This is a genomic window from Arthrobacter sp. MYb23 (genome assembly GCF_002979775.1).
Lineage (GTDB): Bacteria > Actinomycetota > Actinomycetes > Actinomycetales > Micrococcaceae > Arthrobacter.
In genome coordinates this window covers 1-103270 of sequence record NZ_PCPR01000020.1, presented here as the reverse complement: position 1 = coordinate 103270, position 103270 = coordinate 1, and the positions used below count along the sequence as shown (strand labels likewise).

The following is a 103270-nucleotide window of genomic DNA, read 5'->3' as shown; positions in this document are numbered from 1 at the left end:
TGCGGAGTCAGCACGGCTGTGGGCTCGTCCAGGATGAGGACTTTAGCTTCGCGCACCAACGCTTTGATGATCTCCACCCGCTGTTGGACGCCCACGGGCAGGTCTTCCACCAGGGCGTCGGGATCGACGTCGAAGCCGTACTTATCGGAAATCTCCCGGATCTTCTTCCGGGTTTCTTCAATGCTGAGGACACCGCCGAACGTGGTCGGCTCAGCACCGAGGGCCACGTTTTCTGCCACGGTGAAGACGGGGACCAGCATGAAGTGCTGGTGCACCATGCCGATGCCGGCCGCCATCGCGTCACCGGGTCCACGGAAATTGACCAGTTGGTCATCTACCAGGATCTGGCCTGCCGTGGGCTCATAAAGCCCGTACAGCACGTTCATGAGGGTTGATTTTCCGGCACCATTTTCGCCGAGGAGGCAATGGATCTGGCCGGATTCGACCACGAGGTCGATGTCTTGGTTGGCGTAGAAGGTCCCGAAGGCTTTCGAGATCCCCTTCAATTCGAGTTTCACAACTCCCACCGTTCTGTGAGTCCGAGGGACGGCTGTAGTGCTCCAAAGCCACTGGCTTTGAGGCCCAGCGTAGTCAGGGCAAAAACGCGCCGCCAGTACCGGGGCTCGGTACTGGCGGCGCGTCCAGGAATTGCTTACTTCTTGGGGCTCGATTCGGACTCGACAACCAGCTTGCCGGACACAATGTCCGCCTTCAGCGCGTCGAGCTCGGACTTGGTTTCGGCCGAGACTGCGGAGTCAAGGTCATGGAACGGGGCGATAGCAACGCCGTCGTTCTCCAACGTCCCAACGTAGGCTTCGTTGTTGAACTTGCCGTCCTTGTCATCCTTCACCACAGCTTCAACGGCCTCGCCCATCTGCTTCACCACGGAGGTCAGCATGAGGTCCTTGTACTCGGGAGCGGTGAGGTAGCCATCGGAGTCAACCCAGATGAGCTTGACGTCCTTGCCGGCTGCCTTCGCTTCCTTCAGCGCAGCGCCTGCACCCTTTCCAACCGGTCCGGCCACGGGCATGATGATGTCCGCACCCTGGTCCACCAGGTTGATGGTGACCTGCTTGCCGGTGTCCTGCTTCTCGAAGTCGCCCGTGAACGAGCCGTCCTTGGTGTTCTTGTCCCAACCAACAACCTGGACGGACTTGTTCTTGGCCTTGTTGTAGGCCTGGACGCCGTCGTAGAAGCCATCCATGAAGATGGTGACCGTGGGGATCTTGATACCACCGAAGGTACCCACCTTGCCGGTCTTGGTGGTGGCAGCAGCTGTGTAGCCTGCCAGGAAGGCGGCCTGTGCCGTGTCGTAGACAATCGGCTTCACGTTGGTGATGGGGGTTTCGTACGAGTAGTCGATAATCGCGAAGTGCTTGTCCGCGTTCGCCGCTGCAGCGGCCTTGGTGGCGTCGCCAAGGAGGAAGCCAACCGTAACGGTGAGGTTGCAGCCGGCAGAAACCATGCCATTAAGGTTCGTTTCGAAGTCGCTGTTGGCCTTTGATTCGGCCGACTTCACCGTGATGCCCAAATCATTCTCGGCCTTCTTGAGGCCTTCGAACGAGGACTGGTTGAAGGACTGGTCATCGAATCCGCCGGAGTCGGACACGATGCATCCAACAAAGTCGCTCTTGGTAGCGGTGCCGGATCCAGCGTCGGGAGCCTGGCCACAACTGGTCAGCAGGAGCGCTGCTGCACCGAGGGTGGCAACACCGGCCATTGAACCGCGTTTCAGGGTGGCACGCAGTGGTTTCTTCAATTTTCCTCCAGGAAGAAAGTGATTGGCGCTACGACGGATGGTCAATGAGTGTCCGTTTCCTATACCTGAGGCAGAAATTCTGTTTTCACTGATGCTCGCAGCTGCGCCGAAGCGCATTGATGAAACCCACACTAGTGGCCTGGAACACACCCAGCTACCACAAATGATCACTCCAAGTCAGATTGTTGACCTTTTGTTACCAAGCAGTAGCCAGGTGTGCAAGTCACACGCGATTCCCCTGTGGATTAGAGGCGAACCAGCATCTTTCCCGTGTTCGCGCCATCCAGGAGATCAATGAACGCTTGCGGCGCATTTTCCAGGCCATCGACGATTGTTTCGTCGTAGCTGACGGAGCCATCGGCCAGCCAGCCGGCCATCTTCTGCGCGAATTCAGCTGCGTGCTGCCGCTGCCCGCCCACCAGGAATCCGCGCAGGGTCAACTGCTTGCCGATCGCCACTGCCAGGTTCCGCGGCGCCACCGCGGGCTCCGTGGAGTTGTACTGCGCGATGGCACCGCACATGGCCACACGCCCGCCAACGGTGAGCGTGGCCAAGGCTGCTTCGAGGTGCTCGCCGCCGACGTTATCGAAGTACACGTCGATGCCGCGCTCCCCCGCTGCTCCCTGCAGCTGCTCCAGCACCGGGGCGTCGTTGTAGTTGAAGGCGGCGTCAAAGCCAAGCTCCAGCAGCCGGGCAACTTTCTCCGGCGATCCTGCGCTGCCGATGACTTTGGATGCGCCCATGGCCTTGGCGATCTGGCCAACCATCGAGCCCACCGCACCTGCGGCACCGGAGACGAACACCACGTCGCCTTCCTTGAATTCGGCAACCTTCAGCAAACCGGCATAGGCGGTAAGGCCGGTCATGCCCAGCGCTCCCAGGAACGCGGAGGTCGGGGCCAGTCCCGACGGCACCGGTGTAGTTGCCGCGGCGTCCACCACCGCGTGCTCACGCCAGCCGAGTTGATGCACGACGACGTCACCCACCTTGTGCGCGTCCGAACGGGACGCGATCACCTCACCTACCGCACCGCCGTCGAGCGCTGCATCCAGGCGGAACGGCGCCGAGTAGGACTTGACGTCATTCATGCGGCCGCGCATGTAGGGGTCAACGGACATGAACTGGTTCTTGACCAGAAGCTGTCCATCAGCGAGCTCCGGGAGCTGCGCTGCTGCCAGCCGGAAGTTCTCCGGAGCCGGACGGCCCACCGGGCGGGAGGCAAGCTGGATTTCGCGGGTTTCGGTGGCGACGGCGCTCATGCTGCGAACTCCACGAGCTTGAGGTCTACGGCCATGTTGCCGCGGGTTGCGTTGGAGTAAGGGCACACCTGGTGTGCTTTGTGCATGAGCTGCTCTGCCGTTTCACGGTCCAGGGCGGGCAGTGCGATTTCGAGTTCGGCAGCCAGGCCGAAGCCTTCGCTGTCGGTCAGCGCGCCAATGTGGATCCTGGCTGCGACGGCCGAGTCGGTCAGGTCCACGCGTTCCTTACGGCCCACAAGGCGGAGAGCGGAGTGGAAGCAGGCAGCGTAACCGGCAGCGAAGAGCTGCTCAGGGTTGGTGCCTTCGCCGTTGCCGCCAAGCTCCTTGGGGCTGGCAAGTGCGACATCCAGTTTGCCGTCGTTGGTGCGGGCGTTGCCATCACGGCCTTCGCCGGATGCCAATGCCTCGGCGGTGTAAAGAGTCTTCATGGTGTTTCCGTTCTCTTTGGGAAGGGATATCCCGGGATTTTCCGGGAAGTTTTTTCAGAGCGAGCTGTTCAGCGCTGCCGTGAGCTTGCCGAGCGTGGCGTGCAGCTGCCCGATTTCTTCGGGCGAGAGCCCTGCGGCGTCGGCGAGGCGTTGGGGTACGGCCTGGGCGCGGTCACTCAAGGCGGTGCCGGCGTCGGTCAGGACAACATCCACGCGACGCTCATCCTCGGCCGAGCGGCGGCGTTCCACCAATCCCATGGCCTCCAGGCGCTTGAGCAGTGGCGACAACGTTCCGGAGTCCAAGCCCAGTTCGGCACCGAGATCGCGGACACTGCGCGGTTCCTGCTCCCAGAGCACCAACATCACCAGGTATTGGGGGTACGTCAGGCCGAGGTCCTCCAAAACGGGGCGGTAGACCGCCGTCGCCGCTTTGGACGCCGAGTACAGCGCAAAGCAGACCTGGTGGCGGAGGCGGGGTGCATCACTCATGGATAAAACGATAGCGCACAATTCAATTGTGCACAACCTACTTGGGCCCTCTTCACCCAACTGAGTCGCAGTTCAGGTCGTTATGAGAGCTCAGAACGACCTGACCTGCTACTCAGTTGGGTACTACTGCTCGAGGTCGCGGATAGTGCGGAGGGCAGCTGCGGTCAGGACGCGGATAGCGTAACCGAGGGCGCGCTCATCGACGATGAAGTCGCCACGGTGGAGGTCATACTCTTCGCCGCCAGGGGTGTGCGTGCCCAAGCGCATCATGGCTCCCGGAAGGTCGGCCAGGAACCAGGCGAAGTCCTCGCCACCCATGGACTGCGGAGTCAGGACCACTGCATTCTCACCCAGCTCAGCACGGGCAGAAGCTTCGATGAGGGCGGTCTCGTGCTCGGAGTTCACCACGGGAGGCACGCCGCGGGTATGTTCCAGGTGCACGTCCACGCCGTAAGGCGCGGCAACCTGCCGTACGACGTCGTCCAGCAACTCCCCCGCGCTATGCCAGGCATCGCGATCGAGGCAACGCATGGTGCCCGCCATGTAGCCGGAGCCGGGGATGGCGTTGGGTGCGGAGCCGGCGGAAATCTGGCCCCACACCACCGATACGCCGCTGCGGACGTCCACCCGCCGGGAAAGGACGGCCGGAACGTTGACCGCTATTTGCGCCAGTGCGAACACGAGATCCTCGGTCAGATGCGGCCGTGAGGTGTGGCCGCCGCGGCCTGAAAGCTCAATTTTGATGGTGTCCGAGGCAGAAGTGATGGCACCGATCCGGGTGCCGATCTGGCCCACGTTAATCCGGGGGTCACAGTGCAGCGCCAGGATGCGCGGCACTCCTTCAAGCACTCCCTGCTCGATGCAGGACAACGCGCCGCCGGGCATGGTTTCCTCGGCAGGCTGGAAAATAATCCGGACCGTTCCACCCAGTGGATTGTTTTTGTGCATCCGCTGCAGCGTCAAGGCAATGCCGAGCATGGCAGTGGTGTGGACATCGTGACCGCAAGCGTGGGTGACGCCGTGATTCTTCGACGCGAACGGCAAGCCGGTTTCCTCAATGATCGGCAGCGCGTCAATGTCCCCGCGGAGAGCCGTGGCAATGGGACCCTCGCCCACATCAACCGTCAGCCCGGTCTCCTCCAACCGCCTCGGCTTCAACCCGGCTGCTTCAAGGCGCTCAACGAGTTTGTCCGTGGTGCGGAACTCCTTGAAGGACAACTCCGGGTGCGCATGGAGGTCACGCCGGAATTCAATGAGTCCGGGAAGGAGTTCATCAACCCAAGGACTCACAACGGGAGCGGGCTCGGTTTCAGTGGTGTAATTGCGCACGTCACAACTCTAGCCATGCGCGGCTCCCGAAGAACGAAAGCCACCTCTTGGTTACGCCGCGTTCAGACGCAGGACAACCAAAGAGGTGGCTCACGGTATAAGGCAGATGTACTACAGAACGTCCGTATCGCCACTGGCTTTCAGGGCGTCAACAGTGCCCTTGACCAGTTGCGCATGTTCCTTGGTGGTGACCAAAAGGGCATCCGGAGTGTCCACAATGACCACGTCTTTGATGCCGATCAAGGCAATGACTCGCTTGGTATCGGAGACCACAACGCCGCTGGCATTCTCGGCGAAAACACGGGCGCCTTCACCAAGCACCGTGACTTCATCAACGTCACCTGCGTTGTTCAGGCGGCCGATTGCGGCGAAGTCGCCAACGTCGTCCCAACGGAACGTGCCAGGCACGACGGCGACATCCCCGGCTTCCGCTGCGGGCTCCGCAACGGCGTAGTCAATGGCGATCTTCGGCAGCGTTGGCCACACGCGCGACGTCACTTCCGAGCGCTGCGGGGTGTCCCAGGCCTCGGCGATTTCCTGGAGTCCCTTGAACAATTCCGGCTGGTTGGCTTCAAGGTGCTTAAGCATGAGCGCCACGGGAGCAACGAACATGCCGGCGTTCCAGACGTAGTCCCCTGCCTCGACGTACTTGTTGGCGACTTCCTGGCTGGGCTTCTCAACAAACTCAGCCACGGCAAGCGCGTTCGGGGCACCTTCGACGTTCAGGGCAGCGCCCGAACGGATGTAACCGAAGCCGGTGGAGGGGTGGGTGGGCTTGATGCCGATGGTGACGATCTTGCCCGTGGCCGCAGTAAAGATAGCCTCCCGCACGGTCTCCAGGAAGAGATCGTCCGGGCTGATGACCTGGTCCGCAGCGAAGGAACCCATGATGGTTTCCGGATCGCGGCGGTAAAGGATGGCGGCGGCAAGGCCGATGGCGGCACCGGAGTCCTTGGGCTCGCTTTCCAGCACCAATTCGTCGTCCCCTATTTCGGGGAGTTGGCGGCACACGGCGGCGCGGTGCGCCTCGCCGGTAACAACCAGGACCCGTTCACCGGCCAGTGGTTCCAGGCGGTCATAGGTAGCCCTCAACAACGTGCTGCCGGAACCGGTCAGGTCGTGGAGGAACTTGGGCGCAGCGGCACGCGAGAGTGGCCATAGCCGGGTCCCCACACCGCCCGCCGGAATAACCGCATGGAAGCGGTTCAATGGCGATTCCGGGTATTTCGCGTCTTCTGTACTCACCGCAACACTTTATCCTGTGCTGGCGGGAAGCCCCGCAGCAGGACACACGTGTGGCGTTCGTCTCAGGCCCTGCCCATAAAACGCCTGAATATCGGCAGGAAACATGGAATTAACAAGGAAAGAAGCCCGTCCTAAATTGAATATGCTGTTAGCGAAGCCTAGATTTAGGCGTGAGCTACGAGTGCTCTCGCAGCAGGCGTTCCCCCCGCGTGGATCCCATGCCAGCGCCGCTGTGTTGCAGGAAGGTTTAATCAGTGCCGACAAAACCAGCTGGCACCTTGTACCGCGGCCGTGAAGGCATGTGGTCCTGGGTTGGACACCGCATTACAGGTGTAGTGATCTTTTTCTTCTTGTTGGTCCATGTGCTGGACACCTCATTGGTGCGCGTGTCCCCTGAGGCCTACACGGCCGTCATTGGTGCCTACAAGAACCCCCTCATGGCCCTGGGTGAAACGGGCCTGGTCGCCGCGATCATCTTCCACGCCTTCAACGGCCTGCGTGTGATCGCCATTGACTTCTGGAAGAAGGGCGCCAAGTACCAGCGCCAGTTGCTGTGGGTCGTGCTTGCGCTGTGGCTTGTCACGTTCGCAGGCTTCGCTATCCGCCACCTTTCCCTCGCGCTGGGAGGCCACTAAGCCATGACAACCATCGAATCCCCACGCAGCGGAAAAATCGCTCCGAAGTACAACCGCACCGGCTCCAGCCGTGGCAACTTCGAAATGATCGCCTGGCTCTTCATGCGCCTCTCCGGCATCGTCCTGGTGGTGCTGATCTTCGGCCACCTGTTCGTGAACCTGCTGGTAGGCGAGGGTATCCACGCAATCGACTTCGGCTTTGTTGCCGGCAAGTGGGCCGATCCGTTCTGGCAGTTCTGGGACCTCGCCATGCTGTGGCTTGCCATGCTGCACGGCACCAACGGCGTCCGCACCATCATCAACGACTACGCCGAGAAGGACTCCACGCGCTTCTGGCTCAAGATGGTCCTCTACGCGGCCACCCTGGTCATCATCATCCTTGGCACGCTGGTGATCTTCACCTTCAACCCGTGCCCCGTCGTCGACGGCGTTCAGTTGCCTGGCGGTTTCTGCCCGGCCCCGTAGCGGCGCTTTCCGGTGGCTCCCAGTGAGTGAACCGGTTCGCCTGACGTAGCGGAGCAGCCTCCGCCGACCATCTGAATTTTTGAAAGAGAGAGCATCTGGTATGCAGGTCCATAAGTACGACGTCGTCATTGTCGGTGCAGGTGGCGCCGGCATGCGCGCCGCGATCGAATCCGGTCAGCGAGCACGCACCGCGGTACTGACCAAGCTCTACCCCACCCGCTCGCACACAGGTGCAGCCCAGGGTGGAATGTGCGCAGCACTGGCCAACGTCGAAGAAGACAACTGGGAATGGCACACCTTTGACACCATCAAGGGTGGCGACTACCTGGTTGATCAGGATGCCGCCGAGGTCATGGCGAAGGAAGCCATTGACGCTGTGCTGGACCTGGAAAAGATGGGTCTGCCGTTCAACCGCACACCCGAGGGCCGGATTGACCAGCGCCGCTTCGGCGGCCACACCCGCGACCACGGCAAGGCGCCCGTCCGCCGCGCGTGCTACGCAGCTGACCGTACCGGTCACATGATCCTGCAGACGCTGTACCAAAACTGCGTCAAGCACAACGTTGAGTTCTACAACGAGTACTACGTCCTTGACCTGCTGATCGTCGAAGAAGACGCAGTACGCGAAGACGGTACCCCGTACAAGCAGAAGCGTGTTGCCGGTGTGGTCTCCTATGACCTCGCTTCCGGCGAACTTCACGTCTTCCAGGCCAAGTCCGTAGTGTTCGCCTCCGGCGGCGCCGGCAAGGTCTTCAAGACCACGTCCAACGCGCACACCCTCACGGGCGACGGCATGGGCATTGCGTTCCGCCGTGGCATCCCCCTGGAAGACATGGAGTTCTTCCAGTTCCACCCGACCGGCCTGGCCGGCCTGGGCATCCTCCTTACCGAGGGTGCACGTGGTGAAGGGGCCATCCTGCGTAACTCCGAAGGTGAGCGCTTCATGGAGCGCTACGCCCCCACCATCAAGGACCTTGCACCCCGTGACATCGTGGCCCGCGCCATGGCCAACGAAGTGCGTGAAGGCCGCGGTTGTGGTCCGAACAAGGACTACGTCCTCCTGGACCTGACCCACCTTGAGCCCGCACACATTGAGGCCAAGCTTCCGGACATCACGGAGTTCGCCCGCACCTACCTCGGTGTGGAACCGTTCACCGATCCTGTTCCCGTGTTCCCCACGGCGCACTACGCCATGGGTGGCATCCCCACCAACATCACCACTGAAGTGCTCCAGGACAACGACACGATCGTCCCTGGTCTGTACGCAGCCGGTGAAGTTGCTTGTGTTTCCGTGCACGGCTCCAACCGCTTGGGCACCAACTCGCTCCTGGACATCAACGTCTTCGGTAAGCGCGCCGGCATCGCCGCTGCGGAGTACTCGAAAACGGCTGACTACGTTGAGCTCCCCGAGGACCCCGAGGCAATGACCCGCGGCATCCTTGACGGCCTGCTCACCGGCAACGGCACTGAGCGTGTTGCGCAGATCCGCAAGGAGCTGCAGGACACCATGGACGCCAACATGCAGGTGTTCCGCACCAAGGAATCCCTGGAGCAGGTCCTCCGCGACATCGACTCCTTCGAAGAGCGGTACAAGCACGTCACCGTTCAGGACAAGGGCAAGCGCTTCAACCTGGATCTTCTGGAAGCAGTGGAACTGGGCTTCCTGCTGGACATGGCCAAGGTCATGACCGTAGGTGCGCTGCACCGTGAAGAGTCCCGTGGTGGCCACTACCGCGAAGACTTCCCGGACCGCAATGACGAAAAGTTCATGAAGCACTCCATGGCTTACCTGGACAATTCCGTCACCGTCGACTCCTCGGCGGAATCCGTCGCGGGCATCCGTCTTGAGACGAAGCCCGTCATCTTCACCCGTTACGAGCCGATGGAGCGTAAGTACTAATGACGACCGAAATGGCAGAGCCCGCTTCCAAGATCGAGCTCCCGGCAAGCGTTGCCGGCGACGGTGAAATTCCCACGTTCCACATCACGCTGCGCGTGCGCCGCTACGATCCGGAGATTTCGGATGAGGCACGCTGGGATGACTACAAGCTGACCATGTACGGCACGGACCGCGTGTTGGATGCCCTCCACAAGGTCAAGTGGGAGATTGACGGCACCGTTTCCTTCCGTCGCTCCTGCGCCCACGGCGTGTGTGGCTCCGATGCCATGCGCATCAACGGCCGCAACCGCCTCGCCTGCAAGACGCTGCTGAAGGACCTGGACACCACCAAGCCCATCACCGTCGAGCCGATCAAGGGCCTCCCTGTGGAGAAGGACCTGATTGTGGACATGGAACCCTTCTTCCAGTCCTTCCGCGAAGTCATGCCGTTCCTGATCAACAAGGGCCACGAGCCCACCAAGGAACGCCTGCAGTCCGTTGAAGACCGTGAGCGCTTTGATGACACCACCAAGTGCATCCTCTGCGCTGCCTGCACCTCGTCCTGCCCGGTCTTCTGGACCGACGGCCAGTACTTCGGTCCGGCTGCGATCGTCAACGCCCACCGCTTCATCTTCGATTCCCGCGATGACGCCGGCGACATGCGCTTGGAGATCCTCAACGACAAAGAAGGCGTGTGGCGTTGCCGCACCACCTTCAACTGCTCGGAAGCATGCCCCCGTGGCATCCAGGTGACCCAGGCAATCGCCGAGGTCAAGCAGGCCATTCTGGCCCGCAAGATCTAGTTCAGCGTTCACCAAAGAACAAGCAGGACCTGGAACAAGCACGACGACGGCGCCGCTCACCGCTGATGGTGAGTGGCGCCGTCGTCGTTATTCAACAGCGGAACCAGCCGCCGCCGGAACCGTCACCGCACCCCAACGCAAGGAGATCAGCGTGTCACGCTCTGAGAAGATCAGCTTCACGGGAAGCACCGGCGACACCTTGGCCGGCATCGTGGACGTGCCCGAGGGGCCGGTCCGCGGCTGGGGCCTGTACTCGCACGGCCTCACTCTGGGCAAGGACAGCCCGGCCGCGTCGCGCATCTGCAAGGGGCTCGCGGATCAGGGCGTTGGCATGCTGCGTTTTGACAACCTGGGCCTGGGCGGCTCCGCCGGTGAATGGTCGGCCGGCTCCTTCAGCGTGAAGGTATCCGACACCATCCTGGCCGCGGAGTTCATGCGTGCGCAGGGCCGTGGAATTTCTTTGCTGGTTGGCCATTCTTTCGGCGGTGCAGCCGTGCTGGCCGCAGCGCGCGATGTCCCTGGCCTGAACGCCGTGGTGACCGTTGCCGCACCGTACGAGCCCAAGCATGTTGAGCACATGTTCGACACCGAGATCGACTCCATACTGCGCGATGGCAGCGCTGTGGTGGACCTTGGCGGACGGCCCATGGAGGTTCGGCGCCACTTTGTGGAGGACGTGGAACGCGCTGATCTGCGCGATTGCATCCGTACTCTTCACAAGCCGCTGATGGTGATGCACTCCCCCACTGACAACACCGTGGGGATAGACAACGCCAGTGAAATCTTCCGTACTGCACGGCATCCCCGGAGTTTTATCTCGTTGGAGGGCAGCGAGCATCTCCTCACCGGGAAGGGCCAGGCAGCACGGGTTGCCCGGATCATCGGAGCGTGGGCAGACCCGTACCTTGAGGTCCGGGACGCCAGCTAAGTGCCCCGCCCAGCCCAACTGGGTAGCAGCAGAGCGCGTTTTGAACGTTCATAACGCGCTCTGCTGCGACTTAGTTGGGTACCTACTTGCCGATGGCCGCCTTACTTTCACTCAGCCACTGCTCGGCCGCCTTCTCCGGGCTCAGCCTCTTGAACAGGACCTCGGTGTTGATGCGGGCCGTGATCTCGGAGACTGCCGTTGACCCTGTGGGACCGATGAATGTTGGCGCGAAGTCCATCTTGCCGATCTGATCTATGTAGGCTGCTTCCACTTTGCCCTGAGGTGTCAGAAGGTCCTGGATGGCCGTGCGCATACCGGAGTTGCTGGGCACGCCGCGGTCGCTCTGGATGATCTTGGCCGCTGCCTCATTGTTGACCAGGAAGCTGACCAGCTTTGCTGCAGCGTCCGTGTGCTTGCTGCGGGCGGAGATGGTGTAGAACTGCGATGACTGAAGCCAGATGCCGGGCGTGGGGGTCTCGCCGGGCAGTTTCAGCAGCTTGAGTTCAGCGCCAGAGGCTTTGCTGAGGGCGGTCAGGGAGTTGGTCCAGGTGAGCATCATTCCGGCCTGCCCCATCCCCATGAGTGTCTGCTCCGTGCTGACGTTAAGCTTCTCCACAGTTTCGGACGCGCTGGGGGCTGCCCCGGATTCGCTGAGTTTAACGGAGAAATCGAAGTAGTCCTGAACGGTTTCCTTGCTCAGTCCCAGCTGGCCATCCTGTGTGTAAAGGGACTCGCCGCGTTGGCGGGCGAAGGCATCCAGTGAGTCATGGGTGAGGACGGTAGCCGTGCCGTAAGTTCCTTTGGGACTCTTGGCAGTGATGTCCCCGGCTGTTTTTGCGAAGTCGTCCCAGGTCCACTTGCTGTCATCCGGAAGGGCAACTCCTGCAGCTTGGAAGACGGCGGGGTTGACCACGATGGCCAGGGCGTTGGCGCCCGTGGAGACACCGTACTGCTTGCCTTGGACCTGGCCGTTCTCCAAGGCCCCCTGATCCATCTTGGAGAGGTCCAGCGGCCCTTCAACCTTGGACAGATCCAGGAGCGCGCCCCGGTTGGCGTACTCCGCCGGATAGGCTCCACCCATGGTGATGACATCAGGGGCGTCGTTCGCAGCAACCTGGGTGGCGAGTTTGTCGAAGTAGCCGCCGATGTCGCCATACTCCGGCTTGACCTTGATGTTGGGGTTGGCTGCCTCGAACTCCTTGATGGCTTTGTTGGTCAATTCGGCCCGGGTGGCGTTGCCCCACCACGAGAACCGGATTTCCACGGGGCCATCTTCAGGCTGGTTGGAGGAGGGACTTGAACACGCTGCCGTGAGGCCCAGCAGTCCAACAGCGGTGACGAATGCGATGGATTTTCGGATACTACGGAGAGATTTACGCGTCATTGGGTAAGCTTCTTTCAGACTCAAGAAAACGGTTCCTGAAACGTATCAAGGCAGTGTATATTCGTCAATAGTTTCCACCGTGAACTATTTAGGCCTGCAAAGGAGCACGCTTTGACCCACCACTTGGACCAGATCCAGATCCGGGATCCCTTCGTCGTTACACTGCCGGAATCCGGGGAGTATTTACTCTTTGGAAGCACCGATAAGAACATCTGGTCGGGTCCCGCCACGGGCTTCGACTGCTACCGGAGCTCCGACCTCGAAATCTGGGAGGGTCCGGTACCGGCTTTCCGCCCGTCCCCCGATTTCTGGAGCCATGAACAGTATTGGGCGCCTGAGGTCCACGAGTACCAAGGGCGGTACTTCATGTTTGCTACGTTCACCGCGCCCGGGCATTTCCGGGGAACACAGATACTTTCAGCAACCAAGCCAGAGGGCCCCTATGAGCCATGGAGTGACGGTCCGGTCACGCCTGGCGACTGGGAGTGCCTGGACGGAACGCTTCATGTGGACCATGAAGGAAAACCGTGGATGGTGTTCTGCCACGAGTGGAAGCAAGTCAACGACGGCACCATGATGGCGCAGCGGCTCAGCCCGGACCTGAGAACCACTGAGGGTGAGCCGGTCTTCCTCTTCAGCGCTTCGGAGGCGCCGTGGTCCCGTGCCCTGGACGTCCCTTCAGTCCGGAACAGGGAGCTCCCGGTCTATGTCACCGATGGCCCTTTCCTCTTTCGGCTTTCCAGCGGGAAGCTCATCATGCTTTGGTCCAGTTTTGGCGATCAGGGCTATGCCATGGGAATCGCGCGAAGCGAATCCGGAACAGTTCTGGGGCCGTGGGTGCAGGAACGCGAGCCCCTCTGGGGCACCGATGGTGGTCATGGCATGATAGGCCGCGCATTGGATGGCAGCCTGTTCCTGACACTCCACCAGCCCAACAAGAGTCCGCATGAGCGGGCCGCGTTCTTCCCGCTCAGAGAGCTTGAAGACACGGTGGTCCTGGAGACGGGCGCCCCTTCCGGAGACTCTCCCATCGATCGCAAGGCCTTGGTCCAGCGCCACAACGTCCGTCAGGAACACCTCGACCCCCGAAGCCCCGTTTCGGTGGGCAACGGCGAGTTTGCGTTCACCATGGATCTCACCGGCCTGCAATCAATGCCTGCGGCCTACCCCGTGGGTGCCCGAGACGAGCTCCCACCGGGAACGTTGCTCGGTACGCAGGCACAGTGGGGCTGGCACTCCGTTCCGTCACCGGAGCCCTACGACCTCGCTGGTTCCACAGTCCTCTACGATTCCCCGCGAGGCCCTGTGCCCTACGTGGATATGGTGGGTGACATCGTCAACGACCGCGAGACGGACACCTCCCAGGCAGAAACATGGCTCCGCGCTAACTCCCATCGGCTGGACCTGGGGCGCATTGGCTTCCGATGGATGGAGGACGGAGCCGAACGCCCCCTCATGCCGGCCGACATCGCTGACACTGAACAAACGCTAGACCTCTGGACAGGAGTGGTGACAAGCCGCTTCGCTGTGGCTGGACACCCGGTCAAGGTCACGACGGCGTGCCATCCGGACCGCGACGAGCTCGCCTTCCGCGTTGAGTCGCCGGCGCTTGATGCCGGCTTGGTGGTGGGCATCGGCTTCCCTTACGGTTCCGAAGCCTGGCATGACGCCGCGGACTGGAACAGCCCGGACGCTCACACCACAACACTTAGCGAACGATCGCCTGTGAAAGACCACCCCGCCTCCGCAGTTTGGACAGCCCACCGCGAACTGGACGATTCCCGCTACCAGGTGTTGATCACCGGTGAAGACCTGGCAGTGGAACAGGCCGAACAGCACGGGCTACGGGTCTCCTCCAGCGGTTCCGATGACGTCCTGGACTTCACCGTTGCTTTCGTTTCCGCCGGGGATGGCGACTGCATCCCCAGAGGCAACAACAGGCACGCCAGCCAAGCACAGCAGCCAACCCGCTCCACGAAGGCGGGCAACGGCGTCGAGCTTTCAGCTGCACGTTCCGTCATCGAAGCATCCGCGGCCTACTGGCCGGAGTTCTGGTCCTCGGGTGGGGCAATCGAGCTTGATGCCACAGATGATCCGCGGGCCAAGGAACTGGAGCGCAGGATCGTGTTGTCCCAGTACCTGACCGCAATCAATTGCTCAGGCTCGTTGCCTCCGCAGGAAACAGGGTTGGTCTGTAATTCGTGGCGTGGCCGCTTTCATCTGGAGATGCACTGGTGGCACACCGCGCACTTTGCTCACTGGAACCGTGTGGAACTCCTGCTGCCGTCGTTGCGGTGGTACTCCACCGTGCTGGAGACATCACACCAGACGGCCAAAGCACAAGGATTCGACGGCGTCCGCTGGCCCAAGCAGGTAGGTCCGGACGGGAGGGAAAGCCCGAGCCCCATCGGCACCTTCCTGATCTGGCAGCAGCCCCACCCCATACACCTCGCCGAGCTGGTTTACCGGGCCAACCCCGTCCGGGAAGTGTTGGAGGAATTTGCGGAGATTGTGTTCGAATCGGCTGCGTTCATGGCCAGCTTCGCGCACCCCACCTCACGCGGCTTTGAGTTGGGCCCTCCCCTGATTCCGGCGCAGGAGAGCTACGGCTCCGTCAGGGCCAAGGTCACCAACCCAACGTTTGAGCTGGCCTACTGGCAGTGGGGCCTTCGGACTGCTGTTGCTTGGCGGGAACGTCTGGGGCTGGAGTCTGTGGAGGAATGGTCGAAGGTGGCGGATGGCATGGTGCCTCCGAGGGTCATTGACGGCGTCTACGTAGCGATCGACGTCGAGCCTTTCACCATACGTACCGACCACCCGTCCATGTTGTGCGCCCTCGGCGTCCTCCCGCAGACCGATCTTATTGATCCGGCCATCATGCGCGCGACGCTCTCCGACGTCCTGTCCGACTGGGACTGGGCCAGCACCTGGGGTTGGGACTACCCCGTGATGGCCATGACCGCTGCCCGGCTGGAGGACCCCGAGGCCGCAGTTGATGCGCTCCTCCTGGTCGCCGGCAAGAATACGGTCCTCCCCAACGGCCACAATCGCCAGACCGACTCACTGCCGCTCTACCTGCCAGGCAATGGCGGGCTTCTTGCTGCCGTGGCACTGATGGCCGCCGGCTGGGATAACGGACCCGAGCGCCACGCCCCCGGCTTCCCTGCCGACTGGACGGTTGTCTGGGAAGGGCTGGTGCAGGCGCCCTAGGACCAGCAACGGCTATCCGCGGCGGGGTCCCACCGCAGCGCCAACCAGCGCACCGAGACCAACACCAATGAGGATGCCCAGGAAGGGCGATTTGAAAACCAGCTGGCCAACGACGAGTCCAATCGCAGCCCCTATGAGACAAGCGATCCACAGTTGGTTGTTCATTGCGTCTCCCTCGAAGAGCAACTAGGTGCGCGGTGCTGCTCGACGTGAACCGAGGACTTTCTTGCGCGGGGTCTCTCCCGATTCCGTGTCGGCCTCGCGAATGGCTGACCACGACGCCGAGACGAGATACACCTGGCTCACAAGGTTGAACCAGATCAGCAAGCCGATGATGATGGCAAACGAAGCCAGAACCGGATTGTTGCCGGAGCGTGCAAGAAGCTCCGTGCTGAAGAACTGCAGGACCGTGGTCCCAACGCCCGCCAGCACCACGCCCTCCAGGAACGCGCGGCGCCTCAACTTCAGGCCACCCGCGATCCGGAACAGCACCGCCGCCGTCGCGCAGTTCAGCAGGAGCGGAACCACAATCTTGACGGTCGCAGCGATGGGCCCAGTGATGGCCTCGTCCAGCTTGAGCAACTCTATGAGCCAGTCCGCCGCCGTGCCAAAGACGAGCGAGACGCCCGCGCTGATGACCAGGATGACACCGAGGAGCAGCAGGGTGCCGGCGTCAATGAGCTTTTGAACAACTGGGTTGCGTACCAGGGGGTCGGCACTCATGACACCCCGGAGTCCTTCCCTGATGCTGGCGATCCAGCCCAGGGAAACGAAGACAGTGATCACCGCTGCGATGAGGGCCGTCCATCCAAGTCCCGATGGGTTGAGCAGTGATTGCGGATCCACCAGGCCTTCACCGCCATTCACCTGAAGGAGCCCCGGGGCGGCCGCTGCCACGCTGTTGATCACAGCATTCTGCAGGGCCGGGTTGCCTCCCAGTACGATGCCTGCCACCGCGAAGCCGGTGGTGAGCAAACCGGTGACGGAGAAGAACATGTTGAAGCCGATACCTGCGCTCAGCAGCGGCCCGTGTTGGCGGGTGTAATGCTGGAAGGCACGCATGGGCCGGACGGTGTTGAGCCTGGCCATGAAGAGCGCAATGAAAGCGCCCGCCTTTTTGGGCAGCCCATCGCCGGAACGCTTGGCATGGCCCCAGTCCTGCCGCTTGCGGAGAAGCTCCAGTTTGAGCTTGGCCAGCTCAATTGGCAGCGGAGGAACGTCCGCCTGTGTGGCTTGAATCCGCTTGCTGTTCTTCGTCAGTATCGCCGCCAAAGTCGAGCTCTTCCCGTAGCTGCCAAATTCCATTGGTGTCGTGCTCGTAAAGTCCCATGCTAACCACAGGGAAGGTCGCCCGGTAATCTCTGAGCACCGTTTCGGCTTCGTCGAGGTTTTCCTGGGCGACATCGTGCGCCACCGTGACGTGCGGGTGGTACGGGAAGGGCAGCATACGTTCGAGTGGACCGCTCTGAAGTTTCTCGTGCAACTGCACGCATTCCTCGAAGCCTTCTTCGACGTTGACGAACACCACAGGCGAGATAGGCCGGAAGGACCCGGTGCCCGAGATGGTGATGTTGAACGGTTCCTGCGTCCTGGCGACGTCCCGTACGTGCTCGCGGGTGGCGGCCCAGTCCTGAGTGGGCGTTGTGGTGATCAGCGTGATGTGGGCGGGGATAACCTCGGCCATGGGATCACCGAAGGAGGCCCGCCACTCTTGGAGTTCGCGGGCAATTTCCGGTGGGAACCCAAGGATCACGCCCACGCACATGGTGTCACCGGCACCGCAATCAGTACCGGTGACAGCCAGCTGGCTGGAATCGTCCGGACCGGCACCACGACGGGTGTCGGTCTTGACGTTGAACTGGCCAGCAGAGCACATGGAGTTAGCGGACTCCCTGCTCGCCGCGTGCGGAATCCCCACGGTAGGGCAGGAACCCAACCTTGGAGTAGACATCAGCCAGGGTGGCTGAGGCAATCTCGCGGGCCTTGTCCGCTCCGAGCGCCAAGAGCCGGTCCAGTTCCGCCGGATCGGCCAGGAGTTCGTTGGCGCGTTCCCGAATAGGAGCCAGGTGGCTGGAGACCAGCTCCGCGAGGTCAACCTTGAGGTGGCCGTACATCTTGCCCTGATAGTCCGCCACGATCTTCTCCACCGGAGTGCCGCTGATGGCAGAGTAAATGGTCAGCAGGTTGGAGACGCCCGGCTTGTTCTCGCGGTCGTAGCGGATCTCGGTCTCGGTGTCCGTGACTGCCGATTTGATGCGCTTCGCTACTGTCTTGGGATCGTCCAGCAAGTTGATCAAGCCGGCAGGCGACTCGGCTGACTTGGACATCTTGGCCGTGGGGTTCTGGAGATCGTAGATCTTTGCCGATTCCTTCTGGATGAAGGCTTCGGGCACCTGGAAGGTCTCCCCGAACCGGCTGTTGAAGCGGTTGGCGAGGTCCCGGCTGAGTTCCACGTGCTGGCGCTGGTCCTCGCCCACCGGCACACCGTGCGGCTGGTACAGGAGGATGTCCGCGGCCTGCAGGATGGGGTAGGTGAACAAGCCAACGCTTGCGTGGTCCGAACCCTGCTTCTGTGCCTTGTCCTTGAACTGGGTCATCCGGCTGGCTTCACCCATGCCGGTGATGCAGTTAAGGACCCATGCCAGCTGCGCGTGCTCGGGAACCTGAGACTGGACGAACAACGTGCACTTGTCCACGTCCACGCCGCCGGCGATGTACTGGGCCGCGGTCACACGGGTGCGGCGTGCGAGTTCTGCGGGATCCTGCGGGACGGTGATCGCGTGGAGGTCCGGGATGAAGTAGACGGCGTCGTACTCGTCCTGCATCCGGACCCAGTTCACCAGGGCGCCCAGGTAGTTGCCAAGGTGCAGCGAGTCGGCGGAGGGCTGCATACCGGACAGGACGCGGTGTTTGGCGCCAACTGCAAGCTTGGTGGACGTCGCGGACTTGGGATCAGCGGCGGCTGCGCCGGTTTCGGTCGTGGTGGAACTAGTCATGGAGGAATACCTTAGGAAGCTTAGAGCCGGTAGTCGACTACCAGCGGTGCGTGGTCAGAGAAGCGGGTGTCCCACGAAGGCGCGCGGTCCACCACAGCCGAGAAAGCGGCTGCTGCGAGACCAGGAGTGGCCAGGTGGTAGTCGATGCGCCAGCCAGTGTCAGTGTCAAAGGCCTTACCGCGCTGGGACCACCAGGTGTAGGGGCCGGCGACATTTCCTGCCAGGCCCCTATGGACATCCCTCCATCCGATTTCTTCGCCGAGGAAGCGGTCAAAGTACGCCCGCTCCTCCGGGAGGAAGCCGGCACGCTTGACGTTGCCCTTCCAGTTCTTGATGTCGAGTTCAGTGTGTCCGACGTTGAGGTCGCCAACCACCAGTGCATGGTCGCTGTGCTTGGCAAGCTCCGGCAGCCGGACAGTCATGGCGTCCAGGAACCGGAATTTGTCGTCCTGCTTGGGGGTTCCCACTTCTCCGGAGTGCACGTAGGCACTGACCACGGAGAGGGTTGCAGGTTCGCCTGCAGCATCCTTGAAGGAAAAGTCCGCTTCAACCCAGCGGCCCGAAGTGTCGAAGTAGTCGTCGCCAATTCCCACGCGGGTGGCAGTCGGCTCCTGGCGGGACGCGATGGCTACGCCGGCGCGGCCCTTGGCTTCAGCCTCGGAGTGAAGGATGTACCACCCCTCGCCGATCAGCTTCCTGACGATGTCGTCAGGGGCCCGGACTTCCTGCAAGCAGAGAATGTCTACCTCGCGAGGCTCCAGCCACTCCGCCATGCCGTTCTTGTAGGCAGCCCGCAGGCCATTGACGTTTACTGATGCGATGCGAAGGAAGTCCTTCTTCAATGCCGTACTCACCCGGTCCACTCTAGTCGATGATGGTGCCGGACATGGGCTCTTCCGAGCCTCCGGAGGACTTGATCATGTCCCGTGCGTTGGTTGCCGTAATGGCGATGGTTTCCAAGGCGCGGTTGATGGTGTCTTGGTCAGCTGCTCCGCCCTTGGCGCGTTCCTCGTCGACCACGCGGACCTGCACCTGCACGATCTTGAACGAGTGGTCCAGCTTGAGGTCGCGAACCTCATCGGCCTGGCTGCGCTCGGCAACTACCCGGGTGCCACCATGGTCTGCAGCGGACGACGACGGCGCGCGGCCAGCAGCGGCGTTGAACGCATTTTGCGCTTCGGTCAACTTGGCACCGGCGCGCTGCGCGGCCTTGCGGATGCTCAGCACAACAAAGGTGGCAAGTGCCAGCCAGCCGAACGCCACTACAGCCACGACCCAACCCACAACATCGTTCTGATTGGCCGCGAAAATGACGGCAACCAGGAAAGCGATGATGACGACTGTCATCCCCAGGCCACCTATGCGGAAGCCCTTGAACATGCCTTTGCCGGCGGGGGACGTGGACGGGTGCGGGTCACCGAGAGATTGCATGGCTCAATTGTCTCAAACGCGGAATGGTGTCTGTGCCCGCTTCCACGGACGGCGAACACGGGAGTTTTTGTACAGTTAGTGCCCCTAAGACGCCGTTTTAGGGGCATTAGCTGTACAAGAACTCCATCATTTGAGGAACAGCTGGCGCAGCCTTCCGGTGGTCAGCATGATGCCGAGGGCGATCATCACCACGTAGTACCCCACATGAATGGCTGTGGCCGGACTGAACGAGCCAACGCTGATCTGCCGCAACAACTCCACGCCGTGCCAGAGGGGCATTGCCTGGATGAACCACTGGATGACCTGCGGGTAGACGCTGAGCGGGTAGAACGTGGCGCTGAACAGGAACATGGGCAGCAGGAAGAAGTTGATCCAGTCCATCTGCTGGAACGTCTTCATGAAGCTGGTGATCCCCATCCCGAAGCTCGCGAAACCGAAGGCGATCAGTACCGAGGCGGGAATGACCAGGATGGCCCACCAACTCGTCAGCAGCCCCATCACCCCCATGACGGCGGTGAATCCGGTGGCGTAGAGCAGTCCGCGCAAGAGGGCCAGGAAGATCTCGCCAATGGCTACGTCCAGTGGGCCCAGGGAGGTATAGAGCATCCCCTGGTAGAGCTTGGCGAAGTTCATCTTGAAGAAGACATTCCACGTGGAGTCGTAAATGGCCCCGTTCATGGCAGACACCGCCAACAGAGCGGGAGCAATGTAAGCCGCGTAACTGATCTCCTCGCCGCCCGGACCTTGGACCGTCCCCACAATCGAGCCCATACCCACGCCCATGGCCAGCAGGAACAGGACGGGCTCGAAGAACCCGGACACCATCACCAGCCACGTACTGCTCTTGGCCGCCATGAGTCCCCGGCCCACAACAGCCTTCGCATTGCGGGAGTACAGCGATCCGAACTTCCGCTCGCGGGCAAGATCTGTGGCGCTGTGGCCACCCGTCAGGACACTCATGAGCCCATCCTTTTCACGAACTGGCGCCGGACAAGCACCCAGCCCACAGTTGCCGTGGCCAGCAGGAACACCACGTGCGTGATAGTCAGCAACGGGTCCTGATCCATGCCGTAAGTGAAGACCCTGCCCAGTTCAGTTCCGTGCCACACCGGAGAAATCCAACCGATCCAACGGACCGCGATCGGCAGCGAATCCAAAGGAAAGAACGTCCCCGAGAACAGGAACAGCGGCATCACGATGAAGCGCTGAACCAAGGCAAACTGCCCCTTGTCCTGGGTGATGCTTGCGGCATAGGCCATGAGCGGCAGGCCGAACGACAGAGCAGCTACCGTAGCGACAATTGCGGACACCCATCCCCACGGGCTCGGTGAAGCACCAAACATGGCGACCACCACGAAATAGACCACCGACTGCAGCAGGAACCGCACCGTGCTGGCCATGATGTGGCCGCTGGCGATCTGCTGCGGAATCAACGGTGAAGCATGCGGGCCGTAGAACACCCTGCGCCACTTAAATCCATCCATGATGGGGTAGGAAAACTCCCCGGACGCCGTCATCACCGCAGCGGAGACCAACAATGCCGGAGCCACGAACTCCAGGTAGCTGACGCCCCCGAACGCAGCCTCGCTGTTGGCATCCACCAGGCTGGCCAGCCCCACTCCCATGGCGAACAGGTACGCCACCGGCTGTCCCACGCTGTACAGGACCACCGACCAGCCGTAGTTCCGCATGACACGAAGCACCTGCTCCGCGTAGAAGAACGCTCCCCAACGCCTCGCCCTGGCAGCCGAAACCTCAGGCGAGTGGGCCCGCAGCGGTGGTGCCGCCGTCGTGATTGGTTTGTTCGCCGAGTCAGTCAACTCTCGCCTAATCAACGAGGCTCCTGCCGGTCAGCCGAAGGAACACGTCCTCCAGCGATGAACGGCGCACCAACGAGGTCATGGGCCGCAGCCCGCGGGCCGTGACCTGCTCCAGGGCGGCCTCGCCGTCGTGCGCGTAAATAAGCACGCGGTCCGGCAGTGTCTCCAGCCGCTCACCGATGCCTTGAAGTTCGACGCCGATGGTCGCGTTCCGCTCGGACCCGAACCTGAGCTCGAGTACTTCGCGCGACGAGTGCTCGCGGATCAAGGTGGCCGGCGAACCCTCGGCCATGATCCTGCCCTTATCCACCACGATCAGGCGATCGCACAGTTGCTCGGCCTCGTCCATGTAGTGGGTGGTGAGGATCAGCGTGACGCCGTTTTCCTTGAGGCGGAAGAGCCGGTCCCACAGAATGTGGCGGGCCTGTGGATCCAACCCTGTGGTGGGCTCGTCCAAGAGGAGGATCCGCGGCTCGTTGATCAGGGAGCGGGCGATGGTGAGCCGGCGTTTCATGCCACCTGAGAGCGCGTCCACCTTGGAGTTGGCTTTGTCCGTCAGCTGCGCGAACTCCAGGAGCTCATCAGCTTTCGGTTTTAAATAGCTCAGCGGCAAGCCGAAGTAGCGACCGTAGACGATCAGGTTCTCGCGAACCCTGAGTTCCTCGTCCAGGTTGTCCTGCTGCGGGACCACGCCCAGATGCGCGCGGACCTCCGGACCATGGGATTCGGGGTCCAACCCCATGATGGTCAGCGAGCCGGACGTGCGCTGGGAGACGCCACCGATCATTTTCATGGTGGTGGATTTGCCGGCGCCGTTGGGGCCCAGCAGCCCGAAGGACTCCCCCGCGGGTACGTCGAAGGAGATGTTGTCCACGGCCGTGAGCTCACCGTAGGCCTTGGTGAGGTTCCGGGCGCTGATGACGGTTGGTCGGTTCATGTCGAGTCCGGATTGCGACGATGCTGACGGTGTTGACGACGGTGTCGGAGAGCGGATTGCTTCATTATGCACCCTCAGCAGACTAGTAGCGCCCACTGACATGTGAAAGGGCTCTTGCAGATATTCCTGCAAGAACCCTCTCATTTCGTGCTGTCGGCGCACTTCAGCTGCTTGGCTGCGAGCGCAGGACCTCCAGCCGCTGCCGGAACTCGGTCTCGTCAATCTCTCCACGTGCATAGCGCTCGCGCAGCACGCCCTCGGCGCCCTGGGTTGCGGCCCAGTGGTGGTTGCGGCGCCAGGTCCGCCGTCCAATGAAAATGAGCAGGCCGATCACGAGGATCCAGAACAGCGGGAACAGCAGGAAGAACGGCCAGGCGGCCCCGGCTCCCCACGGACCATGCGCGGCGACGGTTGCCGGCACCTGAGCCAGAGCACCCCCAAGAGTGGTGGTTTCCCCGACGATTGAAGTCAATGCGGTGAACATGTCAGTGATCCAAACTCTCTGCGCCGAAGCCCGGCGCGAACCGTCTTTCGGCTCTGCTTCGAGTCTGGCCCCGGGCGTTCGGCGGGGCGTCCGCCGTCGGGAGTCACCTGGAGCCGGCCGCCTACTCCCGGCGGAGTCGCGCTCGCAGGGTCAGCTGCTCCATCCCGGCTTCACCAGTCCGGATTCATAGGCGAGGACCACCAGCTGTGAACGGTCACGGACCATCAGCTTGGTCATGATGCGCGAAACATGGGTCTTGGCTGTCAACGGTGTGATGAAGAGCCGTTCCGCGATCTCGGCGTTGTTCAGGCCCTCGCCCACCAGGGCCAGCACTTCGCGTTCGCGCTCGGTCACCTGCTCCAGCGGGACCACTTTGGCTGCAGCCCTGCTCTGTGACGCCAGCTGGGCCATGATGCGGCGGGTCACCGACGGCGAAAGCAGCGCATCGCCGTCGTGGACCACCCTGACGGCCCGGATGAGCTCAGCAGGTTCGGTGTCTTTGACTAGGAATCCTGCGGCCCCGGCCCGCACGGCCTCCGCGATGTATTCGTCCAACTCGAAAGTGGTGAGGATGATGATGCGGGTGCCGGCGAGATTTGGGTCGCCCAGGATCTCACGGGTGGCGGTGAGGCCGTCGCCGTCGGGCATGCGGATGTCCATCAGAATAACGTCAGGCCTGTCACGGGCAGCCAAGCGGACGGCATCCCGCCCCGTGCCGGCCTCAGCCACCACCTCCATATCCGGTTCGGCGTCCAGCAGGGCCCGGAAGCCCGCCCGGATGAGGGTTTGGTCGTCTGCGAGGAGGATGCGGATCATGTTTGGTTTCCTTCGGGACGTGCCGGCAAGCTTGCTTCGACCCGCAGGCCCGGTTCCAGTTCGTGCAGCGTAAGCGTCCCACCCAAGGCGACCGCCCGCTCCCGCATCCCCGTGAGGCCGTTGCCGGGGAGCGCCCCACCCATGCCCGCGCCGTCGTCGTCTATTGTCACCGTCAGCGCCCCGGCAGCTTCGACAACTCGCACGACGGCGGATTGCGCACCTGAGTGCCTGCCGACGTTGGTCAATGCTTCCTGGATGATCCGATACAAGGCTTCCTGCTGGGCCGGACTGACGAGCTGGTGGTCCGAGTGGTCCTGAAGCCGCACGCGCAGGCCTCCCAGTTCCGCGTTCTTCACCAGCTCAGGGATCCTGGCAAGGGTGGGCCGCGCTGCCGGAGCCAAGGGGACGTCTTCGCGCAGGACACCCAGGAGCTGGCGCACTTCCGTGAGGGATTCCTTGCTGGCAGCTTTGATGGCTTCCAGCGCGGGCCGGAGCTTTTCAGGATCATCAGCACCCACATGCAGGGCCACGGACGCCTGCACGTTGATCATGGAGAGGGAATGGGCCACCACATCATGGATGTCCCTGGCCAGCGTGAGCCTGTACTCATCGCGTTCCGCCTTCCGGGCTTCCTCGCTGCGGCGGCGGTATTCAGCTATCCGTTCGCTCCGGCGTCGGAATCCCTGACCAATCAGCACCAGGATGGCAGCCCATGCCACACCGGCAGAGGCCCTGACCGGCCAGTTCGTATCGCCGGTCATGGCAGCGCCCGTGATCACAGCGACTGCTGCGACTCCGGCACCCGCCCAAGCCTGCCAGCGCAGTCCCGCAGCGGCGGTCAGGACAATGGCCAGAGCCAAGGACAACACGATGGGCCCCCAGGCGTAGCCAAGAGCCAGGTAAGTACCCGTGGCCAGGAGGGCGACCGGGAGCATGATGTACGGAGCGCGCTTCCGGAACCCCAGCCCGGCCGGACCGGCGAGCAGCAGGAGGATCGCGAGTGCATCCAAGGGCCGCGGAGCGTCTTGACGGCTCGCGGAAAACAGCGTCCCGACTACCTGGATCACGGCCACCGTGATGACGATGAAACTGGTGGGCGGACCAGCAAACCGGCGCTGACCCGGAATGCGCGGGGACCCCGGATGCCTGGGCTGAGGGAAACGGGGCTGCATACTCAGAGCCTAGCTTCGCTCCCGCGGTTCGTCGTCGGGTTAACGGAGCAGGGTGCCTACTCCCGGAGGAGTACGCGGGCGGAGGAGTATGCCAGGCCATTTCGAGGGTTCCCTGCCGAAGATGCCGTGCGCACGGCATCTTCGGCAGCTCGGCCCCGTAATCAGGGCACCCCCGTAATCAGGGCGCCCCAGTTCGAGTAACCCTAAGCGATGCCTGCCTGGCGCTCGGCGCTCTCCACAACGTTCGCGAGCAGCATGGCACGGGTCATCGGACCCACGCCGCCCGGGTTCGGGGACAGCCACGCGGCGACGTCGGCAGCGGCCGGATCCACATCTCCGGTGACAACAGCCTTGCCGTTGCCATCGTCCACACGGCTGACGCCGACGTCGAGCACTATGGCGCCCGGCTTGAGGTCTTCAGCCTTGATCATGTGCGGCACGCCGGCAGCAGCAATCACGACGTCGGCCTGCTTCAGTTCTGCGGGCAGGTCCACCGTCCCGGTGTGGGCCAGGATCACCGTGGCGTTAACTTCCTTGCGGGTCAACAGGAGGCCAATCGGGCGGCCGATGGTCACGCCGCGGCCAACCACCAGGACGCGCTTGCCCTTGAGTTCAATGTTGTGGCGGCGGAGCAGCTCCACACAGCCCTTGGGCGTGCAGGGCAGCGGGGACTTCATTTCGCCGTTGACGTTGGCCACCAGGCGGCCAAGGTTCATGGGGTGCAGGCCATCGGCGTCCTTGTCAGGGTCCATGGCTTCGAGGATGACGTCCTGGTCAATGTGCTTGGGCAGCGGCAGCTGGACGATGTAACCCGTGCATTCCGGATTGTCGTTCAGCTCGCGGACAACCGCCAGGAGGTCTTCCTGGCTGATGTCCTCAGGGAGGTCGCGGCGGATGGACTGGATGCCAACCTCGGCGCAGTCCTTGTGCTTGCCGCCCACGTACCAGGTGCTGCCGGGGTCGGATCCCACCAGGATGGTGCCCAAGCCGGGGACGATTCCCTTGGCGGCGAGGACGGAAACGCGAGTGGTCAGTTCTGCCTTGATGGCCGCGGCGGTGGCCTTGCCGTCAAGGATCTGTGCGGTGGACTGTGTCATTCCATCTGCTCTTTCTGGTGGGTGACCTGTGTGAGAAAGCCTCGCAAGAGGCTCATGCCAACGGGACCCGCCGCCGTAGGTGTGGCGGCGGATCCCGTTGACTCCGGTTCAGTGCCCGGATAATGCGTTACTTAGCCGCGGCAACGCGGATTTACCACTGCTCGTGCTGCGGGTACAGCGGGAAGTCGGCAGCCAGTTTGTCGACGCGTGCCTGGAGGGACTCGACGTCGGCCGAGGTACCGGCCTTGAGCGCGGCGGCGATGATCTCGGCAACCTCGGTGAACTCGGCAGCACCGAATCCGCGGGTGGCCAGGGCAGGGGTACCAATGCGGAGGCCGGAGGTGACCATCGGCGGGCGGGGGTCGAACGGAACAGAGTTGCGGTTCACGGTGATGCCCACGGAGTGCAGGAGGTCCTCGGCCTGCTGGCCATCCAGCTGCGAGTTGCGCAGGTCAACCAAGACCAGGTGAACGTCGGTGCCACCGGTGAGGACGGAGACGCCGGCTTCGGCAACATCGGCCTGGTTCAGGCGGTCAGCGATGATCTTGGCACCCTCGAGGACACGCTCCTGGCGCTCCTTGAACTCTTCGCTGCCGGCGATCTTGAAGGCAACAGCCTTGGCCGCGATCACGTGCATGAGCGGCCCACCCTGCTGGCCCGGGAAGACGCTGGAGTTGAGCTTCTTGGCCCACTCCTGCTTGCCAAGGATCACTCCGGAACGGGGGCCGGCCAGGGTCTTGTGGACCGTGGAGGTGACGACGTCGGAGTACGGGACAGGGCTCGGGTGCAGGCCGGCTGCAACCAGACCGGCGAAGTGCGCCATGTCCGTCCACAGGAGGGCACCAACTTCGTCGGCGATGGAGCGGAAAGCAGCAAAGTCGAGGTGGCGGGGGTAAGCCGACCAACCAGCGATGATGACCTGCGGCTTCTCGGCAATGGCCTGCTCGCGGAGCTTGTCCATGTCAATGCGGAAGTTGTCTTCTTCAACCTGGTAGGCAGCTACGTTGTAGAGCTTGCCGGAGAAGTTGAGCTTCATGCCGTGGGTCAGGTGCCCGCCGTGCGCCAGGGAAAGACCAAGGATCTTGTCGCCCGGGGTGATCATGGCGGAGAGTGCTGCAGCGTTTGCCTGGGCACCGGAGTGCGGCTGGACGTTGGCGTACTCGGCGCCGAAGAGTTCCTTGACGCGGTCAATGGCGAGCTGCTCAGCGACGTCGACGTATTCACAACCGCCGTAGTAGCGGCGGCCCGGGTAGCCCTCGGCGTACTTGTTGGTCAGGACCGAGCCCTGGGCTTCCATGACGGCGCGGGGTGCAAAGTTTTCGGACGCAATCATTTCCAGGGTGCCGCGCTGGCGGCCAAGTTCCTGGTTGAGGACTGCTGCAATCTCGGGATCGAGATCGGCGAGCGACTGGTTGCTGACAGACGCGGAAGTGGTTGTGGTAGTCACGGAAATCTCCTGGCTAGGCAACGGGTGGTGCTACAGGTCAGGCTACCGGCAGCAGCATTCCCGCGTCCCCTTTTTGACGGAGGGATCGGTCACGTGCGTGCAGCGGTAAGACATGACCCTCGGCCCAGGCGTACGATCCGTGGTCTTCATGATTGCCGCTCCCTGGTGGTAGTCCACCCAACGCCAGTTGCGACCCATTAACAGTACAACAAGGCAGCACAGGTAGGCTTGATCGTGTGACTGACTCCACCGCTTTCGTAGTAACACTCTCTTGCCCCGACCGCCCCGGCATCGTCCACGCGGTAGCCGGAGCCCTCCTCGACGCCGGCTGCAACATTGCCGACTCCCAGCAGTACGGAAGCCCCAGCACAGGCAACTTCTTCATGCGTGTGGAGGCAACCACGGCGTCCTCCCAAGCCGAACTGGCCGCTTCTCTTCGGCCGGTTGCCGAATCTTTCGGCATGACCTGGCAGATCAACCCGGTTGGCGAAAAGGTCCGCACCATCATTCTTTGCTCCAAGGACGCCCACTGCCTCAACGACCTCCTCTTCCAGCAGCGCACAGGTACGTTGCCCATTGAGGTTCCGGCGATCGTGTCCAACCACCGCGATCTCGAGCCGTTGGCGGACTTCTACGGCATCCCGTTCCACCACATCCCTGTTACGCCCGAAACCAAGCCTCAGACTGAGGCGCAGCTGCTGAAGTTGGTGGCCGAGCACGATGTTGAGCTGACCGTCCTGGCCCGGTACATGCAGGTCCTCTCCAACGAGCTCTGCACGGAGCTGAACGGCAAGGCCATCAACATCCACCACTCGTTCCTTCCCTCATTCAAGGGTGCCAAGCCCTACCACCAGGCTCACGCCCGTGGTGTGAAAATCATCGGCGCCACCGCCCACTATGTGACGGCGGACCTCGATGAGGGGCCGATCATCGAGCAGGAAGTCATCCGCGTGGACCATGCCCGGACTGCAGCCCAGTTCGTCCAGATGGGCCGCGACGTGGAAGGCCGCACGCTGGCACAGGCCGTTCAGTGGCACGCCGAACACCGGGTCCTCCTGGACGGCACCCGGACCGTGGTGTTCAACTAGCCACTCGCTGGTCCTCCGCACCCCCACACCCCCACACCCCCCACACCCAACTGAGTAGCAGATCAGGTCGTTCCCAGCGCTGAGAACGGCCTGATCTGCGACCTACTTGGGAAGTAGGCTGGGGCCTATGGCTCCCTCTTACACTTTCGCCGGGGACACCCCGGCCATCCATCAATCCGCCTTCGTGGCGCCCACAGCGTCGATCATTGGCAAGGCCACTTTGGCTGCGGACTCCAGCGCCTTCTATGGCGTCTCCGTCCGAGCTGACACGGCCGCGATCAGCGTCGGCGCAGGGTCCAACCTCCAGGACAACGTTGTTCTCCACGCCGACCCCGGGTTCCCCTGCACTGTGGGCGAGCGCGTCTCCGTAGGCCACAGCGCAGTAGTTCACGGCTGCACTGTGGAGGACGACTGCCTCATCGGTATGAGCGCCACCATCCTCAACGGCGCAGTGATCGGAACTGGCTCGCTCATTGCCGCGGGTGCCGTGGTTCTGGAAGGCACGGTCATTCCGCCCCGCTCCCTCGTGGCCGGTGTTCCCGCCAAGGTCCGCCGTGAGCTCACCGATGAGGAGTTCGAGGGCGTCAAGCACAACGCCGCGCACTACAAGGAACTCGCGGCGGCACACCGGGAAATGCACGCTTAAGGACGAATGCTAGGCCCGCTCTGCATCCCCACCGCCTCCCTGACTTCGCAAGCTCAGCCAGGGAACCCGGGCGGTGTGGGCCCTGCGATGGGTTTGGGACGCAGGGCGGGCCTCGCTGTATATCGGTGGCTTTACAGGCTAACTACTTAGAGTGACAATATAGTCATGACAGTTTCTCATCCTGAGCCACCGGCGTCAGAGGGCGCCGATTGGCCAAGCGATTGGCTGAGGGCGACCCTGGGTTTCTTTGCGCTTCACGCCCTCTCCGCCGGACCCTCCTACGGTTACGCGATCATCAGTGAACTCGAGCGCAACGGTTTCGGCACCGTCAAAGGCGGCACCCTCTACCCACTCCTCACCCGCTACGAGGCTGCCGGCCTGGTGACTACCGAATGGCGGGCAGGTGACGGCGGACCGGGCCGAAAGTACTTCGCGTTGACTGACCGCGGGCGTGCCGAAAAGAACCGGCTCAGCGCGGACTGGCTGCGATTCACTGCACTCAGCAACCGATACCTCAGCGACGGACAGCATACGAAGGAAGTCACTACATGATGCAGGAAACTACCGACAAAAAATGGTTTGACGAACTCATCCTGGAGCTTCGTCTGCGCCAGGTGCGTGGGGACGCGATTGGTGACACCGTGGCAAGCGCGCGCGAGCTCCTCAGCGATTCGGGCCAGGGAGCCGAGGAAGCATTCGGGCCGGCCCGAAACTACGCCGCCGCGCTTGAATTACCAACGGCACCACGCAATGAGTGGGTCAAAAAGGCACTGTGGCCATTGCTCTTGAGCCTCTTGGCTTTCCTGCTTTTCAGTCAGGCAGTGGCGTCCTGGGTTAGCTCCGAAGCGATGCTGGTTTCACCGGCACAGGTAGCCTTCCTGGCGACACCAGTGGTGGCGATGGCCCTCCTGCCGCTATATATCAACGCAGCCATCCGACGCATCTGGGTACTCATCGCCCTTGTTGCAATCTGCGCGATGTCCGGTCTCCTCTCGGCCGTAGCGACTCCAGCCACTCAGGCCGACGCATGGCTGGCGTTGAATCCCCTGCCTTGGCTCGTCGGCAGCGCCACAGTCATGGTGCTCCTGTCGATCGCCATCACCATCCGGTCTTGGGGCAACGACGGCGAGTACATCACCGACCCGCGCTCCAACACGACACCACGCAGCGGGACCGGGACGAAGATTCTCACGCTGATCATCACCAACTGGATCTTCCCGCTGCTCGCGCTGGCCATGCTCGGGCTCGCACTGGCCCTGCGCTGAACCGACCCAGCCGCTGGCCACATAAACACGAATGCGAGGCCTGCTCTGCACCCCTAACCAGAGGGTTTGGGGCGCAGAGCGGGCCTCGCAACGTATCCGGGAGATTAATCCAAACTGATGGGGCCGAGTTCGTCCAGCAAGTCGCCCGGGCCGGGGTTTCCGGCGGCCGACGAGCCACCCAGGTGGTTCACCACGCCCCACACAGCGTTCAGGCCCGTGGTCACAGCGCCTTCTGCCCAGCCTGCCGTGAAGGAGACGTCGTCCCCGGCGAGGAAAATACCGCGCTGGCTTTCCGGCAACTGCTCCTGCTTGAAGTGCGTGAAGAGCCGCTGCTGGTAGCGGTAGTGCCCGGGCAGGTTGGCCTTGAAAGCCCCCATGAAGTTGGGATCCGCTTCCCAGGACACGGTGATCGGCTGACCGACGATGTGGCTGGCAATGTCCACGCCCGGGTAGATCTGCTGCAGCGAGTGGAGCATCAGTTTGACGCGCTCCTCGGCGCTCAGGGCCAACCACTTCAATGCGTCATCGTTCCACGTGTAGGACAGGAGGATGACAGCGGGCTTGTCCGGGCCGTCGTCGAGCAAGTACGTTGCCCGATTGAGGCGGTCGGTGAGCGTCATGGACAGGACCTCGCGGCCGGTCTCCGGGTCAATGTCCTTCCAGAACGGGCGGTCCACCATCACGAAAGTCTTTGACGACTGCATGTAGTGCGAGCGCTCAATGGCCGTCCACAGCTCCGCCGGGAACAGCGCTTCCTCGGTGTGGATGCGCGTGGACAGCAGCCAGGACTGGCAGGTGGTCACCACGGCTTGGTACGTGGCTTCGCGTCCCCAGTTCTCGCGGACCAGGAGGTCGCCGTTCTCCGCCCTGCGGATGTTGTCCACAGCTCCGCGGGGCGAACCGCTGTGCAGGGACGCGAGCGAGGTGCCTTCCGGCCAATACTTAAGGCCCGACGGCGCGTGGTTCCAGAGTGCCTCGGGGAGCCTTTGCGCCCCTCCCGCGATGGAGCGGTGCTGGTCGTCTGCATCGGTGTAGACGACTCGAAGGATTTCGAGGATGGAGTTGGGGAAGTCGGTGTCCCAGCCACCCGTGCCGAAACCTACCTGGCCGAACGCTTCGCGGTGGGCAAAGCCGGCTTCTTTGAAGGACTTGCTGGCGGCGATGAAGCCATAGAAGGTCTGCTCATCCAACTCTGGCAGTAGTGCGTTCCACACCAATCTGGTCGGCCTCATAGATGACCGGCTTGAGGCCGAGCTTCATGAGCTCATAGGCAGTGACCAGCCCTGACAGGCCTGCGCCGATGATGGCCACTTCTGTGCCGTACAGCTCCTCGGGGACTGAGCCCAAACCGTCCGGGTGCGCCAGGTAGTGGTCATAGCTGAACGGGAAGTCCGGGTTCAGCATGGTGATGGGTGCTTTTTCAGCTGCGTCGTCGTCGGGAGTGTGAACGACGGGGAGTTCTCTGGCGATGGTCATGAGTTTTCTGCTTTCACAGGTTCCGGGCTCACGGCCCTGGTGGTTAATTCACGGTAGTCCTGCTCGCTGAGCGCGGCTACCTTGGAGTTCCGGCGTCCATAGCCGAAGTAGATGGCGATGCCCACGAGCATCCACACACCGAAGGTGATCCACGTGTCGGCGCCGAGGTTGAGCATGAGGTAGGCACACATCAGCGTGCCCAGGATGGGCGTGATCGGGTACAGCGGGACCCGGAAGCTCCGCTCAAGATCGGGGCGGTTCCGCCTCAAGTAGATGACCGCGACGTTCACCAGTGCGAAGGCGAAGAGTGTGCCGATGCTGGTGGCATCCGCCAGCGCACCGAGCGGAACAAGGCCAGCTGTGAGGGCGACGGCGGTACCAATGATCAGCGTCCCCGCCACCGGAGTGCCGGTTCGGCGGGAAACGCGGCCGAAGACCTTGGGAACCATGCCATCGCGGGACATGGAGAGCATGATGCGGGTTTGGCCGTAAAGGACGGTCAGCACAATACTGGCGATCGCAAGCACGGCGCCGATGGAGAAGACCAAGGCGATCCACGGCTGGCCGGTGATCTCGTGGAGGATCTGCACCAGGGCAGCTTCGGTACCGTCGAACCAGTCCCACGGCCGGGCGCCGATGGCTGCCACGGCAACCAGGACATAAATACTGGTGACGATCACCATGGAGAGCATGATGGCCCGGGGCAAATCGCGCTTGGGGTTCTTGGCTTCTTCGCCGGCGGTGGAGGCGGCATCGAAGCCGATGTAAGAGAAGAAGACGCTCGAGGCTGCGGCGGAAACCCCTGCTGCGCCCATGGGCAGGAGCGGCTCGAAGTTGCCTGCGTTGAAGGCAGTGAAGGCCACGGCGCAGAAGAAGATGAGGATGCCCACCTTGATGATGACAATGGCCGTATTGATCCATGCACTCTCACGCGCACCGCGCACCAGCAGGACCATGGCCAGCACCACGATGACCATCGCGGGGAAGTTCACGATGCCGCCGTCGCCGGGCGGTTGGCTCACAGCGTCCGGGAGGAACTGCCCAAACGCCGCCAACGTCTCGTTGACGTACTGACCCGCGCCAACCGCAACCGCGGCAACGGACACCGCATACTCCAGCACCAGGCACCAACCGCAGATCCAGGCCATCCCCTCGCCCATGGTGGCGTAGGAGTAGGAGTAACTGGAGCCTGCCACGGGGACCAGGCCCGCCATTTCCGCGTAGGACACGGCGGAGAGCAGCGCAGCGAGGCCGGCGATGACGAAGGAGATCCAAATAGCCGGACCTGCCAGCGGCACGGACTCACCAAGGATCACCAGGATGCCGGTGCCCAGAGTTGCACCAACGCTGATCATGGTCAGTTGGAGGACGCCGAAGCTGCGGACCAATGGCGTACCGCCCTCGCCGCTTCCGGCTTCACTGACCATCTGACCAATGGGCTTGCGGCGCAGAAGCTGGGCCCCGAGGCTCGGCCTCGCGACGGTCAGCGCCGCTGAATTTTCGGTGTTCACAGGCACAGTCACCCTTGACGTCCCTTCAAAGTAGTTTCGATTTCCCCTCCACAAGACTGGCATGTGAGCCACCTCTCACCGCGGTGCAAAATGACCTATAGTGTTCAACCATGAGACGTAATGCACACTATCAAGCGGCTGCCCCGGCAGCCCTTTCGGGGCAGGTCACCGTGGACCTGTCCGCGATTTCAGACAATGTCAAAGCACTGAAAAAGCGCACCGAAGCCCCGTATTTCATGGCCGTCGTGAAGGGAAACGCCTACGGTCACGGACTGGTGGAAGTAGCCCAAACCGCTGTGGATGCAGGCGCTGACTGGTTGGGAACCGCCCAGCTCACCGAAGCTATCTCGCTTCGGCAGGCCGGGATCACAGTGCCCATCCTTTCGTGGCTTTATCTGGCATCCCAGACAAGCGCCACCATTCTGGAAGCACTCGAAAACGACGTCGATGTCTCCCTCGGGAGCGTCGGTCAACTGGAGGTGCTGGAAGGCATCGCGGGACGCCTTGGCCGTCCCGCCGTCGTGCACCTGGAACTGGACAGCGGCCTGAGCCGCGGCGGTGCGCGCAAAGAAGATTGGGCCGAACTCGTAGCCCGGGCGCGGCAAGCCGAACTGGACGGGACCCTTCGCGTTCGAGGCCTTTGGACCCACCTGGCCTGGGCCGATGTCCCGGCACATCCAGGAAATGCCACCGCCGTGGCCGAGTTCGAGGATGCAGTCCGTGAGGCGCACCAAGCCGGGCTGAACCCCGAACTCCGGCACGTTTCCAGCTCCGCGAACATCCTGGACCGACCCGAATTCCACTTTGACATGGTCCGCGCAGGGCTCGCCATTTATGGCCTCGCTCCCGCTGATCACCTGGACCCTGCGGACTTCGGACTGCGCCCCGCGCTCAGCGTGACGGCGCCGCTGGTCATGGTCAAGAAAGTTCCAGCCGGCACCGGCGTGAGCTACGAACACCAGGCCATCACCTACGAACCCCGCTACCTCGGCCTCATCCCGCTCGGCTATGCGGACGGCATCCCCAAGGGCATCAGCGGCCGCTCCGTGGTGAACATTGGAGGACGCAGCGTGCCCGTGATCGGCAAGGTATGCATGGACCAGTTCATGGTGGATCTGGGACCGGATGCTGCAGGAATCGACGTCGGCGTTACCGCCGTGTTGTTCGGCGACCCGTCTACAGGGGCGCCGAGCGCGGATGACTGGGGTGCCGCGATCGGCAGTCACGGGGACGAGATCATCAACAGGATCGCGCCCCGCCTGCCGCGCGCTTACTCCAGCGCCGCCGAGCATGACAGCGCCTACGAGTGCCCCGACTACCAGGAGCCGGCCGCCGCCGGGCAAGGCAATGTCGCCTGAGCCCGCCACCGCCCGCCTGAGTTTCGTCACGCTCGAACAGTTCCTGGAGCAGCTGCCGCCGGCGTTGAAGTTACTTCACGACGGCGGCAGCGGCGCCTCGCTGCTCCGGTGGGTGGAGCCCAGTGAACTTGCGGACCCCACGCCTTACCTCCCGGAGGGTGAGTTTCTCCTGACCGCCGGGCTGCCTTTCTTGGGGAAAGGTGGCTCGGCAGCGAAGGTGGATGCCTACGTCCAGCGGCTGGTGGATGCGAAGGTGGCGGCGCTGGGCTTCGGGATCAGGCCCTATTTCGACGCCGTTCCCGACGCCTTGGTGGATGCCTGCCGCCGGCACAACCTCACCCTGTTCGAAGTTCCGGAATCACTGCCGTTCGCGGCGATCGGGCTGGAATTCTCCCAGCTCCTGGAAACGGACAACGCCAGGGTCTTCCGGCAGCTGGCCGATACCAACCGACAGCTCATGCGGGCAGTCCTCTCCCCCAGGCCCGAGCATGAACTGCTCGCGGCCCTCGTTCAACGGGTGCCTGTGTGGGCTGTCCTTGTTGGCGCGGACGGGCGGGTCCGGGCGCGCGGTCACAACACCGGCGGGCACCAGGCCGGCGGCAGCACTGGCAGCGGTAGCACCGGCGTCGAGCATTCTTTGTTGGCGCCGATGCTGGAGCGGCTTTTGTCCGGCAGCGGCCCGCGCGTAGAGATGGACGGCTTCGAACAGCCCGGCTCAGCTTTGGTGTTCGGGCATCCCTTGCGGAGTACCAAAGACGCCAACCTGGGTGCGCTGATCCTGGGTTCGGACACACCCCTGACGCCCGCCCAGAACAACGTGGTGCAGTCGGCTGTGGGGTTGCTGGAACTGTTGGTGCGGCAGCGGACCAGTGGTTCGCTTGCTCCGAGCCAGTTGGCTACGGCGGTTCTGCTGCACCCTGACTCGCTGGCGTCCGGCTCCACTAGACACGTCAACGGCCTCAAGGACCTGGTGGCCCAAAGCCTGGCTTCCACCAGATCCGCCCAGATGCGCGTGGTGCAGGGTGTCAGAGTGGACGGCGCTGCGGACGATGGCCCGGTCCGTGAGCTCCTGCAGTGGCGCAGGTTGTTCGACACCAAGCTGGTGGAAATTACCGACTACGGGTTCGCCGCCATTACCCGGTTCAAGGTGGATGACTCACTGCTCTCCGATGTGGAGAAACTTGGCTGGCGGCTTGTGATTGGCGAGCCGACAGAACTGCTTGGGCTTCAGGCGGCCTACCAACGGGCCAGCTCCCTGCGAAGCCGTGTGGTGACCACCGGCAAGAGCGCCCGCGTGGATGAGGTGACGTGGTCCGTTGCCGGGCTTCTGGGACGCGAGGCGGGAACCCTGCTGGCCGAGCGGCTCCTTGCGCCGGTGCTCGCGTTGGAAGCTGATCGGCGGGACCCGCTATTGAGCGTGCTGCGGGGATGGCTCAGCGAAAACGGCAGTTGGGACGGTTCCGCCAAGCTGCTTGGATTGCACAGAAACAGTGTGCGGCGGCAGATCGGCGTGCTCGGCGAACTGCTGGACATGGACCTCAACCAAGCACAGGTGCGTGCCGAGCTGTGGTTCGCGTTGCAGTACGTGGACGAACTGGTGGACTCCACGGATCTGGCGGGCAGCACCTAGATGACACCGAATTCTTCTGTGCAAGCGGTTTTCACCACTCATTTTTGCCGCTATTGGCACCTATTTGGGCTGTCGGGCGGCTAGGGGGCTGCTCAAGGTGTCTAGCCTCCTCGTGGGTGCCGAATCTCCTCGGCGCCATACAGGTCATCATTTCCGAGGGGGAAATATGCTCGCTACAACAGCAGTACAGGCCACCAGCACTGTGGCCGCAATCAGGAGCAAAATCGACCATATGGTCATTCGTTACGACGGTTGGTTCCTCGTCCTGCTCGCTGTTCTTATGGTCCTCGCATTCGCGATTCTGGGCGCCATGGCCATCTGGTGCCTGACGTCCGGCCGTGGACGGTTCGTCGGCAACTGGAGTTGGAGCCAGTGGGGCGTTTCCGTCTGGGTGGAGTGCGTCTAGTCGTCAGATAACCGCGGTGGTGGCATCGTCGTGCGATGCCACCACAGCCAGATCATGGAGCCAAAGCCCAATGCCCCTTACTGTCGACCACATCGATTATGCGTACAACTTTCAGAAGCAAGTCCTGCATGACGTCTCACTCAGCATTTCCGGAAACAGAATCATGGGTCTTATCGGTCCCAACGGATCAGGCAAGTCAACCCTCATAAAGGTGATTTTGGACCTACTGCAAATGCAGGGTGGCAGCGTCCACATCAACGGGCACCGGAATTCCAGTCGCAGTGCGAAAATGTCTGCAATGTACCTCTCGAGCAATGATTACCTGCCCGAGTTCCTAACCGGTGAAGAATACCTTCGATTCCTGCATGGTCTCTACACTGAACCGCTCGATCTAAAGGTCCTTGGTCATCACTTTGACCGCTATTCAATGAGTGGTCGCCACCGTGACCTCATTGAGGACTACTCCCATGGAATGCGCAAGAAACTCCAGCTCATTGCCGCATTCATGCTGGAACGTCGTCTCACTGTTATCGATGAGACACTCAATGGAGTGGACATCGAATCAGTAAAGATCTTCGAAAAAGACGTCCGGAATCTCGCAAGCGATGGGCGCTCGGTACTCTTGTGCAGCCATGACTTCAACGTTCTTGAGAATGTGGCCGATGACATTGCCGTCCTCATCCACGGCGCCCTGGTCTTCCAAGGGGACCTGGGTTCAGTCAACAAGGACTATGGCAACCTCTCGGCCCTTGCTTCTGAGTACATCCAGTCAATGGAAGTCGAGTAGATGCGGCTCGAAAGCATTGTCCTGTTGTTTCGACTATTTTGGACATTCATTCTCCGGCGGGTTCTGGGACGTGGACTCCTGGCCTCGAGAGCAATGCGAATCGCTGGCGCCTTTATTGTGCTGCTCGGATTTGCGGGATTCAATGTTCTCAGCTACGCGGTGATGCGGCAGTATCTCGGCGGAACTGATTTATTCGAACCCGTCCTCGCAATCGCCAACGTTTCGGTGGGTTTTTGGGTCCTCATTGCGTACACGCTGATACGGGTCCTCTTCTTGAAGGCGGATGAACTTCTAAAGTTGTCCTTTCACCTTCCTGCCACCAACAAGGAACGAACGCTTGCCTTCGCTTTGTTCGAGGCATCGGTGGTGGCAGTGATGACGATTTTCGTTTTCGGCGCATTCTCGATATCAACGGTGCTTCTTGAGGGCCCGGATTTCATTACGAAGATTGCGGTGTCCATTTGGCTTCCCGTAGCTACTGTTTATCTTTTCCTCAGCCTGGCCTACTATCTCTTGGAACGCAGCCTCCTCATCATGCGGCTGGCACGGCTCCGAGGACTACTGGTACCGATTGTCCTGGCGATAGGCCTCTCAGTTCTGTTCCCCTATACGAATGAGCAGACGGCGGTGATCGCCGAGAGCTTCGTCGAGGGGCGTGACTACAGTTCGCCGCTGCTGGCGTACTCCACACTTGAAAAGAACTTCGGATTGTGGCTCGCGGTGATGAGCTTTGCCGCAGCCTCCATGGCGGTTATTGCCGGCATCGTAGCCGCTGCTCCCGGAGCGTACGTCCCCCTCCGTCGCTTCATCATCTTGCTTCCTTCCGAGATTGCAACGTGGAGGCTGGGGGCCTACACGCTGGTGCTGTTCCGCAGCTTCGAAACACTCGTTTCCGTCATCTTCGTCTTAGCGTTTTCGCTGTTTGCATGGCTGCAACACATTGTCATTCCACCCTATGTTTTGGCTCTCATTACATTTCAGGGTGTGTACGCCTATGTAAATTCTGAACCATTGCGGCGCACGTTAGTGCTGCACGTCAGCGCGTGGAGGAACTACGCGAGCATCCTCGGCTCGCAGATAATCCTCTGGGTTACGGTCGCGATTCCGGTTACCGCGGCCAGCCTTGCTCAAGGCGTTGAGCTCTCTGCGTGTTTGCCCGTAGCAGGATTCTGCCTCAGCAATATTCTTATCTCCACCCTCATAGGTATTGCGTTTCCACCTGAAAAGGGGAACCCATTCACTGTTCTGGTCGGTGCGGTGCTGGCCATTATCGTCATCTTGACGATCGCACTCGGCCTCAACGTATTCAATCTCGAACCGGCGATAAGCGCGGTAGTTTACTCAGTTCTGAATATCTTGGTTGTGACATACAGCATCCTCGGTATGCAGAGGATGGAAAGGATTCGACGCCATGAAGTGGCTTCTTAGAGTTATCACGGCATTTTCAGTCTCATTTGTGATCACCATGGCAATGGTGGTGGCAGGATTCATCATGGCCATGTTTTCCACTATGGACGTGGGCGCCAGAAAATTTGGGCTTTTCGGTGCCATCTTCTTCGAGGCCCACCAGCAAGCCAGCGGCGCAACGGCCTTGGAAATTGGGGTCGCCGACGGCACACCCATTGCGATCATCTTCGGCATCTTCTTCGTTTTTTGCGTGGCGGTCACTGTAGTCCTTGAAAAGCTCAAGCTCCGCAAAAAGCAACTGCTGCAGGCACAGCTGCGGTGAATCTCAGCACGGTTCCCATTGGCGAGGTCAAAGTCATGGTGGCCGTCAAAAGCCTGGTTTGGGCCGTCCGCGTTCCGGCCGCCGCAGTGGCTGCCGGCTTCACTGCCTGCGCAGTCACCGCGGTGGCGGGGATTCCCGGGATTCTGCAACCGGCCTTTTGGCTGCTGATCCATGCATCCTGCCTGCTGATCGGCTTTGTGATTCACGAGGGCTCCCACGTCCTCGGCCTCAAGCTGACCCCGGGAATTACCCACGTCACCTTTGCGAGCACACTGCTGAGATTCTCAGTCATTCCCATGGGAAGACTCGTGGGTTGGCAGGCAGCACTTATTGCCCTGGCCGGCCCCTTGGCGGCGTGTGTCGCAGGGGTCCCGGTTGCCTTGGCGCTGCCTGACTATGCACTTCACTGGTGGTTCTTCCTTCACGCCATATTCTTGTTGCCACTTTTCGGCGACGGCAGAAGCCTGGTCAAAGGCCTACTAGCATGGCGGCGACAAGTACACCTGCTTCAGGTTGACCCCTAGCCCTGCCTGTCCTGCCATTGCCCGTACAGTTCCGGCCTGCGCTCACGAAGGTACGGGACTTCCTCACGCGCGGCTTTGACCGCTTCCGTGCCTACCTCCGCGAACAGCAAAGCTGAACCTTCCCCGGCGGCAGCCAACAGAGAGCCGTCCGGCCCGGCCACCACGCTGCCACCCAGGAAGGTGTACACATCCTCGTGTCCGGAGTGGTTGGCATAGGCCACGTTGAGCTGGCTCTCCAACGCACGGGCGCGGATGAGCACCTGCGGGACGTTGTCGAAGCCCGCGGACAGGGCCGTTGGGACGAGTAGGAGTTCGGCGCCGCGGGTGGCTGCGGCGCGCACCGCTTCGGGGAACTCGACGTCGTAGCAGATCAGCATCGACGTGCGGATTCCGTTGAAGTCCACGACGGCGGGAGGTTCTTGGGCGGCCACGAACGCCTTGTGCTCTTCCGGCCCAAAGAGATGCACCTTCGCGTAATTGAGAACCTCGGCGCCTGAGGCGTCCAGCAAAGTAGCCGTGATGTGCCAGCCGTTGCCAGCGGAAGCCGCCTGCCTGTCGTCGTCGTGCGCTGTCTCTTGCTGGTTGACGGCTGCCTGACGGCTCACTGCCGGAAGGCTGTAGACCAGGCCGATCTTGTGCCGGCGGGCAATGTCAGCCAGGCGTTCGCGAATGTCCGGGAGGGTGGCAGGGTCCAGTTCGGCGTGCAGCCGCAGAGGGGCATATCCCACGGGGAATAACTCCGGCGTCAGGAGCAGGCCTGCCCCTGCTCGGGCGGCGCGCTGCGCGGCGTCGTCGATGGTGCGCAGGTTCGCCTCAACGTCCATCACGGAAGCGTTCGCCTGCAGGACTGAGAGCAGCATCATTACCACCTTGGTTTCGCCTGTTCCCAATGCCTCGTACAAGGGCCCGGGAGGTTTCTTCTTCAAGCGTAGGCGCGGCAGGAGCACACGCAGCGGGGCAATTGGACCCGCGTGCCGCCAAAGCGGGACGCAATGCCCCCGCCTCTCACGTTGCGGGGCCCGCTCTGCGTGCCAACCCGGGATCTAAGCACGCATAACGGGCCTCACAAGGGGTACATGTTCATTGTTCTTGTGTTGGAGTATGTCGGTAATGCTTGACTCCTTGCGTTCACTTCTTGACTACAAGCTTGCTTGTGGGGCAATCTTCTTGTCATGTCCGCAACGCAGCGCTCAACGAAGAGCCATCCAAGAAAACCCGGCTCGCAGTCCGCGCTGCGCCACCTGAATCAGCAGCGCATCATCGAATGCCTGCTGAGCGGGCCCTCCACGCAAGCAGAGCTCTCGCGGCAGACCGGTCTCTCCACGGCAACGGTTTCAAACATCGTCAAAATCATGCAGGACGCGGGCCTGGTATCCACGGAGCCGACCACGAGCTCCGGCCGCCGGGCAACCAACGTCAGGCTGAACAGCAACGGTGCGGTCGCCGTCGGAATCGACTTCGGACGCCGCCACCTTCGGGTAGTCCTTGCCTCGCTGGGCTATCACGTCATTGCCGAGGATTACATCGAGTTGCCGCTGGGTCATCAGGCCGAGGAAGGCATTGCGGCCGCGGTCACGCTGCTCGAAAAACTGCTCCAGGAGAACGGGATCGACCGTACGGCGGTAGTGGGGGCAGGAGCGGGTATCCCAGGCCCTATAGACCGGCGATCCGGCACGGTGGCACAGGGCGCAATTCTGCCCGAATGGGTTGGCATCGACATCCTCCATCGGCTGGAGGAAGCGCTGAACTGCCCCGTTTTTGTTGATAACGACGCAAACTTGGGCGCCCTGTCCGAGGTGACGTGGGGGCCTCACAGCGGAGTTTCAAACCTGATGTTCCTCAAGATCGGCTCGGGCATCGGCGCCGGCCTGATTCTCAACGGATTCCCGTACTACGGCAACGTGGGCATCACTGGGGAAATCGGCCACGCCACCATTCACGAGCATGGCCTGGTGTGCCGCTGTGGCAACAGGGGTTGCCTCGAAACGATAGCGTCCACCACCACCATGATCGAGTTGCTGGGGCGCGGCCAGGAGGTGCTGTTGACGCCACAGGACATCGTCCGCAACTGCCTCGCCGGCGACTCCGCAACCCAACGCGTAGTGGACGACGCCGGGTTGGCGGTGGGCCGCGCCCTGGGCAACGTCTCCAACCTGATCAACCCTGAAGTCATCGTGGTGGGCGGTCCGCTGGCGGGGCTTGGCGACCTCCTTTTGGACCCCATCCGGAGGGGCTTGGTACGCCACGCGGTGCCTGTGGTGGGCGAGACGACGCACCTCGCAATGTCCTCCCTCGGGGCGCGCGCAGAAGCGCTGGGAGCGGCCGCCTTAGTGTTCCAACACGCCGGTATTACCGGTAGGTAACGAAATCGTTAGCTGGATCATGCGTTCAAGTCTTGACGACAAGACGGGTGATCCAGTTTACTTTTTCATCAGACAGCCTCGCCATTGCGGGGCCGACAACGAAGTCATGCATTGGAGGCGTAAGGGCTGATGACATCCCTCGACACGCAAGGTGATCCCATCCTCTTGGAGATGCGCTCGATCACGAAGGAATTCCCAGGCGTGAAGGCCTTGTCGAATGTGAACCTGCGCGTGATGGCCGGCGAAATCCACGCAATCTGTGGAGAAAACGGCGCCGGTAAATCCACGCTCATGAAAGTCCTGTCTGGCGTTTACGGCTATGGAAGCTACACGGGCGACATCGTGTACCAGGCTGAAACCCAGCAGTTCAAGGACATTCGCGCAAGCGAAGCAGCGGGCATCGTGATCATCCACCAGGAACTGGCGTTGATCCCGGAACTGTCCATCATGGAGAACATCTTCCTGGGAAACGAACCCACCAAGTGGGGTGTGATCGACTGGGCAGAAGCCCGCAAGCGTTCCATGGAACTGCTGGCCCGGGTGGGCCTCCGGGAGGACCCGGACACCCCCATCAAGGAAATCGGCGTTGGTAAGCAGCAACTGGTGGAAATCGCCAAGGCACTGAACAAATCCGTTCGGCTGCTGATCCTGGACGAGCCCACCGCCGCTCTGAACGAATCCGATTCCCAGCACCTGCTGGACCTGATCCTTGGCCTCAAGGGCAAAGGCATCACCTCGATCATCATTTCCCACAAGCTCAACGAGATCGAACAGATCGCCGACGAGATCACCATCATCCGCGACGGCAAGTCGATTGAAACGTTGAACGTGAAGCGGGATGGTGTGGACGAGGACCGCATCATCAAGGGGATGGTGGGCAGGACGCTCGAGTCCCGTTTCCCCGATCACGAACCGAAGATCGGCGAAGTCTTCTTCGAGGTCAAGGACTGGACGGTGGGACACCCCCAGATCCAGGACCGCCTGATCTGCAAAGGCTCCAACTTCTACGTCCGCCGGGGCGAAATCGTAGGATTCGCCGGTCTCATGGGTGCCGGACGCACGGAACTTGCCCGGTCCCTGTTCGGCCACTCCTACGGACGCTTCATCAAGGGCCAGGTGTACAAGGACGGCAAGCCGGTCAACCTCCGCAGCGTCCGTTCCGCCATTGACGCAGGGCTCGGTTACGTCACTGAGGACCGCAAGTCCCTGGGTCTGAACCTGCTGGACGACATCAAGACCACCACAGTTTCGGCGGCCCTGAACAAGATCAGCAACTACACAGTGGTGGATACCCGCAAGGAATTCTCCGTTGCCGAGGAATACCGGAAATCGCTGCGGACCAAAACTCCGTCGGTCGAAGAAGGCGTTGCCAAGCTCTCCGGCGGCAACCAGCAGAAGGTGGTGCTGGCCAAGTGGATGTTCACTGATCCGGACCTCCTGATCCTGGATGAGCCCACCCGCGGTATCGATGTTGGTGCCAAGTACGAGATCTACGGCATCATCCAGAGGCTCGCCAACCAGGGCAAGGGAGTGATTGTCATTTCCTCGGAGCTTCCGGAGCTCCTGGGCCTGTCCGACCGTATTTACACCATCTTTGAAGGCGCCATCACCGGTGTCCTGGATAAAAACGAAGCAACCCAGGAAAGTCTCATGAAGCTCATGACTTCCGCCCGCAAGACAGCCTGACCGTTGGCCCAGCCTTACCCCTTCCTGACACAAGGACCAAAACAATGAACGCGCTCAAGAAGCTATTTGGTGGCAATACCCGCCAGTTCGGCATGATCTTCGCCCTGGTGGCACTTATCGTCTTCTTCCAGATCTTCACCGGGGGCCGCACGTTGACCCCGGGCAACGTGATCAACCTGTTCAACGGCAACTCCTACATCCTGATCCTGGCAATTGGCATGGTCCTGGTCATCATCGCCGGTCACATCGACCTCTCGGTGGGTTCCGTGGCAGCATTCGTGGGCGTTTCGGTTGCCCTCGCCATGCGGGACTGGGGCCTGCCTTGGTGGGCAGGCGTGCTCTTCGGCTTGCTCCTGGGCGCGGTGATCGGCGCGTGGCAAGGCCTTTGGACGGCATATGTAGGCATCCCGGCCTTCATCGTGACCCTGGCCGGCATGCTCCTGTTCCGTGGCTTCAACCAGTTTGTGGGCAAGTCCAACACCATCCCGGTTTCCAAGGAATTCCAGTTCATTGGTTCCGGCTACCTGCCCGAGATTGGCCCGAACACCGGATTCAACAACCTCACGTTGCTCATCGGCATTGTGGCGGCAGCATTCGTTGTGATCATGTCCCTGCGTGCCCGTGCAGCAGCCAAGGCCCTTGGCGCCGACGTTCCCGAGCTCTGGGTGGAGGTCACCAAGCTGGTCCTGATCTGCGGCGCCATCCTTTACGCAACGTACTTGTTTGCAACCGGCCGCCCCGGAACCTCCTTCCCCATCCCCGGCATGATCCTCGCCGTGCTGGTCCTCATCTACGGGTTCATCGCTGACAAGACGGTCCTTGGCCGTCACGTCTACGCCGTGGGTGGCAACCGCCACGCAGCCGAACTCTCCGGCGTTCAGTCCAAGAAGGTCAACTTCATGGTCATGATGAACATGTCCATCCTGGCTGGCCTGGCCGGCATGATCTTCGTTGCCCGTTCCACAGCTTCCGGCCCGTTCGACGGCGTCGGTTGGGAACTGGATGCCATTGCAGCCGTCTTCATCGGTGGCGCCGCTGTTACCGGTGGTGTTGGTACCGTGATCGGCTCGATCGTAGGTGGCCTGGTCATGGCTGTCCTCAACAACGGCCTCCAGCTCCTGGGTGTTGGCGCCGACCTCACCCAGATCATCAAGGGCCTGGTGCTCCTGGCCGCAGTCGCCTTCGATGTCTACAACAAGTCCCAGGGCAAGCGGTCCATTACGGGCATGCTGATCAAGGGATTCCAGCGAAACAACAACGAGATCAAGCCGGACGAAACCACGTCCACCAAAGAGGTCATCTCCAAGGAAGCGTAATCCGCTTCCTCACGACTCGCTCCACCCCACCCACACAGAAAGTGAACCAAGATATGCGAATGTTTGGTAAAGCAGGAAAGGCAGCAGCAGTCGCTGCCATCGCGGCACTGGCGCTGACAGCCTGCGGCCGCACTGACAGCGGCTCAAGCACCAGCACGGCAGGCGGGGAAGCGTTCCCCAAGGACTCGCTGATCGGCGTCGCACTTCCGCAGAAGACCAGTGAAAACTGGGTTCTCGCGGAGAAGCTGTTCAACGATGGCCTCACCGGCGCCGGCTTCAAGGCCGACGTCCAGTTCGCCAACGGCGGCGTGTCCGAGCAGCAGAACCAGATCAGTGCCATGGTCACCAAGGGTGCAAAGGTCATCATTGTGGGAGCCATCGACGGCGCCCAGCTGGGTACGCAGCTCCAGCAGGCCAAGGACTCCGGCGCCACAGTCATCGCTTACGACCGCCTGCTTCTCAACACCGAGAATGTGGACTACTACGTGGCGTACGACAACTTCAAGGTTGGTGTCCTCCAGGGCCAGGCCCTGCTGGATGGCATGAAGGCCAAGAAGGCGTCCGGTCCGTACAACGTGGAGCTGTTTGCAGGCTCCCCCGACGATGCCAACGCGAAGGTCTTCTTTGACGGCGCCATGAGCGTCCTGAAGCCGAAGATCGACGACGGCACCCTCAAGGTCCTGTCCGGCCAGACCACGTTCGAGCAGGCTGTAACCCAGGGCTGGAAGGCTGAAAACGCCCAGCGTCGCGCTGACACGCTGCTCACCGGCAGCTACGGCACCGCTTCCCTGGACGGCGTTCTCTCCCCGAACGACACCCTGGCCCGCGCAGTCCTGACCTCCGTCAAGGCCGCAGGAAAGCCGCTTCCCGTAGTGACCGGCCAGGACTCCGAAGTTGAGTCCGTGAAGTCGATCATCGCTGGCGAGCAGTACTCCACCATCAACAAGGACACCCGTAAGCTCGTTGAGCACGCCATCACCATGGTGAAGGACCTCCAGGCCGGCAAGGAACTGGAAATCAACGACAAGGACTCCTACAAGAACGGTGTCAAGACCGTCCCGGCGTTCCTCCTGCCTCCGCAGATCGTTACTGCAGAGAACGTGAAGACCGCTTACGTCGACGATCCGGTACTCGGCCCGATCACCAAGTAACTGATCACCAAGTAACACCTTTTACCAGAAAGCCCCGGTCCGCCAGCAGGCGGGCCGGGGCTTTCGCTTTCCCGCAACCTTTCACAGCCCACGCATAGCCTCGGCAGGCTCCACGCACAGCAGTACTCACCAGTCTTGGATCTGCGGCCCACGTTCAGTGGGTCCCTAAAACTTGCAGGTCAAGAGGAGAAACGTGAGCGTCCTTGCCCGAAGCGTAGGCAATGCCTTCCGCAACAAAATCAGAACGGCGGCCGTTGTTGCCGTCCTGGCCGTAGCCATCGGCCTGGCACTGGCCATGCTCGTGGCCAACCAGGCAGTGGGCGCCAAGGTCCAGGAGCTCAACGCCTCCGTGGGCACCACCCTGACAGTGAATCCGGCGGGCGGCCAAGGCTTTGAGGGCGGCGGCGAACCACTGACGACGGCGGAGGCTGAGACTGCGGCTTCGGTGGCCAACGTGACGGCGGTGGTGGGGACCAAGGCTTTGCGTCTTCAGACATCCACCGGTTCAACTACGGGCACTACCCAGCAGGTCGGACCCGGGGGTGGCTTCGGCCCCGGCGGGCAGCAGGCGACAGTCAGTACCAACCTGACGGCCGCCGTCGACGCCGGTACGCTCGGCAACCGCAACAACGCCAGCGGTTCAACCGGAACCACCACCCAGCCCGCACGCACGCTCCCGATCACGGCGACGGGCATCGGCGCCGAGGTGGACAGCACCGGCAAGGCCCTGGACATCACCAGCGGGACCGGCTTGGGAGACTACTCGGCATCCGAGGCGAAGGCCCTGGTGGGCACGTCGTTGGCTGAGAAGAACAACCTGACGGTGGGCTCCACGTTCACCATCCAGGACAAGACGTTCACCGTGGCCGGCATTTTCGACGCCGGAACCACCTTCGGCAACAACGCCGTCTACGTGACCCTCCCGGAAGCCCAAACACTGGCAGAAACCCCGGATGAGCTCTCCACCATGATCGTCACGGTCAACAGCATGGAAAACGTGGACAGCACCAAAAATGCCGTCCAGGACGCCCTGGGCACCACCAAAGCCGATGTCACCCAGGGGCAGCGCAACCTCGAAACCGCCGTCAGCTCACTGGACAGTGTCAAAAACATCTCGCTGATCGCGTTCATCGCAGCACTCGCCACCGCCGGAATCATCATCCTGCTCATCATGGTCATGCTGGTCCGCGAGCGCCGCCGCGAAATCGGCGTCCTGAAAGCCATCGGTGCACGGAACCGTACTATCGGCTTGCAGTTCGTCCTTGAGTCGTTGGTCCTGGTTGCCCTTGGCAGCGTGGTGGGTGCTGTGATCGCTTCACTGGCCAGCGGCGGCATCGCTTCCGCGCTCATTGGTTCGAACACCACCACGACAGCGGCCACCACCACCCAGCGCGGTGGAGGACTGGCCGGGGCCATGCCCAACGGTGCGGTCCCTGGCGGTGGCGTCCCTGGGGGTGGATTCCCCGGCGCCGGTGGTCAAGGTGGCCCCTTCGGCGGAGCCTCACAGCTGCTGACCTCAGTCACAGCCAGCGTCTCCCCCGGGGTCCTCGCTGCCGGCATCGCAGCCGTGTTCGCAGTAGCCATCATCGGCGCGTTGGTTCCGGCCTTGCTGACCGCCCGTATCCGTCCCATCGAAGTACTCCGAGGAGAATAGCCGTGATTGTAGTCAAGGACCTGGTCCGTCAGTTCAAGTCCGGTGACCGGACCATCAAACCGGTTAACGGCGTCAGCTTCGAGCTGGAGAAGGGCTCGCTGGCATCCATCGTGGGCAAGAGCGGCAGCGGCAAAAGCACGCTGTTGTCCCTCCTGGGTGCGCTGGACAAACCCACCTCCGGAGACGTCGTCGTGGATGGCGTCAGCCTGGCCGGGCTACCGGACGGCAAACTGACCGAGTACCGTCGGCGGGACATCGGGTTCGTGTTCCAGCAGTTCAACCTGATCCCCAACCTCAGCGCAGTGGACAACGTCATGCTGCCCATGGAGTTCGCCGGCGTCCGCAAGGCGGCCAGGCTGCAACGGGCCAAAGAGCTGTTGGAACAGGTGCAGTTGGATCCGGAGAAGCACTCGCGCCGCACCAACCGATTGTCCGGCGGGGAGCAGCAGCGCGTGGCGATTGCCCGGGCGCTGGCCAACGAGCCCAAGCTGATCCTCGCCGATGAGCCCACCGGGAACCTCGATGAGCAAACCGGCGAGCACATCATTGAACTGTTGAGCTCCCTGAGCCGAGATCACAACACCACCATCCTGGTAGTCACGCACGACCGCAGCCTGGCCCAGAAAACCGAGCGCTGCTTCCGGCTTCAGCAGGGCAGGCTTACCGAGGAGGTCAGAACCGGATCGCGTCGATGACCTTGACGCGCACCGCCACGAGCGCAGGAATGGCTCCGGCGAGTGCGCCCACAAGGACGGCGGCACCGAAGCCCATCAGCGCAGCCTCGATAGGGAAAGCCGGGTATTCGGTCAGACCCGGCGCCACCTTCGATTCGATCCACGGGTGCTTCACCACTGCGACTGCCAGCATGACTCCGGCCAAGCCGGCAACCGCGGTGGCCACCACGGATTCCATCATGACGCCCACAAAAATCCGTCCGGACGTTGCACCGAAGCTTCGCCGGATGCCTATTTCACGGACCCTGTAGCGCACGGTCACCATGGAGATATTGAGCATCCCCACGGCTCCGAGCAGGAGCACCAGACCGGCCACGCCGCCAACCACCAGCTGGACGGGAGCCAACGGATCACCCCATGCGGCATAATCCATGCGGCTGGCTTGGGCGTAGTAGCCGGGGAACTGGCCTTGAAGATCGGCGGTGATTGCCGCAGTGAGGGCTCCGGCTTGTTCCTCGCCCACCCACATTTTGAACTCGGACACCTGGGGTTTGATCCCGGTCATGGCCGCGCCCTCGGTAAGGATGAACGCCGATGGCGGAGTGTCCGGGTAGGAATCAGGCACGACGCCGATCATCACCGCCGTGGCCGGCTGGTCTCCAGGAATGGTCACCGTTGGGTGGGTGGTCAGGTTTGGCCTGCCCGCCTGATTGTAGAAAGCTTCGGAGACGACGACGGCGGGCGCGAGCCTTTTGCCGTCGTCGGGCGCGAACCAGCTGCCTTGCTGCAGCGGGACCCTGTGAATAATGCCATAGCCCACATCCACGATGGTCACGTTGACAGTAGTCACGCCTCGGGGAAACTGAAAGCCGGCCTGGGTCTGGCTGACATGCGTGGAAGTAGTGATGCCGTAGCGCTGTTGAATGCCTTGGTAGGCCTTCTCAAGTTTTGCCGGATCAGGCATGTTCTGCCCGTGCACCATCAAGGAGAGCGTGGCCACGCGGCCACCATTTCGCTCTGACTGAACCTTCATGCCTTCGCGGGCCAAACTTCCTACGCCCACCACCGAGGTCAACGCCGCAACGGACAACGCAACACCAAGAAGGGCCAGGAGAATGCGCACTTTGTTGATGCGGAGTTCCTGCCACGCTTCAACCAGCGTGGAAATGAAGCCGGTCATGCGCCCACCCCTGCAGTCTGCGCCGCCGGCAGCGGGCTGAGCACCCCGGAATCCAGGCGGTAGCAAGCCCGGGCCAAGGCTGCGACGTTGGTGTCGTGCGTGATGGTCACCAAAGCCGCAGCTGTTTCCGTGGCCACCGTGTCCAGGAGAGCCATGACGGACTGCCCCGTTTCCACGTCCAGCGCACCGGTAGGTTCATCGGCCAAAATCAGCCTCGGCCTGCGCACCAAGGCACGGGCGATCGCCACGCGCTGCTGCTCGCCTCCGGAGAGCATATTGGGCATGGTGTTGGCCCGGGAAGCGAGGCCAACGCGGTCCAGCATGTCCATGGCGATCTCGCGGCGCCGCCAGAATTCCTTGCCTTTGGCATAGAACAGCGGCGTAATGACATTGTCCAAGGCACTGCGGCCGGGCAACAGGTTGAACTGCTGGAAAACGAAGCCAACAGTGGAACCCCTCAACCGGGCGCGGGCGTTGTTGCCCAACCGGTCCGCGGGCTGCCCCAGGAACTCAAGGTCCCCCGACGTCGGGATGTCCAGAAGGCCCAGCAGGTTGAGCAGTGTTGATTTGCCGCAGCCGGAACGGCCCACGATTGCGGCGTGGTCCCCACTACGAACTTCCAGATCAATGCCCCGGAGGATATTCAGTTGCTGGTCATCGGGCAGCTGCACGGATCTCGTGACGGATCGCAGGCTGACCAGCGTTTCTTTGCTTGTTTCGTCCACGCCCTTAGCCCATCGGACCGTAGACGGCCTGGCCCGGACCCATCATGGGATCCTGAACGGCCGGTGCCCCGGGAACGAATTCGAGTACCTGCTCGCCCTCGGCCAACCCGGAGGTCACTTCCACCACGGAACCATCGTTGAGCCCCAGCTGAACAGTGCGCTGCTCAGGAGCGGCACCCGTTCCTCCCGGGCCCGCGATCCACACAATCCCGTCCTTCACACTGCCCTTCACTGACGTCAGAGGGACAGTCACGACGTCAGGAGCAACGCCGGCGCTGACGGTCATGGTCGCACCAAGTCCCGCAAAGACCTGCTGGCCCGAAGGAATCGGGCAGCTCAGCGTTCCCGTGGGAGTGCCGCCTTCCTCCGGCTGGCTTCCGCTTCCGTTTCCGGGACCGACCATGGCTGCGCCGATGCCCCTTCCGACACCCCCACCTGTGGCGGCCAGCCCGCCCGAGGCCGCGCCGCCGTCGTCGGACGCGTTGTTCTTGAGCGTCACATCGGCACACTGAAACGGTGCAGGACCACCCACCAAAACAATCTCGGCAGGACCCGGCTTCCCCAGCAGGCGGTACTGTTGGGCGGCCGTCACGGAACCGGCCACCGTGTATGTTCCGGGATCGATCTTGCCCACGGCCTCGCCCACAGTGACCTGCTGGTCCATGAGGGTGGTGAGCTGCTGCAGGGTTCCGGCGCTCGGAGCGAGGACGTCGAAGTAGTCGTAAACAGGCTTGGGCGCTGTTTGCGGACCATCCTGTGACGGCTGCTGGGCGGTGACTGCGCGCTCGGCTTTGACCTGGAAAAGGGCGTCACCTTTGGACACGGTTGCGCCTTGCTCCACAAAAACCTGAACTACTTTTCCGGCCGAGGTGCTGCGGACGGTCTCGGCGGGGTCGCTCTGGACGGTGCCCTTGATTTCCACGGTGTTAGTGACGGTAGCCCCGGTTGCCGGGACCACCGGGATATCCACCTGCGCCAAAGGTGCGGGCCCCGCAGCGGCCGATTCCAGGCCATCCACAAAAGCGATTTTGACTAAGGCCACAGCAATAACCGCGAAAACCAACAACCAGGAAACCGGCAAAATGACGCGCCGAAAAGTACCCATCCCTGCTCCATTTCGGTAACTCCCCACAGAACCTCTGCGAGGGATGATTGCCTAAGCCTAGGCGAGGAATTTCGGTACGCCGGGCATTCCTATGACTTGACAGAATGCTTACTGTGTCGGGTCATCAGAGCGAGCCAGGAGATATCAGGGCCAGTACGGCACACAGCACAATCACTGCCGCTGGCACGACGCACAGAACGATCAAGGGTATGAAATCCGTGGTTCTGCGCCCTTTGCTTCGCTGCAATTGGGTAATGGCGACAGTCGGCAGAAGGAATGGCAGGTAAACCAAGGCGAAAAGGATAGTGGCATTGAGAAGATCGCCTTCATAGCAGCCTGAGCCGTACGTGCCCGTAGTGCATTCCATTCGGCTTGGGTAAAGCCCCAACGCAAATCCGAGCAGTGCTGCCACCGGCAGGGAAAGCACTGATCCCACCACGCCGAGCACCATTGACGCAATTTGCGGGCCCGCTGAAGGCTTCTTTATTTTCGTTTCCACGTTCCCCCAATAACTGTTCTTCCCGGCCGACGCTACCAGCCCGTTTCTCGCGGGCGCACCCATTCCCGCCGGGCGCACCCCTTGCTCCTCGCGGGCGCACCGGTACCCGCCGGGCGCACCCATACCCACTCCATGCACCCCACGTTCCCCACGAGCGCACCCATACCCGCCGGGCGCACCAGAGGTTACGGGAGCGCGCGGCGAAAAAGGGTGCGCACCAAGCAAACTAACCCCCACTAACCAGGGCCGGCTTTGCCCCAGCCCAAGCCCAAGCCCGCACCACACGTTCCCCGCGAGCGCTACCGTACCCGCCGGGCGCACACTTTGTTCCCCAAGGGCGCACCCGTACCCGCCAGGCGCACCAGAGGTTACGGGAGCGGTCGGCGCAAAAGGGTGCACACCAGGCAAACTCGCCCCCACTTACCAGGCCCGGCCTTGACCCACCCAAGCCAGCGCACCCCATACCCACTCCATGCACCCCACGTTCCCCCGAGCGCACCCATTCCCGCCGCACGCACCAGAGGTTACGGGAGCGATCGGCGCAAAAAGGGTGCGCACCAAGCAACTCGCCCCCACTTACCAGGCCCGGCCTTGACCCACTCAAGCCAGCGCACCCATTCCCACTGCGCGCGCCCCACGTTCCCCCGGGCGCACCCATTCCCGCCGTACGCACCCCTGTTCCCCGCGGGCGCACCCGTACCCGCCGGGCGCACCAGAGATTACGGGAGCGATCGGCGCAAAAGGGTGCGCCCAAGCCTCTGTCGCCGCCAACGCCCGCCAACGCCTGCCCGAAATGAGAGGATAAAACGCATGACACTCCCTATCGCCGTGCCGTGGCTTTCCACCCAGACCAACCAGGATCCCCGGGCAGCAACCGGGCGGCCGCTGCGGTGGGGAGTGGTGTCCACGGGCAACATCGCCAACAGTGTGTCTCAGGACTTGGCATTGCTTGAAGATGCGGAGTTATACGCCGTGAGCTCCCGCACCCAGGCAGCCGCAGATGCGTTCGCCCGCACGCTTGGCTTCACCAAGGGCTACGGGGACGACGGCGACGTACCCGGCTACCAGCGCCTGTTCGAGGATCCCGCCGTGGACGTGGTCTACGTGGCTACGCCGCATGCCCAACATTTCCAGATTGCTTCAGCAGCTCTGCGGGCAGGGAAGCACGTCTTGTGCGAGAAAGCCCTCACCATCAACGCCCGCGAAGCCACCGAGTTGGTGAAGCTCGCCCGGGAGCAGAACGTGTTCTTCATGGAAGCCGTATGGAGCCGTTTCCTTCCGAGCATGCAGCGGGCCTTCGAGATAGCCGCTTCCGGTGAGCTTGGACAGATCCAGTGGGTCAGTGCCGACCTCGGATTCCCGGCACCCTACGATCCCGCCGCACGAATCTGGGCTCTCAACGATGGCGGCGGAGCGCTCCTGGACATCACCGTCTACCCGCTGCTGTGGGCACTGGGAACGCTGGGCTTCCCGCAGTCGGTCACCGCGATCGGCACGCTCAACGACGACGGCGTGGACAGCCAGAACGCACTGACCCTCGGCTATGACACGGGTGCGCAGGCACAGCTGACGTCCTCGTTGATGGCACATGGACCGCGGACTGCCACTGTGGCCGGCGGGCTCGGGTTCCTGCAGACCGTTGGCTCCGTAAACAACCCCCGCGAGCTGCTCATCAGGATTGGTTGGGACGAGCCGCGGCGCGAACAGTTTGATGTGGTGGGCATCGGCTACACCTACGAACTCCGAGAAGTCACCCGTTGCATCCAGCAAGGCCTGAGCGAAAGCCCGGTCATGCCGCTGGAGGACTCGGTCAACGTCATGCGCCTTTTTGACGGTGTGCGGTCTCAGCTGGGTATCCGGTACCCCAACGACGCTCGGTGAGTAGGGCTCAGTGGGTTGGCTCCCTGGGTGCGCACCGCCGTCGTGAGTTAACTCACTCGTATTAACGCCCTTGGCGGGCTGGCTGCCGAGCCAGTTTGCGGTCCACGGACAGCGCGCCGGGTCCGAGGAACACGAACGCGATGGAGATAGCCACGTAAATGATCAGGAGTTCGGCGGTGACGCCGGACTTGTCCGTGAGCAAGGGCTTGCCCGCTTCGGTCACGAACCAGATTCCTGCGAACATGATCGCCGCCAGGAAGCCGGCAACCCGGGTCAGGGCGCCGAGCACCAGGAGCAGGCCAAGGCCCAATTCACCGGCGATCACCAGCCACGCCACGATCTCCGGCTTCTGCACGCCCATGGCGGCAACAGACGCGGCGAACGCAGCATGCCCGGCCATGAACTTTTGGAAGCCATGGACCATGAGGAGCGCGCCGAAAACCACCCTCAGGATGGTGACGCCGCGGGAGGAGGACTTGGGTGACGGGTGAAGGAATTTCACGGGTCCCAATCTTCCATGCCAGACGTCCCCAACCAAACGGACGGCGCCGAGCGCCCAAGCAAACGAACATCCAGCCAATCGCCGGACGCTACGAAAGCAGCGCCGGAATGTCCTTCACGCCGTCCAGGATGTGGTGGTGCGGGTGCACTGCGAGGTCTTCGCGGCCCAGCTTGCCGGTGAGGACGCCCACGGCGGTGACGCCTGCGTTGTTGGCTGCGGCGAGGTCATTCACGGTATCCCCGGCAGCAATCACGGCGCGGACGTCCTGCACGCCGGTCAGTTCCATGGCCCGGTGAATCATGTGGGGCGCGGGGCGGCCGGCGGCTACTTCGTCGGAACATACGACGGCGTCCAGCAAGTGATCGTCGCCGACGCCCCATCCCAGCCGCTCCAGCAGGGGCTCGGCGACGTCGCGTGAGAAGCCGGTGGTCAGCGCCACCTTGATGCCCTGATTGCGGAGTTCACGGAACGCATCTTCCACGCCTTCGAGCGCCACCGGGGGGTTGGTGTCGTAGAACTCCACGAGCAGTTCCTTGAAGCGGATGAAGGCGGCAGCCACCACTTCCGGCGTGGCACTGCCGCCGCCGGCCTGGATCAGTGCCGTGATGGCCTCGACTTTGTCCGCGCCCATCCATTCCTGCACAGCCTCCGGCGTGGTGCTCACACCGGTTTCTTCAACGCAGCGGGCAAGGGCAACGTACACGTCCCCGTGTTCGTCGATGGTGGTTCCGGCCATATCGCAGGCAACAAGCTTGATCATGGGGTGACTCCTTGTGTGGATTGAGGATCGGTGTGGATGCGGACCAAGGCGGCCCGGCGTTCCACGGTGTTGTCGATGGTGAAGTTGGTGAGTGCCGGCAGGTAGCGATCCTCTGAGTATTCGAGGGGCTGCCCATCGGCGGAACGGGTGATGCGGCGTTCGCGCAGGAGTGGAATGCCTTCGGGTTGCTCCAACAGTTCGGCGTCCTCGTCACTGGCCGCGACGGCGTCGATGGTGTGGCGGGCACTGTGCAGGTCCACGCCTTGTTCCTTGAGGAACGCGAAGATGGACCCGGAATCGGTATCAAAGTCGAAGAGTCTCCGGCCCACGTCCAGGGTGAACGTGGTGCGCTCGATCATGGCCGGAGCCTCATCCAGGTAACGGACTCGCAGGACCTCCACCACGGTGGTTCCGGGCATGAGGCCAAGAGCCTCCGCGGCTTCCGGGCTGGCTTCGCGCCGTGCCACTTCGAGGGTTCTCTGACCGGGCTTCTTGCCGATCCCGCTGGCCCATTCCGTGAACGAATTGAACGTGGAGAACGACTGCGACGGAACGGATGAGCGCACCATGGGTGGCCTCCCCCTGCCTCCGGTCACCGCACCCTCGGACCGCAAAAATGCGAGCGCCTGGCGGATCGGTCCGCGGGATGTTCCAAACTCGCGGCACAGCTCCGCTTCGCTGGGCAGCTGGAAACCCGGCGGCCAGTCGCCGTCGGTGATCCGGCGCATGAATTCCTCGCTGAGACGGACGTGGAGGGGCGCGTTCTGCTGTGTGCTCACCAGTTGATAATACAAGTTGATTCGGCTGACATCACCGCTTTTGAGGGCTTCAAGGTGAACTAATCGTGAACTCAAATGAACAAACGTTAAATTCTGATTAACTTGTATATACAAGTGGCATTTGAGCTTGATTCTCCACTGCTGACCAGCCAATGTCAGTGGTGTGAACAACCCGAGCACCTCCCCCGAAGCCACCACCAGCAGGCCCGGCCAGCCCTCCGACGTCGTCATTGTCGGCGCCGGAATTGTGGGCTTGGCCCACGCCGCCCACGCTGTTGCCAACGGCCTGACCGTCACCATCATCGAGCGCGACCACCACGCCGCAGGCGCATCAGTGCGCAACTTCGGCCACTGCTGCATCACGGCCCAATCCGGCGAACTCTACGAACTTGCGCAGACCTCGCGCAAGTACTGGCTCGAGTTCGCGGAGCGTGCCGGTTTTTGGGCTGCCGAAGCCGGTGCTGTAGTTCTTGCCCGCACCGAGGCAGAGATGAACGTCCTTCGCGAGCTCTCCGCCGTCCGTGAACCCGGGCAGGTTGAGCTGCTGTCCCCTGACGAAACCCGCGACCGCTTGGGCGCCGCTGTTTCTGCTGCGGACGAAGCGCACGACGACGGCACTCACCAAAGCGGATGGCCCGGCTTGGTTGGCGGCGCCTTCCTCCGGGACGACCTCCGGGTGGATCCCCGCACCACAGTGGCAAAGTTGGCCGAGTGGCTCAGCGAGCAACCCGGCGTCGAACTTCACTGGAACACGGCGGCGCTGAACTTTAGCCAGTCCCAGGATGGTGTGACCGTCCAGACGTCGCGCGGCGAAATTCACGCGAAGCAGGTCTTTGTGTGCGTCGGACACGACGTGGACTACCTCTTCCCGGATCTCGCCGCCGAGCACCGGATTCAGCGGTGTGCGCTGCAGATGTCGTTGGCCGCCAAACCTTCCGGTGTTGACTTCGCACCAGCCGTTCTGACCGCGACATCCATGCTGCGATACCCCGCTTTCACGGACATGCCCGCAGCTTCGGCCCTCCACTCCGAAGTGTTGGAGAACCAACCCGAACTGTTGGAAATCGGCGCCAACGTCATGTTCACCCAACGCCCCGACGGCACCATCATCCTGGGCGACTCGCACCACTACCACCACACGGCCGACCCCTTCCTGGACGAAACCGTGACATCCACCCTCACCACTGAAATCGAAGGCCGGATCGGCGAACCGCTGGAAATCATCCAGCGCTGGCAAGGCATCTACGCTTCCTCCGATGTGGCACCGATCCTGGTCCGCGACGTCCAACCCGGTGTCACCGTGGTGTCCGTGACCTCCGGCGTGGGCATGACCCTGTCCTTCGGCCTGGCACACCGCAACGTGTCGCGCTTGTACTGAGTTTTCTTGCACTGAGTTTTCTTGTCCTGAGTTTCCCGTTCTCCCCTCCCACATCCCCTTCGCATAAGGATTCCCATGAAAACCTCGCTCCTCACCGGTTCCGCGCTTGCCCTCGCCACCGCTCTGGCGCTCACTGCCTGCGGCGGATCGGCGCAGTCCTCCCCCGAAGCCACGAGTGCTACCTGCCCCAATGGCGAGATCAAGTTCGGCATCGAGCCCTACGAGGACCCGGCCAAATTGAAGCCGGCCTACGACGTCCTGGCCGCAGCCCTGTCCAAGAAGCTCGAATGCCCGGTCAGCGTTCAGGTGGTGGAGGACTACGCCGCGGAGGTCCTGGCCATGCGCAACGGCAAGCTGGACCTGGGCCAGTTCGGTCCCTTGGGCTACGTGTTCGCTGACGCCAAAGCGGGTGCTGAACCGCTGGTATCTTTTGGCACCGCGGAGAAGGAACTCAGCACCTACACGGCGGGGATCTGGGTTCCCAAGGACAGCCCCATCCAAGCCATCGGGGATCTGAAAGGTAAGTCGCTCGCCCTGGGCAGCGTCGGATCCACCTCAGGCGACGTCCTGCCCCGCTTCGGCCTTCGTGAAGCCGGAATCGCCGACGCCGACATCAAGATGGACTACACCGGTGGTCATCCCGAAGCGCTGCTCGCCCTGACAAACGGCAAAGTGGACGCGGCCCAGATCAACTCGCAGACGCTGGCCACGGCCATTGCCGCAGGCACTTTCGCGCCGGATAACTTCCGGCAGGTGTGGACGTCCAACCCCATCCCCAACGATCCCATCACCGTCCGGGGCGACGCCGACCCCGCGTTCAAGGCCGCCGTGAAGGACGCGTTCCTCAGCCTGAATCCCGCTGACGTGGCCAAAGTTGGCGAGTTCCTGGACGTTACCCCTCCGGGTCCGCTCCTTGAGGTCACCAAGGACAACTACACCCCGTTGTTCGAGCTCGCCGAGACCATGGGCCTCACCGAGAAGGACCTGTAATGCTGCTCTCTGTCCAAGGCCTGCGGAAGTCCTTCAACGGCCGTACGGTTCTGGAGGGCGTGGACTTCTCCGTTGCAGCCGGTGAGCTTGTGGCATTCCTCGGCGCCAACGGCTCGGGCAAGTCCACCACCTTGCGCTGCGTCATGGGCATCACCGCACCGGATTCGGGCAGCATCAGCATCGAGGGAACTGCACTGGATACCCTCCAAGGGCGTGATCTGCAGCAAGCCCGCCAGCGCATGGCCATGATTTTCCAGAAAATCCATCTGGTCCCCCGGCGCACTGCGTTGGACAACGTGTGCGCAGGTGCCCTGTCCCGCATCCCTACGGTTCGCTCGCTCAGCCCACTGCTGTTTCCGGCTGACGTTCAACAGGAAGCCCTCGACTGCCTGGACCGCGTCGGACTCGCAGACCGCGCCTTCGACCGCGTCGGTCGTCTTTCCGGCGGACAGCAGCAGCGCGTGGCCGTAGCCCGGGCACTGTGCCAGCGGGCCGACGTCGTCCTCGCTGACGAGCCGGTGTCCGCCTTGGACCCGCACGCCGCGGAGCAAGTCATGGCGCTGCTGCGGGAACTCGCACATTCCGAAGGGCTGGCTGTGGCGGCGGTGCTGCACCAGCCCGATCTCGCCCTGCGGTATGCGGACAGGTCCATCGGCCTCCTCCAAGGCTCCATGACCTTCGACCTCCCCTCCACAGAGATCACGGCCGATCACCTTGACACGTTGTACGCCCCGGACCGGGACGTTTCAGACAGGAAATCCGCAGCATGACGCCCCACACCCTCACTCCAGCCGTCGCCCGCCGCAGCCCTTCGGCACAAACCCGGGTGGCACTGGTCCGCCCCAAGAAGCCCCTGCGGTGGATCACGACGGCGGCAGTGGCGGCCGCCGTCGTCGGACTTCACGCCGTGGCCATCGAAGGGACGGACTTCAAACCGGAACTGCTGGTTGACGGTTGGAAGGGCATGGCCGCGTTTATTGGCGACGCGTTCCCGCCGGACCTTAGCTGGGAAAAGACCCTCCGGCCCGGGCTCGAAGCCACACTGGTTACCCTCTGGATTGGTCTGCTCGGGACCACGTTATCTGTGCCATTCGCTCTGCTCCTCGCAGCGCTTGCCGCCGAGAACACCAGCCCGCACCGGCTCGTTTACCAAGCTGCTCGCGCCATCCTGTCCTTCTTCCGGGCTGTGCCGGACATCGTGTTCGCACTGATCTTCGTCACCGCCGTCGGGCTTGGTCCGTTCGCGGGCGTGCTCGCACTGATCTGCCACAACACCGGTGTCATGGGGAAGCTGTGGGCGGAGTCCATGGAAGAGATCGACTCCGGGCCCCAGGAAGCACTCCGGACCGCGGGCGCCAACCGGGTCCAGCAGGTGGCCAACGCAACGCTGCCCATGGTGGTTCCGCAGTTCGTGGGCCTGCTGCTCTACCGCTTCGACGTCAACGTGCGGTCCTCGCTGGGCCTTGGCCTGGTGGGCGCCGGAGGCATCGGGCTGCTGATCAACCAGTCCATCAAGTCGTTCCAGTTCGACTCCATGCTCACGCACATCCTGATCGTGCTGGTGCTGATCATCGTGGTGGACCAGTTCTCCGCATGGATCCGCAGGCGCCTGGCCGCCTAACGCTGCACGGCTGACCCAACTGAGTCGCAGCAGTGCGCGTTTTCAGCGCTCAAAACGCGCACTGCTGCTACCCAGTTGGGTGAGTGGGGGCAGAATGGGAGGTGGCCCTCTTTCGGGGGTCGCGTTTTTCAAGAGGGCCACGGTGGATGGAGCAGGCATGCAGGTTGACGTTGTAGTTGTTGGCGGAGGAGCCATGGGATCGGCGGCCGCCTGGCAACTGGCCCGGGCGGGTCGCTCAGTGGTTCTCTTAGAGCAATTTGAGGCCGGCCACCACATCGGCGCTTCGCACGGCGCCACCCGCAACTTCAACACCGCCTACGCCGAGACCGACTACCTGGACCTCCTCGCCGAGTCCAAGATCCTGTGGGACGAGCTGGCTGCAGAACACGGCGCACCGCTCCTGGACATGGTTGGTCTCGTGAACCACGGAAACGTCCCCCGCCTGCACGAAGTCCGGGAAGCACACGAGGCACGTGGCATTGAGAGCTACTTCATCTCCCCCGACGAAGCTGCCAACCGATGGCTGGGAATGAACTTCGCCACCGACGTCCTCTTCGTGCCAGGCTCCGGCCGGATCCGCTCGGCTGACGCCCTGGAAGCGCTGCGCAAATCAGCGGAAGCCCACGGTGCCGTTTTCAAGTACTCGACGCCGGTCAAGGACATCCGGGTCACCGGAGGCGAATCAGCGTTGGTCGTGACCGAGGAGGCCGAGTACACGGCCAGCCGCGTCGTGGTGACGGCCGGTGCGTGGACTCCGAAACTCATCGGCAAGCTCACGGATCTGCCGGCACTGGTGGTAACCCAGGAGCAACCGGCCCACTTCACGCCCAAGGACAACACACTGGTGTGGCCAAGCTTCAACCACAGTCCGGACCCTGATCCGAATAACGAAGCCTACGAGTACTGGTACAGCCCCGTTTACGGCATGCTCACCCCGGGCGAAGGCGTGAAAGCCGGTTGGCATGGGGTCGGCCCGGTCATGGATCCGGACGAGCGCACGTTCGAGCCCATCCCCCACCAGATGGAAGCGTTGGTGAGGTACGCCGAAGAGTGGCTTCCCGGCGTCGACCCCTCCACCGCGGTTCCCATCAGCTGCACCTACACCACCACACCCAACGAGGACTTTGTGCTGGACCACTTCGGTCCGCTGGTGGTGGGCGCAGGCTTCTCGGGCCATGGTTTCAAGTTCACGCCCGCTATCGGCCGGGTGCTCAAGGACATCGTCGACGGCGGCATGGCACCGGAACGGTTCCGCGCGGACCGCTGAATCAACGCTTAAAAGCAACCGGCCCGCAGGCAATGCCTGCGGGCCGGTCTCGTTATGCCGAAATTACTTCTTCAGGTCCGCGAGAACCTTGTTGAACGTAGCCGACGGGCGCATGATCTCAGCGGCCTTGGCAGCGTCCGGACGGTAGTAACCGCCGAGGTCGACGGCGGGACCCTGGACTGCGGCCAGCTCGCCAACGATTGCCTCTTCGTTGGAGGTCAGGGCTTCAGCGATTGCTGCGAAGTCCTGGGCCAACTCGGCGTCTTCGGTCTGCTTGGCCAGCTCCTGGGCCCAGTAGGTGGCCAGGTAGAAGTGGCTTCCACGGTTGTCCAGCTCGCCAACGCTGCGGCGCGGGGACTTATTTTCCAGCAGGAACGTACCCGTGGCGCGGTCCAGCGTGTCAGCCAGGACCTGTGCGCGGGCGTTGCCGGTGGTGGTGGCAAGGTGCTCGAAGCTGACGGCCAAGGCAAGGAACTCGCCCAGGCTGTCCCAGCGGAGGTGGTTTTCCTTGATCAGCTGCTGGACGTGCTTGGGAGCGGAGCCACCGGCGCCGGTCTCGAACAGGCCGCCGCCGTTGATCAACGGAACGATGGAGAGCATCTTGGCGCTTGTGCCGAGCTCGAGGATCGGGAACAGGTCCGTGAGGTAGTCGCGGAGGACGTTACCGGTGACGGAGATGGTGTCCTCACCCTTGCGGATGCGCTCCAAGGTGAACGCCGTGGCCTCAACCGGGGAAAGGATCTTGATTTCCAGGCCCTCGGTGTCGTGGTCCTGGAGGTACTCGTTGACCTTGGCGATCAGGTTGGCGTCGTGAGCGCGGGTCTCGTCCAGCCAGAACACAGCCGGAGTCTGGGATGCGCGGGCACGGGTGACGGCCAGCTTGACCCAGTCGCGGACCGGGATGTCCTTGGTCTGGCATGCACGCCAGATGTCACCGGGGAAGACCTGGTGCTCGGTGAGGACGTTGCCCTTGCTGTCCACGAGCTGGACGGTGCCGGCTGCCTGGATCTCGAAGGTTTTGTCGTGGCTGCCGTATTCTTCGGCTGCCTGTGCCATGAGGCCCACGTTGGGAACGGTGCCCATGGTGGTGGGGTCGAACGCACCGTTGGCGCGGCAGTCGTCCAGGACAACCTGGTAGATGCCGGCGTAGGAGCTGTCCGGGATAACGGCCAGTGTGTCTGCTTCCTTGCCGTCCGGGCCCCACATGTGGCCGGAGGAACGGATCATGGCAGGCATGGAGGCGTCAACAATGATGTCCGACGGGACGTGCAGGCTGGTGATGCCCTTGTCCGAGTCCACCATGGCCAGTGCCGGACCGTCTTCGAGGCCCTTGGTGATTGCTGCCTTGACGCCTTCGCGGACATCTTCGGGCAGGTCTTCCAGGCCGCTGAGGATCGCTGCAAGGCCGTTGTTCGGGCTGATGCCTGCGGCCGTGAGCTGCTTGCCGTAGGTTTCGAACAGCTCGGAGAAGTAAGCCTTGACCACGTGGCCGAAGATGATGGGGTCCGAGACCTTCATCATGGTGGCCTTCAGGTGTGCGGAGAAGAGGATGCCCTCTTCCTTGGCGCGGGCAACCTGTGCCTTGAGGAACTCATCCAGGGCGTCGGCGCGGAGCACGGTGGCGTCCACAACTTCGCCGGCCAGGACGGGGAAGTCCTTCTTGAGTACCTTGGTGGTGCCGTCTTCGCGGACCAACTGGATGGTCAGGGAATCGTCAGCCTTGAGGACAACGGACTTCTCATTGGAGCGGAAGTCGTTCTCGCCCATGGTGGCAACGTTGGTCTTGGACTCGGCGGACCAGGCACCCATGGAGTGCGGGTTCTGGCGGGCGTAGTTCTTCACCGACAGCGGTGCGCGGCGGTCAGAGTTGCCTTCACGCAGCACCGGGTTCACGGCGGAACCCTTGATCTTGTCGTAGCGCGAGCGGATGTCCGTCTCAGTGTCCGAGGAGGGGTTGTCCGGGTAGTCCGGGAGGGCGTAGCCCTGGGCCTGGAGCTCGGCGATGGCAGCCTTGAGCTGCGGCACGGAGGCGCTGATGTTGGGCAGCTTGATGATGTTGGCTTCCGGCTGCTTTGCCAGTTCACCAAGTTCAACAAGGGCGTTGCCCGTGCGCTGTTCTTCTGTCAGGAAATCACCGAAGACGGCGATGATGCGGCCGGCCAGCGAAATATCGCGGGTCTCCACCTCTACCCCTGCGGTCGAGGCATACGCTTCAACAATCGGCAGGAATGAGTAAGTTGCCAGCATCGGCGCTTCGTCTGTGTGGGTATAGATAATCTTGGCCATTGGCGGGGTTCTCCCTGAAAGTCTGCAGATTTCAACATCTCCTAACTTACCCGAGTAGACCGTTTTGACGGCTCTTCGTGTCCGGGATCACGTGTTCGTTACCACTCTCCGGTGATAACGCCCGACGGCGGCCCGGCCGCCGCTGCTGCCCGCCGTCGTCGGGCTTGGGCTGCTGAGGCCTTGCGTAGAGTGAACCCATGATCCGAACTGACCGATCTGCCTACGGGGCTGCCTTGGCAGCGGGGATTCTCCTCGCACTGACCGCTTGCGCGGTCGCCGCGCCGTCACCTCGGGAGACTATCCCCCACGATGCCGACTCCGGCCAGACCATGGCCGAGGCCCGCGAGGCGATCGACGCCGTTCCGGGGATTTCGGTGACCGACTTCGCCGGAGGGGGTCCGCCGAATGTGAAGGGCAACACCGGATACGCCGTAGCCTTGGCCATCGACCCCGGATACACCGTCCTCCATGGCGACGTGCTGGTGGACTACGTCGTCCGGAATGTGTGGTCCGTGGGCGAGGGGTATATGCCAAACACACAGATCCAGATCAGTGCCCGCACCGCTGACGGGGAGCCGCTCTTCGACCTCTCCACGGCGGGTGTGGGGTCGGCCTGGATGGGCGGCCAGCCCTCGGTCCCCTCGCAGCACAACACCATCATCATCCCGCTCAGCGCGGACGACCCCGAGGGCGCCCGCAATCTTTCCGTGCTCACAAAGGACGGACCTTGGCCCGGCGTCACACCCAAGCCCCTGCCGGACAGAGTCACGGTCAAAGACCACTAACAGCGAGAACCGGATGCCGGCTGCCGCTGACCGTCGGTACTCGTTCACGCCCGCGGACGCGCACGCCAAACGAACCTCGCCACTTGACGAGAAAGTGACATCAAATTATCACAAACTATGAAACATCTCTTTACAAACTTGTCATACGTTCGATACCTTCAATTCCGTCAGTCGGCGGTCGCCATCACTGGCCGCCTCACTCCCTCGATAGGTAGGAACAACGTGACAAAAACCAAGACCCTGGCCACAAGCCTGCTGAGTCTGTCCGCTGCCGCAATCCTGGCGTTGGTTGGAACCACCAGCGCCAACGCGGCACCGGTCAACACCACAGACTCCAGCGGCGCTGCGGTCAGCAGCCATGTAGTGTCGGACGCCGGCGCTGCAGATTATTGGACCCCGGAACGCATGAAGAATGCCACGTCCGGCGAAGTCCTGGCCGCGAAAGCCCTCGAACGCGGCAAGCTCCTCAACCTCGGCAAAGCCCCGGTCACTGAAGCCCCGGGCGCCATCAGCAGCATCGCAGGCCAGCAGGCAGCACCCGATTCCAAGACCATCGACCGCAAAGTGAACCAGAGCGAAACGCCGGTCAAGCACATCGGCAAAATCTTCTTCACCCTGGGCGGCTCCAACTACGTCTGCTCCGGCAACTCCGTCACCGCAGCCAACAAGAGCACAGTCTCCACCGCCGGACACTGCCTCAACGAAGGCCCGGGCGCCTACGCCACCAACTTCACTTTCGTTCCGGCATACCTCAACGGCGCAGCACCCTACGGGAAGTGGACGGCAAAGGCGCTGTACGCCCCCACCCAGTGGGCCTCCAACGGCAACATGCAGTACGACACCGCCTTCGCCGTCATGAACACCCTCAACGGCCAGAAGCTCGCCGACGTCGTAGGTTCCTCAGGCGTCCAGTTCAACGCCGCCCGCGGCCTGAGCTACAAGGCCTTTGGCTACCCGGCAGGCTCGCCCTTCAACGGTGAATCGCTCAAGAGCTGCTCCGGTAAGGCCACCAACGATCCCTACAACCCGCAGTTCAACAGCCAGGGCATCCCCTGCAACATGACCGGTGGGTCCTCGGGCGGTCCGTGGTTCATCGGCACCAGCTCCACCGGCTACCAGAACTCCGTGAACAGCTACGGATACGGCAGCAACTCCACCACCATGTACGGCCCGTACTGGGGCACCGTCATCCAGTCCACCTACAACACTGCTGCGGCGGCTTCGTAGCGGACACCTTTTTGCAGGCACGTCCCTGTTAAATACGTGTTAAGCACGACGGCGGCCGTCCCCTTCCGGGGGCGGCCGCCGTTGCGTTGTGCTGCTGAAACTTCTAGTGGAAGAAGTGGCGTGCGCCCGTGAAGTACATCGTGATGCCTGCAGCGTTTGCTGCTGCGATGACTTCCTCGTCCCGGACGGAACCGCCCGGCTGGACCACTGCGCGGACACCGGCGTCGATCAGGATCTGCAGGCCATCAGCGAACGGGAAGAACGCGTCCGAGGAGGCAACCGCACCGCGTGCACGCTCAGGTGCGTCGCCACCGCTGGTGTTGGACGCACCGCCCGCACCTTCGACGTCGGACTCCACCTTCACTCCGAGCGTGTTGGCGCGCTCGACGGCCAGGCGGCAGGAGTCCAGGCGGTTGACCTGGCCCATGCCGATACCCACGGCGGCACCGTGGTTGGCGATGAGGATGGCGTTGGACTTGGCGGCGCGGCAAGCGGTCCAGGCGAAGGCGAGGTCCGCGAGGGTTGCTTCGTCAGCGGCTTCGCCGGCTGCGAGGGTCCAGTTGGCGGGGTTGTCGCCGTCGGCATCCACCTTGTCGCTCATCTGGACCAGGACGCCGCCGGAGACCTGGCGCATCTCGGAGGGGTAGCGGCCGTAGCCCTCGGGCAGTGCGAGGAGGCGGATGTTCTTCTTCTTGGAGAGGATCTCCACAGCTTCGGGCTCGAAGTCCGGGGCGATGACAACCTCGGTGAAGATGTCGGCAACCGTGCGGGCCATGCCTGCGGTGACGGTGCGGTTCGCAGCGATCACGCCGCCGAAAGCGGAGACGGGGTCGCAGGCGTGGGCCTTGGCGTGAGCGTCAGCAATCGGGTCGGCAGCGTTGGCGGAACCAACAGCCACACCGCACGGGTTGGCGTGCTTGATGATTGCGACGGCGGGCTCGGCGAAGTCGAAAGCAGCGCGGAGGGCGGCGTCGGCGTCGACGAAGTTGTTGTAGCTCATGGCCTTACCGTGCAGCTGGTCGGCCTGGGCGATGCCCGCCGGAGCAGCCTTGTCCACGTAGAGGGCGGCCTGCTGGTGCGGGTTTTCGCCGTAGCGGAGAACCTCGGAGCGTTCAAGGGACAGACCTGCGTAAGCGGGCCAGTCGATGATGCCGTCGCCGTCTTCGTCCAAGAACTGGCTGGCGGTCCAGGAAGCCACAGCGTTGTCGTAGCTGGCCGTGTGCGCGAAGGCCTTGGCGGCCAGGCGACGACGGGTGTTGAGGTCGAAACCGCCGTGTGCAGCGGCGTCGACAACTGCACCGTAGAAGGTCGGGTCCGTGACGATGGCGACGGCAGCGTGGTTCTTCGCGGCCGAACGCACCATGGCGGGGCCTCCGATGTCGATCTGCTCCACCACGTCATCCTGCGCTGCGCCGGACTTCACGGTCTCGACGAACGGGTACAGATTCACCACAACGAGGTCGAAGGTTTCGATCTCCATGCCCGCGAGGGTGTCCATGTGGGCCGGGACTCGACGGTCAGCCAGGATGCCGCCGTGCACGCGCGGGTGCAAGGTCTTGACGCGGCCGTCCAGCATTTCCGGGGAGCCGGTGACTTCTTCGACTTCCTTGACCGGGATGCCAGCGGCGGCGATCTTCTTGGCGGTGGAGCCGGTGGAAACAAGGGCGACGCCGGCTGCATGCAGGCCCCTCGCGAGCTCCTCCAGTCCCGTCTTGTCGTAAACCGAGATCAGTGCACGGCGGATGGGAACACGGTCAAGCTGCGTCAAGCTCACAAAAGTCTCCGTCTTAGTTCGCGTAGATATCGCGGGTGGTTTCGCGGGTGGTGGGGATACGGAGAGTTTATCGTGTTTCGTTGCCGCCCCGGTTTTGCGTCGTGCAACATAGGGTTGAGCCATGGAAGCCACCGAGGTTGTTCTTGTTGCCGATGTTGGGAAGAGCCGCTGCCGCGTGGAGTTGCGCAGCGGTAATGAGGTGCTGGGCGCCGCCGACCAACACGGCTTCCCCGGGGTACACGTGGACAACGGACCTACCCTCGCGTTCGAACTCCTGCTCGAAACGGTCAGCCAGTTGCCGCCCGGTCTCCCCGTCAGCACGTTGACGGGTATCGGCGCCGCGGTTGCCGGGGTTGAAGCCTCCGCCGAGAAGTCGCAGGAACTTGCCACTATGTTGTCCCAACGGTTCAGTGTCCCTGCGGCCGTCCTCTCCGACGCCACCGCCGCCCAGCTTGGCGCACTTCAAGGCGCCCCCGGCACCACGCTGATTGTGGGCACAGGCGCCGTGGCCTTCCGCTTCGACGACGCCGGCATCCTGCACCGGGCCGACGGCTGGGGTCCTTACCTTGGCGATCGCGGCAGCGGACGATGGATTGGTCAGCAGGGTCTTCAGGCAGTTCTTGAAGCGCACGACGGCGGCCCGGCCACGTCGTTGTCCGCTGCGGCCGGCGCTCTGGTCGAGTCACCCGAGATGCTGCCGGGTTGGCTTGCCGAAACAGAGAACCCCTACAGGGCCATGGCCCGATTCGCACCGCTGGTTCTGCACGCAGCGGAGGCGGGAGACGCCGTCGCGCGCCACATCATTGGCGAGGCGTGCCGCATCCTGACCCAGACCGTGAAGCTCGCGTCCGACGGCGACGAGGGCGGCGCACCCCGTGTGGCGATGCTGGGTGGAGTGGTGGGATCGGACTTCTTCGCCGCGCTCTTGCGGAAGTCACTCGCTTCGGCTGGGATTGAGGTGGTGGCCCCGCTGGGCGATGGCTTGGACGGTGCTGCCCTCGCTGCGACGCGCCGCGGGCTCCTCCAGGAAAGGTACATCCACCGTGACGGAACAAACTGGCCCGACTAACGCCGACAATCTCGCGGGCCTGCGCACGGAACTCGCCGGATTGCAGACCGAGGCCACAGCCGAGGGCTTGGAAAACCTGGACATCCTGGGGACTGAAGAGCTCGTTTCCGCGATGCTCGCCCACAGTTCAGGGGTACACGCAGCCGTTGAGGCTGCGGGTCCAGCGATTGTTCAGACGGTCGACGCCGTTGCGGAGCGGCTCCAGCGCGGTGGCCGCCTCTTGTACGTGGGAGCCGGCACGGCCGGGCGACTCGGTGTGCTGGATGCGAGCGAGTGCCCGCCGACGTTCGGCACCCCGCCGGGACTCGTCGTCGGACTCATCGCGGGCGGTGTGCAGGCGATCCAAAAACCGGTGGAGTATGCAGAAGACAACGCAACCGCCGGCGCCCGGGACCTGCACGACATCAACGTGACTGAAGCGGACGCCGTCGTCGGTATTACGGCCTCGGGCCGGACGCCATACGTGATCGGCGCGTTGGAAGAAGCCCGGAAGCGCGGTGCGTTTACGGCGTCGCTGGCGTGCAATAAGGGCTCGGCCGTGAGTCACGTGGCGGACGCCGCAATTGAGGTTGTGGTGGGTCCGGAGTTCATCGCGGGCTCCACCAGGCTGAACTCCGGCACGGCCCAGAAACTCGTCCTCAACATGATCAGCACGCTGGTGATGGTGAAGCTTGGCAAGACCTACGGGAACCTCATGGTGGACCTGCGAGCCACGAACGAGAAACTGCTGGCCCGCTCGCAACGGACGGTTCAGCACGCAACCGGCGTGTCCGCCCAGGAAGCTGCCACTGCTTTGGACTCCGTTGGCGGATCGGTGAAGGCAGCAATTTTGGTGCTCCTGACAGGCATCGAGGCTGGTCAGGCCAAGGGAGCCTTGGAGGAAGCCGGCGGTTTCCTGCGCAGGGCCATCCAGAACCAGAAGTAACCCGGACGGCGGTGCCGTGCCCAGCGCATAAAGTTGCATGCAGGAGGGCAAATGAATACATACACAGCCGTGCCCAGCGGCGAACAAGTTGTGCAGGAACTGCCATGGCGGTGGAAGGTCCAAGGACGGATTTTCCTGATCGGCGGGCTCGGGTTCATGTTCGACGCCTGGGATGTCACGCTCAATGGCATCCTGATTCCGTTGCTGTCCAAGCACTGGTCCCTGCAGCCCGCTGACGCTGCATGGATCGGGACGGCCAACCTGATCGGCATGGCTGTGGGTGCGTTCGCATGGGGAACCATTGCGGACACCATCGGCCGCAAGAAAGCCTTCACAGCCACCCTCCTCATTTTCAGCATCTTCACGGTTCTGGGTGCCTTCGCCCCGGACATCGTGTGGTTCTGCATCTTCCGTTTCATGGCCGGCTTCGGCCTGGGCGGCTGCATCCCCGTGGATTACGCGCTGGTGGGTGAGTTCACGCCTCGGAAGCAACGCGGCAAAGTGCTCACGGCCATGGACGGATGGTGGCCCATTGGCGCTGCGCTGTGCGGTTTCATTTCCGCCGGGCTGGTTGCGGCCTTTGGCGACTGGCGGCTCACCATGCTGATCATGGTGCTGCCCGCGTTGTTGGTCTTCTGGGTACGGCGCTCGGTCCCGGAGTCCCCGCTGTTCCTCATTCGGGCGGGCCGCCGCGCTGAGGCCGCCGCGGTGATTGATGGTTTGGTCGAGGCAACCGGCGCTTCGCCGCGCGCGTACAGCTTGCCCGAACCGCAGGCAGCGCCCCGGCTCTCCCCCGGCAGCGCTTGGGCCCAATTGCGGGGAATCTGGCAGTTCAACTGGAAAATCACCACCGCGGCCTGGGCTTTGTTCTTCTCTGTGCTCCTGGTCTATTACTTGTCGCTGACGTGGATGCCGCGCATTCTCATCGGTGCCGGATTCGAGGAGTACAAGGCGTTCGTCACGACGGCGAGTATGGCCGCCGTCGGACTTTTGGGCGTGGTGGTGGCAGCGCTGCTGGTGGAGCGTGTGGGCCGCAAGTGGATCCTCGCCATCACCGGTCCGCTCTCTGCTCTGACGCTGGTGATCGTGGCCTTTGTGGTGGACGTGCCCTCGGCTGCCGTGTTCTGGCTGCTGGTGTTCGGGTTCGTGGTCCAGGTGGCCATCCCGGTTCTCTATGCCTACGTCTCCGAGCTGTACCCGACCGAACTTCGCGGCTCCGGTTTCGGCTGGGCTTCCACGTTCTCCCGCCTCGGCGCAGGCTTCGGCCCCTTGGTGTTTGCCTCGTTCTTCTGGCCTGAGTTCGGGTTGGCACAGTCGTTCGCGATGGCTGGCGGGCTGGTGCTGCTGTCCGTGCTGTGGATGGCGTTCTTCGCCCCGGAAACGAAGCAGCGCGTCCTCTCCTAACCGCCCCTTGCCCTTACCCAACTGAGTAACAGCAAACGTTCTACTCAGGCCTCATTGGGTCGTTTGCTGTTACTCAGTTGGGTGACCAGCCACGTTGTTCGAGCGCCCTGCGGACTTTGGCCACCGCGGTCGTCGCGCCGGTGGACATGTGGCGCTTGGAGATCCTCACAAGAATCCATCCGGCACGACTGAAATCCTCCTCGCGGGCGATGTCCCTCACGATCTGCTCCGGATCCGAATGCGCCTCACCTTCATATTCAACGGCAACGCGCTGCTCGCGATAGGCCAGGTCCGGTTGACGCACGACGCCGGGACTCAGTTCCGTGCGTACGTTGACTTCCGCTGTGGGCAGGCCAGCCCACTTGAGCGCCAGCCTGAGCCTGGTCTCGGGGGCGGAATCAGCACCCACGCAAGCTTGCTCCAACGCGAGACGGGCCTTGCGAATACCCGGTGTCCCCCAGTGTCGGTCCAGCATTTCTTCGAGCTCATCCATCGTGCAGTACGGCGAGCTGCGTCCCTCGAATTCCGGCCTGGGTATACGCAGCAAATGGTCAGCCACGACGGTGATCTCGTCGATGTCCATCTTCCGGGCACAGTCCAGCCACGTCCTTGCCCGGCTGGTGATAATCAGGCCATTGAGCGTGGTGATTTCGTCCTCAAAGAACTGACCCCGATGCCCGATGACGCCCCGCCGGCGCGGGATGCCTACCGTGTAGGGCCGCGAAATGTGAATCCCAGGCTCATTGCTGCGTGGGAGGAACCCGGGAAACCCCCAAAGAAGGAAGGCGGTTGCATGGGAAGCCGCGGAGAACGGCGTGACCAACGTTAGGGGTCTGGCCCGATCAGTCAACGGCAGCTCATCAGGGGAGCCGGGTAAGAATATCTGGCGGCTTGGTGAGTCCAGATCCCGGTAACGCAGGCGCCCAACTGTCACTCCGGCGTCGAGCGCTTCCTGCCTGGTAAAGGGTCTCGATGTGAGGTCTGCCGGCAGCGGCTGCGGGATCTTCATCAGCCTATGCTGGCAAATGTACCGGGAGCGTGCAGCGTTATCCACAGCCATACGCCCCTCGCGCCCAACTGAGTAACAGCAAACGTTCTACTCAGGCCTCATTGGGACGTTTGCTGTTGCTCAGTTGGGTACGGGCTACTTGGGTGAGGGGGCGGCGGCGAGGTCTGCGAGGGTCTGGACCAGCAGGCGGCGCTCCACTACCTTGATGCGCTCGTGCAGGGATTCTTCGGAGTCCTCGGGAAGAATACTCACGGCTTCCTGGGCAATGATCGGGCCCGTGTCCACGCCGGCGTCGGCCCAGTGAACGGTGCAGCCGGTGACCTTCACGCCGTACGCGATTGCGTCGCGCACACCGTGGGCGCCGGGGAAGGATGGGAGCAGCGCGGGGTGGGTGTTGACGTACTTGCCGCCGAAGGCATCAATGAAGTCGGAGCTGACGATCCTCATGAAACCGGAGGAAACCACCACATCCGGCTGGTAAGACAGGACTTTGTCCCGCAGGGCGGTATCCCACTCGGTGCGGGTTTCGAACGAGTTGAAGTTCACCACGAACGTCTCAATACCGGCCTCGTCAGAGCGCTCCACACCGTAGGTATCGGGCCGGTCGGCGCCCACAGCGGCGATCTCGACATCCAGTTCACCCGACTTCACGGCGTCGATGACTGCCTGAAGATTTGAACCGGTTCCGGAGACGAGGACAACAATGCGCATTGCACTAGCTTATGGGCGGCTCGCGTAGGCTGGAAAACATGAATCCCGACGTCGGTTCCAAGCCGAACCAACAACCCCGCTCCGAGGCCGAGAAAGCCACCCTCGGCGTGAGCCAGAACCTCTTCCGCGCATTCCTCTTGGCGGCTTTGGGTGCGTTCTTCGTGTTCTCCCTGAACGTGGACTACGTGTGGTTGAGCGCCATCCTGACGCTCGCAGCGTTGGTGTTGGGCATCGTCGTGTTGGTACGGACGCTGAAGCACAAGCATCCGAAACTGATGCTGTTCGGGACAATTTCCGGCCTGGTCGTCACGGCCGTCATGTGCCTCTTGATCCTGACATCCGCGCTTTTCTTCAACCAAGTCAGCACGTACCAGGACTGCTCACGCGGGGCGCTCACGGAATCCGCCAAGACACAGTGCCTCACCCAGCTCGAGAACTCGATGCCGGGGCCGTTGCGGTAAACCACCCGCGGTAGCTTTTCCGGGGAACCCCAGCGCTACTGAGCGAACCCGCTCAGGCGTGTTCGTCGTCGTACGCTGCTTCGTCCAGGTTCGCCTCGCGCAGCTTCTGGCGGCGTTCCAGCCACGGTCCCACGGCGTAGCCAATCACGACGCCGATGCCCACTTCGGCGGCCAGCCAGACTGCCATCCACAACGGGTGGGGGCCGATTTCCGTGAGCCGTCCAACGCCTGCTGAACCGCGCGCGATCCACGCCAACGCCCCACCCAGGAGCCCCGCGACGGCGCCAATAAACGCGCCCAGGAACAAGGTGGAAACGGTGGCAGTGAACCATCGGGCTTTGATCTTGATGGACAGCCACTCGTCAAAGTGGTTCTCGCCTTCGCGCAGGAACCACCAACCCGCCAGAATCCCGGCGACCACCGGCAGCGCGAGGGCCATGGCCCCGGCGTCGAACTGCCCGGCAGGAAGGGCACCAAGAACCGGGACGGCCGGAAGAGGCCCGACGGCGGTGCCCAGCGGACCCGCTGTTGAGCCGACGCCGAGCGAGAAGCCTGCGCCGGTGGACCAGGACAACGCGAAAATGACGAGGTTCGGAAGGAACCCTAGCTGCGCGATGGTGAGCACGGCACCTCCCAAGGCACCAGCTTTCAGTCCCTCATAGACGGCGATTATGTCCGTCCAATGCCACACGATAGTCACGGCCAGGAGCAGTGCGGCCAGGCAAACAGCGGCCATGGCAGCTACAAATCCTGCCTTCAACGCCGAGCCTACATAGGAGCCGGCCCAGCGGGAATGCTGGCTGGTCTTGGCGAGCCAGGCCACCGCGTCGACGCCGATCAGCCGGCTCCACGAGCCTGCCTCACGCCGGGCGCCCACGATCATGCCGAGGCCGAAGGAGATCAGCGGAATGGTCATGGCGAACCAAAGATTGATGATGACTTCCGGTGTTCGGCACACGAATCCTGTGGCCGTCCCGAACGCCGCGTACACCACGAACGCGCCAAGGAACGCCTGCCACAGCTGATCGGTGTACGACGCCCGTGCAAGTCGACGGCCTGCCCGCCATGCGAGCAGGAACGGAATGAGTGTCAGGCCAAGGGGAATAAGCGACAGTAGCCCCGAACCCGGTTGGGCCGCGGTACCGATGTTCACGTGCGCCAGCTCCAACGGAACACCATGGATCAGCAGCCAGGCCTGGCCCGCCAATCGCGCCAAGGAGTCCACGTTCCGGTCCTGGAACCCGTCGGTGGCCCACACCCCCACCAACGGAAGGATCACCACAATGGCGGAAATAAACGCTGCCTGAGCCGCTTCCAAACCACCCTGTAGCCAAAGGGGCATCGGGAGGCCACGGTTTCCGGTCTGATCAGCGCGCAGTTTCATCGTGATCTATCGTGCCACGGTACGCCGCGCTCCCCCGGCAGGCTCCCCTGAAATACCGCGAATTCCAGCGCTTTTTCCCAAGGGCCGCCGTAAAATGGGAGGTGTTCTCCCTGGGACGGAGCCCTCAATCACCAACCTCAGCTCCTCCCCGCCCTGCACAGACTTTGAAAGGCCCGGAAACAATCGAAGCCGGGAACTAGGAGCGGCCAATGAATAGGTGTCACAACTCATAGCAGAAAGTCGTACTAGCAGCTGGTGCAGCCGCCGTGGGATTCGTTCCCTAGGCTGCACCAGCCTTCTTTTTGCCACCTCCCCGGCGCCCGCGCCTCGCCGGGGCGACGTGTCAGACGCTTGAGGTCGGCCTCTCCGACACAACGTGAGAGGCCAAACGGTTGCGTAACCACAGCTCCGGTTCCGTCGGCCTCCGCTCCAGGGAGTAGAGCAGGTCCACACCTACCAGCCAGTCAGTGTGCTGGTAGGCCTCAAGCCGGAGCTCCACCAGTTCCCCGCTGGCCAGCTCTTGTAGAATGAACTGCCGCGGAACGGTCCCCCATCCCAGGCCAGCCCGTGTGAGTTCCACCAGCGGGCCGTAGTCAAAGATCTGCCAAACCTGGGCATTTCGCAGGTACTCACCGGTTGGGTGGACATTGGCCTGATCGGCGTAGACCAAGCGCCGGTGCTCCCTGAGGTCCTCGAATTTGACCAGTTCGCGTCGTGCCAACGGGTGGTCCTTGTGGGCCACATGGACCAGGATCAGGTTGCCCAAGCGTCGGAAGTCGAGCGATCGTGGGTAGTTGGGCAGGGTAAAGCACACGCCCATGGCCGTGGACCCGGAGAGAACATAGTCGCTGATCGGACGCTGGTCGGCGGGATTCTGCACCACGAGGTTGACGTGGGGGAACCGTGCCCCGAACTCCTTCAGCGGTTCCGAAATCATCCTGAGCGGAATGTTGACGCTGATGGTCATCGTGTGGGCAGTCCCGGTGGCGAAGGCATCCGCCTGAAGTTCAAATGCCCGGGCTCGTTCAATCACCGTGCGGGCATCCAATACCAAGCGCTGCCCTGCTTCGGTGATGGTTGGGATACGGGTGGTTCGATCAAAGAGATCCACTCCGATCTCAATTTCCAGTTGGGCGATGGCTCCCGATAGGGAGGACTGGGACCTGTTGAGCCTGCGTGCAGCCGCAGAAAACGACCCCGCCTCGCAGACAGTGACGAACGCTTCCAAGCGATCCAGGGAGATGTTCACACGCGTCCTCTTCTATCGGCAAAACCGATGATAACCAGCTTGGCTCATCGGGAATATCGCAACTACGCTCCCCAGTATGACGCAGCCCACACCCGTTGATCACGGCGCACAAGCTGCGAATACCCCCAATCACCCCGCACTTCAGCTGCACTGCACTCCCATTGAAGGAGTTTCCATGTTGTCTAAGGCAATCCCCAATCGCCGTCCGGAGGACGAAAAGCTCAGTTTCGGACGCACACTGCTTTACGGTCTGCAGCACATGCTCACCATGTACGGCAGCCTCATCGCCACGCCATTGGTCATCGCCGGCGCGGCCGGGCTATCCCCGGCTGAGAGCGGCTCCCTCATCACGGCATCCCTGCTCATGGGAGGCATCGCCACGCTCATTCAGTCGCTGGGTATCCCCTTCTTCGGTTCTCAACTGCCCCTGGTTCAAGGCGTTTCGTTTGCCGGCGTGGCCACCATGATCGCCATCATCAACGGCGGGGGTGGGCTTCCCGAAATTTTCGGAGCTGTCATTGTCGCCTCCGCAATCGGACTGGTGGTGGCACCGTTCTTCGCGCAAGTTGTCCGCTTCTTTCCACCAGTGGTCACGGGGACGGTCATCACCACCATCGGGCTCACCCTCATGCCGGTCGCGGCTAACTGGGCCATGGGAGGCAACCCGCAAAGCATCGACTACGGTTCCGTAGACAACATCGGGCTTGCCGGATTCACACTCCTTATTGTGTTGCTCCTATCCAAAGCCGGAACAGGCATTATCTCCCGTCTATCCATCCTCCTGGCGATGGTTCTGGGCACCATCGTCGCTCTGATATTGGGCAAGACTGACTTCTCCGGCGTCGGCGATGGACCAGCATTCGCCTTTCCCATGCCCTTCGCTTTCGGTGCACCCGTGTTCGACATCGCAGGCATCGTCGCGATGCTCATCGTCGTGTTGGTTACCCTGACGGAAACCACGGCGGACATCCTCGCGGTGGGCCAGATCGTTGACACGAAAATCGACCGCAAGCGCATCGCCGACGGCTTGCGGGCAGATATGGCCTCGTCCATCATTTCGCCGATCTTCGGCTCGTTCACGCAGACAGCATTTGCCCAAAATGTTGGGCTCGTTGCCATTACAGGCATCAAGTCCCGGTATGCGGTTGCCGCCAGCGGTGGCCTTCTGGTGGTCCTCGGCCTGCTCCCCGTGCTGGGTCGCGTCGTGGCTGCCGTTCCGACGCCGGTGATTGGCGGAGCCGCTGTGGTTCTTTTTGGCACCATCGTTGCAGCGGGCATCCGCACGCTCGGCAAGGTGGACTACTCCAATTCTGTGAACTTCATCGTGGTGGCCGCATCCATCGGATTCGGCATGATCCCTATCGTGTCGCCCGGGTTCTACGACCAGTTCCCGGGATGGTTTGCCATCATCTTCGGCTCCGGCATCAGCTCTGCCGCGATCCTGGCGATTGCCCTCAACATTCTTTTCAACCACATCAACATCGGAACGCCTTCACGCAGCGCCTTGCTGAAACCCACTGGCGAGAAATTGGAGAAATCATGAAGACCACCATCTACACGTCCGACGCCGTTCTAACGATGAACGCGAGCCGCGACGTCGTCCCTTCAGGTGCGATCGCCGTTCGAGGCCAGACCATCCACAGCGTGGGTCCTGCGCAAGACCTCATCTCTGCCGCCCCGGAGGCCGATGTAGTTGACCTGACCGGGCACGTGCTGATGCCAGGCCTCGTCAATTCCCACCATCACTCTGGCGTTCTTCGGGGAACAGCTGAACACCTCCCCGTCTGGGAATGGCTGCGCCTCCACATTGACCCCATGCATAGAGTGCTCCGGCCGGATGAGGCTGAGGCTGCTGCCTGGCTTTGCTACGCCGAAGGTCTTCTCGCCGGGACCACCACGGTGATCGATATGTGGCGATACATGGATGGCAGCGCACGGGCCGCTTCTGCGCTCGGCAACCGTCTGGTCAGTGTGAACTACGTGGGCGCTCATCCAGATCACAACTACTTCGACACCTTGGACGACAACGAGCGCATGCTGCGCGAGTGGTCTGGCGCAGCCGGGGGACGAATCACGCCGTGGGTGGGTCTTGAACATCTCTTTTATGCGGATGCGGAGGGCCGCTCGCGTGCCATGCAGCTTGCCAGCGAATACGACACCGGCATCTACATGCACTGCTCTGAGTCGCAAGTGGAGTTGCAACAATGGCAGAACGAGTTTGGCCTGCGCCCCATGATGGCCCTGGAAAAACTTGGCTTCTTCGACGTTCCGCGCACCATCATCGCCCACGCTGTGTGGCTCGATAACGAAGAAGTAAGCCTCATCGCAGATAGAGGGGTGGGCGTCTCGCACAACCCTGTCAGCAACATGAAGCTCGCCAGCGGGATGGCGCCCGTGGCCGAGATGCTCGCGGCCGGGGTCAACGTGGGCATCGGCACGGATGGGGAGAAGGAAAACAACAACCTGGACATGTTCGAGGAAATGAAAGTGGCGTCACTCTTGGGAAAACTGCGTGCCATGGACGCCGCGGCAATGGACTCCTGGACCGTGCTGGAAATGGCTACCATGGGCGGTGCTCGGGCAATCGGGCAGGCCGATCGGATCGGCTCCCTCGAATCCGGAAAGCAAGCAGACTTCATCGCCGTGCGCACAGGAACCCCGCGGACCACCCCGTTCATCACCGAAGGACAGTACGCCAACGTCCATCACAACCTTGTCCACGCAGTCCGCGGCAGCGACGTCAGCACTACCGTAGTGGCCGGTGACGTGGTGGTTCGCGATGGCCGTTTGTGCAACGCTGACCTCAGCGAAATCATTGACCGTGCTGCGGCAACCGTGCCCGGGCTGTTTGCGCGGCGCAGTGAGTATCTTGACCGCATCGGCGAGCCCCACGGCCTCTTCGTCTAACCCGCCATCGATAGGAAAAGGTTTAGTAGTGACAAGCACTGAGAACGTCGATTCTGCCATCCCGGAACAGGACTTGGACTTCCTGCGTCTGGCCATCAATCTGTCCCACCAAGTCAAAGCCGAAGGGCGGCACCCTTTCGGTGCCGTGGTGGTGGACGAGCATGGCACGGTGGTCAGCTCGAAAGGAAACAACTCCATGCCGCCGGAAGGCGACCCCACGCAGCACGCCGAACTCAGGGCCGCGGCGGAAGCCTTCAGGCAGCTCAGCCCGGACCAGCTGGAGAGAGCAACGCTGTACACAAGCGCAGAACCCTGTGCCATGTGCGCTGGCGCGGTCTACTGGACGGGGATCGGGCGTGTGGTCTACGGCCTCAGCGAGGAATCACTGCTGGGCATTACAGGGAACAATCCCGAAAACCCCACGCTTTCCCTCCCCTGCCGCGAGGTTTTTAGTCGCGGCCAACGCCACATCTCCGTGGTGGGCCCTCTCTTGGAGGACGAGGCCGCCGCTCCTCACAGGGATTTCTGGAAGTAGGTTCGGGCGCAAACCTCCGCTCCGAGGGGCTGGCTCTCGGCACTTTGAGGCCTTCTTACCGCCGTGAGCTAACCCCTCGCGAAGAAATCCACGCCCGACACGTACTCCATCGCTTTCACGAACTTTGGATCGCCGGCTCGGGCGTAGGCCTCTTCCTCAGAGAGTTCGGCCACCCGGCAATGGATCCACCAGAGATTTCCCAACGGATCGCGAACCCGGCCCACTTCTTCGCCCCAGAACATCTCCGTCATGTCAGTGACCGGGGTGGCACCGGCGGCGAGCGCGGCAGCGAAGGTGGCATCGCCGTCGTCGACGTACACGCGGAGGAAGGCAGGCGTCGGCGGCCAGCCGGGGCGGGAATCGAAAGCGAGGATGTTCGAGTCACCGATCCTCGCCTCCGCATAACCAATCGAAGCGTCGTCCAGGGGCACGCGGAGCGCTTCCTGAGCAGAGAAAGCGGCAGTGATGAAGTGGAGGAACTCGGGCGTGCTGCTGGTGATGATCCAGGGTTCAACGGAACGATATCCGGCGGTAATGTGGCTGACTCTGCCGGAGACGTCTTCCACGTGCGACATGATCCACCAGATGTTCCCCAACGGGTCTTGGATGCACGCTCCCCGATCACCCCAGGCGCTGTTGTCGGGGACCGAAACCGTGGTGGCACCCGCGGCAAGGGCGGCGCGGAAGGCGGCATCGGCGTCGTGCGTGTAGAGGCGGAGGTACGACGGCGTTGCGGGCCAATGTGGTCGGCTGTCGAACGCGAGGACTACTGAGTCGCCGATCCGCGCTTCAGCGTGCCCTATAGAACCATCCGCACCCACAACGCGGTCAATCTCCTCCGCGCCGAACGCTGCTGTGATGAATTCGAAGAGGGCGTTGGTGTCCCGGGTGATGAGCCAGGGGCTGACGCTTGAGTAGCCGGTAGGGACGGTGGTGATGGTGGGGTCTGCCGCAGTCATGACTGTGTCCTCTTCGTCGGGTTCCTTGGCTTCAGACTACGGCTGAATGCGGTCAGGAATGGTCCGCTTTGGACTTCCATCGAGGGGTGAGATCTCGGCACTTTAGACCGCTCTTTCAGCCGAGACCTAACCCCTCAGGCACGCCCCTCAAAGCTGTGGCCCGTAAATGAACTCCTTGGCGTGATTGACGGCCTTCTTGAAAGCGTCGTTGCGGAGGGTCACCTGCTCGCGGCTGGCTTCCCCGCGGGGTTCCAGGAACGTGGTTGGCCCTGGGCGGAGCATCCAGATGTCCCCAGCCGGCGGTAGGTAGAAGACGCCGAAGGAGCGGTGCTCAGGATCATCCGTCCAGATGGGGACCACAGCCACGGCAGCACCCGTATCCGGGTTGATCCACTGGGCGCGGGGCATGGGTTGTTCGTGGACTTCGGGGTCCAGGAACGGAGCCGTCCCTCTCCCCCAGCGTTTCTCGAACCGTTCGTAGAACGCGGGAATGATATGGCCGTCGTAGGGACGCCAAGCGCTCATGGATTACTCCTCGGTGATCTCAGATTGCGGGGTGAAGGTTCCCATTGGGGTGGCCCGAACGAAAGCGGTGACCGCTCACGATGCGGAGCCGTGGAGGCGGAGGTGGAGCCGGACCGGTGGAAGCGCACTTTCACCGCCGTTCCGCCCGATCTGCCAGGCGATGCACCCGTACCGCCAAGCATTCGCCGCGCACGATCGTAAGCCGCCCGCTTTCCTGGGTCCGACAAAACGACGTACGCCTGCATGATCGCGTGCAACTCCTGGAGGTCGGCGGCGGAGGTGGTGTCGCCGTCGTCGACCCTTTGGTGTGTGTCCGGGTGGTGCGTCCGAAGCAGCGTGCGGTAGGCGCGGGTGATCTCTCGGGCGGTCGCGTCCGGCGACACGTGAAGGGTGGCGTAATGGTCGGGTTGGGTGCTCACTGCTGGTTCCGGTTCCTGCTGCGGATTCGGGGATGGCCCCCGGCGTGAACCGGGGGCCATCATTCGGGAGACGACGGGCGGGGGTCGCTTACCTGTGCGCTAAAAAACGCGGTGACGTGGCGCGAAGCCTGCGCCCAACTATTCCGATGCGGCCGCCTCCGTTGTTCCCGGCTGGCGCCCCGTCGGTTGGCCACCTCGGGTGAGCCTTCCGGCGGGTCTGGCGGGTTTAGGCGTTGATTTCCTGCCTCTGCCCGTTGGACTGGATCTCGATGCGCCGCGGCTTGGCCTTCTCGGCAACGGGGATGCGGAGTGTGAGCACCCCGGCGTCGTAGCTGGCCTGGACGCCGTCGGTATCCAGGGTGTCGCCGAGGATGAGCTGGCGGCTGAAGATGCCCTGAGGGCGCTCGGCGGCGATCATCTCGGTGTCCTCCCCCGCGGGCGACTTGCGTTCGGCCTTGACCGTGAGGACGTTGCGTTCGACGTCCAGGTCAACGGTTTGCGGATCCACCCCCGGCAGATCGAAGGCAACAACGAATTGTCCGTCCTCCTGCCACGCATCCATCGGCATTCCGGCCGGGCGTGCTGTTGTGCCAAAAACCTGTTGTGCGAGCCTGTCGAATTCGCGGAACGGGTCAGTGCGCATCAGCATTGGTTCTCACTCCTTTGATCTTGATGCTGATTCTGTTGTTCGTACCAGCCTGCTGGATCTGTGTTGGCTGGTATAGATTTTTTATAGCACTGGTGAGAGAGTGGGTGCAAGTAGTTTTTCGGGAGATTTTGGAGAGGTTTGCATGGCGGGTTCGGACGGCGGGACTACCGCTGAAGAGTACGACGGCGGCACGGTCGCCTCGGGCGGCGACGGCAGCTCTGGCGCGGGCCTGGGCGCGCGCGGCGTCTACGCGATCTCGGTGGCTGCTGAGCTCGTTGGCACTGGGCAGCAGAACATCCGGCAGTACGAGCGCAAAGGCCTGCTCACTCCAGACAGGACCGACGGCGGCACTCGGCGCTACAGCGACAGCGACCTTGCGACGCTGCGAAGGATCGGGGTGTTGCTGGACGAGGGGCTCAACCTGGCCGGGGTGAAACTGGTGCTGGAGCTGGAGGCTGAGAACCGGGGGCTGACGGAGGACAACCGGGGACTCAGTGAGGACAATAGGGGGCTGCGGGAGGACAACCGGGGGTTGCGGGAGGATTTGAAGCGGGCACGGGGTGGGGTTAAACCCTCCGGTACCTGAAGCGTGCACTTATCAGCTAACCCGGCCATGTGCATGATCAGCCACCGCCTAAACCATCGCCGTCATCCCGCCCCACCCCGTGCCAACGCGGGAGGGCGTAGGCCACGCCGCTCCCCCGCTGCCGGCGTACAACCAAAGCTCGCCAGCAGCGTTCCGGGCGAGGATGTCTGCGCGCCCGTCGCCGTCGAAGTCGCCCGGTCCAATGAAGGAGTTCATGACGTTCCAGCCCTGGCCGATGACTCGCTGTGGCAGCCAGCCCCCTGAGCCGTCGCCTGGGTAGAGCCACAGCACTCCGGCGGAGTCCCGGGCAGCAATGTCCGGAGTACCGTCGCTGTTGAAGTCGCCGACGCCCGTCATCTCGGACATTGTGTTCCAGCCGGTTCCCACCTGAATAGCAGGCAACCAGCCGCCGGAACCGTTACCGCGATATATCCACAACACTCCCGAGACCGTCTGGGCTGCGACATCCACGAAGGTATCGCCGTCGAAATCCCCTACCGACTCGATCGCGTTCATTCCAGCCCAGCCCGTGCCCACCTGAACACGGGGCAGCCAACCGCTGGAACCGTTGCCCGGGTACAGCCACAACAGACCGCCTCCATCACGGGCCAGCACATCGGGGTTCCCGTCGCCGTTGAAATCTCCAGGGGCAACAAGGGCTGTCATGACATTCCAGCCCTGACCCACCTGAGCACGGGTGAGCCATCCACCCGATCCATCGCCCGAGTAGAGCCATAGCACGCCAGAGGTCTCCCGAGCCAATAGGTCGGTGTAGCCATCACCGTTGAAGTCGTTTTTGACGGGCTGCTCTACTGTCCCGTCGATTATCCGCACAGACGCGGTGCCGTAGCTGACCACATACGCCTTGTTGGTGGAGGTGTTCACAGCGGCGGCTACTGGTTCGCTACCCGTGTAAACGGCGTAGCTGCTGTCACTCTGCCCGTCGATGACAAGAGTGCCACCACCGCTTGTGGGAGCGTGGGCCTTGTTGCTCACCGGATTCACTGCGATCTCATTGACAGGCGTGGCGGTGCCGATGGTGGTGATTTCCGTGAAAGACGCTCCGTCGATGATCCTGACAAAGCCGTCCTCGTAGTCGTCGTCAGCAGCAACGTAGACCTTGTTGGACGCCGTGTTCACGGCCAGGTTCTCCACTTTCCTGGAGGATTCGATTCTTCCCGTAATCTTGTCAGTCGCGTCATCCCACGCGTAGATGTAGGCTCCGTACCGGCCTAATGTCGTGTAGTAGATCTTGTTCGTCACCTCGTTTACAGCAAGCGCGCGAACGAAGCCAGCGCCGATGATGACTTCATCGATTACCGTGCCGCTGGTGTCCAGTACCCGAATTGTCCCACCGGAAAGAACGTAAACCTTGCCGGTCACGGGATTCACAACAATGTCCTGGGCACTCCTGAGCAGTGCCACGGAAGTCGTGGTGTTCGTGGCTCCATCGATGATCGTGACGCCGGTTTCGACCCCCACATAGATTTTGTTGTTCGTTTCGTTCACAGCCACGACGCCCGGCCCCGTGCCCACGGGAACGGATGTGACCGCCCCGGTGACCCCGTCAACAACAGCGACGGACCCGCCAATCTCGCTGACGTAGATCTTGTTTGTCACCGAGTTCACGGCAACATCCACGGGTATGTCACCGGAATACAAGGTGCCTGCACCTGTGACTCCGTTGATGACCGAGACGCCTTCGGCCGAGGCAACGTACGCCTTGTTTGTCACGGCGTTCACGGCAATGGCACCGGGTTTGTCGCCTACAGGAACAACGTGCGTCACCGCATCAGCAACGGCAGGCGACACGGTGGGAGCCAAGGTGCCCAACAACAGCGCCAACGCCATGCCGACGACGGCTGACCGCGCCGCTGCCCGGCGCCGTCGCCGTGATCCAAACGCGCGCGAACCATCCCCAGCAGCAAACATGGCAAGACCCCCCAGAAGTCATGACGCCCCAGTGCGTCGGTGAGCCAGAGTCTACGCTCGCGCCAAGACAAACTGGAGCCATCCCCGGAAAGAGCTCCGTCCTCAGAGGATCGCGATCATGGCGTTCCAGCCGGTCCGGGCCTTGCTACCGGAAGGCCAGCGAGGAGTACCGTTCCCCGCATACAGCCGCAAGTCGCCGGCAGAGTCCCTGGCCATGATGTCCATCTTGCCCGAGCCATGGAAGCTCATCATCCGTGGCGACGTACACCATGTTCGCCACAGGGTTCACCGCCATGGCCCGCGGGGCCGTCCCAACCCTCAGGTTATACGTGGTGATGTCCGCCTCTGCAGGCGATCCGAGCAGAAGCGAAGGTGCCATTGCGTCCGCATCTGCCCAGACCGCCGTCGTCCATTTTCTTCCCGGGCTGAAAACGCCGGTCACGCCTGCGCTACCCCGAACTGCACCCACTAGACCCCCAACATCAAGAACGCCCGAGTGTTACGACGTCGCCCGGACCACCCAACCCACCTGTTAACCAACTCTTCCCCCGCAAGCCACCCGTTCGAACCCGCCCCGCCAACCGCCGCGACCACCGTTGTAGGCGTGAGGATCGCAATCGTCGCCGAATCATTCCTGCCATTGATGAATGGGGTAACCCACTCCATACTGCGGGTGCTGGAGCATCTGCAGGAGCGCGGGGATGAGGTGATGGTGATCGCGCCGTCGACGTCGGACACTGATGTTTCGAGCGTCGAGAAGGGTGCGTATGTGCACCGGCTGCCTTCTGTGCCGCTAGCCGGTTACACGAATGTGCGGGTTGCGTTGGGTGGTGTGAATCGGGTCAAGCGAATCCTTGCCGATTTCTCCCCCGACGTCGTTCACCTCGCTTCCCCTTTCGTCCTCGGCTGGCGTGCCGTGCAGGCCGCCCATCAGCTCGGCATCCCCACTGTGGCGATCTACCAAACCGAGGTTCCCAGCTACGCCGCCCGCTATGGTGTGCCGTTCCTGGAGAACTGGGCCTGGAACCGCGTGGACAACATCCACCTCCTGGCCACCCGAACCCTGGTGCCGTCAACGTTCGCACTGAACCAGTTGCGCGGACGCGGCATCCTGCGCGTGGACATGTGGCGACGCGGTGTGGATACCGCGCGCTTCAATCCCGCAAAACGTTCGACGGCGTGGCGCAGCTCCGTAGCGCCCGACGGTCACCGCATCATCGGCTACGTCGGCCGGCTCGCCGTCGAGAAGCAGGTTGAAGATCTCGCCGTGCTGGCTGATTTGCCGAAAACGAAGCTGGTCATCGTCGGCGATGGCCCCCAGAAAGAAGCACTCCAAGCGGCTCTTCCGAATGCCCACTTCGCCGGCTTCCTTGGCGGAGACGCACTGGCCGAGGCCGTCGCGGGCTTCGACCTCTTCGTCCATCCCGGCGAGTTCGAGACCTTCTGCCAAACCATCCAGGAAGCCATGGCATCGGGGGTTCCCGTGGTGGCGACTGGCCGTGGCGGCCCTTTGGACCTCGTGGAAAACTCGCGCACCGGCTGGCTGTACGAGCCCGGGAACCTCAGCCAACTTCGCGGCTACGTTCAGGACTTGATCGGCGACGACGCCAAGCGACGCGCGTTCGCAACGGCAGCAACCGCTTCGGTCCAGGGCCGGACGTGGCCCGTCCTCAGCGCAGACCTGGTCCGCCATTACAACGAAGTCATCTCCGGCGTGCCCAGCGGATCAAGCGGGCCCAGCGAATTCACCTCAAGCAAAGGACCCTCCTTATGAAGATCTCCGTGATCGGCTGCGGCTACCTCGGCGCAGTCCATGCCGCGACGCTCGCTTCAATGGGCCACACCGTGGTGGGCATCGACGTCGACTCCTCCAAAGTTGAGCAGCTCAACAAGGCGATGGCGCCCTTCCATGAACCTGGCTTGGACGAGCTCCTCAAGGACGGTCGCACCACCGGTCGGCTGACGTTCACTACGGACTTCGCTGCTGCCGCAGATGCCCAGGTTCATTTCCTTTGCGTAGGTACCCCGCAGTCCAAAACCTCTGACACTGCCGATCTCTCCTATCTGATGGGCGCCACGAAGAGCCTCCTGCCGCACCTGGGCAAGGGTGCCGCGGTCGTCGGGAAATCTACGGTGCCGGTAGGCACGGTGGAAACGCTCCGCGCGGTTCTGTCCAGGCGCTCGGACGTGCTGCTCGGCTGGAACCCGGAGTTCCTTCGGCAGGGCACTGCGGTGAAGGATTCGCTGGTTCCGGATCGTCTGGTTTACGGCGTCCCTGGTGGCAAGGGCGCCGCTGCAGGTGCCCCGATTACCGCCGCGCTGGACGCGGTGTACGAGCCGCTGATCAGTGCGGGCATCCCGCGGCTGGTCTGCAATTTCGCGACGGCGGAACTCATCAAGTCTGCGTCGAACGCGTTCCTGGCTACGAAGGTCAGCTTCATCAATGCGATGGCCGAGCTGTGCGACGCGTCCGGCGCTGATGTGAGCGAGCTGAGCGAGGCGATGGGCTTGGATCCGCGCATCGGCAACCGCTACCTGCACGCCGGGCTCGGCTTCGGCGGCGGCTGCCTGCCCAAGGACATCAGGTCTTTCCGGGCGCAGGCGCGCGAACTTTCGGTTCCGTCGGTGGATGAGTGGATGGCCTTGGTTGATTCGGTGAACCTGGACCAACGATCCCGTGCTGTGGAGGTGGCCCGCGAGATGTGCCGCGGTTTCCTGTCCGGCCGCACGGTGACCATCCTTGGCGCTGCGTTCAAACCTGACACCGACGACATCCGCGACTCCCCCGCCTTGGACGTCGCCCAGCAACTCTCCGCCGCCGGCGCTCACGTGACCGTCACCGACCCCAAAGCCATCAACAACGCCTGGATCCGCTACCCGCAAATCCGCTTCGAAGCCTCCACCAAGCGCGCCCTCGAAGGCGCCGAGCTGGTGCTGCTGCTCACCGAATGGGACGAATACGTTTCGCTTTCGCCTGTTGTTGCGGGATCTCTCGTACGACGCCGGATGGTGCTGGACGCTCGAAACGTCCTGGACGCTGAGGCCTGGCGGAGTGCGGGGTGGACGGTCCGCGGGTTGGGGACGGGGGCGTCGGTGGTTGGTGCGGAGGGTGGCGCTGCCAAGCCTTGGGACAGGAAGAAGCACGCGGCGCGCTAAGTCATAGGAAACTTCTCCTCCCTTTGCTGTTGCACAGGGTGTTATGGTCACTGGATGCGCCATCGCATCGGCGCATCTACAAGGGGGCAATACATTGAAAAAGGGTTCTATTCGCGCGGCCAAAAAGTGGCATTTCCGAAGCAAGTCTTCATGGTCGCAAGGGCGAAAAGCACTGGGGCTGGTGGCTGTCACATCGCTGCTTCTCACAGCGACAGCCTGTGCTCAGGGAGCGCCGACAAGCGCCAGCTCTGTAAACAGTGCGAAGGCAACTCAATCCGCAACACCCACTCCGACGCCCAGCAAGGTCACTGGCACGGTCTGTACAACTGAAAAGGCCACTCAGACTTCGTCCGGTCAAACGTACATTTGCACGGTTGACCAAGCTGGCAAATTGACATGGCTGGACTCTGCGAGCGCCAAGAAACTCTCTGATCAGCGAGCTGCGGAGGCTGCGGCAAAGGCTGCCGCTGAAAAGGCTGAGGCAGAAAAGGCGGCAGCTGACAAAGCTGCGGCGGACAAGGTTGCGGCCGACAAAGCCGCTGCCGATCAAGCGGCCGCAGTCCAAGCCGCGGCAGATAAGGCCGCCGCAGAAGCAGCTGCCGCGAAGGCCGATGCTGATGCCGCCGCTAAAGCGCAAATCCAACCGAAAGTAGTTCCGGTTGCTCCTCCTGCTCAGGGCAATTGCGACCCCAACTATGCGGGAGCATGCGTGCCAATTGCCTCAGACGTGGACTGCGCGGGCGGCAGCGGTAATGGTCCGGCTTACGTGAGGGGCCCTGTAACGGTGGTCGGCACTGACATCTACCAGCTTGACGGAAACGACAATGATGGGATCGGCTGCGAGAGGTAGCCACCAGTTGGAGCGGCCGCAGTCTCAGACGCTGCGGCCGTCCCAGCGGCTCTGGACGTCCAGCAGAAACTTGATGCCGGCGTCGGACAATTTCTCGTCGTGTCGAGTCCAGCTGGCCCTCTCCCACAACTCCAGCCGGTGCAGGCTCCCAGTGACCTCGTAGTAGAGGTCACTCGCCCATGACAGGGGAATCTCACCGCCCGTTCTGGTTCTCAACCCACCTTGGTGAAGCGCAGCCTGGATCACCAGATCCCTAAGCCCGTAGGGTGGCTCGTCCCCGGTTAGCTCCCAATGGATGAACAGCGGCGTTGCCATGCGCTCCGCGTCGCTGTCTGGATTCGCCAACTCACTTGCCAGGAAATCCCACAGGGCTTCGGGGTCCCCGGCCAGTTTCCGTCCTCTGGGCGTCAAGAGCAGCCTGTCCTTGAGCTTCCGCAAAAGCTTCCACTCCTGCAACTGTTCCCGAAGATTCAGGATTGGCGGCGTGCTCACCTCCACCCGTCCAGCCGAGATCCATTCATCGTCCCAGCCAAGTTCGGTCATGGCGCGCTTCACGAAGGCGGGCTTCAAGTACCCGGCAGAGGTCAAAGGTAGGCCGTCCAGCTGGGCCTCCGTAAGGAACCACAGGATCGGACCCAGGACGTCTTCGTAGTCCGCAGCCGTCACCTCACCTGGCCAGAATCGCTGCGCCAAACTGCGGAGCTGCCCGTTTATTGCCACTAGATCAAAGGCGGCCGGGTCGAACTTGGAGACGTGTTCCTGCGTCACAAATTCAAGCCATTCAACAGCTTCCTTGTGTTCAGGGTGCTTGCGGTTGCTCACCACAGCCACCACGTTGGCGTACCCACCGACTCCCCCGGAATCCTCAATGGGTCCCCTCATCGCTCCGTCGAGGCAGGCGATGGTGTTCTCATGTAGCTCAGCGGGACCCACAACCTCGATCTCGTGCGTCCAGCTGTCACCGAAGTCGTACTCGTAAAGGAGGTCTGAAAGACCGGGCGTCTGAACGTCGAACAGCTCCAGCAGCCGCACGGCAGCTGGGCTTTCGGCACCCTCGGGACCATCGCCGCCGTCGACGTCCATGAAGATGCGCTGCTTGCCAGACTTGTCTTGGCCGGCGACGGCGTACAAATGCGAGTTCTTCCACCCGAAGGCGCACTGGATGGCTTCGTGCAGCTCTGCGACTGTGGCGGTTTCGGGGAGAACGAGTTGCCTCCAGATCAGCGGCTCCGTTTCACTGATGGAAATGCGCAGTTCGACGGCGGGAACGGTGGCGGGTGATTCCATATCCGCCATTCTGCCAGTGCCGTGGAGTGGTTTCGCGTCATGTGTCCTTGGGTCGGGCTGCTAGCGCGAGCGCTCGACGGCGGTCCAACACCTAGGCGCCCTCGTCCAGCACCTATTTTTGGTCCCCACCACCCCTAATTCGCGCCACATCGGTACCTATTCGCCCTCTCCGAACACCTAGAGCCCGGAAACCACCCATAGTCTCTTCTTGTGCCTTCGGGGCGGATATCCCGGTGTCCGGCGGGAGTCCCACCCGCCCTGGCGTAGGAGGCATGACGGCACGGCTCCATCTACCACCCCCTGGTGGGGCCGTGCCCAGCCGGAACGTCAGCGGGCCGGACTGCTAAGCCGCAAACGCACCAAGCGATAGACAATCCCGACCGCAAACATCAGCACACCCACGCCAGCGGATATCGGCGGCAGCGTGGCAACGAGAACCACGCAGGCAACAGCGCCCGCCACCTGCAGGAACTTCGGATACCGCCGGTCTTCCCCTGGCTGAGTGTAGGCAGCGACGTTGGCTACCAAGTAGTAGAGCAGAACTCCGAATGACGAAAAGCCGATTGCCCCGCGAAGATCGGCCACCGCAATGATCACGCAGATCACCGCGGCCAGCGCGATCTCGGCACGGTGCGGGACCTTGTACCGAGGGTGCACTGCGGAGAGCCAATGGGGCAGGTCGTGTTCCCGGGCCATGGCCAGGCTCGTCCTTCCGAGTCCTGCGATGAGAGCCAACAGCGCGCCCAGCGACGCCACGGCAGCACCGACGCGTACTACCGGCGCAGCCCAAGCCAACGCGCCGGCATTCACAGCATCGGCCAGCGGCGTGGGCGTGGCAGCCACTCCATCCGGGCCGAGGGCAGCGAGCAAGGTAACCGCGATGACGGCGTAGATGATGATGGTGATACCCAGGGCAATGCTGATCGCCTGTGGAATGGTGCGCTTGGGTTCGCAAACTTCTTCGCCCATCGTCGCAATCCTTGCGTACCCGGCGAACGCGAAGAACAGCAGCCCCGCCGATTGCAGAATCCCGTACCAGCCGCTGGCCACCAGTCCGTCGCCCACAAAGCTGCCAAAGTCAGGACCTGAGCCACCCCACACCGCAGCGATTGCAATCGTTAGAGCAGCCAGCACCGCTATCACCAGCACGCGCGTCAGCCCGGCTGTCCGCGTCACCCCGTGATAGTTCACCGCAGTCAAAACCACGACGGCGGCAATCGCCACCGGGCGCTCCCACCCTAGCGGTGCGGCATAGGCGGCGAAGGTCATTGCCATCGCAGCGGCGCTCGCCGTCTTGCCGATGACGAAGCCCCATCCGGCCAAAAACCCAGACCAGGGGCCGAGCCGTTCGCGGCCGTAAATATAGGTACCGCCGGAGGTTGGATAGGCAGCAGCGAGCTGGGCCGATGATGTGGCGTTGCAGAAGGCTACGAAGGCAGCCACCACCAAACCGATGAGTAGCCCTGATCCTGCCGCTGCAGCGGCCGGGGTGAACGCCGCGAAAACACCTGCGCCGATCATGGACCCTAGCCCGATCAGCGAGGCGTCGAACGTGCCTAGTCGGCGGGCCAAGGCCGGAGAGTTGCTCACTAAAACCCTTCGCACTGGGAAGCCGGGCGTAGCTGGGAACGCTAATCACCGGTGGTTTGAGGTGGATCCAGCCTATCCCGGCTCAGCGCGGCGGAAGTGAATTCCCCACGAGCATGAAGAGACTATTGCGGGACGTTGCACCCGACTTCCGCAAGGCGTTGGAGATGTGGTTCTCCACCGTCCTGGCACTGATCCCCAGCTGTTCCCCGATCTCCACATTGGTGAGGTGTCCGGCCAAGATGGCTACCTCGATCTCCCGTTCGGTCAGCGGTGTGGTCCTGAACGAATTGAAGGAGAGCTGCTCGTTTACTGACGGGAACCGGACAGCAAAGACAGAGGACGCCTGTGCCATGGCGTCAGCGGCCGTGGCATCGCCTTCGATCACGTGACGTTTGAGAGCTCCCCGGAGCAGCATTCCAACCTGATATGTGTCGATGTCAGGCTCGTAGTGTTTGAGCAGAAGCCCAAGCAGCTTATGGTCCCCCTCCACCACCGCCGAGGCTATGGCAAGGAGCTGATCATGGACGTCAAGGCCACTATCGCGGAGGATTTTCTGCAATAGGTCCAGAACCGGGCGGCCCGGGCAAAGGCAAGTACAAAGCAGCGCAGTCATCATGGCTTCGAGGACGTAGCCGCTCTTCAGCTGCCGCCTGATGAGCTTGGTGGCTTTACGGTCGAACGTCGACGGTTGAGTGTTGTTGTGGACTATGAGCTCGTAAGCTCCCTTGCCGATGCCGGGAAGTGGCCCAACATCCGCCACTTCCGTTCGCGCCTGGGCGGCTATGGAAAGCGCAGGCAGTATGGCCGTTGTTGCGTGTCTGAGTCCTGCGAGCCTGAGCATTGCGTCGTAGAGCGAGTCCACTACGAAGCCCGGGCGACCCATCGCAAAAACGCTGCTCATGAGGTACTCCGCTTCTTCGAAGTGTCCGCCGTAGAGCAGGCCATGCGCGGCCACATAGCTGCTGGTGATCACACCGAACTGGTCCAGACTCTTTCGCGCTTCGGCTCGCCAGTCCAAGGCAAGAACCAAGGACTCCTCCACCCGGCCCGCCGCAAACAATGCGAAACTGCGGATGAAAGGGCGGAGATGTGGGAAGGCGTCGTCGTCACCTGGGCCATCAACAGCTTCCAGTGCTGCTGCAGGGTTGAAGCGGTAAAGCTCCAACAGCCCATGGACCAAGCTCCCCATTCCCGTCATACGGTTTTCAATAGCTCCTGGCACCGGGCTGGTGTCCAGTGGAACCCTGCCGTGGGACGCCTTGAGGAACAAGATGGCATTCTCCACTTCCGCCAGCAAATGCGGATTGTCCCCACCGAACTTTTGGAGGATGTCGACGGCCGCGCTCGTGCCGCGTCCGGTGTGTATGGCAAGCATGGCCTCGGTGACGGTGACAAACAGGAGGTCTTTGGGATCGGCGTCGAAGTCTGTTGTTTCGGAGCAGACACGCCTTGCACGCTCAACGTTCAGGGGCGCGCCCCAGTAGATGCGAAGGAATGCCGCGGCGTTTGCCTCTGATTTGTTAGCCTGCCAGCGTTCAAAGCGGATGCGTTCCCGCTCCGTACTTTGCTCGTGGATTTGCCTGGAGGTAATGGCGTCGTCGTCACCCTTCTCAAGTCGGAGTGATGAAAGCACTCGCGAGAGGCCGTCCGACGTCGTCCTCTCTTCCGGGACCTCGTGTGGAGCGGCCTCAAGGACGCCCGCTATCTTGCTGCGGAGCAACTTACGGTCCCGAAGATTCTTGCTCCCGCGGAAGTAGTCAGCGATGACCGGCGGGCTGATGGCAGCAATCGTGCCATTGTGTTGATCTGCCAGTACGGACAGGAAACCCCTGCGTTCCAGGCCTTCCAGGGCGTCCGCGTGAATGACCTTATGAAGTACGTCGACCCGTGCTGTACCCAGAATCGCCATCATATGTAGAGCTGTGAACTCGTCAGGGCTCAGTTCAGCCAGGAGCGCCTCGACTGTGCCGCGCAGGTGCTCGTTCCATAGGCTTTCGGCCGACATGGACCATTGTGTGTCCTTCATGACCAGAAGATTGCTCAGGGAGGCTGTCTCTGCGATCCGTACTATGAGGCGCGGGTTGCCTGCGGATTTGGTGAGGATGCGTGCAGTTGTGTCGGCGTCCGCCGGGGCACCAAGAACCTGTGCGATGAGGAAGTGGACCTGCTCATAGTGGAGCGGATCCAGTTGCAGATGCGCCTCCCGGCCGTTGTTAAGGACGGCCAACTGACCTCTGGAGAAAGACCAGGTTTCGGGGGCCGTAGCCACCATCGGACAATCCGATCTCCGCCTTACAGCTTCCAGGACAGCCAGGGATTCGCTGTCCACTAGGTGAAGATCGTCAACTACCACCAAGTTTTTCCCGGCCTTGGCCAATTGGCTTGAGAACACGTCAGCGATGTCGAGCACCCCGTTGCGGCCCGGCCTCACATCCAGCCCAAGCCCTTTGATGGCCGCGTACGGAATGGTTCTATGCGTGCGCAGGCCACTGATGAAGTGCACAGAGACTCCGGACTTCTCCAAGTTGCCTATGACGCTGCGTAAGACCGTCGTTTTACCGCTACCCGGCGAGCCGACAACCCTTACTCCGATGCCGCGTGCAACAAAGTCCAGGATTCGTTGAACCTCTGAATCGAACACGCGACCTAGCCTTCTGTTTTTGTGGATGCCCGACATGCGGCTCACTTCGGAGGCTAGATCTTGAAAACGGGACTAGGTGGCAAAACGGCCTTGCACAGACAGTTTGGGGGCACTCTAGGTGGTGATTTGGGCCAAATTAGGTGCTCGGAGGACTCGTCTAGGTGGCAATGACGTTTAGAAGTTACCGGATCCATTGGGGTGCTTCCTCAGCTCGGCGGGTGGATTAAGTTCCACGCTACGGAGTGCTGGGAGGGAATTACATGGGTGTAATTTCCTATGTGGATATATGTTCTATAGTCACAGCTGGTGATAGAACATATTTTCTATGCTTAGGCAGACAAAAAAGCAGGGCCGGTCAGTGACCGGCCCTGCTTCTAAGTTATCCGAAGACTAGACAGCCTGGATGTTTACTGCCTGGGGACCCTTGGGGCCCTGCTCGACGTCGAAGGAAACCTTCTGGTTCTCTTCGAGGGAGCGGTAGCCCGAGGAGTTGATAGCAGAGTAGTGAGCGAAAACGTCCTGGCTGCCATCTTCAGGAGAGATGAAGCCGAAGCCCTTTTCGGAGTTGAACCATTTTACGGTACCTGTAGCCATTTTTTCAGTCCTTACTGAAGGTGGAGATTGTCCCGACTTTCGGGTCTCCGGGTGTGGGGTGTTCTCCACAGTTACTTCAGAAAGTCACGATCCGGAAGGATCGTGGGGACTGCCTGAACTACCAAATGCCAAACACAACAACACCAACTAGTCTACAGAGATTTGAGCAGATGGCTAGTGCTGGGGAACATTTATCCATCGGATTTGTTCCAGAGAGGGAAATATCAGGCGTTCAGGGCACCGGCACTGAGGAGTACTTGGGCGCTACTGCGGCTCGTCACCTTTGGTTGCGCTTTGGTTCCTGTCCTTGATGACCCAGCTGGCAATTGCGGGAGCAGCGGTCGCAATAAGGCACGCTGTTGCCCAGAAGTTGTCCAGTTTGCCGCTGAATAGCAGTACCAGGCTAAGAACGGCCACCACCCACGTTGCGGTATCAAGTGCCCGAATCAAGCTTGCTGTCGACATGCGCAAATCATCCCCCCAGATTCTGTTCCCGAAAGCCTACGTCAATCGACACCGAATTGGCGGCCTGTTCGAGGCGCAGGACCACTTGCAGGACCCACCTTCACCCATGCCCAAACGCTTGCCCCAAGCGTAGAGTTCACCCATGGGACCGACCTCTGACACGGTCATCATCGGCGCAGGCCAAGCGGGCCTCACGATGAGCTACTGGCTCACGCAACTCGGCGTCGAGCATCAGATTCTGGATCGGCGCCACTCGCTTGGCGGTGCATTCCAGGACCGCTGGGACAGCTTCTACATGAACACCCCAAACCTTGCGCTGGACCTCCCTGGGATGCCGTACGACGGCGACGACCGGGACGCGTTTATCTCCCGGGACGCTGTGGTGAACCTCTTCAGGCGGTACGCCGAGCTGATCGCCGCTCCAGTCCACACGGGCGTCGACGTCACCCGGTTGTCCTCGGCGCCGGGCGGTGGATTCAACCTTGAGACATCGCTCGGGAACCTGCGCGCACGCAACGTCGTCCTGGCAACGGGAGCCTACCAAGTCCCCAAGATCCCAGCCCTGGCCGCCAAGCTCCCTGCCGGCGTAACCCAACTGCATACCCATGACTACCGCAATCCGTCGCAGCTCCCGACGGGGGCGGTGCTCATAGTCGGCACGGGCCAGTCTGGCGGGCAGATCGCCGAGGAGCTCCACGCCGCCGGCCGCGAAGTCCACCTCTCCGTATCCGTCGTTCCCGAAGCGCCCCGCCGATACCGCGGCCAGGACCTCATCTACTGGATGCTAGAAACCGGCAAACACGGCCCCGACTACGGCGTCAACGCCCTCACCGCCGAGGCGCTGCCCTCCCCCGCCGCACGCTTCGCCCCCAATCCCCTGCTGTCCGGCATCGACGGCGGCCACGCCATTCACCTCCGCGAGCTCGGTCGGCGCGGCATTCACCTGCACGGCCATCTTGAAACAATCGACGACGGCGACCTCACCTTCAGCGACGACCTCCCTGAGCGTCTTGGCACAGTTGAGTCGATCTTCGCGCAACGCTCGGGAAGGGCGATTGATGCGTACATTGCGGCGGCAGGGATCGACGCGCCGGAGCAGCCTCCCCCGCCGCCAGATAATTGGCACCCACTCGATCAGGCTGAACTGAACCTCGTCGATGCGAACATCACGTCCGTTTTGTGGGCAACCGGGTTCAAGCTCGACTTCGGTTTCGTCGACCTACCGCTGGTCGATGAGTGGGGCTACCCTCGACACTCGCGAGGCGTCACGGAAACCCCCGGTCTTTACGTCGTCGGATTGCCCTGGCTCACCCGGCACTACTCGGCAATCATCGGCGGAGTGGGGCTGGACGCGGAGTACGTAGCAGGACGGGTTGCCGGGGACTGAGCGTCGCACCTCGAGCAGACTAGGCGCCGCCACGCATCTTTTCCGCGCCCTGCCGTCTCTCAAGAGTCACCCAAGCAACCGTCGTCGGGGCCCCGATAAGCACGAGGAGCGTCATAGTCCAGAACCCGTCGATTACTTTTGCGAACTGCAGAGTCAAAACGGTCAGCAGCAGGACTGTAGCTGCAATATTCAAAACGCGGATCTTACGTGCAGTAGTCATTGTCAAAATTGTCCCCCTACGATGTCGTCCAAGAAGCCTAACGCCTCGTGTTAGTGAGCCACGATAATGCTCTGCCCATCCACGAAATCCGAGCGAAAGGGCGGAGACGAACCCCGATGTCCGGCTGACTGAAGTCTAAAAACGACGGGACACAGTCGACGCAGAGATGCATGGGGGCAGCCGGAAAGCGTCTAGGTGCCTTCCTTCCAGGCATGCGACCCCCGCCCTACCTCAACGACACATCACATTGAGCCCGGGTCTACTGGGCCACAGACCGTGCAGTCGCGAATACATCTGCTGGCATTGGACGATGCAGCTTCCACGTAATAGCAATCGGTTTCGTGCCCGAGTACTTTACGATGTCCACTTGGCCGAGACACGTAAAAGGAACCGTAAGGCCGGTCTCATCGTCTGCGGTGTCACGTGTAAATAGGATGATCCGCGAACCATGAGCGCGCCGGTCCAGATAGCGCTTGCCCGTTGGGCTAGTCGGCGATGTCGCGTTCTGCGACTCCCAGTGGAACAGCACCGGGCTTACGGCATAGTCCTTATACATCGTGGTCGCGGAGTGCTTCTTGTCATCTTTGTTCAGCGTCACAAAGAATGCGTCCGTCGCCGTCGCCGGGCACCAAGCAACGCCTTCTCGGTGCTCTACGTTTTTTCCGAGTTCCAGCGAGCCGTACTGAAGCGCCGCGAGAACTTCCTCCCGGCGATACGTCGCGTGCGATAACAGCGGAACTTGTTGGAGTCCCGCCCCGAGACCTTTGCCAGCGTGCTTCGATGATGCGACTCCGAGGCTTACGATTTGCCGGATCTCACTGCACACGAACCCGTAGGCACGTAGGTGATCCAAACCGTCGTCGTACTTCTTGAAGCCGCCGCCGTCGTCCCAAAGTGTGTAGAAGAGCATTCTCGCGAACGTCTGCTCCCGTGCACCCAACTCTGAGTAGCGGGGCGCGTCTGCGGAGACAAGCATGGAATACGCCTCGGCCCGTTCGGGATCGTCAACGTGGATGAGAGCGGCCATTCGGCCCAAGAGCTTCCTCTCCTCGACGTCAGAATGGTCGTGATGCCGGTTCTTCAGAACCGATTCGAGGCCGGAGAAGCCATCTATCATTTGAGCTTGTCGAAGGTAGCCGGTCCAAGAGTCCTTGGTCGAGCGGTAAATGGCCTTGACATCGTTACCCGATTCCTTCAAGTACTCGGCCAGCTCGATTTTTCCGTACGAAGCGATGTCGTTGGTCAATTGACTCCGGTTGTATCGCAGCTGGGCTTTGATGTTTTCCAGCACAATCTTCTGCGCCACGCGGTCCAGTATGATTTGTGACCCGGACGGAAGATATGGGAATTCGTCCTCAACGGCTTTCTCGAGTTGCTTACGGCCGTAGCCTGTAAGTGCCCGATAGCGCAGATCGAAGCGAAACTCACGACGCTGTTGGCCGATGAAATCCAGGATCGTGAGCACAGCTTTGTCGTCGGCACGGCGCAGACCTCGTCCCAGCTGCTGCAGGAAGATCGTGGCGCTCTGCGTTGGCCTCAGCATGAGGATGGTATCCACCTCGGGGATGTCCAGACCTTCGTTGAAGATGTCCACTGCGAATATGCAGTTGATTTCGCGGCTTTTCAGCTGGTTCAAAGCGGCAGCACGCGCGCTCTCGTCGGTGCCGCCGTCGACCGCAACCGAGACGATGCCGGCGTCGTTAAAGACCTTCGCCATGTAGTGAGCATGCCGAACTGAGACGCAGAAGCCGATCGCGCGCATGTATTCGGTGCCGATGACCTTGTCGCGAAGCTCGCGGATCACCTTTGCCGCTCGAGCATCGTTGCCGGTATACACGTCGTCCAGTGCCGCGAGGTCATAACCGCCATTGCGCTTCCAATTGAGCTGGCTTAGATCAACGTCATCGGAGACACCGAAGTAGTGAAAAGGCACCAGGAGATCAGCGTCCAGCGCATCCCAGAGTCGGAGCTCGCTGGCTGTCCGCCCGTCGAAGAACTCCTTAGCGACGTTCCCACCGTCGCCGCGTTCCGGCGTTGCAGTGAGCCCGAGAAGCTGCTGGGGTTCCAGATAGTCGAGCAATTGGCGATAAGTAGGAGCCAATGCGTGATGGAACTCGTCGATGACGACTACGTCGAATTGGTCGGCCTTAAAAGTCCGGACCCCTAGCGAAGCCAGCGACTGTACAGAGGCGAAGACGTGTGTCCAGTCTTGGGGCTTATGGTCGCCGACGTAAAGCTCACCAAAAGCACCGTTCTGCATGACGTTGCGATACGTGCTCATCGATTGCTTCAGGATCTCTTGCCGATGAGCAACGAATAGCAGAGACAGGGGCCTCCCAGCTGCCTCACAGAGGCGCTTGTAGTCGAGCGCAGCTATCACCGTCTTGCCGGTACCCGTCGCTGCCACGAGAAGATTCTTGTTGTATCCCTTGGACCGTTCAGCTTCAAGGTCCTCGAGCATTTCTTCCTGGTGCAAGAACGGCACAACTTCGAGTCCTGTGACTCCGCTTGGGGCCGACGTTCGCTTCCCGCCGTTCCGTTCCAGTGCCGCATCCAACTTGTCGCCGTCACGGTCTGGGTCGTAGAGCTGGAAAGCCTTCTGCTCCCAATAGCTGTCAAAAGTGACCTCAAACTTCTTCAGCAACTCCGGCGTCGCGATTGAACTCAGACGAACGTTCCATTCCAACCCGTCCAACAGGGCGGCCTGACTCAGGTTGGAACTACCCACGTAGGCCGTGTCAAAATTAGTTTCGCGTCTGAATAGCCAGGCTTTCGCGTGAAGGCGAGTGGCTTGGGTTTCGTAGCTGATCTTGACTTCGGCACCGTATCGACGGACGAGCTCATCGATCGCCCGGCGTTCAGTGGCGCCCATGTACGTGGTTGTGATGACCCTGAACTTCACACCGCGCTCGCTCAATTGTTCAAGTGCAGGCTCAAGGAGCCTCAGGCCCGTCCAACGGACGAAAGCGCAGAGCAGATCAACGGTATTGGCCGATTCAATCTCGGTTCGGAGCTCAGCGGCGAGATTCGGATCGGCCTTGCCGTTTGTCAGCAGCGCTGACTCGCTTAGCTTCGTGGTGGGGCGACGGAGCCGGCGTCGTTTAAGGGCATCCGGCTTGTGCAGAGAGAGCAATTGACGCGGACCCGGCGTGACCTGGTTATCGGCCTGTATCTGTGACAAGAGTCGGTTGGCCAGGCCCACACGATCCTCCGGATTGGCAGCCGTGAGTGCATCCTTTACGACCTCAGCTATGTGACGGGAAAGTACGTCGGGGGTGTCTGCCTGGTCGATTTCGCTGACTACTGCGGCGAGTTCCGGCACCAACGAGAGCTTGGATTCGATGTTCGAGGTGTGCAGCAGTTCATATAATCCCTCAGGCATCGCCGCGCGCCCGAGTCCCCCATCAAATGTGTTCACTGCGCCAGGCTATTAGGTTGGAGCGTAAATGGACAAAGATCCACGAGACTTTCTGGCGTATCGGCTATCCGATGACATCAGCAGGAATTTCCGTCTCGAGCCCGAGCTGCCTTGGTCGAGTTGATTTTTGACCGACTCACGTCTCACTTCTGCGGCTGGGAGGCACGCGTAGTGGAAAGTCGCTGCGGACGGTACTGCTTCTAGAGATATCTAGGCAAAACCCTCGCAAATGCGTCGCCCGTGGTCACAAGCCACTCAGCAAGTTCAGGCGCTTCACTCTCTTCCAAGAAGTTCCCGGGGCGCGACACGACGAGCTTTGAGGCTTTGCGGCCCGGCCTCTGGTCCCATTCCAAAGCAAACCCGAGCTCGGCTTCAATGGCGCTGCGCTTAGACAGTAGTCGCGCGTAAAGTTCCTTATCATCATAAATCCAGAAAAGAGTGGTAACAGTACTTCTTTGGGAATTGACCTGAAGCGAAATCAGTCCTCGCGAATCTCCCACTGACACCTCGTAATCGTGGTGTCCCCTGGGCCTGCGCCACGAGACAACGTTTGTCGCACGAGCCACGCCCAGCTCACGCACCTTCTCAAAGAACGCAAGTTTTGCCATTGCTAGCGAGCCGCTAACCCCACCATTTCCCTGAATTCTCGCTCGATTCCGCCTGGTTGCTATGACTTCATGGTCGACTTCTAGCCCAGCCGCCTCAGCGAGTTCCTCTGCATCTATGTACTGCAGTGGCGACGCACGACCTTCAGGATCAAAACTGATGCCCTCCTTTTCAAGAACGAGGCGAGGGTCATCTTTTCGTCCAGGTTCGCTCCATCGAAATCCTTCTGAAATGGTCCCGCCGCTTTGAAGAACCCGCCAAGCATTAACCATCGGGGATTTCGTTATGATCGCGGCCAGCGGTTGGGCCCACGTGCCCGCCACTATGGCCACGTCGCCATAGGAGGTCCATCGCCCGGCTGGGATTTCAGCGAGGATGGCCGCAATCTGGCTCCTCAGTTGAGATGGATCACTCTCGCTGAATGCGACACTTTCGTCGGGTCCGGGCCAAAGTTCTATTATCTTCTCGGCAAGTTTCGAGCTCCTGGCCTCAATCTGTTCGACGCCCCATGATTCTTCGGCGGCGATCTCCCGGTTCATTGCTAGTCCGCTCTTGGCAAGCATTTCGCACTTCTCATGGAATGGTTTGTTGCTGAGTTCGCTGTTGTAACCACTCAGAGTGAGATTGCCGAGGGTATGAACAATTCGCTCATGCTCATAATCGACGTTGGTGTCGGGATCAAAACCTTCAGAGAACAACTCCCGAACAGACTCGGACATTGACTGCGGCAATACGTGTTCTATGGTCAGATGCCTCGGGTCCAGTTCCACGACTTCCTTGGGTCGATACGCCTCCTCCAACCACTGCAATATCAACTTTTTCTGAAGGCCTCTACCTTGCCAATAAAACGCAACTGTTCCAGCTGCATCGCGAATCTGTTGATCGGTTGCGAAATATTTCCTGCCTCTTGAGAGAAACTCGCATAAGGCCAGATCGATCCTCACAGCTTCATTAATAGCACCGACCGCTTGAAGGAGCGTTCGATTCAGATTCGCAGTTGCCCGCCCGATAACGACACGTCTTACGAAGTAAGACTCCAGATATGTCAAGGCGCGAACCACTTCGTCGTCCCCGGCGAGGCCTGTTGCCCTCCGACGTAGAATTTGCATCACTATAGGGTAGGCAGTGGTCGATCCCCACGCTTGGATCCTTGTAAGACGGCGGCGTAGCTCAGCTTGGGATTCTCGGCTGGGATCAAGTATCGTCGCCAGCAGATCGCCCAGTTCCGCAATACGGACTACTTCAGCTTCAAGTTCCTCTATTGAGGCGAGAGCCTCTAGCCGTTTTTGCTGTCCAATGTACGTGTCCGATTGCTTTGCACGCTCGTCACGCTGGGCCAGGTCAAGCCAAAAGAGCAACTCCAAACTGTCCGAATCAAGCTTCCGTTCCAACGGTAACCAGACATTGTCGTAGACTGCTTCGGCCCGCTCGCCGAGCCGCATGAAGAGATAATTCTTGAGTAGGTCACTTTGCGTCAAGCGGAGGCCAGTATTATTTAGCGATTCAAAGATTCTGTGCGCATTGTCTGAAGGTTCCGCCGTCACGACGACCAGAGCCAACCCCCCAACCACAGCGGCTTCCAGTAATTCCAAGTCATGTGGGTCATCAGGATCGTCAGCGGCAGCGATCTTGGCACGGAAAAATCGATAGGCCTCGCCTACTGAGTCTTCACCGCCAGCTTGAGGCGCTCTATTCAGCACAGCCAAGTACGAGGCTCGATCCGCCTGCGTCGGCAGGACCTTCAGCGGCTTGCCCTTATCGAAAACATTGATGAGATATTGCGCGTCAATGCCGTGCGCCCTCTCATGCTGTCCCGTTTCCACGAGGTGATCCCTGAGCGCGGCTAGCAGAAGGGTCAAGGTTGTCAGTCGTTGCTGGCCGTCGACCACGAGAAATTTGTTTACACCGATCGCTCCGAAGTCAGGACTACTGGCAAGCACCAGTGAGCCGATGAAGTGTGAGGATTTGGGATCATATGAAACTGAGCGCTCAAGTTCCACAATGTCGGACCAGAGTTGCTCAAGCTGTTTTTTACCCCAGGAATAGACACGCTGGTATAACGGGATCTGGTACTGCTTTTTTCCCTCCAGAACGCCCGCTAGCGTTCCGTTCTCCGCATGAACCATCCATGCCTCCCGGGCTCTGGTTGTAAAGCAATGACACTACAATCAGGAGCCAGTGTCCATAGTGTGATGCCCTACCGCTGGGCTCTTGCGGCACGCGTCCCGGGCGACACACTTCGTCCTATGAGAGCTCCGTTCCGACTGCCCCCGGCCCGCTGCACCAAACCCACCGC

General features: G+C 62.0%; 95 protein-coding genes and 2 pseudogenes. 45 read left to right on the top strand and 52 right to left on the bottom strand.

Annotation, left to right across the window (positions count from 1 at the left end):
• From CQ020_RS18290 to CQ020_RS18260, 7 genes are all read right to left on the bottom strand, one after another.
• Positions 1–518, bottom strand: a 518-nt coding sequence (locus CQ020_RS18290; RefSeq protein ID WP_146116666.1) for an ATP-binding cassette domain-containing protein, incomplete at its 3' end; no start/stop codon positions are given.
• A 134-nt stretch (positions 519–652) separates the two neighbouring features.
• Positions 653–1891 carry a BMP family protein gene (locus CQ020_RS18285; RefSeq protein WP_105693131.1) on the bottom strand — a complete coding sequence of 413 codons (1239 nt, stop codon included), beginning with the start codon at positions 1889–1891 and terminating at the stop codon, positions 653–655.
• A 113-nt stretch (positions 1892–2004) separates the two neighbouring features.
• Positions 2005–3018, bottom strand: a complete 1014-nt coding sequence (locus CQ020_RS18280; protein ID WP_105693130.1) for an NADP-dependent oxidoreductase — start codon at positions 3016–3018, stop codon at positions 2005–2007.
• Positions 3015–3446 (bottom strand): organic hydroperoxide resistance protein, encoded by a 432-nt coding sequence (locus CQ020_RS18275; RefSeq protein WP_062066863.1) that lies wholly within the window; start codon positions 3444–3446, stop codon positions 3015–3017. Before CQ020_RS18275 ends, CQ020_RS18280 begins: the two co-directional genes overlap by 4 nt.
• A gap of 54 nt (positions 3447–3500) precedes the next feature.
• Positions 3501–3935, bottom strand: a complete 435-nt coding sequence (locus tag CQ020_RS18270) for a MarR family winged helix-turn-helix transcriptional regulator (RefSeq protein WP_105693129.1) — start codon at positions 3933–3935, stop codon at positions 3501–3503.
• A gap of 123 nt (positions 3936–4058) precedes the next feature.
• On the bottom strand, positions 4059–5264 hold the full coding sequence (locus tag CQ020_RS18265; protein ID WP_024820064.1) for an amidohydrolase: 1206 nt from the start codon (positions 5262–5264) through the stop codon (positions 4059–4061).
• Positions 5265–5375: 111 nt separating this feature from the next.
• Positions 5376–6509: a mannose-1-phosphate guanylyltransferase gene (locus CQ020_RS18260; RefSeq protein ID WP_105693128.1), complete on the bottom strand. Its 1134-nt coding sequence runs from the start codon at positions 6507–6509 to the stop codon at positions 5376–5378.
• A 254-nt stretch (positions 6510–6763) separates the two neighbouring features.
• On the opposite strand from CQ020_RS18260, the gene sdhC reads away from it, so the two are divergent.
• The 5 genes from sdhC (at position 6764) to CQ020_RS18235 (ending at position 11219) form a co-directional block, all read left to right on the top strand.
• Positions 6764–7144, top strand: coding sequence for a succinate dehydrogenase, cytochrome b556 subunit (gene sdhC / locus CQ020_RS18255; RefSeq protein WP_011773978.1), 381 nt, complete (start codon positions 6764–6766; stop codon positions 7142–7144).
• Between the two features lie 3 nt (positions 7145–7147).
• On the top strand, positions 7148–7609 hold the full coding sequence (locus CQ020_RS18250) for a succinate dehydrogenase hydrophobic membrane anchor subunit (RefSeq protein WP_017197835.1): 462 nt from the start codon (positions 7148–7150) through the stop codon (positions 7607–7609).
• A 100-nt stretch (positions 7610–7709) separates the two neighbouring features.
• Positions 7710–9509: a succinate dehydrogenase flavoprotein subunit gene (sdhA, locus tag CQ020_RS18245; protein WP_024820062.1), complete on the top strand. Its 1800-nt coding sequence runs from the start codon at positions 7710–7712 to the stop codon at positions 9507–9509.
• A complete protein-coding gene (locus tag CQ020_RS18240) occupies positions 9509–10291 on the top strand; it encodes a succinate dehydrogenase iron-sulfur subunit (RefSeq protein WP_024820061.1) in 783 nt (260 codons plus the stop codon). Before sdhA ends, CQ020_RS18240 begins: the two co-directional genes overlap by 1 nt.
• 151 nt (positions 10292–10442) lie before the next feature.
• On the top strand, positions 10443–11219 hold the full coding sequence (locus tag CQ020_RS18235; RefSeq protein WP_105693127.1) for a S9 family peptidase: 777 nt from the start codon (positions 10443–10445) through the stop codon (positions 11217–11219).
• 82 nt (positions 11220–11301) lie between these two features.
• On the opposite strand, the gene CQ020_RS18230 is transcribed toward CQ020_RS18235, so the two are convergent.
• Entirely contained in the window at positions 11302–12603 is a 1302-nt protein-coding gene (locus CQ020_RS18230) for an ABC transporter substrate-binding protein (protein ID WP_105693126.1), read from the bottom strand.
• A 111-nt stretch (positions 12604–12714) separates the two neighbouring features.
• On the opposite strand from CQ020_RS18230, the pseudogene CQ020_RS24805 reads away from it, so the two are divergent.
• Positions 12715–13530, top strand: a pseudogene (locus CQ020_RS24805) (glycoside hydrolase family 43 protein); the annotation flags it as partial.
• 102 nt (positions 13531–13632) lie between these two features.
• Positions 13633–15813 carry a hypothetical protein gene (locus CQ020_RS18225; RefSeq protein WP_181151948.1) on the top strand — a complete coding sequence of 727 codons (2181 nt, stop codon included), beginning with the start codon at positions 13633–13635 and terminating at the stop codon, positions 15811–15813.
• Between the two features lie 12 nt (positions 15814–15825).
• Here the strand turns inward: CQ020_RS18225 and CQ020_RS24235 are convergent, their stop codons facing one another.
• The 14 genes from CQ020_RS24235 to glyA form a co-directional block, all read right to left on the bottom strand.
• Positions 15826–15978: a hypothetical protein gene (locus CQ020_RS24235; RefSeq protein WP_181151944.1), complete on the bottom strand. Its 153-nt coding sequence runs from the start codon at positions 15976–15978 to the stop codon at positions 15826–15828.
• 21 nt (positions 15979–15999) lie between these two features.
• Positions 16000–17085 carry a YihY/virulence factor BrkB family protein gene (locus CQ020_RS18220; protein WP_105693125.1) on the bottom strand — a complete coding sequence of 362 codons (1086 nt, stop codon included), beginning with the start codon at positions 17083–17085 and terminating at the stop codon, positions 16000–16002.
• On the bottom strand, positions 17012–17689 hold the full coding sequence (locus tag CQ020_RS18215) for a 2'-5' RNA ligase family protein (protein WP_105693124.1): 678 nt from the start codon (positions 17687–17689) through the stop codon (positions 17012–17014). The genes CQ020_RS18220 and CQ020_RS18215 overlap by 74 nt, the downstream gene beginning before the upstream one ends.
• Positions 17690–17693: 4 nt before the next feature.
• Positions 17694–18809, bottom strand: coding sequence for a tryptophan--tRNA ligase (gene trpS / locus CQ020_RS18210; RefSeq protein WP_105693123.1), 1116 nt, complete (start codon positions 18807–18809; stop codon positions 17694–17696).
• Between the two features lie 20 nt (positions 18810–18829).
• The gene (locus CQ020_RS18205; RefSeq protein ID WP_105693140.1) at positions 18830–19663 is read right to left on the bottom strand and encodes an exodeoxyribonuclease III; all 834 of its coding nucleotides are present in this window, start codon (positions 19661–19663) and stop codon (positions 18830–18832) included.
• Positions 19664–19673: 10 nt separating this feature from the next.
• Positions 19674–20240 carry a hypothetical protein gene (locus CQ020_RS18200; protein ID WP_024820053.1) on the bottom strand — a complete coding sequence of 189 codons (567 nt, stop codon included), beginning with the start codon at positions 20238–20240 and terminating at the stop codon, positions 19674–19676.
• A gap of 126 nt (positions 20241–20366) precedes the next feature.
• Positions 20367–21200 (bottom strand): ABC transporter permease, encoded by an 834-nt coding sequence (locus CQ020_RS18195; RefSeq protein ID WP_011773963.1) that lies wholly within the window; start codon positions 21198–21200, stop codon positions 20367–20369.
• Positions 21197–22036: an ABC transporter permease gene (locus CQ020_RS18190; protein WP_181151947.1), complete on the bottom strand. Its 840-nt coding sequence runs from the start codon at positions 22034–22036 to the stop codon at positions 21197–21199. Before CQ020_RS18190 ends, CQ020_RS18195 begins: the two co-directional genes overlap by 4 nt.
• A gap of 31 nt (positions 22037–22067) precedes the next feature.
• Positions 22068–22997, bottom strand: a complete 930-nt coding sequence (locus CQ020_RS18185; RefSeq protein WP_105693122.1) for an ABC transporter ATP-binding protein — start codon at positions 22995–22997, stop codon at positions 22068–22070.
• Between the two features lie 163 nt (positions 22998–23160).
• Positions 23161–23481, bottom strand: a complete 321-nt coding sequence (locus tag CQ020_RS18180) for an SHOCT domain-containing protein (RefSeq protein WP_146116667.1) — start codon at positions 23479–23481, stop codon at positions 23161–23163.
• Between the two features lie 150 nt (positions 23482–23631).
• Positions 23632–24297, bottom strand: a complete 666-nt coding sequence (locus CQ020_RS18175; RefSeq protein ID WP_105693121.1) for a response regulator transcription factor — start codon at positions 24295–24297, stop codon at positions 23632–23634.
• Positions 24294–25469, bottom strand: a complete 1176-nt coding sequence (locus tag CQ020_RS18170) for a sensor histidine kinase (RefSeq protein WP_105693120.1) — start codon at positions 25467–25469, stop codon at positions 24294–24296. Before CQ020_RS18170 ends, CQ020_RS18175 begins: the two co-directional genes overlap by 4 nt.
• Positions 25470–25672: 203 nt before the next feature.
• Positions 25673–26566: a bifunctional methylenetetrahydrofolate dehydrogenase/methenyltetrahydrofolate cyclohydrolase gene (locus CQ020_RS18165; RefSeq protein WP_024820049.1), complete on the bottom strand. Its 894-nt coding sequence runs from the start codon at positions 26564–26566 to the stop codon at positions 25673–25675.
• 151 nt (positions 26567–26717) lie between these two features.
• Entirely contained in the window at positions 26718–28013 is a 1296-nt protein-coding gene (gene glyA / locus CQ020_RS18160; RefSeq protein ID WP_105693119.1) for a serine hydroxymethyltransferase, read from the bottom strand.
• A 236-nt stretch (positions 28014–28249) separates the two neighbouring features.
• Between glyA and purU the strand changes: the two genes are divergently transcribed.
• From purU to CQ020_RS18140, 4 genes are all read left to right on the top strand, one after another.
• A complete protein-coding gene (gene purU, locus CQ020_RS18155) occupies positions 28250–29101 on the top strand; it encodes a formyltetrahydrofolate deformylase (protein ID WP_105693118.1) in 852 nt (283 codons plus the stop codon).
• A 127-nt stretch (positions 29102–29228) separates the two neighbouring features.
• Positions 29229–29747 carry a gamma carbonic anhydrase family protein gene (locus CQ020_RS18150; RefSeq protein WP_105693117.1) on the top strand — a complete coding sequence of 173 codons (519 nt, stop codon included), beginning with the start codon at positions 29229–29231 and terminating at the stop codon, positions 29745–29747.
• A 165-nt stretch (positions 29748–29912) separates the two neighbouring features.
• Positions 29913–30299, top strand: a complete 387-nt coding sequence (locus CQ020_RS18145; RefSeq protein ID WP_105693116.1) for a PadR family transcriptional regulator — start codon at positions 29913–29915, stop codon at positions 30297–30299.
• Complete coding sequence (locus CQ020_RS18140; RefSeq protein ID WP_105693115.1) at positions 30296–31012, top strand: hypothetical protein; 717 nt, start codon at positions 30296–30298, stop codon at positions 31010–31012. The genes CQ020_RS18145 and CQ020_RS18140 overlap by 4 nt, the downstream gene beginning before the upstream one ends.
• Before the next feature lie 104 nt (positions 31013–31116).
• Here the strand turns inward: CQ020_RS18140 and CQ020_RS18135 are convergent.
• Together CQ020_RS18135 and CQ020_RS18130 are read right to left on the bottom strand one after the other, a co-directional pair.
• Positions 31117–32488 (bottom strand): annotated as a pseudogene (locus CQ020_RS18135) (flavin monoamine oxidase family protein).
• Entirely contained in the window at positions 32485–33999 is a 1515-nt protein-coding gene (locus CQ020_RS18130; RefSeq protein WP_105693137.1) for an amino acid permease, read from the bottom strand. The pseudogene CQ020_RS18135 and the gene CQ020_RS18130 overlap by 4 nt, the downstream one beginning before the upstream one ends.
• Before the next feature lie 110 nt (positions 34000–34109).
• Here CQ020_RS18130 and alr point away from each other — a divergent pair, with 110 nt between their 5' ends.
• From alr to CQ020_RS18095, 7 genes are all read left to right on the top strand, one after another.
• Positions 34110–35357, top strand: a complete 1248-nt coding sequence (gene alr, locus CQ020_RS18125) for an alanine racemase (RefSeq protein WP_258142069.1) — start codon at positions 34110–34112, stop codon at positions 35355–35357.
• A complete protein-coding gene (locus CQ020_RS18120) occupies positions 35347–36987 on the top strand; it encodes a PucR family transcriptional regulator (protein WP_105693114.1) in 1641 nt (546 codons plus the stop codon). Before alr ends, CQ020_RS18120 begins: the two co-directional genes overlap by 11 nt.
• 166 nt (positions 36988–37153) lie before the next feature.
• On the top strand, positions 37154–37393 hold the full coding sequence (locus CQ020_RS18115; protein ID WP_105693113.1) for a hypothetical protein: 240 nt from the start codon (positions 37154–37156) through the stop codon (positions 37391–37393).
• Positions 37394–37463: 70 nt separating this feature from the next.
• Positions 37464–38180 (top strand): ATP-binding cassette domain-containing protein, encoded by a 717-nt coding sequence (locus tag CQ020_RS18110; RefSeq protein WP_105693112.1) that lies wholly within the window; start codon positions 37464–37466, stop codon positions 38178–38180.
• A 93-nt stretch (positions 38181–38273) separates the two neighbouring features.
• Positions 38274–39608 (top strand): hypothetical protein, encoded by a 1335-nt coding sequence (locus tag CQ020_RS18105; RefSeq protein ID WP_146116668.1) that lies wholly within the window; start codon positions 38274–38276, stop codon positions 39606–39608.
• The gene (locus CQ020_RS18100; protein WP_105693110.1) at positions 39592–39909 is read left to right on the top strand and encodes a hypothetical protein; all 318 of its coding nucleotides are present in this window, start codon (positions 39592–39594) and stop codon (positions 39907–39909) included. The genes CQ020_RS18105 and CQ020_RS18100 overlap by 17 nt, the downstream gene beginning before the upstream one ends.
• A complete protein-coding gene (locus CQ020_RS18095; protein ID WP_105693109.1) occupies positions 39906–40433 on the top strand; it encodes a hypothetical protein in 528 nt (175 codons plus the stop codon). Before CQ020_RS18100 ends, CQ020_RS18095 begins: the two co-directional genes overlap by 4 nt.
• Here the strand turns inward: CQ020_RS18095 and CQ020_RS18090 are convergent.
• Positions 40430–41296, bottom strand: coding sequence for a carbon-nitrogen hydrolase family protein (locus tag CQ020_RS18090; RefSeq protein WP_181151942.1), 867 nt, complete (start codon positions 41294–41296; stop codon positions 40430–40432). The two genes, CQ020_RS18095 and CQ020_RS18090, sit on opposite strands and share 4 nt — an antisense overlap.
• Before the next feature lie 309 nt (positions 41297–41605).
• Here CQ020_RS18090 and CQ020_RS18085 point away from each other — a divergent pair, with 309 nt between their 5' ends.
• From CQ020_RS18085 to CQ020_RS18060, 6 genes are all read left to right on the top strand, one after another.
• The gene (locus CQ020_RS18085) at positions 41606–42796 is read left to right on the top strand and encodes an ROK family transcriptional regulator (protein ID WP_105693108.1); all 1191 of its coding nucleotides are present in this window, start codon (positions 41606–41608) and stop codon (positions 42794–42796) included.
• 129 nt (positions 42797–42925) lie between these two features.
• Entirely contained in the window at positions 42926–44482 is a 1557-nt protein-coding gene (mmsA, locus tag CQ020_RS18080) for a multiple monosaccharide ABC transporter ATP-binding protein (RefSeq protein WP_024820036.1), read from the top strand.
• A 44-nt stretch (positions 44483–44526) separates the two neighbouring features.
• Positions 44527–45798: a multiple monosaccharide ABC transporter permease gene (mmsB, locus tag CQ020_RS18075; protein WP_105693107.1), complete on the top strand. Its 1272-nt coding sequence runs from the start codon at positions 44527–44529 to the stop codon at positions 45796–45798.
• 53 nt (positions 45799–45851) lie between these two features.
• Positions 45852–46949, top strand: coding sequence for a sugar-binding protein (locus tag CQ020_RS18070; protein ID WP_105693106.1), 1098 nt, complete (start codon positions 45852–45854; stop codon positions 46947–46949).
• A gap of 193 nt (positions 46950–47142) precedes the next feature.
• Positions 47143–48603 carry an ABC transporter permease gene (locus CQ020_RS18065; protein WP_105693105.1) on the top strand — a complete coding sequence of 487 codons (1461 nt, stop codon included), beginning with the start codon at positions 47143–47145 and terminating at the stop codon, positions 48601–48603.
• Positions 48604–48605: 2 nt separating this feature from the next.
• Positions 48606–49298: an ABC transporter ATP-binding protein gene (locus CQ020_RS18060; RefSeq protein WP_024820032.1), complete on the top strand. Its 693-nt coding sequence runs from the start codon at positions 48606–48608 to the stop codon at positions 49296–49298.
• Here the strand turns inward: CQ020_RS18060 and CQ020_RS18055 are convergent.
• The 4 genes from CQ020_RS18055 to CQ020_RS18040 all read right to left on the bottom strand — a co-directional run bounded on the left by CQ020_RS18055 (position 49276) and on the right by CQ020_RS18040 (position 52786).
• Positions 49276–50457 carry an ABC transporter permease gene (locus CQ020_RS18055; protein WP_105693104.1) on the bottom strand — a complete coding sequence of 394 codons (1182 nt, stop codon included), beginning with the start codon at positions 50455–50457 and terminating at the stop codon, positions 49276–49278. The two genes, CQ020_RS18060 and CQ020_RS18055, sit on opposite strands and share 23 nt — an antisense overlap.
• The gene (locus CQ020_RS18050; protein WP_105693103.1) at positions 50454–51182 is read right to left on the bottom strand and encodes an ABC transporter ATP-binding protein; all 729 of its coding nucleotides are present in this window, start codon (positions 51180–51182) and stop codon (positions 50454–50456) included. Before CQ020_RS18050 ends, CQ020_RS18055 begins: the two co-directional genes overlap by 4 nt.
• Positions 51183–51186: 4 nt before the next feature.
• Positions 51187–52287 carry an efflux RND transporter periplasmic adaptor subunit gene (locus CQ020_RS18045; RefSeq protein ID WP_105693102.1) on the bottom strand — a complete coding sequence of 367 codons (1101 nt, stop codon included), beginning with the start codon at positions 52285–52287 and terminating at the stop codon, positions 51187–51189.
• 124 nt (positions 52288–52411) lie between these two features.
• Positions 52412–52786, bottom strand: coding sequence for a hypothetical protein (locus CQ020_RS18040; RefSeq protein WP_146112193.1), 375 nt, complete (start codon positions 52784–52786; stop codon positions 52412–52414).
• Positions 52787–53596: 810 nt separating this feature from the next.
• Between CQ020_RS18040 and CQ020_RS18035 the strand changes: the two genes are divergently transcribed.
• Complete coding sequence (locus tag CQ020_RS18035) at positions 53597–54667, top strand: Gfo/Idh/MocA family protein (RefSeq protein ID WP_105693100.1); 1071 nt, start codon at positions 53597–53599, stop codon at positions 54665–54667.
• Between the two features lie 61 nt (positions 54668–54728).
• Here CQ020_RS18035 and CQ020_RS18030 read toward each other — a convergent pair whose 3' ends face one another.
• The 3 genes from CQ020_RS18030 to CQ020_RS18020 form a co-directional block, all read right to left on the bottom strand.
• Positions 54729–55169, bottom strand: a complete 441-nt coding sequence (locus CQ020_RS18030) for a DoxX family protein (RefSeq protein WP_105693099.1) — start codon at positions 55167–55169, stop codon at positions 54729–54731.
• Positions 55170–55257: 88 nt separating this feature from the next.
• A complete protein-coding gene (locus CQ020_RS18025; protein ID WP_105693098.1) occupies positions 55258–55929 on the bottom strand; it encodes a phosphonatase-like hydrolase in 672 nt (223 codons plus the stop codon).
• The gene (locus CQ020_RS18020) at positions 55926–56708 is read right to left on the bottom strand and encodes a GntR family transcriptional regulator (protein WP_105693134.1); all 783 of its coding nucleotides are present in this window, start codon (positions 56706–56708) and stop codon (positions 55926–55928) included. The genes CQ020_RS18025 and CQ020_RS18020 overlap by 4 nt, the downstream gene beginning before the upstream one ends.
• Positions 56709–56871: 163 nt before the next feature.
• On the opposite strand from CQ020_RS18020, the gene CQ020_RS18015 reads away from it, so the two are divergent.
• The 5 genes from CQ020_RS18015 (at position 56872) to CQ020_RS17995 (ending at position 61964) form a co-directional block, all read left to right on the top strand.
• Entirely contained in the window at positions 56872–58086 is a 1215-nt protein-coding gene (locus CQ020_RS18015; RefSeq protein ID WP_105693097.1) for a TIGR03364 family FAD-dependent oxidoreductase, read from the top strand.
• 75 nt (positions 58087–58161) lie between these two features.
• On the top strand, positions 58162–59076 hold the full coding sequence (locus CQ020_RS18010) for a phosphate/phosphite/phosphonate ABC transporter substrate-binding protein (protein ID WP_105693096.1): 915 nt from the start codon (positions 58162–58164) through the stop codon (positions 59074–59076).
• Positions 59076–59846, top strand: a complete 771-nt coding sequence (locus CQ020_RS18005) for a phosphonate ABC transporter ATP-binding protein (protein WP_105693095.1) — start codon at positions 59076–59078, stop codon at positions 59844–59846. The genes CQ020_RS18010 and CQ020_RS18005 overlap by 1 nt, the downstream gene beginning before the upstream one ends.
• A complete protein-coding gene (phnE, locus tag CQ020_RS18000; protein ID WP_105693094.1) occupies positions 59843–60697 on the top strand; it encodes a phosphonate ABC transporter, permease protein PhnE in 855 nt (284 codons plus the stop codon). Before CQ020_RS18005 ends, phnE begins: the two co-directional genes overlap by 4 nt.
• A 157-nt stretch (positions 60698–60854) precedes the next feature.
• On the top strand, positions 60855–61964 hold the full coding sequence (locus CQ020_RS17995; protein ID WP_105693093.1) for an FAD-dependent oxidoreductase: 1110 nt from the start codon (positions 60855–60857) through the stop codon (positions 61962–61964).
• Positions 61965–62027: 63 nt separating this feature from the next.
• On the opposite strand, the gene CQ020_RS17990 is transcribed toward CQ020_RS17995, so the two are convergent.
• Positions 62028–64250: an NADP-dependent isocitrate dehydrogenase gene (locus CQ020_RS17990; RefSeq protein ID WP_105693092.1), complete on the bottom strand. Its 2223-nt coding sequence runs from the start codon at positions 64248–64250 to the stop codon at positions 62028–62030.
• Between the two features lie 197 nt (positions 64251–64447).
• On the opposite strand from CQ020_RS17990, the gene CQ020_RS17985 reads away from it, so the two are divergent.
• Together CQ020_RS17985 and CQ020_RS17980 are read left to right on the top strand one after the other, a co-directional pair.
• Positions 64448–65035, top strand: a complete 588-nt coding sequence (locus CQ020_RS17985) for a hypothetical protein (protein WP_105693091.1) — start codon at positions 64448–64450, stop codon at positions 65033–65035.
• A 117-nt stretch (positions 65036–65152) separates the two neighbouring features.
• Complete coding sequence (locus CQ020_RS17980; RefSeq protein WP_105693090.1) at positions 65153–66262, top strand: serine protease; 1110 nt, start codon at positions 65153–65155, stop codon at positions 66260–66262.
• A gap of 103 nt (positions 66263–66365) precedes the next feature.
• On the opposite strand, the gene purH is transcribed toward CQ020_RS17980, so the two are convergent.
• On the bottom strand, positions 66366–68036 hold the full coding sequence (gene purH, locus CQ020_RS17975) for a bifunctional phosphoribosylaminoimidazolecarboxamide formyltransferase/IMP cyclohydrolase (RefSeq protein WP_105693089.1): 1671 nt from the start codon (positions 68034–68036) through the stop codon (positions 66366–66368).
• A 121-nt stretch (positions 68037–68157) separates the two neighbouring features.
• Between purH and CQ020_RS17970 the strand changes: the two genes are divergently transcribed.
• The 3 genes from CQ020_RS17970 to CQ020_RS17960 are packed head-to-tail and all read left to right on the top strand — an operon-like array spanning position 68158 to position 71434.
• Positions 68158–69105, top strand: a complete 948-nt coding sequence (locus tag CQ020_RS17970) for an N-acetylglucosamine kinase (RefSeq protein WP_105693088.1) — start codon at positions 68158–68160, stop codon at positions 69103–69105.
• Positions 69080–70030, top strand: coding sequence for an N-acetylmuramic acid 6-phosphate etherase (murQ, locus tag CQ020_RS17965; protein WP_105693087.1), 951 nt, complete (start codon positions 69080–69082; stop codon positions 70028–70030). Before CQ020_RS17970 ends, murQ begins: the two co-directional genes overlap by 26 nt.
• A gap of 51 nt (positions 70031–70081) precedes the next feature.
• Positions 70082–71434, top strand: a complete 1353-nt coding sequence (locus tag CQ020_RS17960; RefSeq protein ID WP_105693086.1) for an MFS transporter — start codon at positions 70082–70084, stop codon at positions 71432–71434.
• Between the two features lie 73 nt (positions 71435–71507).
• Here CQ020_RS17960 and CQ020_RS17955 read toward each other — a convergent pair whose 3' ends face one another.
• Positions 71508–72443 (bottom strand): hypothetical protein, encoded by a 936-nt coding sequence (locus CQ020_RS17955; RefSeq protein ID WP_105693133.1) that lies wholly within the window; start codon positions 72441–72443, stop codon positions 71508–71510.
• 135 nt (positions 72444–72578) lie between these two features.
• Positions 72579–73154, bottom strand: coding sequence for a phosphoribosylglycinamide formyltransferase (purN, locus tag CQ020_RS17950; RefSeq protein WP_105693085.1), 576 nt, complete (start codon positions 73152–73154; stop codon positions 72579–72581).
• Between the two features lie 11 nt (positions 73155–73165).
• On the opposite strand from purN, the gene CQ020_RS17945 reads away from it, so the two are divergent.
• Positions 73166–73615: a hypothetical protein gene (locus CQ020_RS17945; RefSeq protein ID WP_105693084.1), complete on the top strand. Its 450-nt coding sequence runs from the start codon at positions 73166–73168 to the stop codon at positions 73613–73615.
• A gap of 52 nt (positions 73616–73667) precedes the next feature.
• Here CQ020_RS17945 and CQ020_RS17940 read toward each other — a convergent pair whose 3' ends face one another.
• Both CQ020_RS17940 and CQ020_RS17935 read right to left on the bottom strand, forming a co-directional pair.
• Positions 73668–74999 (bottom strand): DUF6350 family protein, encoded by a 1332-nt coding sequence (locus CQ020_RS17940; protein WP_024820008.1) that lies wholly within the window; start codon positions 74997–74999, stop codon positions 73668–73670.
• Between the two features lie 343 nt (positions 75000–75342).
• A complete protein-coding gene (locus CQ020_RS17935; RefSeq protein ID WP_105693083.1) occupies positions 75343–76248 on the bottom strand; it encodes a LysR family transcriptional regulator in 906 nt (301 codons plus the stop codon).
• A gap of 175 nt (positions 76249–76423) precedes the next feature.
• On the opposite strand from CQ020_RS17935, the gene CQ020_RS17930 reads away from it, so the two are divergent.
• The 3 genes from CQ020_RS17930 to CQ020_RS17920 are packed head-to-tail and all read left to right on the top strand — an operon-like array spanning position 76424 to position 79690.
• Positions 76424–77791, top strand: coding sequence for a nucleobase:cation symporter-2 family protein (locus CQ020_RS17930; protein ID WP_105693082.1), 1368 nt, complete (start codon positions 76424–76426; stop codon positions 77789–77791).
• The gene (locus CQ020_RS24575) at positions 77788–79155 is read left to right on the top strand and encodes an amidohydrolase family protein (protein WP_105693081.1); all 1368 of its coding nucleotides are present in this window, start codon (positions 77788–77790) and stop codon (positions 79153–79155) included. Before CQ020_RS17930 ends, CQ020_RS24575 begins: the two co-directional genes overlap by 4 nt.
• 28 nt (positions 79156–79183) lie before the next feature.
• Positions 79184–79690 (top strand): nucleoside deaminase, encoded by a 507-nt coding sequence (locus tag CQ020_RS17920; RefSeq protein ID WP_181151949.1) that lies wholly within the window; start codon positions 79184–79186, stop codon positions 79688–79690.
• 68 nt (positions 79691–79758) lie between these two features.
• On the opposite strand, the gene CQ020_RS17915 is transcribed toward CQ020_RS17920, so the two are convergent.
• The 4 genes from CQ020_RS17915 to CQ020_RS17900 form a co-directional block, all read right to left on the bottom strand.
• Positions 79759–80649: a VOC family protein gene (locus tag CQ020_RS17915; protein ID WP_105693079.1), complete on the bottom strand. Its 891-nt coding sequence runs from the start codon at positions 80647–80649 to the stop codon at positions 79759–79761.
• A gap of 147 nt (positions 80650–80796) precedes the next feature.
• The gene (locus CQ020_RS17910) at positions 80797–81174 is read right to left on the bottom strand and encodes a hypothetical protein (protein ID WP_105693078.1); all 378 of its coding nucleotides are present in this window, start codon (positions 81172–81174) and stop codon (positions 80797–80799) included.
• The gene (locus CQ020_RS17905; protein WP_258142071.1) at positions 81171–81653 is read right to left on the bottom strand and encodes a J domain-containing protein; all 483 of its coding nucleotides are present in this window, start codon (positions 81651–81653) and stop codon (positions 81171–81173) included. The genes CQ020_RS17910 and CQ020_RS17905 overlap by 4 nt, the downstream gene beginning before the upstream one ends.
• A 166-nt stretch (positions 81654–81819) precedes the next feature.
• Complete coding sequence (locus CQ020_RS17900) at positions 81820–82242, bottom strand: Hsp20/alpha crystallin family protein (RefSeq protein ID WP_105693076.1); 423 nt, start codon at positions 82240–82242, stop codon at positions 81820–81822.
• Positions 82243–82471: 229 nt separating this feature from the next.
• On the opposite strand from CQ020_RS17900, the gene CQ020_RS17895 reads away from it, so the two are divergent.
• Entirely contained in the window at positions 82472–82828 is a 357-nt protein-coding gene (locus CQ020_RS17895) for a MerR family transcriptional regulator (protein ID WP_181151946.1), read from the top strand.
• 48 nt (positions 82829–82876) lie between these two features.
• Here CQ020_RS17895 and CQ020_RS17890 read toward each other — a convergent pair whose 3' ends face one another.
• Together CQ020_RS17890 and CQ020_RS24230 are read right to left on the bottom strand one after the other, a co-directional pair.
• The gene (locus tag CQ020_RS17890; protein WP_105693074.1) at positions 82877–84760 is read right to left on the bottom strand and encodes an FG-GAP-like repeat-containing protein; all 1884 of its coding nucleotides are present in this window, start codon (positions 84758–84760) and stop codon (positions 82877–82879) included.
• Positions 84761–84862: 102 nt separating this feature from the next.
• A complete protein-coding gene (locus tag CQ020_RS24230; protein ID WP_181151941.1) occupies positions 84863–85012 on the bottom strand; it encodes a hypothetical protein in 150 nt (49 codons plus the stop codon).
• A gap of 352 nt (positions 85013–85364) precedes the next feature.
• On the opposite strand from CQ020_RS24230, the gene CQ020_RS17885 reads away from it, so the two are divergent.
• The 4 genes from CQ020_RS17885 to CQ020_RS24570 all read left to right on the top strand — a co-directional run bounded on the left by CQ020_RS17885 (position 85365) and on the right by CQ020_RS24570 (position 88766).
• Positions 85365–86534: a glycosyltransferase family 1 protein gene (locus CQ020_RS17885; protein ID WP_105693073.1), complete on the top strand. Its 1170-nt coding sequence runs from the start codon at positions 85365–85367 to the stop codon at positions 86532–86534.
• Positions 86531–87916: a UDP-glucose/GDP-mannose dehydrogenase family protein gene (locus tag CQ020_RS17880; RefSeq protein ID WP_105693072.1), complete on the top strand. Its 1386-nt coding sequence runs from the start codon at positions 86531–86533 to the stop codon at positions 87914–87916. The genes CQ020_RS17885 and CQ020_RS17880 overlap by 4 nt, the downstream gene beginning before the upstream one ends.
• Positions 87917–87970: 54 nt before the next feature.
• Positions 87971–88246 (top strand): hypothetical protein, encoded by a 276-nt coding sequence (locus CQ020_RS24355; RefSeq protein ID WP_219844524.1) that lies wholly within the window; start codon positions 87971–87973, stop codon positions 88244–88246.
• 61 nt (positions 88247–88307) lie between these two features.
• On the top strand, positions 88308–88766 hold the full coding sequence (locus CQ020_RS24570; RefSeq protein ID WP_258142066.1) for a hypothetical protein: 459 nt from the start codon (positions 88308–88310) through the stop codon (positions 88764–88766).
• A gap of 24 nt (positions 88767–88790) precedes the next feature.
• On the opposite strand, the gene CQ020_RS17870 is transcribed toward CQ020_RS24570, so the two are convergent.
• The 5 genes from CQ020_RS17870 to CQ020_RS17850 form a co-directional block, all read right to left on the bottom strand.
• Complete coding sequence (locus CQ020_RS17870) at positions 88791–90053, bottom strand: plasmid pRiA4b ORF-3 family protein (RefSeq protein WP_181151940.1); 1263 nt, start codon at positions 90051–90053, stop codon at positions 88791–88793.
• 327 nt (positions 90054–90380) lie between these two features.
• Positions 90381–91643, bottom strand: a complete 1263-nt coding sequence (locus tag CQ020_RS17865) for an APC family permease (protein WP_105693070.1) — start codon at positions 91641–91643, stop codon at positions 90381–90383.
• Positions 91644–91725: 82 nt separating this feature from the next.
• Entirely contained in the window at positions 91726–94284 is a 2559-nt protein-coding gene (locus CQ020_RS24565) for a LuxR C-terminal-related transcriptional regulator (protein ID WP_258142064.1), read from the bottom strand.
• Positions 94285–94674: 390 nt separating this feature from the next.
• Positions 94675–94878 carry a cold-shock protein gene (locus tag CQ020_RS17855; RefSeq protein ID WP_024819996.1) on the bottom strand — a complete coding sequence of 68 codons (204 nt, stop codon included), beginning with the start codon at positions 94876–94878 and terminating at the stop codon, positions 94675–94677.
• 264 nt (positions 94879–95142) lie between these two features.
• On the bottom strand, positions 95143–95343 hold the full coding sequence (locus CQ020_RS17850) for a hypothetical protein (protein WP_105693068.1): 201 nt from the start codon (positions 95341–95343) through the stop codon (positions 95143–95145).
• A gap of 142 nt (positions 95344–95485) precedes the next feature.
• Here CQ020_RS17850 and CQ020_RS17845 point away from each other — a divergent pair, with 142 nt between their 5' ends.
• Entirely contained in the window at positions 95486–96730 is a 1245-nt protein-coding gene (locus tag CQ020_RS17845) for an NAD(P)/FAD-dependent oxidoreductase (RefSeq protein ID WP_105693067.1), read from the top strand.
• Between the two features lie 19 nt (positions 96731–96749).
• Here the strand turns inward: CQ020_RS17845 and CQ020_RS17840 are convergent, their stop codons facing one another.
• The 3 genes from CQ020_RS17840 to CQ020_RS17830 form a co-directional block, all read right to left on the bottom strand.
• Entirely contained in the window at positions 96750–96950 is a 201-nt protein-coding gene (locus CQ020_RS17840) for a hypothetical protein (protein ID WP_105693066.1), read from the bottom strand.
• 259 nt (positions 96951–97209) lie between these two features.
• Positions 97210–100332: a DUF3427 domain-containing protein gene (locus CQ020_RS17835; protein WP_105693065.1), complete on the bottom strand. Its 3123-nt coding sequence runs from the start codon at positions 100330–100332 to the stop codon at positions 97210–97212.
• Between the two features lie 236 nt (positions 100333–100568).
• Complete coding sequence (locus CQ020_RS17830; protein ID WP_105693064.1) at positions 100569–103100, bottom strand: DUF4268 domain-containing protein; 2532 nt, start codon at positions 103098–103100, stop codon at positions 100569–100571.
• Positions 103101–103270 lie beyond the last annotated feature (170 nt).

Excerpts from the sequence above, each read along its gene's own strand:
- CQ020_RS18280 (WP_105693130.1), bottom strand. The coding sequence starts at position 3,018 with ATGAGCGCCGTCGCCACCGAAACCCGCGAAATCCAGCTTGCCTCCCGC.
- CQ020_RS18275 (WP_062066863.1), bottom strand. The coding sequence starts at position 3,446 with ATGAAGACTCTTTACACCGCCGAGGCATTGGCATCCGGCGAAGGCCGT.
- CQ020_RS18270 (WP_105693129.1), bottom strand. The coding sequence starts at position 3,935 with ATGAGTGATGCACCCCGCCTCCGCCACCAGGTCTGCTTTGCGCTGTAC.
- CQ020_RS18250 (WP_017197835.1), top strand. The coding sequence starts at position 7,148 with ATGACAACCATCGAATCCCCACGCAGCGGAAAAATCGCTCCGAAGTAC.
- sdhA (WP_024820062.1), top strand. The coding sequence starts at position 7,710 with ATGCAGGTCCATAAGTACGACGTCGTCATTGTCGGTGCAGGTGGCGCC.
- CQ020_RS18240 (WP_024820061.1), top strand. The coding sequence starts at position 9,509 with ATGACGACCGAAATGGCAGAGCCCGCTTCCAAGATCGAGCTCCCGGCA.
- CQ020_RS18230 (WP_105693126.1), bottom strand. The coding sequence starts at position 12,603 with ATGACGCGTAAATCTCTCCGTAGTATCCGAAAATCCATCGCATTCGTC.
- CQ020_RS24235 (WP_181151944.1), bottom strand. The coding sequence starts at position 15,978 with ATGAACAACCAACTGTGGATCGCTTGTCTCATAGGGGCTGCGATTGGA.
- CQ020_RS18215 (WP_105693124.1), bottom strand. The coding sequence starts at position 17,689 with ATGTGCTCTGCTGGCCAGTTCAACGTCAAGACCGACACCCGTCGTGGT.
- trpS (WP_105693123.1), bottom strand. The coding sequence starts at position 18,809 with ATGACTAGTTCCACCACGACCGAAACCGGCGCAGCCGCCGCTGATCCC.
- CQ020_RS18200 (WP_024820053.1), bottom strand. The coding sequence starts at position 20,240 with ATGCAATCTCTCGGTGACCCGCACCCGTCCACGTCCCCCGCCGGCAAA.
- CQ020_RS18195 (WP_011773963.1), bottom strand. The coding sequence starts at position 21,200 with ATGAGTGTCCTGACGGGTGGCCACAGCGCCACAGATCTTGCCCGCGAG.
- CQ020_RS18185 (WP_105693122.1), bottom strand. The coding sequence starts at position 22,997 with ATGAACCGACCAACCGTCATCAGCGCCCGGAACCTCACCAAGGCCTAC.
- CQ020_RS18180 (WP_146116667.1), bottom strand. The coding sequence starts at position 23,481 with ATGTTCACCGCATTGACTTCAATCGTCGGGGAAACCACCACTCTTGGG.
- CQ020_RS18175 (WP_105693121.1), bottom strand. The coding sequence starts at position 24,297 with ATGATCCGCATCCTCCTCGCAGACGACCAAACCCTCATCCGGGCGGGC.
- CQ020_RS18170 (WP_105693120.1), bottom strand. The coding sequence starts at position 25,469 with ATGCAGCCCCGTTTCCCTCAGCCCAGGCATCCGGGGTCCCCGCGCATT.
- CQ020_RS18165 (WP_024820049.1), bottom strand. The coding sequence starts at position 26,566 with ATGACACAGTCCACCGCACAGATCCTTGACGGCAAGGCCACCGCCGCG.
- CQ020_RS18150 (WP_105693117.1), top strand. The coding sequence starts at position 29,229 with ATGGCTCCCTCTTACACTTTCGCCGGGGACACCCCGGCCATCCATCAA.
- CQ020_RS18145 (WP_105693116.1), top strand. The coding sequence starts at position 29,913 with ATGACAGTTTCTCATCCTGAGCCACCGGCGTCAGAGGGCGCCGATTGG.
- CQ020_RS18140 (WP_105693115.1), top strand. The coding sequence starts at position 30,296 with ATGATGCAGGAAACTACCGACAAAAAATGGTTTGACGAACTCATCCTG.
- alr (WP_258142069.1), top strand. The coding sequence starts at position 34,110 with ATGAGACGTAATGCACACTATCAAGCGGCTGCCCCGGCAGCCCTTTCG.
- CQ020_RS18120 (WP_105693114.1), top strand. The coding sequence starts at position 35,347 with ATGTCGCCTGAGCCCGCCACCGCCCGCCTGAGTTTCGTCACGCTCGAA.
- CQ020_RS18115 (WP_105693113.1), top strand. The coding sequence starts at position 37,154 with ATGCTCGCTACAACAGCAGTACAGGCCACCAGCACTGTGGCCGCAATC.
- CQ020_RS18110 (WP_105693112.1), top strand. The coding sequence starts at position 37,464 with ATGCCCCTTACTGTCGACCACATCGATTATGCGTACAACTTTCAGAAG.
- CQ020_RS18105 (WP_146116668.1), top strand. The coding sequence starts at position 38,274 with ATGCGAATCGCTGGCGCCTTTATTGTGCTGCTCGGATTTGCGGGATTC.
- CQ020_RS18100 (WP_105693110.1), top strand. The coding sequence starts at position 39,592 with ATGAAGTGGCTTCTTAGAGTTATCACGGCATTTTCAGTCTCATTTGTG.
- CQ020_RS18090 (WP_181151942.1), bottom strand. The coding sequence starts at position 41,296 with ATGATGCTGCTCTCAGTCCTGCAGGCGAACGCTTCCGTGATGGACGTT.
- CQ020_RS18085 (WP_105693108.1), top strand. The coding sequence starts at position 41,606 with ATGTCCGCAACGCAGCGCTCAACGAAGAGCCATCCAAGAAAACCCGGC.
- mmsA (WP_024820036.1), top strand. The coding sequence starts at position 42,926 with ATGACATCCCTCGACACGCAAGGTGATCCCATCCTCTTGGAGATGCGC.
- mmsB (WP_105693107.1), top strand. The coding sequence starts at position 44,527 with ATGAACGCGCTCAAGAAGCTATTTGGTGGCAATACCCGCCAGTTCGGC.
- CQ020_RS18070 (WP_105693106.1), top strand. The coding sequence starts at position 45,852 with ATGCGAATGTTTGGTAAAGCAGGAAAGGCAGCAGCAGTCGCTGCCATC.
- CQ020_RS18055 (WP_105693104.1), bottom strand. The coding sequence starts at position 50,457 with ATGACCGGCTTCATTTCCACGCTGGTTGAAGCGTGGCAGGAACTCCGC.
- CQ020_RS18045 (WP_105693102.1), bottom strand. The coding sequence starts at position 52,287 with ATGGGTACTTTTCGGCGCGTCATTTTGCCGGTTTCCTGGTTGTTGGTT.
- CQ020_RS18035 (WP_105693100.1), top strand. The coding sequence starts at position 53,597 with ATGACACTCCCTATCGCCGTGCCGTGGCTTTCCACCCAGACCAACCAG.
- CQ020_RS18025 (WP_105693098.1), bottom strand. The coding sequence starts at position 55,929 with ATGATCAAGCTTGTTGCCTGCGATATGGCCGGAACCACCATCGACGAA.
- CQ020_RS18010 (WP_105693096.1), top strand. The coding sequence starts at position 58,162 with ATGAAAACCTCGCTCCTCACCGGTTCCGCGCTTGCCCTCGCCACCGCT.
- CQ020_RS18005 (WP_105693095.1), top strand. The coding sequence starts at position 59,076 with ATGCTGCTCTCTGTCCAAGGCCTGCGGAAGTCCTTCAACGGCCGTACG.
- phnE (WP_105693094.1), top strand. The coding sequence starts at position 59,843 with ATGACGCCCCACACCCTCACTCCAGCCGTCGCCCGCCGCAGCCCTTCG.
- CQ020_RS17995 (WP_105693093.1), top strand. The coding sequence starts at position 60,855 with ATGCAGGTTGACGTTGTAGTTGTTGGCGGAGGAGCCATGGGATCGGCG.
- CQ020_RS17990 (WP_105693092.1), bottom strand. The coding sequence starts at position 64,250 with ATGGCCAAGATTATCTATACCCACACAGACGAAGCGCCGATGCTGGCA.
- CQ020_RS17985 (WP_105693091.1), top strand. The coding sequence starts at position 64,448 with ATGATCCGAACTGACCGATCTGCCTACGGGGCTGCCTTGGCAGCGGGG.
- CQ020_RS17980 (WP_105693090.1), top strand. The coding sequence starts at position 65,153 with ATGAAACATCTCTTTACAAACTTGTCATACGTTCGATACCTTCAATTC.
- CQ020_RS17970 (WP_105693088.1), top strand. The coding sequence starts at position 68,158 with ATGGAAGCCACCGAGGTTGTTCTTGTTGCCGATGTTGGGAAGAGCCGC.
- CQ020_RS17960 (WP_105693086.1), top strand. The coding sequence starts at position 70,082 with ATGAATACATACACAGCCGTGCCCAGCGGCGAACAAGTTGTGCAGGAA.
- CQ020_RS17955 (WP_105693133.1), bottom strand. The coding sequence starts at position 72,443 with ATGAAGATCCCGCAGCCGCTGCCGGCAGACCTCACATCGAGACCCTTT.
- purN (WP_105693085.1), bottom strand. The coding sequence starts at position 73,154 with ATGCGCATTGTTGTCCTCGTCTCCGGAACCGGTTCAAATCTTCAGGCA.
- CQ020_RS17945 (WP_105693084.1), top strand. The coding sequence starts at position 73,166 with ATGGGCGGCTCGCGTAGGCTGGAAAACATGAATCCCGACGTCGGTTCC.
- CQ020_RS17940 (WP_024820008.1), bottom strand. The coding sequence starts at position 74,999 with ATGAAACTGCGCGCTGATCAGACCGGAAACCGTGGCCTCCCGATGCCC.
- CQ020_RS17930 (WP_105693082.1), top strand. The coding sequence starts at position 76,424 with ATGTTGTCTAAGGCAATCCCCAATCGCCGTCCGGAGGACGAAAAGCTC.
- CQ020_RS24575 (WP_105693081.1), top strand. The coding sequence starts at position 77,788 with ATGAAGACCACCATCTACACGTCCGACGCCGTTCTAACGATGAACGCG.
- CQ020_RS17915 (WP_105693079.1), bottom strand. The coding sequence starts at position 80,649 with ATGACTGCGGCAGACCCCACCATCACCACCGTCCCTACCGGCTACTCA.
- CQ020_RS17910 (WP_105693078.1), bottom strand. The coding sequence starts at position 81,174 with ATGAGCGCTTGGCGTCCCTACGACGGCCATATCATTCCCGCGTTCTAC.
- CQ020_RS17905 (WP_258142071.1), bottom strand. The coding sequence starts at position 81,653 with ATGGCCCCCGGTTCACGCCGGGGGCCATCCCCGAATCCGCAGCAGGAA.
- CQ020_RS17900 (WP_105693076.1), bottom strand. The coding sequence starts at position 82,242 with ATGCTGATGCGCACTGACCCGTTCCGCGAATTCGACAGGCTCGCACAA.
- CQ020_RS17890 (WP_105693074.1), bottom strand. The coding sequence starts at position 84,760 with ATGTTTGCTGCTGGGGATGGTTCGCGCGCGTTTGGATCACGGCGACGG.
- CQ020_RS24230 (WP_181151941.1), bottom strand. The coding sequence starts at position 85,012 with ATGATGAGCTTCCATGGCTCGGGCAAGATGGACATCATGGCCAGGGAC.
- CQ020_RS17880 (WP_105693072.1), top strand. The coding sequence starts at position 86,531 with ATGAAGATCTCCGTGATCGGCTGCGGCTACCTCGGCGCAGTCCATGCC.
- CQ020_RS24355 (WP_219844524.1), top strand. The coding sequence starts at position 87,971 with ATGCGCCATCGCATCGGCGCATCTACAAGGGGGCAATACATTGAAAAA.
- CQ020_RS17870 (WP_181151940.1), bottom strand. The coding sequence starts at position 90,053 with ATGGAATCACCCGCCACCGTTCCCGCCGTCGAACTGCGCATTTCCATC.
- CQ020_RS17855 (WP_024819996.1), bottom strand. The coding sequence starts at position 94,878 with ATGGCTACAGGTACCGTAAAATGGTTCAACTCCGAAAAGGGCTTCGGC.
- CQ020_RS17850 (WP_105693068.1), bottom strand. The coding sequence starts at position 95,343 with ATGTCGACAGCAAGCTTGATTCGGGCACTTGATACCGCAACGTGGGTG.
- CQ020_RS17845 (WP_105693067.1), top strand. The coding sequence starts at position 95,486 with ATGGGACCGACCTCTGACACGGTCATCATCGGCGCAGGCCAAGCGGGC.
- CQ020_RS17840 (WP_105693066.1), bottom strand. The coding sequence starts at position 96,950 with ATGACTACTGCACGTAAGATCCGCGTTTTGAATATTGCAGCTACAGTC.
- CQ020_RS17835 (WP_105693065.1), bottom strand. The coding sequence starts at position 100,332 with ATGCCTGAGGGATTATATGAACTGCTGCACACCTCGAACATCGAATCC.
- CQ020_RS17830 (WP_105693064.1), bottom strand. The coding sequence starts at position 103,100 with ATGGTTCATGCGGAGAACGGAACGCTAGCGGGCGTTCTGGAGGGAAAA.